This is a genomic window from Helicobacter pylori, assembly GCF_900120335.1.
Classification (GTDB): domain Bacteria; phylum Campylobacterota; class Campylobacteria; order Campylobacterales; family Helicobacteraceae; genus Helicobacter; species Helicobacter pylori_BU.
In genome coordinates this window covers 519,044-634,386 of record NZ_LT635477.1, presented here as the reverse complement: position 1 = coordinate 634,386, position 115,343 = coordinate 519,044, and the positions used below count along the sequence as shown (strand labels likewise).

107 protein-coding genes, 1 other RNA gene and 5 pseudogenes (2 of these 113 running past the window's edge) are annotated in these 115,343 nt (G+C 37.6%); 61 read left to right on the top strand and 52 right to left on the bottom strand.

All coding sequences use genetic code 11. From position 1 onward, the window contains the following. The 4 genes from CS889_RS03160 to pbp1a form a co-directional block, all read left to right on the top strand. A protein-coding gene (locus tag CS889_RS03160) for an ATP-binding cassette domain-containing protein (RefSeq protein ID WP_172825101.1) crosses the window boundary here: on the top strand, positions 1-705 show its 3' portion. Its footprint begins 1,065 nt before the window's first position; 705 of the gene's 1,770 nt are visible here — the last part of the coding sequence; the start codon falls outside the window, past its left edge; its stop codon occupies positions 703-705. A 71-nt stretch (positions 706-776) separates the two neighbouring features. Further along, a complete protein-coding gene (tlpD, locus tag CS889_RS03155; RefSeq protein ID WP_089086814.1) occupies positions 777-2,078 on the top strand; it encodes a chemotaxis chemoreceptor TlpD in 1,302 nt (433 codons plus the stop codon). 22 nt (positions 2,079-2,100) lie between these two features. Next, positions 2,101-3,222, top strand: coding sequence for an aminotransferase class I/II-fold pyridoxal phosphate-dependent enzyme (locus CS889_RS03150; protein WP_089086813.1), 1,122 nt, complete (start codon positions 2,101-2,103; stop codon positions 3,220-3,222). Further along, positions 3,222-5,204 (top strand): penicillin-binding protein 1A, encoded by a 1,983-nt coding sequence (pbp1a, locus tag CS889_RS03145; protein WP_089086812.1) that lies wholly within the window; start codon positions 3,222-3,224, stop codon positions 5,202-5,204. The genes CS889_RS03150 and pbp1a overlap by 1 nt, the downstream gene beginning before the upstream one ends. A 2-nt stretch (positions 5,205-5,206) precedes the next feature. Here pbp1a and CS889_RS03140 read toward each other — a convergent pair whose 3' ends face one another. The 10 genes from CS889_RS03140 to mltG form a co-directional block, all read right to left on the bottom strand. Then, positions 5,207-5,725, bottom strand: coding sequence for a tumor necrosis factor alpha-inducing protein (locus tag CS889_RS03140; RefSeq protein ID WP_232255604.1), 519 nt, complete (start codon positions 5,723-5,725; stop codon positions 5,207-5,209). 183 nt (positions 5,726-5,908) lie between these two features. After that, positions 5,909-6,224: RNase P RNA component class A (rnpB, locus tag CS889_RS03135), an RNA gene on the bottom strand. A 35-nt stretch (positions 6,225-6,259) separates the two neighbouring features. Beyond that, positions 6,260-7,732, bottom strand: a complete 1,473-nt coding sequence (locus CS889_RS03130; RefSeq protein WP_089086811.1) for a disulfide bond formation protein B — start codon at positions 7,730-7,732, stop codon at positions 6,260-6,262. A gap of 9 nt (positions 7,733-7,741) precedes the next feature. Then, entirely contained in the window at positions 7,742-7,906 is a 165-nt protein-coding gene (locus tag CS889_RS03125; protein WP_000394803.1) for a hypothetical protein, read from the bottom strand. A 159-nt stretch (positions 7,907-8,065) separates the two neighbouring features. Continuing rightward, positions 8,066-9,841, bottom strand: a complete 1,776-nt coding sequence (locus tag CS889_RS03120; RefSeq protein ID WP_089086810.1) for an HAD-IA family hydrolase — start codon at positions 9,839-9,841, stop codon at positions 8,066-8,068. A 108-nt stretch (positions 9,842-9,949) separates the two neighbouring features. Beyond that, positions 9,950-10,504, bottom strand: coding sequence for a 2-oxoacid:acceptor oxidoreductase family protein (locus CS889_RS03115; RefSeq protein WP_000388059.1), 555 nt, complete (start codon positions 10,502-10,504; stop codon positions 9,950-9,952). After that, positions 10,504-11,325 carry a 2-oxoglutarate ferredoxin oxidoreductase subunit beta gene (locus tag CS889_RS03110; protein ID WP_000885307.1) on the bottom strand — a complete coding sequence of 274 codons (822 nt, stop codon included), beginning with the start codon at positions 11,323-11,325 and terminating at the stop codon, positions 10,504-10,506. Before CS889_RS03110 ends, CS889_RS03115 begins: the two co-directional genes overlap by 1 nt. A 1-nt stretch (position 11,326) precedes the next feature. After that, a complete protein-coding gene (locus tag CS889_RS03105) occupies positions 11,327-12,454 on the bottom strand; it encodes a 2-oxoglutarate synthase subunit alpha (RefSeq protein ID WP_089086809.1) in 1,128 nt (375 codons plus the stop codon). Continuing rightward, complete coding sequence (locus CS889_RS03100; protein ID WP_001096848.1) at positions 12,454-12,795, bottom strand: 4Fe-4S dicluster domain-containing protein; 342 nt, start codon at positions 12,793-12,795, stop codon at positions 12,454-12,456. Before CS889_RS03100 ends, CS889_RS03105 begins: the two co-directional genes overlap by 1 nt. 182 nt (positions 12,796-12,977) lie before the next feature. After that, entirely contained in the window at positions 12,978-13,967 is a 990-nt protein-coding gene (gene mltG, locus CS889_RS03095; protein ID WP_089086808.1) for an endolytic transglycosylase MltG, read from the bottom strand. Here mltG and CS889_RS03090 point away from each other — a divergent pair. The 20 genes from CS889_RS03090 to CS889_RS02995 all read left to right on the top strand — a co-directional run bounded on the left by CS889_RS03090 (position 13,885) and on the right by CS889_RS02995 (position 32,800). Beyond that, positions 13,885-16,824 (top strand): DUF3971 domain-containing protein, encoded by a 2,940-nt coding sequence (locus tag CS889_RS03090; RefSeq protein ID WP_089086807.1) that lies wholly within the window; start codon positions 13,885-13,887, stop codon positions 16,822-16,824. The two genes, mltG and CS889_RS03090, sit on opposite strands and share 83 nt — an antisense overlap. Then, on the top strand, positions 16,821-17,057 hold the full coding sequence (locus tag CS889_RS03085) for a FeoA family protein (protein WP_000174112.1): 237 nt from the start codon (positions 16,821-16,823) through the stop codon (positions 17,055-17,057). Before CS889_RS03090 ends, CS889_RS03085 begins: the two co-directional genes overlap by 4 nt. Beyond that, positions 17,054-17,698 (top strand): endonuclease III, encoded by a 645-nt coding sequence (gene nth, locus CS889_RS03080; RefSeq protein WP_089086806.1) that lies wholly within the window; start codon positions 17,054-17,056, stop codon positions 17,696-17,698. The genes CS889_RS03085 and nth overlap by 4 nt, the downstream gene beginning before the upstream one ends. 81 nt (positions 17,699-17,779) lie before the next feature. After that, positions 17,780-18,151: a flagellar motor switch protein FliN gene (gene fliN / locus CS889_RS03075; RefSeq protein WP_001115284.1), complete on the top strand. Its 372-nt coding sequence runs from the start codon at positions 17,780-17,782 to the stop codon at positions 18,149-18,151. After that, entirely contained in the window at positions 18,148-19,029 is an 882-nt protein-coding gene (locus tag CS889_RS03070; protein ID WP_089086805.1) for a hypothetical protein, read from the top strand. Before fliN ends, CS889_RS03070 begins: the two co-directional genes overlap by 4 nt. Next, a complete protein-coding gene (locus CS889_RS03065; protein ID WP_099169086.1) occupies positions 19,013-19,972 on the top strand; it encodes an energy transducer TonB in 960 nt (319 codons plus the stop codon). The genes CS889_RS03070 and CS889_RS03065 overlap by 17 nt, the downstream gene beginning before the upstream one ends. A 3-nt stretch (positions 19,973-19,975) precedes the next feature. After that, complete coding sequence (gene pyrC, locus CS889_RS03060) at positions 19,976-20,995, top strand: dihydroorotase (RefSeq protein WP_089086804.1); 1,020 nt, start codon at positions 19,976-19,978, stop codon at positions 20,993-20,995. Further along, positions 20,971-22,089 carry a 3-deoxy-d-manno-octulosonic acid hydrolase subunit 2 gene (locus tag CS889_RS03055; RefSeq protein WP_089086803.1) on the top strand — a complete coding sequence of 373 codons (1,119 nt, stop codon included), beginning with the start codon at positions 20,971-20,973 and terminating at the stop codon, positions 22,087-22,089. The genes pyrC and CS889_RS03055 overlap by 25 nt, the downstream gene beginning before the upstream one ends. A gap of 6 nt (positions 22,090-22,095) precedes the next feature. Next, a complete protein-coding gene (locus CS889_RS03050) occupies positions 22,096-22,650 on the top strand; it encodes a 3-deoxy-d-manno-octulosonic acid hydrolase subunit 1 (protein WP_089086802.1) in 555 nt (184 codons plus the stop codon). Positions 22,651-22,655: 5 nt separating this feature from the next. Continuing rightward, complete coding sequence (locus CS889_RS03045) at positions 22,656-24,686, top strand: LTA synthase family protein (protein ID WP_089086801.1); 2,031 nt, start codon at positions 22,656-22,658, stop codon at positions 24,684-24,686. An 86-nt stretch (positions 24,687-24,772) separates the two neighbouring features. After that, positions 24,773-25,645, top strand: a complete 873-nt coding sequence (folD, locus tag CS889_RS03040; RefSeq protein ID WP_172825100.1) for a bifunctional methylenetetrahydrofolate dehydrogenase/methenyltetrahydrofolate cyclohydrolase FolD — start codon at positions 24,773-24,775, stop codon at positions 25,643-25,645. Continuing rightward, on the top strand, positions 25,645-26,517 hold the full coding sequence (gene lepB / locus CS889_RS03035) for a signal peptidase I (RefSeq protein WP_000670665.1): 873 nt from the start codon (positions 25,645-25,647) through the stop codon (positions 26,515-26,517). Before folD ends, lepB begins: the two co-directional genes overlap by 1 nt. Positions 26,518-26,525: 8 nt before the next feature. After that, on the top strand, positions 26,526-27,224 hold the full coding sequence (locus tag CS889_RS03030) for a site-2 protease family protein (protein ID WP_001159351.1): 699 nt from the start codon (positions 26,526-26,528) through the stop codon (positions 27,222-27,224). 20 nt (positions 27,225-27,244) lie between these two features. Continuing rightward, a complete protein-coding gene (gene rpiB / locus CS889_RS03025) occupies positions 27,245-27,700 on the top strand; it encodes a ribose 5-phosphate isomerase B (RefSeq protein ID WP_089086799.1) in 456 nt (151 codons plus the stop codon). A gap of 50 nt (positions 27,701-27,750) precedes the next feature. Further along, positions 27,751-28,083, top strand: coding sequence for a hypothetical protein (locus tag CS889_RS03020; protein ID WP_000495091.1), 333 nt, complete (start codon positions 27,751-27,753; stop codon positions 28,081-28,083). Between the two features lie 57 nt (positions 28,084-28,140). Further along, entirely contained in the window at positions 28,141-28,680 is a 540-nt protein-coding gene (gene apt, locus CS889_RS03015; RefSeq protein ID WP_001006112.1) for an adenine phosphoribosyltransferase, read from the top strand. Positions 28,681-28,694: 14 nt separating this feature from the next. Continuing rightward, positions 28,695-29,273, top strand: coding sequence for a DedA family protein (locus CS889_RS03010; protein WP_000393402.1), 579 nt, complete (start codon positions 28,695-28,697; stop codon positions 29,271-29,273). A 47-nt stretch (positions 29,274-29,320) separates the two neighbouring features. After that, positions 29,321-30,811, top strand: coding sequence for a leucyl aminopeptidase (locus CS889_RS03005; RefSeq protein WP_089086798.1), 1,491 nt, complete (start codon positions 29,321-29,323; stop codon positions 30,809-30,811). Position 30,812: 1 nt separating this feature from the next. Further along, on the top strand, positions 30,813-31,913 hold the full coding sequence (ychF, locus tag CS889_RS03000) for a redox-regulated ATPase YchF (RefSeq protein ID WP_089086797.1): 1,101 nt from the start codon (positions 30,813-30,815) through the stop codon (positions 31,911-31,913). A 14-nt stretch (positions 31,914-31,927) separates the two neighbouring features. Next, positions 31,928-32,800, top strand: coding sequence for a radical SAM/SPASM domain-containing protein (locus tag CS889_RS02995; protein ID WP_172825149.1), 873 nt, complete (start codon positions 31,928-31,930; stop codon positions 32,798-32,800). 586 nt (positions 32,801-33,386) lie between these two features. Here CS889_RS02995 and CS889_RS08615 read toward each other — a convergent pair. Beyond that, positions 33,387-33,518, bottom strand: a complete 132-nt coding sequence (locus CS889_RS08615) for a hypothetical protein (protein ID WP_001889723.1) — start codon at positions 33,516-33,518, stop codon at positions 33,387-33,389. Next, positions 33,506-34,555 (bottom strand): AI-2E family transporter, encoded by a 1,050-nt coding sequence (locus CS889_RS02990; protein WP_000647393.1) that lies wholly within the window; start codon positions 34,553-34,555, stop codon positions 33,506-33,508. The genes CS889_RS08615 and CS889_RS02990 overlap by 13 nt, the downstream gene beginning before the upstream one ends. A 114-nt stretch (positions 34,556-34,669) precedes the next feature. Here CS889_RS02990 and dapF point away from each other — a divergent pair, with 114 nt between their 5' ends. Beyond that, positions 34,670-35,491 (top strand): diaminopimelate epimerase, encoded by an 822-nt coding sequence (dapF, locus tag CS889_RS02985; RefSeq protein WP_089086796.1) that lies wholly within the window; start codon positions 34,670-34,672, stop codon positions 35,489-35,491. Between the two features lie 96 nt (positions 35,492-35,587). Then, positions 35,588-36,235 (top strand): YkgB family protein, encoded by a 648-nt coding sequence (locus tag CS889_RS02980; RefSeq protein ID WP_001148287.1) that lies wholly within the window; start codon positions 35,588-35,590, stop codon positions 36,233-36,235. Positions 36,236-36,258: 23 nt separating this feature from the next. On the opposite strand, the gene CS889_RS02975 is transcribed toward CS889_RS02980, so the two are convergent. Next, the gene (locus CS889_RS02975; RefSeq protein WP_000418875.1) at positions 36,259-36,504 is read right to left on the bottom strand and encodes a ribbon-helix-helix domain-containing protein; all 246 of its coding nucleotides are present in this window, start codon (positions 36,502-36,504) and stop codon (positions 36,259-36,261) included. 171 nt (positions 36,505-36,675) lie between these two features. On the opposite strand from CS889_RS02975, the gene CS889_RS02970 reads away from it, so the two are divergent. From CS889_RS02970 to CS889_RS02940, 7 genes are all read left to right on the top strand, one after another. Continuing rightward, entirely contained in the window at positions 36,676-37,926 is a 1,251-nt protein-coding gene (locus CS889_RS02970; protein ID WP_000996981.1) for a hypothetical protein, read from the top strand. A 100-nt stretch (positions 37,927-38,026) separates the two neighbouring features. Next, the gene (rpsU, locus tag CS889_RS02965; protein WP_001117778.1) at positions 38,027-38,239 is read left to right on the top strand and encodes a 30S ribosomal protein S21; all 213 of its coding nucleotides are present in this window, start codon (positions 38,027-38,029) and stop codon (positions 38,237-38,239) included. A 38-nt stretch (positions 38,240-38,277) separates the two neighbouring features. Further along, complete coding sequence (gene fabG, locus CS889_RS02960; protein ID WP_001160858.1) at positions 38,278-39,021, top strand: 3-oxoacyl-ACP reductase FabG; 744 nt, start codon at positions 38,278-38,280, stop codon at positions 39,019-39,021. 225 nt (positions 39,022-39,246) lie between these two features. Continuing rightward, complete coding sequence (gene acpP, locus CS889_RS02955; protein ID WP_001163095.1) at positions 39,247-39,483, top strand: acyl carrier protein; 237 nt, start codon at positions 39,247-39,249, stop codon at positions 39,481-39,483. Between the two features lie 103 nt (positions 39,484-39,586). Continuing rightward, on the top strand, positions 39,587-40,825 hold the full coding sequence (locus CS889_RS02950) for a beta-ketoacyl-ACP synthase II (protein WP_089086795.1): 1,239 nt from the start codon (positions 39,587-39,589) through the stop codon (positions 40,823-40,825). A 21-nt stretch (positions 40,826-40,846) separates the two neighbouring features. Then, a complete protein-coding gene (accA, locus tag CS889_RS02945; protein WP_001029404.1) occupies positions 40,847-41,785 on the top strand; it encodes an acetyl-CoA carboxylase carboxyl transferase subunit alpha in 939 nt (312 codons plus the stop codon). A 476-nt stretch (positions 41,786-42,261) separates the two neighbouring features. Next, positions 42,262-42,699 carry a hypothetical protein gene (locus CS889_RS02940; RefSeq protein WP_089086794.1) on the top strand — a complete coding sequence of 146 codons (438 nt, stop codon included), beginning with the start codon at positions 42,262-42,264 and terminating at the stop codon, positions 42,697-42,699. Between the two features lie 70 nt (positions 42,700-42,769). Here CS889_RS02940 and CS889_RS02935 read toward each other — a convergent pair whose 3' ends face one another. The 5 genes from CS889_RS02935 to rpmE are packed head-to-tail and all read right to left on the bottom strand — an operon-like array spanning position 42,770 to position 46,359. Beyond that, on the bottom strand, positions 42,770-43,591 hold the full coding sequence (locus CS889_RS02935; protein WP_089086793.1) for a hypothetical protein: 822 nt from the start codon (positions 43,589-43,591) through the stop codon (positions 42,770-42,772). Further along, positions 43,588-44,553 (bottom strand): sialidase, encoded by a 966-nt coding sequence (locus CS889_RS02930; RefSeq protein ID WP_089086792.1) that lies wholly within the window; start codon positions 44,551-44,553, stop codon positions 43,588-43,590. The genes CS889_RS02935 and CS889_RS02930 overlap by 4 nt, the downstream gene beginning before the upstream one ends. Before the next feature lie 12 nt (positions 44,554-44,565). Next, a complete protein-coding gene (gene rlmB / locus CS889_RS02925; protein WP_089086791.1) occupies positions 44,566-45,249 on the bottom strand; it encodes a 23S rRNA (guanosine(2251)-2'-O)-methyltransferase RlmB in 684 nt (227 codons plus the stop codon). A gap of 13 nt (positions 45,250-45,262) precedes the next feature. After that, complete coding sequence (rsmI, locus tag CS889_RS02920) at positions 45,263-46,132, bottom strand: 16S rRNA (cytidine(1402)-2'-O)-methyltransferase (RefSeq protein WP_089086790.1); 870 nt, start codon at positions 46,130-46,132, stop codon at positions 45,263-45,265. A 23-nt stretch (positions 46,133-46,155) separates the two neighbouring features. After that, positions 46,156-46,359 carry a 50S ribosomal protein L31 gene (gene rpmE / locus CS889_RS02915; RefSeq protein WP_000715278.1) on the bottom strand — a complete coding sequence of 68 codons (204 nt, stop codon included), beginning with the start codon at positions 46,357-46,359 and terminating at the stop codon, positions 46,156-46,158. A 264-nt stretch (positions 46,360-46,623) separates the two neighbouring features. On the opposite strand from rpmE, the gene rho reads away from it, so the two are divergent. Continuing rightward, entirely contained in the window at positions 46,624-47,940 is a 1,317-nt protein-coding gene (gene rho / locus CS889_RS02910; protein WP_001004721.1) for a transcription termination factor Rho, read from the top strand. A gap of 39 nt (positions 47,941-47,979) precedes the next feature. Continuing rightward, entirely contained in the window at positions 47,980-48,747 is a 768-nt protein-coding gene (gene murI / locus CS889_RS02905) for a glutamate racemase (RefSeq protein ID WP_089086789.1), read from the top strand. A 128-nt stretch (positions 48,748-48,875) separates the two neighbouring features. Here murI and CS889_RS02900 read toward each other — a convergent pair whose 3' ends face one another. Then, positions 48,876-49,229 carry a C-terminal helicase domain-containing protein gene (locus tag CS889_RS02900; protein ID WP_231899383.1) on the bottom strand — a complete coding sequence of 118 codons (354 nt, stop codon included), beginning with the start codon at positions 49,227-49,229 and terminating at the stop codon, positions 48,876-48,878. A 126-nt stretch (positions 49,230-49,355) separates the two neighbouring features. On the opposite strand from CS889_RS02900, the pseudogene CS889_RS08730 reads away from it, so the two are divergent. Then, positions 49,356-49,460: pseudogene (locus CS889_RS08730) on the top strand (RNA-guided endonuclease InsQ/TnpB family protein); the annotation flags it as partial. A gap of 61 nt (positions 49,461-49,521) precedes the next feature. On the opposite strand, the gene cagA reads toward CS889_RS08730, so the two are convergent. Then, complete coding sequence (cagA, locus tag CS889_RS02890) at positions 49,522-53,061, bottom strand: type IV secretion system oncogenic effector CagA (protein ID WP_099169084.1); 3,540 nt, start codon at positions 53,059-53,061, stop codon at positions 49,522-49,524. A gap of 433 nt (positions 53,062-53,494) precedes the next feature. On the opposite strand from cagA, the gene cagB reads away from it, so the two are divergent. The 6 genes from cagB to cagG all read left to right on the top strand — a co-directional run bounded on the left by cagB (position 53,495) and on the right by cagG (position 59,089). Next, entirely contained in the window at positions 53,495-53,722 is a 228-nt protein-coding gene (cagB, locus tag CS889_RS02885) for a cag pathogenicity island protein B (protein ID WP_000428893.1), read from the top strand. A 143-nt stretch (positions 53,723-53,865) separates the two neighbouring features. Further along, the gene (locus CS889_RS02880; protein WP_089086786.1) at positions 53,866-54,213 is read left to right on the top strand and encodes a CagC family type IV secretion system protein; all 348 of its coding nucleotides are present in this window, start codon (positions 53,866-53,868) and stop codon (positions 54,211-54,213) included. Position 54,214: 1 nt separating this feature from the next. After that, on the top strand, positions 54,215-54,838 hold the full coding sequence (gene cagD / locus CS889_RS02875; RefSeq protein ID WP_089087379.1) for a cag pathogenicity island type IV secretion system protein CagD: 624 nt from the start codon (positions 54,215-54,217) through the stop codon (positions 54,836-54,838). 8 nt (positions 54,839-54,846) lie between these two features. Then, positions 54,847-57,798 carry a cag pathogenicity island type IV secretion system ATPase CagE gene (cagE, locus tag CS889_RS02870; RefSeq protein ID WP_089086785.1) on the top strand — a complete coding sequence of 984 codons (2,952 nt, stop codon included), beginning with the start codon at positions 54,847-54,849 and terminating at the stop codon, positions 57,796-57,798. A gap of 1 nt (position 57,799) precedes the next feature. Next, positions 57,800-58,606: a type IV secretion system chaperone CagF gene (gene cagF, locus CS889_RS02865; RefSeq protein WP_000814269.1), complete on the top strand. Its 807-nt coding sequence runs from the start codon at positions 57,800-57,802 to the stop codon at positions 58,604-58,606. A 54-nt stretch (positions 58,607-58,660) separates the two neighbouring features. Next, positions 58,661-59,089, top strand: coding sequence for a cag pathogenicity island type IV secretion system translocation protein CagG (cagG, locus tag CS889_RS02860; protein WP_000855886.1), 429 nt, complete (start codon positions 58,661-58,663; stop codon positions 59,087-59,089). Here cagG and CS889_RS08440 read toward each other — a convergent pair. After that, positions 59,086-59,286 (bottom strand): hypothetical protein, encoded by a 201-nt coding sequence (locus tag CS889_RS08440; RefSeq protein ID WP_000562364.1) that lies wholly within the window; start codon positions 59,284-59,286, stop codon positions 59,086-59,088. The genes cagG and CS889_RS08440 overlap by 4 nt on opposite strands. Here CS889_RS08440 and CS889_RS02855 point away from each other — a divergent pair. From CS889_RS02855 to cagL, 3 genes are read left to right on the top strand one after another with little or no spacing between them, the layout of a single operon-like run. Beyond that, positions 59,273-60,217, top strand: coding sequence for a hypothetical protein (locus tag CS889_RS02855; protein WP_033704647.1), 945 nt, complete (start codon positions 59,273-59,275; stop codon positions 60,215-60,217). The two genes, CS889_RS08440 and CS889_RS02855, sit on opposite strands and share 14 nt — an antisense overlap. 10 nt (positions 60,218-60,227) lie before the next feature. Further along, positions 60,228-61,373 (top strand): cag pathogenicity island type IV secretion system translocation protein CagI, encoded by a 1,146-nt coding sequence (gene cagI / locus CS889_RS02850; protein ID WP_089086784.1) that lies wholly within the window; start codon positions 60,228-60,230, stop codon positions 61,371-61,373. Further along, the gene (gene cagL / locus CS889_RS02845; RefSeq protein ID WP_000855256.1) at positions 61,370-62,083 is read left to right on the top strand and encodes a cag pathogenicity island VirB5 family T4SS-associated adhesin CagL; all 714 of its coding nucleotides are present in this window, start codon (positions 61,370-61,372) and stop codon (positions 62,081-62,083) included. The genes cagI and cagL overlap by 4 nt, the downstream gene beginning before the upstream one ends. Before the next feature lie 80 nt (positions 62,084-62,163). Here cagL and cagN read toward each other — a convergent pair whose 3' ends face one another. Beyond that, complete coding sequence (gene cagN / locus CS889_RS02840) at positions 62,164-63,084, bottom strand: cag pathogenicity island type IV secretion system protein CagN (protein ID WP_089086783.1); 921 nt, start codon at positions 63,082-63,084, stop codon at positions 62,164-62,166. Positions 63,085-63,098: 14 nt separating this feature from the next. After that, positions 63,099-64,229 (bottom strand): type IV secretion system apparatus protein CagM, encoded by a 1,131-nt coding sequence (cagM, locus tag CS889_RS02835; RefSeq protein ID WP_000879880.1) that lies wholly within the window; start codon positions 64,227-64,229, stop codon positions 63,099-63,101. Positions 64,230-64,842: 613 nt separating this feature from the next. On the opposite strand from cagM, the gene cagP reads away from it, so the two are divergent. The 4 genes from cagP (at position 64,843) to cagS (ending at position 67,018) form a co-directional block, all read left to right on the top strand. After that, entirely contained in the window at positions 64,843-65,187 is a 345-nt protein-coding gene (gene cagP / locus CS889_RS02825) for a cag pathogenicity island protein CagP (RefSeq protein ID WP_000828387.1), read from the top strand. A 310-nt stretch (positions 65,188-65,497) separates the two neighbouring features. Next, a complete protein-coding gene (locus tag CS889_RS08435; protein ID WP_079331123.1) occupies positions 65,498-65,677 on the top strand; it encodes a hypothetical protein in 180 nt (59 codons plus the stop codon). Continuing rightward, positions 65,674-65,994 (top strand): cag pathogenicity island protein, encoded by a 321-nt coding sequence (locus tag CS889_RS02815; RefSeq protein WP_228921108.1) that lies wholly within the window; start codon positions 65,674-65,676, stop codon positions 65,992-65,994. Before CS889_RS08435 ends, CS889_RS02815 begins: the two co-directional genes overlap by 4 nt. Before the next feature lie 424 nt (positions 65,995-66,418). Beyond that, positions 66,419-67,018 carry a cag pathogenicity island protein CagS gene (gene cagS / locus CS889_RS02810; protein ID WP_000069552.1) on the top strand — a complete coding sequence of 200 codons (600 nt, stop codon included), beginning with the start codon at positions 66,419-66,421 and terminating at the stop codon, positions 67,016-67,018. Between the two features lie 201 nt (positions 67,019-67,219). Here cagS and cagT read toward each other — a convergent pair whose 3' ends face one another. Both cagT and cagU read right to left on the bottom strand, forming a co-directional pair. Further along, a complete protein-coding gene (gene cagT, locus CS889_RS02805; protein WP_000776452.1) occupies positions 67,220-68,062 on the bottom strand; it encodes a type IV secretion system apparatus protein CagT in 843 nt (280 codons plus the stop codon). Between the two features lie 35 nt (positions 68,063-68,097). Beyond that, positions 68,098-68,754, bottom strand: coding sequence for a cag pathogenicity island translocation protein CagU (cagU, locus tag CS889_RS02800; RefSeq protein ID WP_001000431.1), 657 nt, complete (start codon positions 68,752-68,754; stop codon positions 68,098-68,100). 380 nt (positions 68,755-69,134) lie between these two features. Between cagU and cagV the strand changes: the two genes are divergently transcribed. From cagV to cag5, 7 genes are all read left to right on the top strand, one after another. Then, a complete protein-coding gene (gene cagV, locus CS889_RS02795) occupies positions 69,135-69,893 on the top strand; it encodes a cag pathogenicity island type IV secretion system protein CagV (RefSeq protein ID WP_000900781.1) in 759 nt (252 codons plus the stop codon). 4 nt (positions 69,894-69,897) lie between these two features. After that, positions 69,898-71,505: a cag pathogenicity island VirB6 family T4SS protein CagW gene (gene cagW / locus CS889_RS02790; RefSeq protein WP_000482639.1), complete on the top strand. Its 1,608-nt coding sequence runs from the start codon at positions 69,898-69,900 to the stop codon at positions 71,503-71,505. Positions 71,506-71,557: 52 nt separating this feature from the next. After that, positions 71,558-73,123, top strand: a complete 1,566-nt coding sequence (gene cagX / locus CS889_RS02785) for a type IV secretion system apparatus protein CagX (RefSeq protein WP_089086782.1) — start codon at positions 71,558-71,560, stop codon at positions 73,121-73,123. A gap of 14 nt (positions 73,124-73,137) precedes the next feature. Beyond that, positions 73,138-78,630 carry a CagY family CD-EC repeat-containing protein gene (locus CS889_RS02780; protein WP_089086781.1) on the top strand — a complete coding sequence of 1,831 codons (5,493 nt, stop codon included), beginning with the start codon at positions 73,138-73,140 and terminating at the stop codon, positions 78,628-78,630. Positions 78,631-78,764: 134 nt separating this feature from the next. Next, complete coding sequence (gene cagZ / locus CS889_RS02775; RefSeq protein WP_000418819.1) at positions 78,765-79,364, top strand: cag pathogenicity island translocation protein CagZ; 600 nt, start codon at positions 78,765-78,767, stop codon at positions 79,362-79,364. A gap of 4 nt (positions 79,365-79,368) precedes the next feature. Next, positions 79,369-80,361 carry a cag pathogenicity island type IV secretion system ATPase VirB11 gene (gene virB11 / locus CS889_RS02770; protein ID WP_000133864.1) on the top strand — a complete coding sequence of 331 codons (993 nt, stop codon included), beginning with the start codon at positions 79,369-79,371 and terminating at the stop codon, positions 80,359-80,361. Between the two features lie 8 nt (positions 80,362-80,369). Further along, positions 80,370-82,616 (top strand): VirD4 family type IV secretion system ATPase Cag5, encoded by a 2,247-nt coding sequence (gene cag5 / locus CS889_RS02765; protein WP_001927347.1) that lies wholly within the window; start codon positions 80,370-80,372, stop codon positions 82,614-82,616. 447 nt (positions 82,617-83,063) lie between these two features. On the opposite strand, the gene cag4 is transcribed toward cag5, so the two are convergent. From cag4 to CS889_RS08430, 6 genes and pseudogenes are all read right to left on the bottom strand, one after another. Next, positions 83,064-83,573, bottom strand: coding sequence for a VirB1 family T4SS lytic transglycosylase Cag4 (gene cag4 / locus CS889_RS02760; RefSeq protein WP_000462215.1), 510 nt, complete (start codon positions 83,571-83,573; stop codon positions 83,064-83,066). A gap of 9 nt (positions 83,574-83,582) precedes the next feature. Further along, a complete protein-coding gene (gene cag3, locus CS889_RS02755; protein ID WP_089086780.1) occupies positions 83,583-85,028 on the bottom strand; it encodes a type IV secretion system outer membrane cap subunit Cag3 in 1,446 nt (481 codons plus the stop codon). Beyond that, a complete protein-coding gene (locus tag CS889_RS02750; protein WP_089086779.1) occupies positions 85,021-85,680 on the bottom strand; it encodes a topoisomerase DNA-binding C4 zinc finger domain-containing protein in 660 nt (219 codons plus the stop codon). The genes cag3 and CS889_RS02750 overlap by 8 nt, the downstream gene beginning before the upstream one ends. Further along, the gene (locus CS889_RS08640; protein WP_089086778.1) at positions 85,649-85,807 is read right to left on the bottom strand and encodes a cag pathogenicity island protein; all 159 of its coding nucleotides are present in this window, start codon (positions 85,805-85,807) and stop codon (positions 85,649-85,651) included. Before CS889_RS08640 ends, CS889_RS02750 begins: the two co-directional genes overlap by 32 nt. 15 nt (positions 85,808-85,822) lie before the next feature. Then, entirely contained in the window at positions 85,823-86,170 is a 348-nt protein-coding gene (gene cag1, locus CS889_RS02740) for a cag pathogenicity island protein Cag1 (protein ID WP_000785772.1), read from the bottom strand. Positions 86,171-86,271: 101 nt separating this feature from the next. Further along, positions 86,272-86,452: pseudogene (locus CS889_RS08430) on the bottom strand (transposase); the annotation flags it as partial. A gap of 51 nt (positions 86,453-86,503) precedes the next feature. Between CS889_RS08430 and CS889_RS02735 the strand changes: the two are divergent. Then, a complete protein-coding gene (locus CS889_RS02735) occupies positions 86,504-87,355 on the top strand; it encodes an SEL1-like repeat protein (RefSeq protein ID WP_089086777.1) in 852 nt (283 codons plus the stop codon). Positions 87,356-87,427: 72 nt separating this feature from the next. On the opposite strand, the gene csd6 is transcribed toward CS889_RS02735, so the two are convergent. The 6 genes from csd6 to CS889_RS02705 form a co-directional block, all read right to left on the bottom strand. Beyond that, positions 87,428-88,420, bottom strand: coding sequence for a cell shape-determining L,D-carboxypeptidase Csd6 (csd6, locus tag CS889_RS02730; protein WP_089086776.1), 993 nt, complete (start codon positions 88,418-88,420; stop codon positions 87,428-87,430). Further along, positions 88,417-89,322, bottom strand: coding sequence for a GTPase Era (gene era, locus CS889_RS02725; protein WP_001946592.1), 906 nt, complete (start codon positions 89,320-89,322; stop codon positions 88,417-88,419). The genes csd6 and era overlap by 4 nt, the downstream gene beginning before the upstream one ends. Next, positions 89,322-90,653, bottom strand: a complete 1,332-nt coding sequence (gene hslU, locus CS889_RS02720) for an HslU--HslV peptidase ATPase subunit (protein ID WP_000040742.1) — start codon at positions 90,651-90,653, stop codon at positions 89,322-89,324. The genes era and hslU overlap by 1 nt, the downstream gene beginning before the upstream one ends. Beyond that, positions 90,653-91,195: an ATP-dependent protease subunit HslV gene (gene hslV / locus CS889_RS02715; RefSeq protein ID WP_089086775.1), complete on the bottom strand. Its 543-nt coding sequence runs from the start codon at positions 91,193-91,195 to the stop codon at positions 90,653-90,655. The genes hslU and hslV overlap by 1 nt, the downstream gene beginning before the upstream one ends. Positions 91,196-91,198: 3 nt before the next feature. Beyond that, positions 91,199-91,648 carry a 50S ribosomal protein L9 gene (gene rplI / locus CS889_RS02710; protein WP_172825099.1) on the bottom strand — a complete coding sequence of 150 codons (450 nt, stop codon included), beginning with the start codon at positions 91,646-91,648 and terminating at the stop codon, positions 91,199-91,201. 62 nt (positions 91,649-91,710) lie between these two features. Then, on the bottom strand, positions 91,711-93,789 hold the full coding sequence (locus CS889_RS02705; RefSeq protein ID WP_089086773.1) for a DUF262 and DUF1524 domain-containing protein: 2,079 nt from the start codon (positions 93,787-93,789) through the stop codon (positions 91,711-91,713). Between the two features lie 138 nt (positions 93,790-93,927). Between CS889_RS02705 and glnA the strand changes: the two genes are divergently transcribed. After that, positions 93,928-95,373, top strand: a complete 1,446-nt coding sequence (gene glnA / locus CS889_RS02700; protein ID WP_089086772.1) for a type I glutamate--ammonia ligase — start codon at positions 93,928-93,930, stop codon at positions 95,371-95,373. A 737-nt stretch (positions 95,374-96,110) separates the two neighbouring features. Here glnA and CS889_RS02695 read toward each other — a convergent pair. From CS889_RS02695 to CS889_RS02635, 13 genes and pseudogenes are all read right to left on the bottom strand, one after another. Beyond that, positions 96,111-96,299 (bottom strand): hypothetical protein, encoded by a 189-nt coding sequence (locus tag CS889_RS02695; RefSeq protein ID WP_000849490.1) that lies wholly within the window; start codon positions 96,297-96,299, stop codon positions 96,111-96,113. A gap of 434 nt (positions 96,300-96,733) precedes the next feature. Continuing rightward, positions 96,734-97,498 carry a 4-hydroxy-tetrahydrodipicolinate reductase gene (gene dapB / locus CS889_RS02690; protein ID WP_089086771.1) on the bottom strand — a complete coding sequence of 255 codons (765 nt, stop codon included), beginning with the start codon at positions 97,496-97,498 and terminating at the stop codon, positions 96,734-96,736. A gap of 22 nt (positions 97,499-97,520) precedes the next feature. Beyond that, positions 97,521-98,900 (bottom strand): glycolate oxidase subunit GlcD, encoded by a 1,380-nt coding sequence (gene glcD, locus CS889_RS02685; protein ID WP_089086770.1) that lies wholly within the window; start codon positions 98,898-98,900, stop codon positions 97,521-97,523. A gap of 4 nt (positions 98,901-98,904) precedes the next feature. Next, the gene (gene pgbA / locus CS889_RS02680; RefSeq protein ID WP_089086769.1) at positions 98,905-100,257 is read right to left on the bottom strand and encodes a plasminogen-binding protein PgbA; all 1,353 of its coding nucleotides are present in this window, start codon (positions 100,255-100,257) and stop codon (positions 98,905-98,907) included. Between the two features lie 10 nt (positions 100,258-100,267). After that, positions 100,268-100,906 carry an NUDIX hydrolase gene (locus tag CS889_RS02675; protein WP_089086768.1) on the bottom strand — a complete coding sequence of 213 codons (639 nt, stop codon included), beginning with the start codon at positions 100,904-100,906 and terminating at the stop codon, positions 100,268-100,270. Next, positions 100,906-102,126: a peptidoglycan DD-metalloendopeptidase Csd3 gene (gene csd3 / locus CS889_RS02670; RefSeq protein ID WP_089086767.1), complete on the bottom strand. Its 1,221-nt coding sequence runs from the start codon at positions 102,124-102,126 to the stop codon at positions 100,906-100,908. The genes CS889_RS02675 and csd3 overlap by 1 nt, the downstream gene beginning before the upstream one ends. A gap of 213 nt (positions 102,127-102,339) precedes the next feature. Then, positions 102,340-102,655, bottom strand: a pseudogene (locus CS889_RS08425) (R.Pab1 family restriction endonuclease). A 421-nt stretch (positions 102,656-103,076) separates the two neighbouring features. Further along, positions 103,077-104,069, bottom strand: a pseudogene (locus CS889_RS02660) (adenine methyltransferase). Between the two features lie 45 nt (positions 104,070-104,114). After that, positions 104,115-106,436: a DNA topoisomerase (ATP-hydrolyzing) subunit B gene (gyrB, locus tag CS889_RS02655; RefSeq protein WP_089086765.1), complete on the bottom strand. Its 2,322-nt coding sequence runs from the start codon at positions 106,434-106,436 to the stop codon at positions 104,115-104,117. Between the two features lie 12 nt (positions 106,437-106,448). Further along, entirely contained in the window at positions 106,449-107,573 is a 1,125-nt protein-coding gene (gene dnaN / locus CS889_RS02650) for a DNA polymerase III subunit beta (protein ID WP_089086764.1), read from the bottom strand. Positions 107,574-107,628: 55 nt separating this feature from the next. Then, positions 107,629-108,695 (bottom strand): annotated as a pseudogene (locus tag CS889_RS02645) (phospholipase A). Between the two features lie 14 nt (positions 108,696-108,709). Next, positions 108,710-110,038 (bottom strand): sodium-dependent transporter, encoded by a 1,329-nt coding sequence (locus CS889_RS02640; protein WP_089086763.1) that lies wholly within the window; start codon positions 110,036-110,038, stop codon positions 108,710-108,712. Between the two features lie 10 nt (positions 110,039-110,048). Then, positions 110,049-111,377 carry a sodium-dependent transporter gene (locus tag CS889_RS02635; protein ID WP_000526620.1) on the bottom strand — a complete coding sequence of 443 codons (1,329 nt, stop codon included), beginning with the start codon at positions 111,375-111,377 and terminating at the stop codon, positions 110,049-110,051. A gap of 232 nt (positions 111,378-111,609) precedes the next feature. On the opposite strand from CS889_RS02635, the gene CS889_RS02630 reads away from it, so the two are divergent. Together CS889_RS02630 and CS889_RS02625 are read left to right on the top strand one after the other, a co-directional pair. Then, positions 111,610-111,918, top strand: coding sequence for an acyl-CoA thioesterase YbgC (locus CS889_RS02630; protein ID WP_089086762.1), 309 nt, complete (start codon positions 111,610-111,612; stop codon positions 111,916-111,918). Further along, positions 111,908-112,168 (top strand): HP0495 family protein, encoded by a 261-nt coding sequence (locus CS889_RS02625; protein WP_089086761.1) that lies wholly within the window; start codon positions 111,908-111,910, stop codon positions 112,166-112,168. The genes CS889_RS02630 and CS889_RS02625 overlap by 11 nt, the downstream gene beginning before the upstream one ends. On the opposite strand, the gene murD is transcribed toward CS889_RS02625, so the two are convergent. Both murD and mraY read right to left on the bottom strand, forming a co-directional pair. Next, positions 112,165-113,433 (bottom strand): UDP-N-acetylmuramoyl-L-alanine--D-glutamate ligase, encoded by a 1,269-nt coding sequence (gene murD / locus CS889_RS02620; RefSeq protein WP_089086760.1) that lies wholly within the window; start codon positions 113,431-113,433, stop codon positions 112,165-112,167. The two genes, CS889_RS02625 and murD, sit on opposite strands and share 4 nt — an antisense overlap. A 1-nt stretch (position 113,434) precedes the next feature. Next, positions 113,435-114,496: a phospho-N-acetylmuramoyl-pentapeptide-transferase gene (gene mraY / locus CS889_RS02615; RefSeq protein ID WP_089087378.1), complete on the bottom strand. Its 1,062-nt coding sequence runs from the start codon at positions 114,494-114,496 to the stop codon at positions 113,435-113,437. Between the two features lie 130 nt (positions 114,497-114,626). Between mraY and CS889_RS02610 the strand changes: the two genes are divergently transcribed. Continuing rightward, positions 114,627-115,343, top strand: the 5' portion of a protein-coding gene (locus CS889_RS02610; protein ID WP_089086759.1) for an HpaA family protein. The gene runs 123 nt beyond the window's last position; the window shows 717 of its 840 coding nt (coding positions 1-717); it begins with the start codon at positions 114,627-114,629; the stop codon falls past the right edge of the window.

Here is a 115,343-nt window from a genome sequence, read left to right as displayed (position 1 = left end):
TATTCTAATTCAAAACCTATTTTTGAAAATTTTAATCTTTCTTTAAGCACTAACAAAATTTATGCATTAGTCGGTAGGAATGCTAGCGGAAAAAGCACGCTGATTAATTTATTGTTAGGTTTTTATACCCCAAATTCAGGTCAAATTATCATTAATAACAAATACCCATTGCAAGACTTGGAACTAAATAGCTATCATCAACAAATGAGCGCCATATTTCAAGATTTTTCTCTTTATGCTGGGTATAGCATTGATGATAATCTTTTTATGCAAAACAATATCACTAAAGAGCAATTAAAGCAAAAAAGAGAAATACTAAAATCTTTTGATGAGAATTTTCAAAATTGTCTTAATGATTGCAACAACACACTATTTGGAGCGCAATATAATGGGGTAGATTTTTCTTTAGGTCAAAAGCAACGCATAGCTACCATGAGAGCCTTTTTAAAACCAAGTAATTGCATTGTTTTAGATGAGCCAAGCAGCGCCATCGATCCCATTATGAAAAAAGAGTTTTTAGATTTTATTTTTAAAAAATCGCAATCTAAGATGGCTTTAATTATTACACACCGCATGAATAGTGTCAAGCAAGCTGATGAAATTATCGTGTTAGATCAAGGCAAACTAATAGAACAGGGCAACTTTGAAACCCTTATGAAAAAACAGGGATTATTTTACGAATTGTTTTTGAAACAACAATACTAGCGAGCGCTTAAAATGTTTGGTAATTTTGGGTATAATCTCAAAAGATTCAAATTTAAATAAGGAATGCCACCATGTTTGGGAATAAGCAGTTGCAACTTCAAATCAGTCAAAAAGATTCTGAGATTGCGGAGTTAAAAAAAGAAGTCAATCTCTATCAAAGCCTTTTAAATTTGTGCTTGCATGAGGGTTTTGTAGGTATTAAAAACAATAAAGTCGTTTTTAAAAGCGGGAATCTTGCAGGCTTAAGCAATCTAGAAGAACAAAGCGTTCATTTTAAAGAAAATGCAGAGAGCGTTAATTTACAAGGCGTTTCTTATTCTTTGAAAAGCCAAAATATTGATGGCGTGCAGTATTTTTCATTGGCTAAAAAAACAGGTTGTGTGGGGGAATACCATAAAAATGATTTGTTTAAGACTTTTTGCGCGAGCTTAAAAGAGGGCTTAGAGAACGCGCAAGAAAGCATGCAGTATTTCCATCAAGAAACAGGCTTGCTCTTGAATGCGGCTAAAAATGGCGAAGAACATTCTAATGAAGGATTAATAACCGTTAATAAAACGGGTCAAGACATTGAATCGCTTTATGAAAAGATGCAAAACGCCACTTCGTTAGCGGACTCCCTCAACCAACGGAGCAATGAAATCACTCAAGTCATTTCTTTGATTGATGATATTGCAGAACAAACCAATCTCTTAGCCCTAAACGCCGCCATTGAAGCCGCACGAGCGGGTGAACATGGGAGAGGGTTTGCGGTGGTGGCTGATGAGGTGAGAAAGCTCGCTGAAAAAACCCAAAAAGCCACTAAAGAAATCGCTGTCGTGGTTAAAAGCATGCAACAAGAAGCGAACGATATTCAAACCAACACCCACGATATTAATTCTATTGTAGGCTCTATTAAGGGTGATGTAGAAGAGCTTAAATCCACCGTAAAAAATAACATGATTGTCGCGCAAGCGGCAAAATACACCATCTACAATATCAATAACCGGGTGTTTTGCGGTCTAGCCAAACTCGATCATGTGGTCTTTAAAAACAACCTTTATGGCATGGTCTTTGGCCTCAATTCCTTTGATATTACCAGCCATAAGAATTGCCGTTTAGGCAAATGGTATTATGAGGGCGCGGGTAAAGAAAACTTTGCTAACACTTCAGGCTATAGAGCTTTAGAAAGCCACCATGCGAGCGTGCATGCTGAAGCTAATGATTTGGTTAAAGCCGTTCAAGAAGATCACATTACCGATTCAAAATACCTAGAACATAAAGTGCATTTAATGGAAGATAGTGCTAAACATGTCAAAGAAAATATTGATAAGATGTTTTACGAAAAACAAGATGAACTCAATAAAATCATTGAAAAAATTCAAAAAGGCGAATGATCTTATTCAATGAAGCGTTTTGATGTTTTCTAAATCCTTAGAAGCCTTACACCATGTTAAACGATACCGCAAAAGAGAGTTGTTTGACCCTTTATTAAAGGATTACGCTTCTAACGATTATTTGGGTTTGAGCGTTAAAAAAGATTTGCTTCAAAACGCCTTTGATAAGCTCCAATCCTTTGATTGCCACTCCCCCAAGGCTTCCATGCTAGTGAATGGCTACCACCCTTTGCATGCAGAATTAGAAGAACGATTAGCGGATTTGTTAGAATTTGAAAGCGTTCTTTTAGTGGGGAGTGGTTTTTTGGGTAATCTGGCTTTAATAGACACCCTTTTAGTCAAAAACGCCCTCTTATTCATGGACGCACACTACCATGCGAGCGGGATTTTTAGCGCCAAAGCTAAACCTAATCAAGTGGTTTTTTTCTCGCACAATGACGCTAAGGATTTAAAACAAAAACTCTTTAACGCTCCTAAAAACAAGCTCAAATTTATAGCCATTGAGGGGGTTTATTCTATGGATGCGAGCGTCGCTCCTTATGATTTTTATGAAATCATTCAAGAGATTCCTAACGCTTTTTTAATCGTAGATGAAGCCCATAGTTTTGGGACTATCGGCGAGAATTTATTGGGTTTTTTAGAATATTATCGCATCAAAGAAAAAGACAAAATCATTAAGCTCAGCACTTTTTCTAAAGCCCTTGCGAGCTATGGGGCGTGTGTTTTAGCCCCCTTACAAGTCATAGAGTTTTTAACTAATCGCGCTAAAAGCGTGATTTATACCACCGCTTTAAGCCTGTTAGACACCGCTTTAACTTTGGCCCATTTAGAATACTTTATCGCGCAAAAACAGGAATTAAAAAAAGAGCTTCACAAACACCAACAGATTATTTTTGAAACTTTAGGCGTTAGAACGCTCGCAGGATTTTTTACTTTAGAGTTTGAAAACAATCCCGCCCTTTTAAACGCCCAATATTTTTTGAAAGAAAAGGGGTTTTTAGTGGGAGCTATCCGCCCCCCTACGGTTTCTAAACCCCTTTTACGAGTCTCTTTGTCCCTCAAAAACAGCTTAGAAGACACTAAAGAGCTTGCAAACGCCCTTTTAGATTATTCTAAAATACAATCTTCTTTTAAGAGTGGTTAATGCTAAAAAAGATTTTTTATGGTTTTATCGTTTTATTTTTGATTATCATAGGGTTGTTAGCCATTCTTATCGCTCAAGTTTGGGTAACTACGGATAAGGATATTGCTAAAATTAAAGATTATCGCCCCAGTGTCGCTTCACAGATTTTAGACAGAAAAGGGCGTTTGATCGCTAATATCTATGATAAGGAATTTCGTTTTTATGCGCGTTTTGAAGAAATCCCCCCACGATTTATTGAAAGCCTTTTAGCGGTAGAAGACACCCTCTTTTTTGAGCATGGGGGGATCAATTTAGACGCTGTCATGCGCGCTATGATTAAAAACGCTAAAAGCGGTCGTTACACTGAAGGGGGTAGCACCCTAACCCAACAACTCGTTAAAAACATGGTGCTTACACGAGAAAAAACATTAACCAGAAAGCTCAAAGAAGCTATCATCTCCATACGCATTGAAAAAGTCTTAAGCAAAGAAGAAATTTTAGAGCGTTATTTGAACCAAACTTTTTTTGGGCATGGGTATTATGGCGTGAAAACCGCAAGCTTAGGGTATTTTAAAAAACCCCTTGACAAACTCACGCTTAAAGAAATCACCATGTTAGTCGCCTTACCCAGAGCTCCGAGTTTTTATGACCCTACCAAAAATTTAGAATTTTCGCTCTCTAGAGCTAATGATATTTTAAGGCGGTTGTATTCTTTAGGCTGGATTTCTTCTAACGAGCTCAAATCCGCTCTCAATGAAGTGCCAATCGTTTATAACCAAACTTCCACGCAAAACATCGCCCCTTATGTCGTGGATGAAGTGTTGAAGCAATTGGATCAATTAGACGGGTTAAAAACTCAAGGCTATACCATCAAGCTCACGATAGATTTGGATTACCAACGCTTAGCGTTAGAGTCTTTGCGTTTTGGGCATCAAAAAATCTTAGAAAAAATCGCTAAAGAGAAGCCAAAAACTAACGCCTCTAATGATGAAGATGAAGACAACTTAAACGCCAGCATGATAGTTACAGAAACGAGCACCGGTAAGATTTTAGCCTTAGTGGGGGGGATTGATTATAAAAAAAGCGCTTTCAATCGCGCCACGCAAGCCAAACGGCAATTTGGGAGCGCGATCAAGCCTTTTGTGTATCAAATCGCCTTTGATAATGGCTATTCCACGACTTCCAAAATCCCTGATACCGCGCGAAATTTTGAAAATGGCAATTATAGTAAAAACAGCGCGCAAAACCACGCATGGCACCCTAGCAATTATACTCGCAAATTTTTAGGGCTTGTAACCTTGCAAGAAGCCTTGAGCCATTCGTTAAATCTGGCTACGATTAATTTAAGCGATCAGCTTGGCTTTGAAAAAATTTATCAATCTTTAAGCGATATGGGGTTTAAAAACCTCCCTAAAGATTTGTCTATTGTGTTAGGGAGCTTTGCTATCTCACCGATTGATGCGGCTGAAAAGTATTCTCTATTTTCTAATTACGGCACCATGCTCAAACCCATGCTCATTGAAAGCATCACCGATCAGCAAAACAATATCAAAGTTTTCACGCCTATGGAAACCAAAAAGATCACTTCCAAAGAACAAGCTTTTTTAACCCTTTCAGCGCTGATGGATGCGGTAGAAAACGGCACAGGGAGTTTGGCTCGCATTAAAGGTTTAGAAATTGCCGGTAAAACGGGGACTCCTAACAATAATGTGGATGCTTGGTTCATTGGCTTTACCCCCACCTTACAAAGCGTGATCTGGTTTGGGAGAGACGATAACACGCCTATTGGCAAAGGAGCGACAGGGGGCGTTGTGAGTGCGCCTGTGTATTCGTATTTCATGCGTAACATTTTAGCGATTGAACCTTCTTTAAAAAGAAAGTTTGATGTCCCCAAAGGCTTGCGTAAAGAAATCGTGGATAAAATCCCCTACTACTCAACCCCTAATTCCATCACCCCCACCCCAAAAAGAACAGATGATAGCGAAGAACGCTTGTTGTTCTAATCCTACATGGCTATAGGGACTTTAACATCTCCGTAATTGATAGAATCTTTAAAGATTTCTTCCACTTTAGAAACAAGGATACTCACCGCTTGATCGTCTAAAGACATTTTATGCAACCCTTCGCTTAAAGCGTCCTTATCAAAACCACGCGCACGCACTAACGCAAACACTTCTTCATTGTTAGGATTGATATAAATCCCTAAACGATCCACATTCATCAAGCTGTCAAAAATGGGCTTTGTCATTTGGATAAACATTTCATTAGTGATCTTTTGCTTGATGCGGTTGGATTTAGAAAGGTAAGCCTCTTTGAGTTTATGCACGATATTTTGAGCCACTCTTATTGTCGCTCTTTTGGTAGCGATTTTTTCTATCTCTTCAGTTGCCTTACCATCTACAATGTGCGAGCTATCCACCCCTTGCGTGAGATACTGGCTGCGATTTTGCAACATCCAATAAGGCACATCTTGCAAAAAAGAATTCCTTTGTGAAGTGTTTGGGCAAGTACAAGCCTGCAACATTAAAACACCCAATCCGCATAAAACCAATTGCTTGCTTTTTAAAAAAGATTTTTCTAACACGCTATCCCCTTTGATTTTGATTTTACAGAGTGTAACATAAATCTTTAAGATTTAAACAATAATTAGGTAAAAAAATAAAAAAAATAAAACGATTAAATAATTGTTAAAAAAATTAACACGCAGTTAAGCATTAGAATAAGCCGGGTTCTGTCAATGGATGGCCATTTATCTGGGAAATATTTTGCAATATTCCTCAAGCGAAGCGCGTATCAATTTAGACTTACCATGCGCTTCTTGCTACAAATTGGGTTTGCCCAAACAAGCTAAATCGCTTTAGCTTTGGTGGGCTCTTACCCCACCCTTTCACCCTTACCTTAAAAAGGCGGTTTGCTTTCTGTGGCACTTTCCCTTAGCTTGCGCTAGCCATCCGTTAGATGGAATTTTGTCTAATGTAGCCCGGACTTTCCTCTATTCTAAAATAGCGACCATCTTCTAATGCGTTAATATATTAGAAAAAAGTAGCTTTAAAAGAGTTTAAAAATTAAGGGTATAGAGAATATTTTTATTATTCTCATAGCTCACAAGGACAAGCTCATCGTTTCTAAACCCCCCAGCGCTGATATTTTTAATCTCTTTTGGTAAGCCATAAACTTCAAGGATCTCTTCTTTTGTAGGGTCTATGACTAAAAGCGTGTTAAATTCCTTACTGAACGCATAAAGTTTATTATCCTTTAAAGCCAAAGCGCTAATGACTAACTCGCCCAGTTTCCTTTTTTCTTTAAGTTTGGCATTGCCTAATTCCAGTAAAAACTCCCCATGCACCTGTTTGTCGTTATTGAGCATGGAGATAATCATCAAATCCTTATAACGCTTGTTAGGAGCGGTGGTTAAATAAGTGAATTTAGCCCCTCTTCTTGCAGCACTAATATAGTAGTTTTTCGCCCTAGAAGTTTTTAAGCGGCTGCGTTCCACTTCATCAAAAGAGTCAGCCCCTTCTAAAAAATAAGGGAAGTTTTTAAGCGCGTTAGCGTTTTTGTTAGGAGTGATTTCTACGCTCGTTTTATTATTGCCCATGATCACAATGTTTTCATCTTCGTTAAAATCCGCCCCCACGAACGCCCCCACCGTCGCGCTATAATAGCTATCCAACACCATATGGCTATGAATGGCTTTCAAATCGTTACTTACAAGATAAAGCCCTTGCTTTTCTGTGGTAAGGATCGCCTTGTCTTCATTGAAACTCAAATCCGTGATCGCCCCATTCAATTTTAAAAAAAGCTCTTCTTTTTTTTCAATCTTTAGAGTTTTTGCGATTTCTAGAGGCGAATGTTCATAATCATTATCTTTAGGTAAAGCGCTCAATTTCAAAGGCTCGCCCACATCTCTTCTGCCTAAAACGCTTCTTGGGAATTTCAAATGATCCCAATTCTCCATAGACCAGACCGATTCTTTCAAATTCCAAGAAAAACGCACCGGATCGCTTTGCCCTATGTAAGGGAAAGGCCCGGTAGAAACAAACGCCTGTATCGCATTAGAACCCACCACCATAAAGAAAACATAAAAAGCGCTTTTTTGGAGCGTGTTTAACAAACGATCTTTAAAAGGTTGGGCATTAGGGGCAAAAAAGAGTAAAACCCCTAAAAGCGTTATCACGCTAAAAAAGACAAAAAGCGCCCAAAACTGCGTGTGCAAGCCCAAAATAGCGAGCGCGAAGCCCTGCCCCACATCTTCTAAAGCATGGCCACCCGTATGATAAAAGCTCTCATACAGCCCGCTACTAGCCATGAGTAGCAGCAAGGCAATGTATTTAGGCTTAAACCCAAAACGCACCACCAAAAGCGCCACCGCCCCAATTAAAATCATGTTGATGCGTTGCGCCCAGCAAAAAATACAAGGCGAATCCTTCAAAACATAGCCAAAATAAAAATTCGCCAAACCCACAGGAAAGATCAAAATCCCTAAAACCGCCAAAGAAAAAAGATTGTAAAATTGGGTTTCTTTATTCATGCATCCCCCTTATAGATTCATGTTAGGCAAAACGCTAGAGCTATGGGCTATAAAAATAATAAGCTCCACCAACCACACCACAATCAAAATCCCAAACGCCCAATTTTCTTTTTCAGGCTTTTTAAACGCTATCAAAATAGCGGCCAGACTTAAAATCAGTCCTAAAAACTCCATGCCGTTCCTTAAAATTTTCGTAGGATTATACTCAAAAACAAACTATTTAATAAATAAAAAAATTATCTAGTGGATAACTTTTGAGAGAGAGTTATTTAAGGGAGTTTAAGAAAGAAAGCTCTAGTTACCCATATTTGATTAAAAACAGAGCCAATTTTATCATTTCTTTTTTAACTTCCCATAGATTTTTTTAATTAGAGACAATATTTTAAACAACCTCTCTTGCTTGTTTGTCCTAAGACTTCTTTTTAATACGCCATAACTTTGTGAAGGTTTTAAAATGCAAGACAGCAAAGAAACATCATTACAAAACAAGGGCAGAGCGTTTTTATGCGTCGCGTCTGGAAGAAAATAAATTTGTTTGAATTGCTCTTGATCTTGAATACTAGGATTGTCAATGAAGAAATTCACCCATTCTATCACATCATGAATGTCTAAAGAAATTTGACTTTCTTTAAAATATGAAGCATATCCAACAGCCCCTTCTACTATTTTTTCATAAGCTTTAGAGCGGTGTTTTTCACAAGATGAAACGTCTTTTTGATAGATTGGAACGCCATTTTCTACATTTAAAATAGGGTATTCAGGGCTTGTTAGCAAAAACTCCATAAAATCCCAATTATGAAAATAAACGGGTTTAGGGTGTGAAAAAGGTAAGAAACTCACGCAATCATAATTTAAAATTCTTAGGAGATCCACATAGCACCCAAAAACTTCTTTGTTTAAAGCTTTTTGGATTAACCCTTGCGAAGAATACCCTAAAGTAATCGTATCTACAATAGCGATATTTCCTTCTAAATTTGATGAAAACAAGTATTCTCTGTAATTATTTAAACATTTTAACGCTAAATGGCGGCAATGTTCAAAATTGCTATAGAGATATACATACGCCTGTTGGTTGGTGGTGATTTGCTTCTTTTTAACTTCTTCTTCGCCTTCTAAAATACGCAAAATCTCCAAACTCTCGCCCTCTACGACTTCTAAAAATACCGCTTTTTTTAAAATTCTGGGAGCATAGACATAAGTAGTTTTATATGAATTTGGATATAAAATATTAAAAATTTTTTGCAATAAATAACCATCTCGCGCAACAAACACTAAAGTATCAATATTTCTTTTATGAATTTCCTTATAGATAAACTGGCAATAAGCAACGGCTGCAATTCCTGCCTGCATCGCTCCCAAAAGAAACCAATAATCAAATTTTTCATGTTTTTGAATATAATTTTTATAAAAAACGCATAAAGAACCTAAAATAAAACTTTGCGCAACACTGGTTGGAGTGAACGTTTTGTATTTAGGAAAAACTTCTTCTAATTGTTTCAACACGCTTTTTCTAAATAGCGTTGCTATACCTAAACTTTTAGGCATAGCGTCATCTGCCCAAGAATTATCACCGATATGCAACATCTGCGTGTGAGTAATATTTTCTTGTTTTAAAACATGCTTAAACAAATCCTTTGAATGTTTAGTGAGCATTATATGGTTACTAAGATAGAAATTTGTATAACCATCAAAACCCTTAGAAATTAAAATATCTTCAAGAACCTCTAAAGGTAAATACATATCTGATACAATAATCACTCTCTTATTGTTCTCTTTAGCGAAACGATAGAGTTCTAACATCTCCAAGTTTGGAATAAGCACCTCTTTTTCAGTAGCAATTTCTACTTCCTTATATGAATGAAACTCTTTTGGGATTTGATAATAAATTTCATCTAGAGTGATGTCTTGTTCTTTACTTAATTTTCTGGATTGCATTTCTGCCAGGATTCTTGCTTGATGAAAACCTTTAATATTATATTTAGTCTCAATATACCAAAATAAATCTGTGGGTTTAATGAAAGGTCTTAGAAGAAGGGTATCAAAAATATCAAAAGAAATCACATCGTATTTTAAAATCTCACTTTTTGCCCCATCCAAAAATTTGCGCATACAAGAATCCTTTGTAAAATTTGAGCATTATATCATTTTTTTTTTTTTCAAAAATACAAAAAAAAGGGAAAAAGCTATAACTAAAAAATGAAATAAGGAGTTACCCCCTTATTTTTTCAAAGCTTCTAAAGCATGTTTTTTGCCAATTTCAAAGGCTTTTTTGTTCGTTTCAGCGACTTTTGCAGGGACTTTTTTAAGCATGGTATCTAGAACGATATTTTCTTCCACGCATTTAGTCAGCTCCACGGTAATGGCTAGCGCCACCACAGATTGCGTGATAATGTTACCCACTTCATCTTTAGCGATACTAATGATAGGGATTTTATAAAGCTGGTATTTTTCCTCATCTTCTTTAGTGGGGGTTACTAGATTGGGATCAATGACAACGATACCGCCTTGTTTAATGTCGCTTTTAAACTGGTTGTAGCTGATTTGAGCGACTGAAAGCATGAAATCAATCTCGCCCTCTTTAGCATAAGGGAAAATGATTTCATCTCTATCCAGCAAAATATCCACTTTAGTAGGCCCTCCACGCACTTGCGAAGTGTAGGTGGAAGTCTTAGTGCCATAGCCTCCGCTCACAATCTTAGCTTCAGCTAAAATCTCTCCCGCTAACAACACGCCTTGCCCTCCAACGCCTGTAAATCGTAACTGTGCTTCCATTATTGTTTTCCTTGTGCTTTTTCAATGATTTCTTGATACGCTTCGCAATATTCTTTCCTGTCCGTGTCATGCTTTAAAACGCCTGTAGGGAATTTATCCACCCTTTCTTCAGGGCTCATGGCTTCAAACTGGCGTTTGCTCACTAATCGGCTTTCCATCCATTTCAGCATTTGAGACGCTTCGCCCATTTTATTCTTACGCCCTAAATTGATATGGCAATTGCTATGGACATCAAAGAAGCTAAAGCCCTTATGCGTGAAACCTTCTTTAAGCACTTTTTCTAACTTTTGAGGGTCTAAAACGCTCTCTCTAGCTACAAAACTCGCCCCTGCAGCGGTGGTTAAAGCGCATGGGTCAAATTGGTTGTCAATATTCCCCCATTGAGCCGTAACCGTCCACATGCCATTAGGCGTGGTGGGCGAAGTTTGGGAGTTGGTCAAACCATAAATAAAATTATTCACTAAAATAAAATTCAAATCAATGTTTCTTCTGCATGCGTGCATGGTGTGATTGCCTCCAATCGCAAAGCCATCGCCATCGCCAGAAACCACGATCACATGCTTACTAGGGTTAGCCAGTTTAATCCCTGTCGCATACGCTACAGCCCTACCATGCGTGGTGTGAACGGTGTTGCAATTCACATACGAACTCATGCGTCCGCTGCAACCAATCCCGCTCACCAAGCACACATCATCCATTTTCCAACCTAAGGCATCAATCGTGCGGATAATGGATTTTAAAATCACGCCATCGCCACAGCCCCAGCACCACAAAGTGGGTATTTTATCCACACGCAAATATTCATCATAATTAAACGCCATTTTAAAGCTCCTTCAATTTTGCGATGATTTGTTTGGGCGAAATCGTGCGCCCATTGGCTTGACCAAAGAAATGCACCTTTCTTTGCATAACCCTTTCAATTTCTTCTAAATACTGCCCCTTATTCAATTCAATCACAAGGATTTTTTCGTATTTGTCCCCTATTTCTTTCAAGCGTTTAGCCGGGCTTGGCCATAAGGTTTTAGGCCTGAAAAAGCCGACTTTTTGCTTGCTTTCTTTATGGTAATCTTTCAAGGCTTCTTTAACCGCTAGAGAAACCGAACCATAAGCGATGATAACGATTTCAGCACCCTCTAAATCCATTTCCTCATTTTCATTGATAATGTCTTGTTTGGATTCAATCTTATGGAATAATCTGTCAATCAAATCCCCCCCGATTTTAGCGTCTTCAGTAGGAAAGCCAATGGGCCCATGGTGCAAGCCTGAAACATGGTAGCGATAGCCTTTAAAGAAAGGGTTTAAAACGGCCGGCTCGTCTTGCGCAACCCCATAAGGCTTGTAGTCCTTTTTATCGCCCACAAATTCCTTACGATTAATAGTCATCTTTTGCACTTCTTCTAAATCCGGGATTTGCACCTTGCCATACATATGCCCCACGGTTTCATCCATGAGTAAGAACACAGGAGTCATGAGCATTTCAGCCAAGTTAAACGCGCGAACGGTTTCGGTGTAAGCTTCTTCTAAATTTGCAGGAGCGAGCGCGACGGCTTTAAAATCCCCATGTATGGGGTGTCTTAAAAAATTCACATCGCCTTGAGCCACACGAGTGGGCATCCCAGTTGATGGACCTGAACGCATCACATCAGCGATCACTAAAGGGATTTCTGCCATGAAAGAATAACCGATTTGCTCCACTTTCAATGAAATACCAGGACCAGAACTCGCTGTCATAGACTTCGTCCCGCTCATGCTCGCTCCTAAAGACACGCTAATCCCGCTGATTTCATCTTCCATTTGGATAAAATGGCCGCCGCATTTGGGTAAAGCCACGCTCATTGCATGCATAATATCCGAGCTTGGCGTGATAGGATAGCCCCCAAAAAACCGACACCCCACTTCAATCGCCGCTTTAGCGACTAATTCATTCCCATCAGAAATAATCTCACGCATTATTTGCCTCTCCCTTCTAAAATAGTCTCTTCTAAGAGCATGTATTTATTGGCTTTAACCCTTTCGCTTCTTTCTTGAGCGTCTTTAGAAACTTTAGCGAATTTGAAATCCTTCCTGTCAGCCACATAAATCGCAAAATCCGGGCAGTGCAACTCGCATTGCACGCAACCGATACAGCTCTCTGGGTAGGCTACTTTGGCCACTTTTCCAAGCACCCTTTCTTTTTCAATCCCCATGCCAAGAACCCCAGCAGGGCATACCGATACGCAAATATCACAACCCTTACACCTGTCTTCATTCACCCAAACGGCAACCCCATCTGGAGCGTTCATTTTAGCCATTCATTCTCCTTTGTGCTAAAAGCTGTTTTAAGCCCTAGCAATCAAAATTTGCCTAAAATTGTAGCAAGCCTTTTTTAATAAAATCTAAAATGCTTTAATAGTAAGAACTTAAAATTAAAATGAGAAAATACTAAACACTTTTTAACCAATTTAAAAGAAAAAACGCCCCATTAACCCTAATTTTAAAAATGATTATTAGAAAGATTGATGTTTTTTAAATGCTCCTTATAAGTCGCGCTGAAAGCATGTTTTTTATCCGGCATTTTCACAAAATACAAGAAGTCAGTTTTTTTAGGGAATACCACCGCCCTAATCGCTTCTAGGCTCACGCTCCCCACAGGATTTTTAGGCAAGCCCTTAAATTTATAAGTATTGTAGGGGGTGTTATCGGTTTTAATGCGCTCTTTTGTCACTTTAGCGTGTGAAAATTCCTGGTAATTCAAAGCCCCATCCATTTGTAAAGGCATGCCTTTTTTCAAGCGGTTAAAAATCACGCTCGCAATCAGGGGCATTTCTTCAATATTAGCGGCTTCTTTTTGCACAATAGAAGCGAGAATGATTTTTTCAAACCATTCTTCTTTATGGTAGTATCCAAGCCATTGTTTGCTTAAAGCTTCGTGTTTTTTAAGGGATTGACCGATCAAAGCTTGCATGATTTTAAAAGCGTCCTCCCCTAAGGGTAAATGATAAGTGTCTGGCCATATCACCCCATCTTCTATCACAGCGCCGTTTAATCGTGGAGCGATGCTTTCATAAGCTTCATTGAGATCGCCAACTCCTAACTGGTAAGTTTCGCTCAAAATTTGCGTGAAAAAATAGCGGGTTTCTCCAGGGATTAAAGTCGCGCTTTTTTGCGCCGCTTTCGCTTTGATCAAACGGACTAAAAAATCCCCCTTCCTTAAAGCCCCATCGCCCATGTCAATATAGCCTTTTTTAGGCATGCCCATTAGGCGCAACAAAAGCAAATCCAAAGCGTTAATATCCACGCCTTGCTCTTTCAAAGAAAAAAACACTTTTTTGAGCGAACCTTGCGGGACAACCACCACTTTGTTAGGATAAATTGGTATACTTAAATAAAAAAGAATACTGATGAATAAAAGAAAACATGTATCTAAGAAAGTGTTCAATGTCATTATTTTGTTTGTGGCAGTATTCACTCTTTTAGTCGTCATTCACAAAACCCTTTCAAACGGCATTCACATACAAAATTTAAAAATTGGAAAGCTTGGCATTTCTGAATTATACTTAAAACTCAATAACAAGCTTTCTTTAGAAGTTGAGCGGGTTGATCTCTCTTCTTTCTTCCATCAAAAACCCACTAAAAAGCGTTTAGAAGTTTCTGATTTGATTAAAAATATCCGTTATGGCATTTGGGCGGTGTCTTATTTTGAAAAACTTAAAGTCAAAGAAATCATTTTAGACGATAAAAATAAAGCCAATATCTTTTTTGATGGGGATAAATACGAGTTAGAATTTCCAGGAATCAAAGGGGAATTTTCCCTAGAAGACGATAAAAATATCAAGCTTAAGATCATCAATTTGCTCTTTAAAGACATTAAAGTCCAAGTGGATGGCAACGCCCACTATTCACCTAAAGCTAGGAAAATGGCGTTCAATTTGATTGTCAAGCCTTTAATTGAACCCAGTGCTGCAATTTATTTGCAAGGGCTAACCGATTTAAAAACCATAGAATTAAAAATTAACACTTCCCCAATGAAAAGCCTAGCGTTTTTAAAGCCCCTTTTCCAACGCCAATCGCAAAAAAATTTAAAAACATGGATTTTTGACAAGATCCAATTTGCTAGCTTTAAAATTGATAACGCTTTAATCAAGGCTAATTTCACTCCTAGCGAGTTTATCCCATCGCTTTTAGAAAATTCTGTAGTTAAAGCCACTTTGATTAAGCCTTCAGTCGTTTTTAATGATGGCTTATCGCCCATTAAAATGGATAAAACCGAATTAGTTTTCAAAAACAAACAATTACTCATACAGCCCCAAAAAATCACTTATGAAACCATGGAATTAACCGGCTCTTACGCCACTTTTTCCAATTTGTTAGAAGCCCCTAAGTTGGAGGTTTTTTTAAAAACGACCCCTAATTATTATGGCGATAGCATTAAGGATTTATTGAGCGCTTATAAAGTCGTTTTACCTTTGGATAAAATCAGCATGCCATCTAGTGCGGATTTGAAACTCACCTTACAATTCTTAAAAAACACCGCCCCCTTATTTAGCGTTCAAGGCAGCGTTAATTTGCAAGAAGGCACCCTCTCGCTCTATAATATCCCTCTTTATACGCAAAACGCTAATATAAGCCTAGATATTACCCAAGAATACCAATACATCTACATAGAAACTACCCACACCCGCTATGAAAACATGCTGGATTTAGACGCTAAAATCGCTTTAGATTTAAACAAAAAAATCCTTTCTTTAGATTCTTTAGTCCATAAAATACGATTCAACACTAACAATAATATCAACATGCGTTCTTATGGCTTGAATAACGACCAAGATAACCCACAGCCTGCTAAATTTTCTTTAGATTTAAAAAGCTTGCATTCTATCATTCAAGAGGGTGAAAACTCAGAGGTGTTTAGAAGAAAAATCATAGACACCATTAAAGCCCAAAGTGAAGATAAATTCGCCAAAGATGTTTTCTATGCTACAGGAGACACTCTTAAAAACCTTTCTTTGAATTTTGATTTTTCTAACCCCAACCACATGCAATGGAGCGTGCCACAACTCTTATTAGAGGGCGAATTTAAAGATAACGCCTATGTTTTTAGAATCAAAGATTTGAAAAAAATCAAGCCCTATTCCCCTATTATGAAGTATTTCGCCTTAGAAGATGGTTCTTTAGAAGTTTCTACGAGCGATTTTATTAATATTGATTTTTTTGCTAAAGATTTGAAAATCACTTTACCCATCTATCATAGCAACGGCAGGCAATTTGATTCCCTCTCTTTATTTGGTTCTATCAATAAAGATGAAATTTCTGTCTATACTCCAAGCAAAAGCATATCCATAAAAGTTAAGGGGGATCAAAAGGATATTACCCTTAATAACATTGATTTGAGTGTTGATGATTTCTTAGATAGTAAAATGCCAGCTATTGCGGAATTATTCTCAAAAGAACGAAAAGAAAAGCCTAGCTCTAAAGAAATCCAAGATGAAGATGTTTTCATTAGCGCCAAACAACGCTATGAAAAAGCCCACAAAATTATCCCTATCTCTACACGCATCCATGCTAAAGATGTCGTGCTGATCTATAAAAAAATGCCTTTTCCTTTAGAAAATCTTGATATTGTCGCTCAAGACGATAGGGTGAAAATTGATGGCAATTATAAAAACGCCATGATCATGGCGGATTTAGTGCATGGGGCTTTGTATCTTAAGGCTCATAATTTTAGCGGGGATTATATCAACACTATCCTCCAAAAAGATTTCGTAGAAGGGGGCTTATTCACGCTTATTGGGGCTCTTGAAGATCAGGTTTTCAATGGCGAATTGAAATTCCAAAACACAAGCTTAAAGAATTTCGCCCTCATGCAAAACATGATCAATCTCATCAACACCATTCCCTCCCTCATTGTCTTTAGAAACCCTCATTTAGGGGCTAATGGCTATCAGATCAAAACCGGCTCCGTTGTTTTTGGGATCACTAAAGAATATTTAGGGTTAGAAAAAATTGATCTTGTCGGCAAAACGCTTGATATTGCTGGCAATGGGATCATTGAATTAGACAAAAACAAATTAGATTTGAATTTAGAAGTTTCCACTATCAAGGCTTTGAGTAATGTTTTAAATAAAATCCCTATCGTGGGCTATCTCGTTTTAGGAAAAGAAGGTAAAATCACCACTAATGTGAATGTCAAAGGCACGCTGGATAAGCCTAAAACTCAAGTAACTTTAGCGTCAGATATTATCCAAGTGCCTTTTAAGATCTTGCGCCGTATTTTCACGCCCATTGACATCATCGTGGATGAAGTCAAAAAAAACATTGATTCAAAAAGGAAATTAAAATGACGCTCAATGAAGCCATTAAAGACAAAACTTATGAAATTGTAGAAATCGCTAACTGCGATGAAGCCCTTAAAAAACGCTTTCTCTCTTTTGGTATTCATGAAGGGGTTCAATGCACCCTTTTGCATTCTTCCATGAAAAAAGCCACGCTTTCAATTAAAATCAACCGCATTCAAGTGGCTTTAAGATCCCATGAAGCACAATACCTTGTCATCAAAGAAAGCGTGCAAGAATGAGCTTGAAACGTGCTAAAACGAAAGCCCAACAAATCAAAGAGCTGCTTTTAAAACATTACCCCAACCAAACCACCGAATTGCACCATAAAAACCCCTATGAATTATTAGTGGCGACCATTTTAAGCGCTCAATGTATGGACGCTAGAGTGAATCAAATAACGCCCAAGCTGTTTGAAAAATACCCCAGCGTGAACGATTTAGCCCTCGCTTCTTTAGAAGAGGTTAAAGAGATCATCCAATCCGTTTCGTATTCCAACAATAAAAGCAAGCATTTAATTAATATGGCGCAAAAAGTGGTTAGGGATTTTAAGGGCGTTATCCCCTCTACGCAAAAAGAATTGATGAGCCTGGATGGCGTAGGGCAAAAAACCGCTAATGTGGTGCTTTCAGTGTGCTTTGATGCAAATTATATAGCCGTAGATACCCATGTGTTCCGCACGACACACCGCTTAGGTTTAAGCAACGCTAAAACGCCTATTAAAACCGAAGAAGAACTCAGCGATCTTTTTAAAGACAACCTATCCAAACTCCACCATGCCTTAATCTTGTTTGGCCGTTATACTTGCAAAGCTAAAAACCCCTTATGCGGTGCGTGTTTTTTAAAAGAATTTTGCGTTTCTAAAGCTAGCTTTAAGGCGTAGTGGCTTTATTTGTTATAAAATTTATAGTAAAATTAAGATTTTATAATCAAAGTCAAATCATTCTTGAAAGAGTAGAGTTTTATGCCAGAAACAGAAGCTAATAAGTTAAAAATAGCCGAAAAAGAAAAAGAGAAAGCGAATAAAGAAAGAGAACTAGAGCTTTCCACTTATTTAGAAGAACTCATCTGCGATTATAAAAACCTTTTGGACATGGAGATTGTTTTTAGCGCGGAACTTGGCTCCACGCAAATCCCTTTATTGCAAATCTTGCGTTTTGAAAAAGGCTCTGTGATTGATTTGCAAAAACCCGCCGGAGAAAGCGTGGATACTTTTGTGAACGGGCGGGTTATTGGTAAGGGTGAGGTGATGGTTTTTGAAAGGAATTTAGCCATTCGTTTGAATGAAATCCTTGATTCTAACGCCATTGTGTATTATCTCGCTAAAAATTCATGAGATTGTTATTCTTGTTACTGAGCGCTACTTTGATGTTACTGGCTGAAGAAAAAATACCTTTAAATGATGATGCCCCCATTAAACTGGTTCATTGGCAAAATGCGCTAAAAGAAGTCCAACCCGATTCAAACGCTCCGGCAACACCACCTATAAGGGCCGTGCAAACCACGCTCACTTTTGAAACACCTTTTAACAAAACGCCTAAAATCATGGAGGTTGAAGGGCAAAAAGTGATCGTGTTAAAAAACGCTCAATTGGATTCTAAAAAAACGATGGATTTTAAAGAAGCCTCTTTGAATGCCTTAGAAATGTTTTCCTACCAAAATGACATCTACCTCTTGTCTAAAAAAGCTAAAGCGGGATTAGAAATCCAAGCTTCAAACAGCAAGGATAAAAAGCAACTCCGCTTTCTTTTTTTACCCAAAGGTTTTCATTTAGCTCCACTGCCTAGCCTGAAAGAAAAATCTCAGCATGCCAATCTCGCAAGCCAAGATGAAAAAGAGCGAGCCAAAAACCCCTTAAACGCTCTAGAGTTAAAACCCCCACTGGATTTAAGCCATGCTTACAAGGGGTTAGCGGTTATTGCTGTCTTACTCTTAATATTGTATGTAATCAAAAAAAAAATCGTTCCCATACAAGGGTCTTTTTCTGCAAAAGATTTTAAGTTAGAAATTAATGTTTTGGGTCGTGTTGATGCGAACCATAAAATCATCTCAATAGAAACCAATAAGGAGCGTTACTTGGTCTTACTAAGCGACAAATACGGCCTGCTTTTAGACAAAATAAGCCCAAAAACATCTAAAGAAGAACTGATTAAAGAAGCTGAAAATAAGATAAAGAATTCAAAATTAGGAAATTTATATGCCGGAAAATTCTAAACTACAACCTGCTAAGTTAGGGAAAAATTTTGATCCTGTGGATCATTCTAACAGGAATTTTTTCTTTTCTCTCATTCTATCTATATTGTTACACTGGTTGATTTATTTTTTATTTGAACACAGAGAAGATTTTTTTCCTTCAAAACCCAAGCTCGTTAAATTAAATCCTGAAAATTTATTGGTTTTAAAAAGAGGCCATTCGCAAGATCCCAATAAAAACAACCCAGGCGCTCCTAAACCCACGCTAGCTGGCCCCCAAAAACCCCAACACCCCCACCCCACCCACGCCCCAACTCCGCCAACCCCACCAAAACCTATAGAAAAGCCAAAGCCTGAGCCTAAACCAAAGCCCAAACCAGAACCCAAAAAGCCCAACCACAAACATAAGGCTCTCAAAAAAGTGGAAAAAGTGGAAGAGAAAAAAGTAGTAGAGGAGAAAAAAGAAGAGAAAAAAGTAGTGGAACAAAAAGTAGAGCAGAAAAAAGTGGAAGAGAAAAAACCTGTTAAAAAAGAATTTGACCCTAACCAGCTTTCTTTCTTGCCTAAAGAAGTTGCGCCACCCAGACAAGAAAACAATAAAGGCTTGGATAACCAGACTAGAAGGGATATTGATGAATTGTATGGCGAAGAATTTGGGGATTTAGGCACAGCCGAAAAAGATTTCATCAGGAATAATTTAAGGGATATTGGGCGCATCACGCAAAAATATTTAGAATACCCTCAAGTAGCGGCTTATTTAGGGCAGGACGGGACGAATGCAGTAGAGTTTTACTTGCACCCTAACGGCGATATTACCGATCTTAAAATCATTATTGGATCTGAATACAAAATGCTTGATGACAACACTTTAAAAACCATTCAGATCGCTTATAAGGATTACCCGCGCCCCAAAACCAAAACCCTCATTCGCATTAGAGTGCGCTATTACTTGGGAGGCAATTAAAAAATGGAAATCACGCTTTTTGACCCCATAGACGCCCACTTGCATGTGCGAGAAAACGCGCTTTTAAAAGCGGTATTGGAATATTCTAGCGAGCCTTTTAGCGCCGCAGTGATCATGCCCAATCTCAGTAAGCCCTTGATTGACACTCCAACCACCCTTGAATATGAAGAAGAAATTTTAAAAAATTCTTCAAACTTCAAGCCTTTAATGAGTTTGTATTTTAATGATGGTTTGACTTTAGAAGAATTGCAACGAGCTAAAAACAAAGGCATTAAATTTTTAAAACTCTACCCCAAAGGCATGACCACAAACGCGCAAAACGGCACTTCAGATTTGTTGGGTGAAAAGACTTTGGAGATTTTAGAAAACGCCCAAAAATTAGGCTTTATTTTATGCGTCCATGCAGAACAAGCCGGGTTTTGTTTGGATAAAGAATTTTTATGCCATAGCGTTTTAGAAACTTTCGCCCTTTCATTCCCTAAACTCAAAATCATTATAGAGCATTTGAGCGATTGGCGCAGTATCGCTTTGATTGAAAAGCATGACAACCTCTATGCGACTTTGACCTTACACCATATCAGCATGACTTTAGATGACTTATTAGGGGGGAGTTTGGACCCGCATTGTTTTTGCAAACCCTTAATCAAAACCAAAAAAGACCAAGAAAGGCTTTTATCCCTTGCTTTAAAAGCCCACCCTAAAATCTCTTTTGGATCGGATAGCGCCCCGCATTTCATTTCTAAAAAGCATAGTGCTAACATCCCGGCAGGCATCTTTTCTGCTCCTATTTTGTTGCCTGCGTTGTGCGAACTTTTTGAAAAACACAACGCTTTAGAAAATTTGCAAGCCTTTATCAGCGATAACGCTAAAAAAATCTATGCGCTAGACAATTTACCCAGTAAAAAAGCGCATTTGTCTAAAAAACCCTTTATAGTCCCTACGCACACGCTTTGCTTGAATGAAAAAATCGCTATCTTAAGAGGGGGCGAAACGCTATCTTGGAACCTTCAAGAAATCGCCTAAAAAACACCGCCTTTTTCGTGGGGCTTTTTATCGTTTTGTTTTTAATTGCAATAAAGCGCCAAACTCCCCCCTATGCTTTCGCACGCAATCAAACCCTTGTTACTCAAAACCCCCCCTATTTCACGCAGCTCACTATCCCTAAACCAAATGACGCTTTAAGCGCGCATGCGAGCTCTTTAATCGGCTTGCCTAACGATAATCTTTTGAGCGCTTATTTTAGCGGCACTAAAGAAGGGGCAAGGGATGTGAAAATCAGCGCGAATCTTTTTGACAGCAAAACTAATCGCTGGAGCGAAGCCTTCATTCTTTTAACCAAAGAAGAGCTTTCTCATTATTCGCATGAATACATCAAAAAACTGGGTAACCCCTTGCTTTTTTTGCATGATAATAAAATCTTGTTGTTTGTCGTAGGGGTGAGCATGGGCGGGTGGGCCACTTCTAAAATCTATCAATTTGAAAGCGCTTTAGAGCCGATTCATTTTAAGTTTGTGCGAAAACTCTCTTTAAGCCCTTTTTTAAACTTGAGCCATTTAGTAAGGAATAAGCCTTTAAACACCACTGATGGCGGGTTTATGCTACCACTCTATCACGAATTAGCCACCCAATACCCCCTATTATTGAAATTTGACCAACAAAATAACCCAAGAGAGCTTTTAAGGCCTAATACCCTAAACCACCAGCTCCAGCCAAGCCTAACCCCCTTTAAAGACTGCGCTGTCATGGCGTTTAGAAACCATTCTTTTAAAGATAATCTCATGCTAGAAACCTGCAAGACCCCCACCGCTTGGCAAAAACCCATTTCTACAAATCTTAAAAACTTAGATGATTCTTTGAATTTACTCAATTTAAATGGAATATTGTATTTGATCCACAACCCTAGCGATTTATCACTGCGTCGTAAAGAACTCTGGCTTTCTAAATTAGAAACCTCCAACTCGTTTAAAACCTTAAAAATTTTAGATAAAGCGAATGAAGTGAGTTACCCAAGCTATAGCCTTAATCCCCATTTTATAGATATTGTCTATACCTACAACCGCTCTCATATCAAACACATCCGTTTCAATATGGCTTATTTAAAATCCCTTCTCAAGTAATCAGTCATGTTTATACCTTCTTCTTACACGCTGAGTTTTGCATGGCTTTTTTTAATTTTCTTTTTTTTCAAAAATAAGCCATTGGGTTTGAGGTTTTCGCTCTCTTTGATAAGTGCGATTTTAAGCAATATCGCTTTCAAAGACTCTCTATCGCTCAATGCATTTTTAAGCAGTTTTACAGCCCCCTTAAGCCCTTTTAGCTGTCTTTTGATCCTTGCTTATGTGAGCTTTTCTTGTCATATACTCAAAAAGCCCCCTTTAGAAACCTTGCAATCTTATAGCGTCATGCTGTTTTTCAATCTGTTGCTTTTGACAGATATTTTAGGGTTTTTGCCTTTTTCAATCTATCATCATTTCATGGCTTCTCTGATTTTTAGCGTGCTTTTTTGCGGCAGTTTGTTTTTGAGCAGCCCCTTATTAGGCGTGATCGCTTTAGTGGCGTTATCCAGTTCGCTTTTGATGCACTCTAATTTTCAAATCTTAGATTCTTTATTGGATTTCCCCTTGCTTCTTTTTGTCTTTTTTAAAACTTTATATCTTGTTAAAAAAAGGTTGTATTAACGCTTATGAAACCCTTATCTAATGCCCTATTTTCGCTCTTTTTAAAAGGTTTTTATTTCACCTTTTTCATGAGCTTGTTGTTTGTGTTCAATCGTATCGGCTTTATCCTTTATACAGGCTATTATAAGCATGCTTTAAAAAACCCTGTTTTTGATGAAATCATCAAAACCCTACTCAACGGGGCAAGATACGACAATCGTGTGGTCTCAAGCTTATCGATTCTTTTTATCATCATCGGGTTATTAGGGTTATTGGCCCCTAAACACCAAGTAAAAATGCTTAATATTGTGGCGTATTTTTCTATCGCCATTATTCTGTTTTTAAATATTGCGAACATTGTTTATTATGGCATTTATGGGAATGTGTTTGATGAAAATTTATTGGAATTTTTGCATGAAGACACGCTCACGATTTTAAAAATGAGTGGGGAATACCCTATTTTTTCTAGTTTTTCACTCTTTGTAATCCTTAGCGTTTTAATTTCTTTTATCTATTTCAAACTCCAAAACGCCCTTTTTAAGCCCACAAATGTTTATCAAACCACCAAACCCCTTAAAACTTTCATTTTATTTGCGCTTTTTTCGCTCACGCAAATGTTTTACATTAACGCGCAATTGAGCTTTGTGGGCGCATCTTTAGATCTCAGCATAGAGCCAGCCAAAGATCCTTTTTTAATGAAAATCACCCCCGGTGCGTTTCGCAACCTTTATCTTTTAGCGCGCAATTACAGACAAAGCCATAACCTTAAATTCAGCGATTTTGCTAAAGAAACGCCTTTAGAAGTGGCGAAAAATTATTTCCATCTTAAAGAAAACCCTTCAAACAACCTCTATGAGTTGCTTTCTCAAACAAGCCACAACAATTCCAATCAAACCATTCAACATGTTTTTTATATCGTTTCAGAGTCCTTAAGCTCATGGCATTTTGATAAAAAATTTGATTCCATAGGGCTAACGAGCGCTTTACAAGATTTGGTTAAAAAAGAGCATGCTTACATGCTTTCTGCTTTTATTGAAAGCGCCCCACGGACCGTTAAGAGCCTGGATGTCCAAATCACAGGCTTACCCTATATCAATGACAATAACTTAGTCAATTCAGGGGTGATCCTCCCTAGCTTTCCTATGGCGATTGGCAATATCATGAAGACTTTAGGTTATAAAAACAACTTTTATTATGGAGGCAGCGGGATTTGGAATAAACTCACTAGTTTCACCAAAAAACAAGGTTTTCACGCCCTTTATTTTAACAATCATCTCTTAGAATTTGTTAAAAACAAGCCCTACCCTAAACCCATAGAGAGCAACTGGGGAGTGCATGATAATATTCTATTTGACTATATTTTAGAAAACACCAACCCCCATGAAAAAACTTTCAGCATGGTCATGACTTTAAGCAACCATGCGATCAAAAACGTGAATCTCAAAGCCTTTGGCGTGCCTTTAGAAAAAATCCAACAATTTGTGGAAAAAACCCCTAAATCAGAAAATTTACCGGACGCTAATTCTTTAGGACATATTTACTGGTATGACAAAGTGGTGGTTGATTTCATCAAAAAAGCCAGCCAAAAATTCCCCAACTCGCTTTTTATCATCACAGGGGATCACTTTGACAGGAGCTATGAATACGCTAAAAACGATTTGTATATCATTAAATCCGTGCCGCTTATTTTATATGCCCCCACTTTAAAGCCTAAAAAAATCAGTCAAGTCGGATCGCATTTAGACATCGCCCCTACGATTGTTGAATTAGTCGCTCCTAAAGGTTTTCAATTTGTGAGTTTTGGGAAGCCTTTATTTTCTAACAACACAACAAACCCTCCAAGCCACCCCAATTACGCGCTAGGCTATGAAGCGATCGCTACTAAAGATTATTTTTATAACCCGAGTTTGGGGTTAAGGTATTTGAATGAAAACCCTAAAGAGCTAGAGGATAAACAAAACGACAAAATAGAAGCTTCCAAGTTTTACCAGCAATTAGAATCTTTGAAAGCCCTTAGTTATTACTTGCTCTATCATGGGGCTAGTCTTAAAGATTGACAAGCTAAAGGGAGTTTTTTAATTCCATTAAACGCATGATTTTTGCTACAATAGTAGGATTTTAATTATATAAAGGATAAATGGGCATGCCAAATAGGGGCGTTGTTTTATTAGATGGGCAAGCGTTAGCTTATGATATAGAAAAAGATTTGAAACATAAAATCCAAATAATCCATACACAAACGCATAAACGCCCCAAATTGGCCGTGATTTTAGTAGGAAAAGACCCCGCTAGTATCACTTATGTCAATATGAAGATCAAAGCATGCGAAAGGGTGGGCATGGATTTTGATTTGAAAACCCTCAAAAAGAACATTACCGAAGCTGAATTGCTGTCCTTGATTAAAGATTACAATACCGATCAAAACATTTCAGGCGTTTTAGTCCAGCTCCCCTTGCCCAGACACATTGATTCTAAAATGATTTTAGAAGCTATTGACCCTAGTAAAGATGTGGATGGTTTCCACCCCCTTAATATCGGCAAGCTCTGCACTCAAAAAGAATCGTTTCTGCCAGCCACCCCTATGGGCGTGATGCGGCTTTTAGAGCATTATCATATTGAGATCAAGGGTAAGGATGTGGCGATTATTGGGGCGAGTAATATCATTGGCAAACCTTTAAGCATGCTCATGCTAAACGCTGGGGCTAGCGTGAGCGTGTGCCATATTTTGACTAAAGACATTAGTTTTTACACCAAAAATGCTGATATTGTCTGCGTGGGCGTGGGTAAGCCTGATTTGATTAAAGCGAGCATGTTAAAAAAAGGGGCTGTAGTGGTGGATATTGGGATCAATCATTTGAACGATGGGCGTATCGTGGGCGATGTGGATTTTATCAACGCTCAAAAAGTTGCCGGTTTTATCACCCCTGTGCCTAAAGGCGTGGGGCCTATGACGATCGTTTCGCTTTTAGAAAACACTCTAATCGCTTTTGAAAAACAACAAAGGAAGGGATTTTAATGAAATTTTTACGCTCTGTTTATGCATTTTGCTCCAGTTGGGTGGGGACGATTATTATCGTGCTGTTGGTTATCTTTTTTATCGCGCAAGCCTTTATCATTCCCTCTCGCTCTATGGTTGGCACGCTCTATGAGGGCGATATGCTCTTTGTCAAGAAGTTTTCTTACGGCATCCCCATTCCTAAAATCCCATGGATTGAGCTTCCTGTTATGCCTGATTTTAAAAATAACGGGCATTTGATAGAGGGGGATCGCCCCAAGCGTGGCGAAGTGGTGGTGTTTATCCCTCCCCATGAAAAAAAGTCTTACTATGTCAAAAGGAATTTTGCCATTGGGGGCGATGAGGTGCTATTCACTAGTGAGGGGTTTTATTTGCATCCTTTTGAGAGCGGCAACGATAAAGATTACATTGCTAAACATTACCCTGATGCCATGACTAAAGAATTTATGGGTAAAATTTTTGTCTTAAACCCTTATAAAAATAAGCATCCAGGCATCCATTACCAAAAAGATAATGAAACCTTCCACTTAATGGAGCAGTTAGCCACTCAAGGCGCAGAGGCTAATATCAGCATGCAACTCATTCAAATGGAGGGCGAAAAGGTGTTTTATAAGAAAATCAATCACGATGAATTTTTCATGATCGGCGATAATAGGGATAATTCTAGCGACTCGCGCTTTTGGGGGAGTGTGGCTTATAAAAACATCGTGGGTTCGCCATGGTTTGTTTATTTCAGTTTGAGTTTAAAAAACAGCCTGGAAGTGGATGCAGAAAATAACCCCAAAAAACGCTATCTGGTGCGTTGGGAACGCATGTTTAAAAGCGTTGAAGGCTTAGAAAAAATCATTAAAAAAGAAAAAACAACGCATTAAGGTTTTTTGTGCAATTTTTTGATTTCTCTTTAGAAAGTTTTATTACCACCTTAATGAAAATCCTAGCCCTTTTGATCGCTATCATAGGGCATGAGATCATGCATGGCTTGAGCGCGTTTTTATTTGGGGACAGGAGCGCTAAAGACGCCAAGCGTTTGAGTTTAAACCCTATCAGGCATTTAGACATGATGGGTTCGGTGCTTTTACCGGCTCTGTTACTCATTTTTCAAGCCCCTTTTTTGTTTGGGTGGGCCAAACCCGTGCCTGTGGATATGCGCTACATTGTCTCTCAAAAAGGCTCTCTGGCATGCGTAGTGGTGAGTTTAGCCGGGGTGATTTATAATTTCACTCTGGCCGTTCTGCTCGCTTTCATCACGCATTGGAGCTTCCAAAGACTAGGGATCAACGCTTTAAGCATCAATGAATTGAATCTTTATCAGCTTGCGTTAGTAACCTTTCTCATTCAAGGCATTCTCTATAATCTTGTCTTGGGCGTTTTCAATAGCCTCCCTATCCCGCCCTTAGACGGCTCCAAAGCGTTAGGCTTTTTAGCGTTGCATTTTAAAAGCGCGTTTTTATTGGAATGGTTTTCTAAAATGGAACGCTACGGCTTGTTGATTGTGTTAATATTCTTATTTATCCCCCCTTTATCGGAGTTTTTTATCCATGCGCCCACAAGATTTTTATTTTCCTTACTCCTTTCTTAATCTTTTATCAAGGAGAGCTTATGAATAAGCCCTTAAATACCGCTCAAGTTTTTATAGGAAGCGATCATGCAGGGTTACATCTTGCAGAATTTGTTAAACATTTTTTAGAAGACAAGCGTTTTAAAGTCCAAGCTTTTTTACCCACTATGAGGGTGGATTACCCTGATTACGCCAAATTAGTGTGCCAAAAGGTCTTAGAAAATCCGCAAAGCTATGGCATTTTAGTGTGCGCTACAGGGATAGGCATGAGCATGGGCGCTAATCGCTTTAAGGGTATTAGAGCCGCCTTGTGCCTTGATGCCTACATGGCCAAAATGACTCGCTTGCACAATAACGCCAATGTCTTGTGCTTGGGCGAAAAGATTAGCGGTATCGGCGTAGCAGAAAGCATTTTGGAAGCGTTTTTCTCTACAGAATTTGAACAAGGCCGTCATGTGTTGCGTATCCAAAAGCTAGATGAATCGCTGAAATCATAGGGCTAATATAGTATAATTGCATCGTTTCGCTAAAAGGATATTTTAATAGAATGTTTACCCAATGGTTTATCATCACTATCGCTGTTGTTTTTATCCTTTATATGGGCGTGCGCACCTTCTTTTTTAAAACCGTGGCTAAACGGCAAGAACGCACCAATGCGTCCATGAAGCTCACCCTACAAGAAGCTGAAATTTTGATCCAAAAACACCAGTTGCAACTCCAAAGAGCTTTGGGTAATATTGATATTCTTACCCAAGAAATGAGCTCGTTAAAAACAGAATTAAAAGCCCTTAAACAACGCAACTCTGAATACAAAGGCGAATCGGATAAATATAAAAATCGTATTAAAGAATTGGAGCAAAAAATAGAAGCTCTCCTTTAAAAACGCTATAATAAACCAAAATTCTACAACCAATCCGTTATATTAAAGGAAATCAAAATGAATGAAACGCTCAAAGAAGAACTTTTACAAAGCATCAGAGAAGTGAAAGATTACCCTAAAAAAGGGATTTTATTCAAAGACATTACCACGCTACTCAACTACCCTAAACTCTTTAACAAACTCATTGACGCGCTCAAAAAACGCTATCTCGCTCTCAATATAGACTTTATCGTGGGCATTGAAGCGAGGGGGTTTATTTTAGGCTCTGCTTTAGCTTATGCGCTTGGGGTGGGTTTTGTGCCTGTGAGGAAAAAGGGCAAGCTCCCTGCGCACACCTTGTCTCAAAGCTACAGCCTAGAATACGGGAGCGATAGCATAGAAATCCACTCTGACGCTTTTAGGGGAATTAAGGGGGTAAGGGTGGTGTTAATTGATGATTTGTTAGCCACTGGAGGCACAGCTTTAGCGAGCCTTGAGCTTATCAAAGCCCTACAAGCTGAATGCGTAGAAGCATGCTTTTTGATAGGGTTAAAAGAATTACCGGGTATCCAACTTTTAGAAGAGCGAGTGAAGACTTTTTGTTTGTTAGAGTGCTAGGATAAGGGTGAGTTTTGGAAGAATACATCATTGACTTATGGAATCAGCATGCAGCGACTTGGGGGTATCTCATTTTATTCGGGTGGAGCATTTTAGAAGGCGAAATCGGGTTGATTTTAGCAGGGATTGCCAGCTATACCGGTCATATGCATTTAGGGTTAGCCATTTTAGTCGCAGGGATTGGGGGTTTTGTGGGGGATCAGATCTATTTTTACATCGGCCGCACCAATAAAGCTTACATCCAAAAAAAGCTAGAAAAACAACGCCGAAAACTCGCCTTAGCCCATTTATTGTTGCAAAAACACGGCTGGTTTATCATTTTTATCCAACGCTACATGTATGGCATGCGCACCATCATTCCCATTAGCATAGGCCTCACGCGTTATAGCGCTTTAAAATTCGCTATCATCAATCTCATTAGTGCGATGGTGTGGGCGAGCATTACCATTATTCTAGCGTGGTATTTAGGAGAAGAGTTATTGCATGCGTTAGAGTGGCTTAAAAAACACCCTTATGCGCTAATATTACTATTAGTATCTTTCTTGGCGTTGGTTCTATGGTATTTCCAATACTATAGCAAGAAAAACCGCTAGAGCGCAATACAATTCTTGAAAGATATGAAATTAAAAAAGGAGACTTTATGTTAAAAATCAAATTAGAAAAAACCACTTTTGAAAATGTAAAAGCTGAATGCGGTTTAGTTTTTATTGTCAATAAGGATTTTGATCATGCTTGGGTCAAAAATAAAAAATTGCTAGAAACCTTTAAATACGAAGGCGAAGGCATATTTTTAGACCAAGAAAATAAAATCCTGTATGTGGGCGTTAAAGAAGATGATGTGCATTTATTGAGAGAGAGTGCATGTTTAGCCGTTCGCACCCTTAAAAAACTCGCTTTTAAAAGCGTTAAAGTGGGCGTTTATACTTGCGGCGCGCATTCTAAAGATAACGCGCTTTTAGAAAATTTGAAAGCGTTGTTTTTGGGCTTGAAATTAGGCTTGTATGAATACGACACTTTTAAATCCAACAAAAAAGAAAGCGTTTTAAAAGAAGCCATTGTCGCTTTAGAATTGCACAAACCTTGCGAAAAAACTTGCGCGAATTCTTTAGAAAAGAGCGCTAAAGAAGCTTTAAAATACGCTGAAATCATGACAGAAAGCTTGAATATCGTTAGGGATCTAGTCAATACCCCCCCTATGATTGGCACCCCGGTTTATATGGCTGAAGTGGCGCAAAAAGTGGCTAAAGAAAACCATTTAGAAATCCATGTTCATGACGAAAAATTTTTAGAAGAAAAGAAAATGAACGCCTTTTTAGCGGTCAATAAAGCCTCTCTCGCTGTCAATCCCCCCCGCTTGATCCATTTAGTTTATAAACCTAAAAAAGCGAAGAAAAAAATCGCTTTAGTGGGCAAGGGCTTGACTTATGATTGCGGAGGTTTGAGCTTGAAACCGGCCGATTATATGGTTACCATGAAAGCGGATAAAGGCGGTGGCTCTGCGGTGATTGGGCTTTTAAACGCATTAGCTAAATTGGGCGTGGAAGCTGAAGTGCATGGCATTATTGGGGCCACAGAAAACATGATAGGCCCGGCTGCTTATAAACCAGATGATATTTTAATCTCTAAAGAAGGCAAAAGCATAGAAGTGCGTAATACCGACGCTGAAGGGCGTTTGGTCTTGGCGGATTGTTTGAGCTACGCTCAAGATTTAAGCCCTGATGTGATCGTGGATTTTGCGACCCTTACTGGGGCATGCGTTGTAGGCTTAGGCGAATTCACTTCAGCGATCATGGGGCATAATGAAGAATTGAAAAATCTCTTTGAAACTTCAGGGTTAGAATCCGGCGAATTGTTAGCTAAACTCCCCTTTAACCGCCATTTAAAGAAATTGATTGAATCTAAAATCGCTGATGTGTGTAATATTTCTTCTTCACGCTATGGCGGTGCGATCACAGCGGGCTTGTTTTTGAATGAATTTATTAGAGATGAGTTTAAAGATAAGTGGCTACACATTGACATTGCAGGCCCCGCTTATGTGGAAAAAGAATGGGATGTGAATAGCTTTGGAGCGAGTGGGGCTGGCGTGAGAGCTTGCACAGCTTTTGTGGAAGAGCTTTTGAAAAAGGCTTGAAATGGGCTTGTCTGTAGGCATTGTGGGTTTGCCTAATGTGGGCAAATCCAGCACCTTTAACGCGCTCACCAAAACCCAAAACGCCCAAAGCGCGAACTACCCTTTTTGCACCATTGAACCCAATAAAGCCATTGTGAATGTGCCTGACAGGCGGCTTGATGCGTTGGCTCAAATCGTAAAGCCTGAACGCATTTTGCATTCTGTGGTGGAATTTGTGGATATTGCCGGATTGATTAAGGGAGCGAGCAAGGGGGAGGGTTTAGGCAATCAGTTTTTAGCCAATATCAAGGAATGCGAAGTGATCTTGCAAGTGGTGCGCTGTTTTGAAGATGACAATATCGCACATGTGAACGATAAAATTGACCCCCTAAATGATATAGAAACTATTGAATTGGAGTTGATTTTAGCGGACATTGCCATTTTAGACAAAAGGATCGATCGCTTGCAAAAAGCCCTAAAAAGCTCAAAAGACGCTAAAAATCTTTTAGAATGCGCTTTGAGTTTAAAAACGCATTTAGAAGAATTAAAACCGGCGAAAACTTTCCCCTTAAACACGAGCGAGGCTTTTTTGGAGTTGGACAAGGAATTGCGTTTTTTATCCCATAAAAAAATGATCTATGTCGCTAATGTGGGCGAAGAAGATTTAAATATTCTCAACGAGCATGCCAAAAAAGTCAAAGACCATGCGAAAGAGCAAAATAGCGAGTTTGTCGCCTTGTGCGCTAAATTGGAAGAAGAAATGGTTTCTATGAGTGGAGATGAAGTCAAAGAATTTTTGCAAAGTTTGGGCGTAGAAGAAAGCGGGCTAGAAAAGACCATTCGTTTGAGTTTTAAGGAATTAGGCTTGATCAATTATTTTACCGCTGGAGTCAAGGAAGTGCGTTCATGGACGATTAAAAAAGGCTCTAGCGCGCCTGTGGCTGCTGGGGTGATCCATAAGGATTTTGAAAAAGGCTTCATTAGAGCTGAAACCATCAGTTATGATGACTTTATCGCTTATAAGGGCGAAGCCGGCGCGAAAGAAAAGGGGGCGTTACGCATTGAAGGTAAGGATTATATCGTTCAAGATGGCGATGTGTTGCATTTTCGCTTCAATGTCTAGTGTCTTTTCAAGAATTGACACCCAACAAGAAACTTTTTAAAAAAATCTATATAGAATTAAGCGATATTTGCGGGTTGCAGTGCGGTTTTTGCCCCAACCCTAAAAATATCAGAGGCGTGATGCCTTTAGAATTGTTTGAAAAAATTTGCAAAGAAGCGGCCCCCCTAACCCCAATCATCACCTTTCATGTCTTAGGCGATCCTTGCAAACTCAAAAATTTAAACCGCTATCTCAACGCCGCTAAACGCTTTTTTTTGAAAGTGGATCTGGTTACTAGCGGGGTGTATTTGCACGATTTTGAGACGCTATTACAAGATGCAATCTATCAAATTTCTATTTCTTTAGACGCAGGGCTAGACAATCATAACAAACTCAACCAGCACCGCTATATCCAAAAAATTTTAGAATTTTGCCGCTACAAATGTGAAAAAAATAGCGAAGTGTTTTTGAATTTACGCATTCAAGATAGCACTCTTGAAAAACACCAGAATTTGATCAAGCCTTTTTTAGAAAGCTTTGAATGCGTTTCTTTAGAGACTCTAAAATCGCAAGGCCGCGTTCGTTTGTTTAAAAAAAGTTTTTTGAATATCCAAAAGACCTTTAAATGGCCGAATTTGAACGCCCCAAACCCTTTAAACCAGGAATCAAAAATCCCCTATTGCTATGGGCTTATTAAACAAATCGCTATTTTATCTAATGGCGTTGTCGTGCCGTGCTGCATGGACACGCAAGCTCATATCAACCTTGGCGATTTAAACCATACGCCCCTAAAAGATGTCTTAAACAGCCAAAAAGCTATGGCTATCAAAACCCATTTTTTAAAGGGCGAAGCGTTAGAACTTTTATGCAAAAACTGCTCTTATCCTTTGATCCGCTATAAAAAATGAAACCACTCCCTTAAGGCTAAGTTTTACTTATCCCTTGAAAAGGCTGTTATTTTTAGCGCGTTTTGTAATCCTATTAATAGTTCGTTAGTCATTGGTTTCATAGTCGTGGTGGTGTTTAATGCGCTTTGGGCAATAAATAGCGAAGCTTTTTGCTCTTTAGCATTCTTATCTTTTACATTTGGATTGGCGCGTTAGAATGATCAAGATTTTAAGGGTTGAAAGACAAATGGCTCTTTCGCTTTTGTCGTGGTTAGTGGGTCGCAAGCGACTAACTCCCCTAAAAAACCCACTGAATAGCTTGTCAAAAAACAAATGTTTCAAAAGCTCCACCTTAACCATGTATAAGCCTTTTTTTATGCGTTAGGGTGTTTTAGCGCACTGAATGGATTTTATGGTAGGATTAGCAAAAGAGTTTAAAGAGTTAAGGTCTTTTTCTTTTGTAATAGCTTTGCGGGGTCGGAAAATGCGTGGGCTTCTCTTTGTGTGATTCAAAACACTAATTGATCTTTTTCTGCGCTTTTTAGTTATTCAACATTCTTTGCATTAGATTTATATTATAATTTCAAAGCAAGCCCACTCCATTGGCTTAATTTTTAAGCGTTCTTGCCGGCGGAATGAAAGAGTGGATAATGTCCGCACTTTTTACATGATTTTCATTGTCATTATTTTGCGTGATTGGCATGTAAACGCATGCGTTATTTTTATTCAACATTCGCATGCTTTTTGCTCCTTTTGAATAAAGTAATTTTCATACAATCGCAGTAGCGCGATAAAAAACGCCGTGATAGTAGGCCCTACAATAATCCCCCAAAAACCAAATTGAGAAATCCCAGCAATCATAGAAAAGAAAATCAATATTTCATTGATTTTAAGGGTGGTTTTAAAGATTCTTTTTTTGATAAAAACGATTAAAATTGGCTTGATCACGCTATCAATCAACACACCAATTAGCAAAATGGAATACAAAACGATAAAAATAGCCTCATTCACATGCCCATGATAAAGCTCATAAATCGCTATAGGGATCCAAATCAAAGCCCCCCCAACAGCCGGCACTAAAGACGCCAAGCCGTATAAAATCCCTAAAGACCAGCCGTCATGCCCAAACCATATTATCATCGTCCCAAACGCCACGCCCTCTAAAATAACCGTGATGAGAGAAGTTAAAAGCACGATGCGTAAAATCCCAGCCACTTCTTCAAAAATCTTTTTACTTTGATTCATTTCAAGAGGCAAGACCCCTAAAAAATAACGATAAAATTTCTCCCCATAGTAAAAAAAGAAAAACAATAACCCCAAGATAAATAAAGCGTCTGTAACGAGTTTCAAGCTGTATTTCCCAATATAACTGCTCACTTTCAACAAATAGCCTGTGATTGAAGCGGCGCTAAAATTTTCTAAAAACTTGCTAACCCCATCATGAATAGCAGGAAAATGCGATAGATTTTCGGTGATTGTCCCTTTAAGCCATTTGATTAAGGCTGAAAGTTTTTCAAAATTGATTTCAAAAATGACATTAGAACCCTTATAAACAATAAAATACAACGGCACGATCACAACGCTCGCTAAAACCAAAACGCATAAAAACGAACTGATAACATTAGAAAAGCGTTTATTCAAAAAAACTTTCACTTGAAAAAGCCCCACACACAAAAGCCCAGCGATCAGCGCGTCCATTAAAAAATCTTGATACAAATAAAGCATCCAATAAAAACCAATCAAAAAAAGAATCCAAAAGAAATACTGAGCTTTCATGCAATTATCCCCATTAAACTGAACCAAAAATTATCAAATGTTAGCTAAAAAACGCTCTTTTAAGGATAAAAAACCTCTTTTAACTTATAATTAAAATCAAAAAGGCTTGTATAGATGGTGTTTTACAAATATTCAGGGAGCGGGAATGATTTTTTAATCGCTCAAAGTTTCAAAAAAAAAGATTTTTCCAATTTAGCCAAACAGGTGTGCCATAGGCATGAGGGTTTTGGGGCTGATGGGCTTGTAGTCGTCTTACCGAGTAAGGATTATGACTACGAATGGGATTTTTACAATTCAGACGGCTCTAAAGCGGGCATGTGCGGGAATGCGAGCCGTTGCGTGGGGTTATTTGCCTACCAGCATAATATAGCCCCTAAAGAGCATGTTTTTTTAGCCGGAAAAAGAGAGATTTCTATTCGCATAGAAGAGCCCAACATCGTAGAGAGCAATCTCGGTAACTATCAAATCCTAGACACCATACCCAATTTAAGATGCAAAAAATTTTTTACTAATAACAGCGTTTTAGAAAATATCCCTATGTTCTATCTCATCAATACAGGAGTACCGCATTTAGTGGGGTTTGTGAAAAATAAAGAGTGGTTAAATTCCCTTAACACGCTGGAATTAAGGGCTTTAAGGCATGAATTTAACGCTAATATTAACATCGCTTTTATAGAAAATGAAGAGACGATTTTTTTACAAACTTATGAAAGAGGGGTTGAAGATTTCACGCTGGCTTGCGGGACAGGCATGGCAGCGGTTTTTATCGCCGCGCGCCTTTTTTATAACACCCCTAAAAAAGCCACTCTCATCCCTAAAAGCAACGAATTTTTAGAGCTTTCTTTAAAAAATGATGAAATTTTTTATAAAGGAGTCGCGCGTTATATCGGCATGAGCGTTTTAGGCATGGGTGTTTTTGATCATCATTTCTTATAATGGTAATCAAAATGATTTTGTCGTAATTAAACATAATGCGCTATCATTCCTAGGCTGTTTTTAGCAATATAAAAAATATCCTAAAGGAATAAAACCATGCAAGCGTTAAAATCATTGCTTGAAGTGATCACAAAACTCCAGAATCTAGGCGGCTATTTGATGCATATAGCTATTTTCATCATTTTTATTTGGATTGGAGGGCTTAAGTTTGTGCCTTACGAGGCTGAAGGGATCGCCCCTTTTGTGGCCAACTCCCCTTTCTTTTCTTTCATGTATAAATTTGAAAAACCCGCATACAAACAACACAAAATGTCTGAATCCCAATCCATGCAAGAAGAAATGCAAGATGACCCTAAAATCGTTGAAAACAAAGAATGGCATAAAGAAAACCACACTTATTTAGTGGCTGAAGGTTTAGGGATTACGATCATGATCCTAGGCATTTTGGTGCTTTTGGGGCTTTGGATGCCTTTAATGGGCGTGATTGGTGGCTTGCTTGTCGCTGGAATGACGATTACCACCCTATCTTTTTTATTCACAACGCCAGAAGTGTTTGTCAATCAGCATTTCCCATGGCTTTCTGGGGCTGGAAGGCTAGTGGTTAAAGACTTGGCGTTATTTGCTGGAGGCTTGTTTGTGGCCGGATTTGATGCGAAACGCTATTTGGAAGGGAAAGGGTTTTGCTTGATGGATCGCTCATCGGTAGGGATTAAAACTAAATGCTCTAGTGGGTGTTGCTCTTAAAGAGCCAATACCTTAAAGTAGGCTTAAAGCCTACTAGAAGAATCACAATTGATAGAAGAATCTTGGTTAGTGCCTTTTTTGTAAATGATCGTTTTTAAAATGTGGCGTTTGACAAAAGAATTGACGCTTTCTACCTCTTCGTCAGCCAAGCGTCTCAAAACATCATGTTCTTCTTTAGAGAGATAAAAAGTCACTGAAAAATTGCGTTTCAACTCATCTACAGCGACACGCTTACGACCGGGTTTTATATTTTTATTTCCTAATTCCATTAAAATTTCCTTTTTTAGTTAGTATGTTGTAACATCATAGTGGCTATTCTAACATGAAATAAACGCCATTTTATATTAAATCTAAAGAAAAATATTTTTAGATGTGCTAGAATACCCATTGGTTACAAGATAAGCTTTTTTATCAAAAAAATGATGACATAGGGGTAACAAGTGGCAATAAACACCTTTTTAAAACGTTCTTCTCTAGTCTGTTTGCTAGCCGTTAATTCGCATGCTTTTGATTGGAATATTTTTAAATACAATCTGGGTTTCAATATGTTCATCATGGACCATGAAGGCTCAACGCCTTATTGGGTCAATACTAACACCAATCTTAAAACCCGTTTGACTCCAAATTTTGGGATCCAATTTTATACAAGAGGTGTGGAGCAAAGCCTGACTGTGGGGGCGTATTTCTTTCAAAACTTCCATAATTACAGCACTAATTTTCCCTATCGTTGGGGGCCTACGATGTATTATAAGGCTAGGGGAAAGCGTTTTACTTTTTATGGTGGCATCTTTCCTAGAAAAAACCTCTTAGGGAGGTATGGTTTGAATATTTTTGCCCCTTATTATTGGTTTATAGATCCCAACGCTAGGGGATTTTTATTACAATTTCAAAACCATTATTCGCCTTCAAAACCCTATTATGGGCATGCGGAATTCATGCTAGATTGGTTTGGAGGCAATTGTTATAACACTTGTAAATTCGGGAGAAACCCTTATGGGAATGCGATGGATAGGTTTCAAATGAACGGCTCTGTCGCTTATAATTTCTTTAAGGATTTATTGGGTATTGGAGGGTATTTTGTCTTATTCCATAACGAAGACAAATACCTTTTGAATGGGGCTGATGGCATGCAATTTAATGAAAAAAAAGCGATTGACAATAATAATATTTATCTTATGGATCGCCTTTATTTTAACGCTTACATAGGGACAAGCCTTTTAGACATCGCCCCCTTTATGGAAAAGCTCAATGCCAGTTTTGGCATGGTTTCTGAATCAAGCCGATTGAGGCAAATCCACAAAAATGTGCCTTTTATCAATAGCGTGGGGGGACAATTTGATGTGGAGATTCAATACAAAGGCTTTGGAATACACAATTTATTTTATTTCGCTAAAACCCCAGAAATGCCTTTTTACAACCAATACCAATATGTTGAAATGTATTGCACGCCTTCTTACTGCCCCACGCCCATTTATCGTGGCGTGCCATTCTTTCAAGCCAATTTATACAATCGTTTTGATTTTTATTACAATTGGAAAAACGACTTTGCGTCCGTTCGAATCAATTTCGTGCTTAATGCGATGCGTGGAGGCTTTGATAGGAGCTTGCCTTGGTCAGAATCCTACCAAGTGTATATGACGGTCGCCTTTGATCCTTATAACCTTATTAACAAAATCGCTAGAAAAAAGTGAAAATTCTTGACAATCGGTTAATCTGTCTTATATAATATTATTTCGTTTGTAGCCATTGTTAAGCAATGATTTTAAGCTATGGAAAAGAGGTGATAGCAGTATGCCAGGGATTAAGGTTAGAGAAGGCGATGCGTTTGATGAAGCTTACAGGAGATTCAAAAAGCAAACCGATCGCAATTTGGTGGTAACAGAATGCCGTGCTAGAAGGTTCTTTGAGTCTAAAACTGAAAAACGCAAAAAACAAAAAATCAGCGCTAAAAAGAAGGTCTTAAAGCGTCTTTACATGTTAAGGCGTTACGAATCAAGACTATAAGAACTTGAACAAATTTAAAATTTAAGGATTATTGAATAATGCAATTCACAGGGAAAAATGTTCTCATTACTGGAGCTTCTAAAGGCATTGGGGCCGAAATCGCCAAGACTCTCGCTTCTATGGGGCTGAAAGTTTGGATCAATTACCGCAGTAATGCTGAAGTGGCTGACGCTTTGAAAAATGAGCTTGAAGAAAAAGGCTATAAAGCGGCTGTCATTAAATTTGATGCGACTTCTGAAAGCGATTTTGTTGAAGCGATACAAACCATTGTTCAAAGCGATGGAGGTTTGTCTTATTTGGTGAATAACGCTGGTGTGGTGCGCGATAAATTAGCGATCAAAATGAAGACAGAAGATTTTCACCATGTTATAGACAATAATCTCACTTCAGCTTTTATAGGTTGCAGAGAGGCTTTAAAGGTGATGAGTAAGAGTCGTTTTGGGAGCGTGGTCAATGTCGCTTCTATCATTGGTGAAAGAGGCAATATGGGGCAGACAAACTACTCAGCGAGTAAGGGGGGGATGATTGCGATGAGCAAGTCCTTTGCTTATGAGGGAGCTTTAAGGAATATTCGTTTCAACTCTGTAACGCCAGGCTTTATAGAAACCGACATGAACGCTAATTTGAAAGACGAACTCAAAGCGGATTATGTTAAAAACATTCCTTTAAACAGGCTAGGGTCTGCTAAGGAAGTGGCGCAAGCGGTAGCGTTTCTTTTGAGTGATCACTCTAGTTATATCACTGGAGAGACTCTCAAGGTCAATGGCGGACTTTATATGTAGTCCTAAACATTCTTTTAGCGATAAAAGTTTGTAAGTAGCAAAAATCATGCTACCATTATAGGGTTATTCTAAAACAAAGAGGTTATTGTCAAATGGGGATTATTTACTTAATATTGTTTCTCATTGTAATTTATTTGTTGTATAGGATTTTAGATGTTTTGGAGCAAAAATAAACGCTCCAATGGTGATTGGATTTAATTTTTACAAAACAAGGGAGTTTTAATCATGGCTTTATTTGAAGATATTCAGGCAGTTATTGCTGAGCAGTTGAATGTGGATGCGGCGCAAGTTACCCCAGAGGCGGAATTTGTGAAGGATTTGGGTGCGGACTCTTTAGATGTCGTGGAATTGATCATGGCGTTAGAAGAAAAGTTTAACATTGAAATTCCTGATGAGCAAGCGGAAAAAATCGTCAATGTGGGCGATGTGGTGAAGTATATTGAGGACAATAAACTAGCTTAATCTTTTTAACTTGGAGCGGTTTGTCTCCAGGTTTTAGTCAAAAATTTAGCTTTAGCTAAAATCTAGTTTTATTGAATGAAAGTTTTAAAATGAGGAGCTATTGGTGCGTCGGATTGTAGTAACTGGAATGGGAATGATCAATTCGCTAGGTTTAAATAAAGAAGATTCTTTTTTAGCGATCGCTAAAGGGGAATGCGGTATCAAAAACATAGAAAGTTTTGATGCGAATGCGTTTCCTGTGCGTATCGCTGGAGAAATCACTGACTTTGACCCTACAGAGGTGATGAATCCCAAAGATGTTAAAAAGGCGGGTCGTTTCATTCAATTAGCCTTGAAAGCCACAAGAGAGGCGATGAAAGATAGTGGGATTTTAGACGCTCACAATAGATGCCCCGAAGAATTGGCAAATCGCATGGGTGTAAGCTCTGGCTCTGGGATTGGCGGGTTAGGCAATATTGAAGCGAATTCCATTTTTTGTTTTGAAAAAGGCCCTAGAAAAGTCAATCCCTTTTTCATCACTTCTGCGTTAGTGAACATGATTGGAGGTTTCACTTCCATTGAGTTTGGCATTAAAGGGCCTAATCTCTCTAGCGTAACGGCTTGTGCAGCAGGCACTCATGCGATTATTGAAGCCGTTAAAACCATTTTGCTCAATGGGGCTGACAGAATGCTAGTCGTGGGAGCAGAATCCACCATTTGTCCTGTAGGGATTGGAGGGTTTGCGAGCATTAAAGCCCTTTCTACAAGGAATGATGAGCCTAAAAAAGCTTCAAGACCTTTTGATAAGGATCGCAATGGCTTTGTGATGGGCGAAGGCGCTGGGGCTTTAGTGCTTGAAGAATACGAGAGCGCGAAAAAAAGAGGGGCTAAAATTTATGCAGAATTTGCCGGGTATGGCGAGAGCGGCGATGCTAACCATATCACAGCCCCAGCCCCTGAGGGTAAAGGGGCTTTTAGAGCCATGAAAATGGCTTTAGAAATGGCGAAAGTGGAAGTAGGCTATGTGAACGCTCATGGGACAAGCACGCATTATAACGATTGGTATGAAAGCATTGCGTTAAAAAATGTGTTTGGCTCTAAAGAAAAAGTCCCTCCCGTTAGCTCCACTAAAGGGCAGATTGGGCATTGCTTGGGTGCTGCGGGTGCGTTAGAAGCCGTTATTTCTATCATGGCCATGAATCAAGGGATCTTACCTCCTACCATCAATCAAGAAACGCCTGACCCAGAATGCGATTTGGATTATATTCCTAATGCAGCCAGAGAAAAGCAAGTGGATGCGGTGATGAGTAACTCATTTGGTTTTGGTGGCACTAATGGTGTTGTGATTTTCAAAAAAGCCTAGTTTTAATTTAGGATTTTGTGAATGGCGATCTATTTAGATTTTGAAAATCATATTAAAGAGATTCAAAATGAAATTGAATTAGCTCTCATTAGAGGCGATGAGGACGCTAAAGAAATCTTAGAAAAAAGATTGGATAAAGAAGTTAAAACCATTTACTCCAATCTCACTGATTTTCAAAAACTCCAGTTAGCAAGACACCCTGACAGACCCTACGCTATGGATTACATTGATCTCATCTTAAAAGATAAGTATGAAGTCTTTGGGGATAGGCATTATAACGATGATAAAGCGATCGTGTGCTTTATAGGGAAAATTGATAATGTCCCGGTTGTGGTGATCGGAGAAGAAAAAGGCAGAGGGACTAAAAACAAGCTTTTAAGAAATTTCGGCATGCCTAACCCTTGTGGCTATCGTAAGGCTTTGAAAATGGCAAAGTTTGCTGAAAAATTTAATTTGCCTATTTTAATGCTTGTGGATACAGCCGGGGCGTATCCGGGGATTGGCGCAGAAGAAAGAGGACAAAGTGAAGCGATCGCTAAAAACCTCCAAGAGTTCGCTTCCTTAAAAGTCCCTACTATTTCTGTCATTATCGGTGAAGGGGGCAGTGGTGGTGCGTTGGCGATTGCGGTGGCTGACAAGTTGGCTATGATGGAATATTCCATTTTTAGCGTTATATCCCCAGAAGGTTGCGCGGCGATTCTTTGGGATGACCCTAGCAAGACTGAAGTGGCTATTAAAGCGATGAAAATCACGCCTAGAGATTTAAAGGAGGCGGGGCTTATTGATGATATTATCTTAGAGCCTAGCAAAGGGGCTCATAGAGACAAATTTTCAGCCGCCAATACGATCAAAGAGTATTTTTTAGACGCTCTAAGGACTATCCAACAAGACCCTCATTTCCTTGACAACCGCTATCAAAAATTGATGTCGCTTGGCTCGTTTGTGGAGGGCATGAATTAGATCTATAAAAACTTTGCCTTAATAAAATATTGATAACTGGTTCTTTAAAACTTTTAAAATTTTGTTTTTAAACTTTATTTTAAACTCATTCTCTTAAGGAAATAAGGGGCGTTTTGAAATAATTGCCCCCTACAACTAAAATCCCCTAAAGACCGCTTTAAAAAATACCGCTTGATAAAATCAAGCTCTCTATTATCCAATCTTAAAAAATGCAATACTTTTTAGATTTGATAACCAACGCTCAATGAGGACAAAGCCAAATTTTTCACTACTTGCTATCATTTTAGAAAAAAGCGGGTATTTTACATAGTTTGTAAAAAATATAAAAAACATCATTGTGTTACCAATCTGCTATCTCTCTCCTTTTGTTTGAATATAAAAAGACAATCATCATGCTCAACATATTGAATGAAAGCATTCTTATTTTACAATACAAAAGTTAGGTCTAATGGTATTTTAAAAAAGAAAGAAATCCCATGTTTATACATGAAAAAATCAAAAGCCGCTTTTCTAGGAATTGGTCTTTAAGGAATAGGGGCAGGCATTTTGCATCTTCAAGCGTGTATTTTTTCTCGCTTCTTGTCATTACAGCAGTTAATAGAAGTAGCGCAGTTGCTTGGTTATTGATGCCTGAACATTTGATTGGGTGGTTTTTGATTTCTTTTAGTGGGGAATTTGTAGCAGACATGGCGTTTGGCAAAAAAAGTAAGATCTTTAAAACCCGCTTTGGAATTTCTATTGTGAGCGGCGTTTCACTATTGCTTGGCGCTTTACCAGCGCATTTATTTTTTGTATGGTTTGGCTTTATTAATTGGTGGGCTGTCTTTTTTATAGAAGCAGGAGCTGATCTATTGGTGGGCTGTGTGATACAAAAGATTTTTTTTGGTAAATATTGGGTGGATCGCTATTATTAAGGCTCTCTTTTTTCAAATCTAAAAGCGTATTTTCTCATATTCCAATCAATTAAATAAGGGTTACCCCTACTTAAGGCATCGCATCAAAAACCACGCTAATCCCATTTTTTAAAATGATAGGGTTTTTTGCGTCAGTGATATGGATAAAACGCACGCCATTGAGCAAGTTAAGAGCGATTTCTTGTTGTCTGTTTTCTTTAGCAATGATTTGAATGATCTTTAAGTTTTCATCATAAAAAATGATTTTGGGTTGCCATAAAGGGTTATTGGAGCTTATTTTTAAATACGCGTTTTGATTCACGCTCAGCCAATATTTCCCGCTCGCTTCCTTAAACTCCACAGGATCGCTACTCAAAACTAAGGCTCTCGCGTTAGGGAGCTTGATCTTTTGTAAGGCAAAGTCGTATTCCCACTCTTTTAAAGACACCCGTCTAATATCCATAAAATCAAAACCATGCCTTTTCATCGTCTCTATCAAAATGTTAGGGTCTAAAACGTATTCCGTTTTAAGCTCGTATGAAAAAACATTCTCGCCTGAAGAACTTTGCATTTTAATAGGCAAAACATACGAATACCCCATCATGTTCAAAGAATTGTTGATGCTTTTGGCAAACTCTAGGGGATTGCTTGAAGCCTTGAAAGTGATTTTTAACACGCTTGGTTTGTCAAAATTAAACGATAAAAGCCCGTTTTCTTTGAGAGTGTTAAGCAATTTTAAGGAATCCAAACGCCCCATTTCATAGAAATCCTTACGATTTTTAAACAAACGCTCTAAAAAAAGCTTGTTCATGTGGTAGGATCGCTCCCCCATTAAATTCTCAATCTTATCGTTTAAAGCATCAGCGTTTAAAAGCATTCCCCCAACAATAAAAGCTAAAAAAAGCTTGTTCATTGCTGGAGCACTTTGTATTGGGCCTCATTGATGAGCGTTAAGCCTTTATTTGGATCGTATAAAAACCGCCTAGTTTTGCTGTCGTTATAATCTTGTTCTTGATGGTTGTTTTTAAGAATAAGATGCCCATGCCCAAAGCGTAACAACAAGCGGTGGTTTTTAGCCTCTAAAGGATAACTTTTTTTAAAAACCTTTTGAAAAGAGTTTTTCTTCTCATCTAAGTCAATCACTTCTACCCAAATATCTCGTTTAGGGATAATGTAAATGGTATTAGGATTTTCTTTGATCGCTTCTTTGCCTTGCTTGTCTTGTTCTTTTGGTTTTTCTTCTAATTTAGGCGTTGGCTCTAACTTTTTTTCTTCTGTAGGACTAACTTCATTGAAAGAACTATTTTTAGTGCCGGATTTAATAGCGCTTTCTTGCTCTCTTTCTTCTTTTAAAGAAGAGCTGTTTTGAATGATAACGACCACTAAAATAATGACAACCACCCCTAAAACGATAACAAAGGGTTTCCATTTGGAAGACTTTTTGGATAATGAAGTATTGGCTTGATTGATGCTGTAATCCAATTCAACCTTAAGGAGTTTTTTTGCTGTTTCTTCAGGGCTTGTTTCTTGTTTTTGCTCTTCTCCCACGCCCTCTTTAAAAACACACACTTTGTCAAATTCTTTCACCCATGCGCTCAAATCAATTTTATACTCGCGTTCTAAAATCTGTATAAAGCCCCTAGCATGCACCCTTGATAAAGATTCATAGCGTTTTTCCAAGATAGAATGGATATTTTTAGAAGCGATTTTAGTCGCCTTGCAAATTTCTGTCGCTCCAACTTCTTTTAAAATCTGCAAATTTTTATCTAAATTTTTAAGCGATAATTCTTCTAATGCCGCGCCAGAAATATCTTTAGAAATGTTTTGAACATCAGAAAGATCTAAATTTTCTAAACTTTTTTTATTCTGTTCCATTCAATTGACCACCTAGTTGATTTTATCCATTAAGATCCCTGCTGCCACGCTCACATTGAGCGAATCAAAATCCCTTCGCATCTTTACACTCAATATAGCATCCATTTTAGCAAGGATTTTTTTAGACAACCCCTCATGTTCGCTCCCCAAAAAAAGAGCGCATTTTTTTAAGGACAGATTTTCTGCTTGGCTAGAGCCTTGCATGCTCGCGCCCAAACATAAAAACCCGCTCGTTTTCAATTCATTGATCAAATCCAGCGTGTTAGGCATAACGCTAAAAGGCAGATCATACATAAGCCCCAAGCTGGATCGCACAATCCCCTCATAAGCAAACTCTCTAGCAAAATCTAAAATAACGCCATCCATTCCCAAACAATACGCGCTCCTAAAAATACCCCCAATATTCCCCACATCCGTAATGCCACAAAGCACCAAAAGTTTTTGAGCTTTTTTAATTTCTTTTAAAGAAGCCGCTAAAGGCAGTTCCACTTTAGCTAAAACCCCTTGATGATTCCCCCCTTTAGCCAAGCTTTGCGCTTTTTTATTATCCACTTTGATGATATTTGGGCATGCTTTTTTGAGCGCGAAAAAAAGCTTTTTGTCTATTTCTTTGGAAAGATAGATTTCTTGCAACTTTTCATGATGGGAGTTTAGAAGGTGCGTAATCACCTGCTTGCCATAAACCACTGCTTGCATGCTAAACCCCTTTCTAATCGCATTGTTTTTTTTCTTCTAACAAACGCTGGCAATAAAGCTCTTTAGCGTTTTTTTGCGTCATAGCGGCTTCCATTTTAGCCTTGATTTTAGGAGGCAAATCCAACTCCAATAACGCCGATAGCCCCATGCTAGGCTCTATTTTTTTCTCATTCAAAAGCACTAAAACCCACTCCCCTTGGATATTACTCTTTTGTAATTGCGTCATGATTTGAGAAATTTCTCCCAAATAATACTGCTGGTGGAGTTTGGTAAGCTCCTTAGCCGCAAACAAATGCATGCCTTGAGCCAGATCGTTTAAATCCCTTAAAGTCTCTAACAATCGGTGCGGGCTTTCATAAAAAACCACCGGGGTTTTTTCCTCCAAATACGCTAAAGCGTTTAAAATTTTAATAATCCTCAAACGCCTTTCCTTACTTTTATGGGGTAAAAAGCCAGCATAAAAAAACCGCCCTTCTAAAAACCCGCTCGCGCAAAACGCCGTAGTGAGCGCATTAGCCCCGGGCAAAACATCGTATTGGATATTGTGTTTTAAAGCGTAAGCGGCTAAACTCATGCCCGGATCACTCAAGCTTGGCATGCCCGCATCGCTCATCACAGCGATTTCTTTGTCAAAAAAAGAAGGCTCTATTTGGTTTAAAAATTCCTGGTCATTGTGCGAATGGAAAGCGATAAACTCCCTTTTTTTAGCCGCAATATTAGGGAAAGAATGGCTAATAATAGGGTTTTTCGCAAGCAAGTGCAACAGCCTCTTGCTCACCCTTGTATCCTCGCACAAAAAAACCTCGCAACGCTCTAAAACTTCTAAAGTGCGTAGCGTGATGTCAGCGAGATTACCTATTGGGGTGGGCAAAAAATACAACACAAAAAGCCACGCTTTTTAAAAAGTTACTTCAAATTGTAGCGTTGCTTGAATTTCTCTACTCTCCCTGCAGTGTCAGCGATTTTATCGCTACCGGTATAGAAAGGGTGGCAAAAGCTAGAAATATCAATACGCATTTCAGGTTTGGTGCTTAAAACTTCAATTTCCTTTCCGCTCGTTACGCAAGTAACTTTGCATGGGATATATTCGGGGTGAATGCCTTTTTTCATCAAGTATCCTTTATTTTTAAATTTAAACTTAAAATTATAGCATAAGTAACAATAAATTAAAACCACTCTAAAGTTAAAATAAAATTTGACTTTGTTAAAAAAATTATGATAACATAACAAAGCATTACGAAATTCAACGCTTGTGGCATGCGCCACTTATTAGCATCTTTTGATTACACTAATTCTTTAAGAATGCTTTAGCTTTTTGTACTTTTATCTTAATTGAAACAACTAGAAACCTCTTTTTAATTAAAAGGAAATTTAATGAACGAAAACGCGCCTACGCACAAAAGTTCGCACAAGGTCAAAACCCACACGCCAGTGAGCGGTTATCACATTGAAGATTTACGCACCTACCCTACTGAAAAGCTTTTAGAAATCGCTAACAAGCTCAAAGTGGAAAACCCCCAAGAATTCAAACGACAAGACTTGATGTTTGAAATTTTAAAAACCCAAGTCACGCAAGGCGGATACATTCTTTTTACCGGGATTTTAGAAATCATGCCTGATGGCTATGGCTTTTTAAGAGGGTTTGACGGGAGTTTTTCAGACGGGCATAACGACACTTATGTCAGCCCTTCTCAAATTAGGCGTTTTGCTTTAAGGAATGGCGATATTGTTACCGGTCAAGTGCGATCCCCCAAAGACCAGGAAAAATACTACGCCCTTTTAAAAGTGGAGGCTATCAATTACTCGCCTTCAGATGAGATTAGAAACCGCCCTTTGTTTGACAATCTAACCCCCCTATTCCCTGATGAACAGATCAAATTAGAATACGAATCCACTAAAGTTACCGGTAGGATGCTGGATTTATTCAGCCCTGTGGGGAAAGGCCAAAGGGCTTTGATCGTTGCGCCGCCAAGGACTGGGAAAACGGAGCTGATGAAAGAGCTCGCCCAAGGCATCACTTCTAACCACCCTGAAGTGGAGCTGATCATCCTTTTAGTGGATGAGCGCCCTGAAGAAGTTACGGATATGCAGCGAAGCGTTAAGGGTCAAGTTTTTAGCTCCACTTTTGATTTGCCCGCAAATAACCACATAAGAATCGCTGAATTAGTCTTAGAAAGGGCTAAAAGGCGAGTGGAAATGGGTAAAGATGTGGTGGTTTTATTGGATTCTATCACCCGTTTAGCAAGGGCGTATAACGCCGTAACGCCCTCAAGCGGTAAGGTTTTAAGCGGGGGCGTGGATGCAAACGCCTTGCACAGGCCCAAGCGCTTTTTTGGGGCCGCAAGGAATATTGAAGAAGGCGGGAGCTTGACGATTATCGCTACGGCGTTGATTGAAACGGGATCTAGAATGGATGAGGTGATTTTTGAAGAATTTAAAGGCACCGGGAATAGCGAAATCGTTTTAGCGAGAAATATTGCGGACAGGCGCATTTACCCGGCCTTTGATATTTTAAAATCCGGCACACGAAAAGACAATATCTTGCTTGGCAAAGACCGCTTGACTAAAGTGTGGGTTTTAAGGAATGTGATGCAACAAATGGACGACATAGAAGCCTTAAGCTTTGTGTATTCTAAAATGCAACAAACTAAGGACAATGAAGAATTTTTAAAATTAATGAATGAAAAATAAAATCCCTCATTAAAATCCCATTAAATTAAAAATAGTGGCATGAAAATAGGCGTTTTTGATAGCGGTGTGGGAGGGTTTAGCGTTTTAAAAAGCCTTTTAAAAGCGCGATTGTTTGATGAGATCATCTACTATGGCGATAGCGCTAGAGTGCCTTATGGCACTAAAGACCCCACCACGATCAAGCAATTTGGCTTAGAGGCTTTGGATTTTTTCAAACCGCACCAGATTGAATTATTGATTGTGGCATGCAACACGGCGAGCGCTCTGGCTTTAGAAGAGATGCAAAAGCATTCCAAAATCCCTATTGTGGGCGTGATTGAGCCAAGCATTTTAGCGATCAAGCGGCAAGTGGAGAATAAAAACGCCCCTATTTTGGTGCTAGGGACAAAAGCGACGATTCAATCCAACGCTTATGATAACGCCCTGAAACAACAAGGCTATTTGAACGTTTCGCATTTAGCTACTTCTCTTTTTGTGCCTTTGATTGAAGAAAGTATTTTAGAGGGCGAATTGTTAGAAACTTGCATGCGTTATTATTTCGCTCCCTTAAAGATTTTACCTGAAGTGATCATTTTAGGTTGCACGCATTTTCCCTTAATCGCTCAAAAAATTGAGAGCTATTTTATGGGGCATTTTGCCCTTCCAACGCCCCCCCTACTCATCCATTCGGGCGATGCTATTGTGGAATATTTGCAGCAAAAATACGCCCTTAAAAACAATGCGTGCGCATTCCCTAAAGTGGAATTTCATGCGAGCGGCGATGTGATCTGGCTAGAAAAACAAGCTAAAGAATGGCTCAAATTGTAACGCTAATAAAATAACTCAATTCCAAAAAGGGGCTATAGCTCACATTATAGAGGGTATTGTGTTGATTATAAAAAGCGCTTTAGAGAGATCTATGAAAGCGTTTTGAAAAAGCGTTTGGAAAAGATTACCTATCTGCAGACTTGCAAAATAGCGCTAAAGATATTGTTCTTATCGCTTCGCAAATTCTCAAAGAAAGACTTTTTACCCACAAAAATGAGATTTTCTTTTGCCCTAGAAATAGCTACATTCAAGCGTTTAGAATCTAGCAAGAAAGAAAGATTACCACAAGTTTTCACGGTGGAATAAATGATAATATCTGCCTCCTCGCCTTGAAAGGCATCCACAGTGTCTATTTTGATCTCATCAAAATTCTTGAAGCCGCATTTTTCCACTTCTGATCGCAAGCGTCTTTTTTGGGCATCATAAGGTGTGATAATTCCTATGGTTTTTCTGATTTTTCTTTGGTTAAGAGCGCGATCGATTTGCTCTAAAAGCTCTATGATTTTTTGAACTTGATCTTTGTTATAGCTACTTGTTTTTTCTAGTTGATGCTCTCTTTATAACCCTTAATTAATTCCGCACTATAAAGCACGAACCCACTAGCACAATCAAATTTAATTTTAAGCAAAGGGTTAAGTCTTTTTGGGGTAGGAAATATCCATGCAGACTTTAAAGAACAAAGCCTTTCGTTAGTGTCTGTTGGGATATTTTAAGTTAAAAACCCCTTGTTTTTAGCAAGGGGTGGTTTTTGCGTTTTTGGTATTCCTTAATCCTTTAAGATTTTTGGAAACCACCTTTTGTATTAGCATTTTTGATTCCATGCTCCGCATTTTCTCTCGCCAAGGAGTAATATCCTGTAGAAAATGCATTGGCTAAAAATTGCGTAAAGCCAGACTTAACGTCTTTTACAGCATTGTTCAACTTGGTGGAAAACTTGAACGAATCAGAATAATCTTTCATATTCTTTTGGCTGAAGCCAATTTTATCATACTCTGACAAAGGAACGCTTCCCACATTATGCGCAACTATCTTATCATTCACGAGCTTGAGCCACTCAGGGTTTTTTTGCGTTAGCATGCCGGTCGCTTTTTCATTGATCGCTCCATTTTGGATATTGCTATTAATGCGTATGTGGCTGTTAGTAGCGTAATTGTCTAGTTTCGCCGACAAACTAGCAGGCACTTTTTTTGCACCTTCAGCCCATAGATTCATAGGATTGTTTTTTGTAGAATCTTTGAGATTGTCTATCGTTCGCTCTAGATTGCCAAAAAAACCTGCTTTAGCTTCTGATACCGCTTGACTGAGACTGTCAATTTTCTGAGTCAATTCTTGATTCCTTGAAAGCCCTGCCTTACTGAGATCATCAACTTTAGCGCTTCTTCTCAAAGGGAAAGAACCGCCGAGATCATCAATTGTAGCATAAATGGGTTCAGGGCTAACTGATCGCCCTACCTTACTGAGATCATCAACTTTATCATGCCTTTTCAAAGGGAATCCCGCTTGCCCTACACCACCGAAACCACTTGCTGCTTGATTGAGTTGGTCAATTTTTTTAGTTACCTTTTTAGCAACTTGAGCATAAATGGGTTCTTCAGGGCTAGCTACTTGTCCTGTTTTCTTTTTATTAACTTGAGCATAAATGGGTTCTCCGCTGTTTTTGAGACCATTGTTATTGTTATTGAAATTTTTAAATTTCTCATTCAATTCTTTCTTGATATCCGAAAAATTTTTGGCGAGAGCTGTGGCCTCTATTCCAGATAACCCATTACCGACTAGGGTTCCGTTTACACCATTCTTAACGGATTGGTATATTTCAGATTTTCCAACATTGAAACTTTCATTTTTTTGAGCTTGTTGAGCCAATTGCTCCTTTGAGAAATTTTTGAGATCGGCTAACGCTTGCTCTACCCCACTGAAATTGCCCGCTATTTTAGCCACTGATACCGCTTGATTGAGATTATCAACTTTATCCGTTATCTTTTGATTGATGATCACATCTTTAACGGAATTTTCAAGGTCGCTTTTTGCTTGCGTTACCTTGCTGAAATCCTTATTTTTGCTATTTTTGAATTCATTCAAAGCTGCATTAAGGTTTTCAACTTTTGAAATCCATTCTGGATTGACACCTAAATCTTTTACCGAGCCTTTAAGGGCTTTTAGCGTTTCTTCTGCCTTGCTGAAATCCTTATTTTTGCCATTTTTGAATTCATCAAAAGATTTACTAAAGTCTTTCAAATCCTTGTTGATTTTTTCAAGTTTATCAGACAATTCCCTTTTGATGCCTTTAAGATTTTGAGCGTAAGCGATTGCTCTTGCGTCTCTATTAGCCTCTTTATTGATCAACGCAAAAATCTCATCTTTTTGGCTGTTAGCTTGAGATTTTGCTTCCATTTTATTTTTGTTGCCGCTTTTGCTCTCCAAATTTTTCGCTACATCTTTCTCCAAATGCTCTCGTTTCTTTAGAGATTTTTCAAGATCTTTCTGAGCTCGTTTCACCTCGTCATAGTTGCCTGTGTTTTTAGCTTCAGCTACAGCTTTATTGAAGTTTAAAGCTTTTCCAACCAATTCTTTGTTGCTGCTCAAAAAATCTTTGACAAGCTTATTAGCTTCTTGTGGGGACAATCCTTTAGCGATTAGTTTATCCTCTAAATCCCGCCTTACGACACTGGTGATAGCGAGATTATTTAAATTAGGCAAATTAAAGACAGCTACCTTGCTAAAGCCTGCTTCTAAATGGGAAACGCCATTCGTAACACCTACACCCTTATTGGGATTCTTGGAGGCGTTGGTGTATTTGAAATTAGAATAATTAACAAACATCACGCCATCATGTTTTAGGTTACCTTGAAGAGTGACATTTTTCTCCCTATCTAAAGCTTTATCTGCTTTTTTCCCATAATCTTTGAGAGTGTAGCTCAAATCCCCCTTATTAAACTCAGTAATTAAAGCTGAATGTTTTGAGTCTTTTTTAGAAACAAAAGCAATACGATCATTCCCTAGGGCGTCTAAATAAGGCTTAGAGTCTTTTTGGAAATCCTTAATCTCATTTTGGAATTTTTCTTTCTCTTTCTCGCTCAAGTTGTCTAATTTAGCATTGTTTTGCGCAAGAAATTCCATGAAATCTATTTTGTTTAGGATCTCTTCTTGACTTAATGCTCGTTGTGAGCCTGTGAGTTGGTCTTCTTTGTAGAGATAAAAACTAGGGTTGTTAATCTCTTTCTCACCACCTGCTATGACTAAGCCACTGCCGTTTTTCATATGCACATTAATTATTGTAGCCACATTGTTACCTTGTTGGTCTTTATAACCAACGGTGGCGTTCCAATCGTGTCTGTCTCCAAAACCACCATTGCCCGCATACAATAATGAAACTTTTTCAGGTTCTATGCCATCATGACTCCCCATTAACACAGAAGACAGAGCGTTATTGTGAATCAATAATTGATTGAACTTGTAATTGGGATCCATGTCGGCGACGCCCTCAACATCTAACATTTCCATATCGCCAAGAGTGAATTTAGAAAAATTACCCCTTTCATCAAGCAAATCCCTAGCTTCAGGCGGTAAGCCTTGTATGTCGGTGGTGGTAGTGGCTATATCTGGTTGGACATGGGGAACTGGCTCTTGATTGAGCGTTTCTTTGACATCAGAAGATTGTTTTTTGCCAAATATAAATGATAAAAAAATATCCAACCAATCCCCACCAGTAGACCCTCCATTTTTTTCTGCTTCTTGCCTTTCTTTCAAGGATTCATCAAATATGCCCATGAACTTTTGATCCGTTCGGATTTGATTCCCTATAATGATTCCTGCAAAAGATTGTTTGGCAGATTTCAAAAACTCTGCTTTTTCTTTGTCATCAGGGATAGGGGGTTGTATGATATTTTCCATAAAATTTCGGATCGATCGGGTGTTGATTTTAGACGGATCGTTTTGATGGGACACCCAACTTGTGAAAATTCGGTAACGCTGATCCCCAAATTTCTGAAAGCTCTTTGTGGAAGATTCTACATCAATGAGATTGTCTTTGTTGATTAGATCATTGCTCTTATTGATAAAGTCTAAAAAATACTGATTCTTTTTGGTAGGATTTTTGATCGCTTTATTGGAGTATTCTTCCCTTAATTGCGAGATTCCCTCAAAAGCTTGCCTGTTATCCCTATCGTTCTTATCAACGATTGGTTTTTGATCAGGATCAAATGAAGCGACAGCGTTATCAACTTTAAGAAAAGCTACTTGAAGATTATTGATAAATTGCTGCGGATTAAAAGCCGCTTCGGTTTGTGGTTGTTGGTTAATGGTTTCGTTAGTCATTGTTTCTCCTTCTATGCCTAGTTTCATACCTATCGGTATGGTATCAAAGACTGCTAAAAAGCGCTACACACTTTGAGTAGTCAATTCATGTCTTTGAACATTATCACTATACCATAATATTTAGAATATTTGGTGCATTTTTTCATTAATATTGAAAAAAGTCCGATCGTTGCAAGCGTCTAAAGGCTAGGAACGATTCACATTTTTACCCACAATTAACAAAAATTTGCTAGAATGGAAGAATTTTAAGAAGAAAAGAAACTAAGAAATGAGCCTTTTTGAAGAAATCAAATGCAACGCTAAAGATGGCTAGAGAAATGGTTAGACAAGGTGGGCACATGAAGCGTTCTAAAAATAGTTTGGTTTGTGTGTGCCATACTTAATTATAGTATGTATTTGTAATTAAGCGTTTGTGATCCGCATGGGAAACAAAATGGAAAACAAATCAATAGGACAGATTTTCAAAGAGAGTCTCAAAAAAAGTTTCTTTAGTGGTTTATGGAGTTGCTTAAAATGGAGCTTTATTCTCACTCTGATCAGCTTGGGTTTGTTTCTGCTTGTTTTTAGGTTTCAACCTGAGACGATTAAAAAATACATCAAAGATCCTAAAGATCTACAATTCTACGACGACTTGAGAAAGAAAAATGGTTGGGACAAGTAGGTTTATTGTTCCTAAAATTATGTCAGTTGTCAAACAAAAGCGTCGGTTTTGATTTAAATTATAAAGTAGCGCTTGTATGAATAGTATAAAAATACTTTTTTTTGATATACTCAAACGATTGATTTCAATTTGAAAGGAAACGCATGAAATTTTTTACAAGAATCACTGACAGCTACAAGAAAGTTGTAGTAACTTTAGGGCTAGCGATAACAGCCAATCCTTTAATGGCTGTCAACAGTCCTGCAACAGGCATTACTGAGACTAAAACTTTGGTGGTTCAGATCATTTCTGTTCTAGCGATCGTAGGTGGTTGCGCTCTAGGAGTTAAAGGTATAGCGGATATTTGGAAAATCTCTGATGACATCAAAAGAGGTCAAGCGACTGTTTTTGCTTACGCGCAGCCCATAGCTATGTTAGCGGTGGCAGGTGGCATTATCTATTTGAGCACTAAGTTTGGCTTCAATATTGGCGAAAGTGGAGGAGCTAGCTAAATTGATTAATAATAATAGTAATAAAAAACTGAGAGGCTTTTTTTTGAAAGTTCTCTTAAGTCTCGTTGTTTTCAGTTCGTATGGGTCAGCCAATGATGACAAAGAAGCCAAAAAAGAAGTGCTAGAAAAAGAAAAAAACACTCCCAATGGGCCTGTTTATACGAATTTAGATTTTGATAGTTTCAAAGCGACTATCAAAAATTTGAAAGACAAGAAAGTAACTTTCAAAGAAGTCAATCCCGATATTATCAAAGATGAAGTTTTTGATTTCGTGATTGTCAATAGAGTCCTTAAAAAAATAAAGGATTTGAAGCATTACGATCCCATTATTGAAAAAATCTTTGATGAAAAGGGTAAAGAAATGGGACTGAATGTAGAATTACAGATCAATCCTGAAGTGAAAGACTTTTTTACTTTCAAAAGCATCAGCACGACCAACAAACAACGCTGCTTTCTGTCATTGCGCGGGGAAACAAGAGAAATTTTATGCGATGATAAGCTATACAATGTCTTATTGGCCGTATTCAATTCTTATGACCCTAATGATCTTTTGAAACATATTAGCACCATAGAGTCTCTCAAAAAAATCTTTTATACGATTACATGTGAAGCAGTGTATTTATAAAGAGAGGGGTGTTTGTGGCAAGCAAGCAGGCTGATGAACAAAAAAAGCTAGTTATAGAGCAAGAGGTTCAAAAGCGGCAGTTTCAAAAAATAGAAGAACTTAAAGCAGACATGCAAAAAGGTATTAATCCCTTTTTTAAAGTCTTGTTTGATGGGGGGAATAGGTTGTTTGGTTTCCCTGAAACTTTTATTTATTCCTCCATATTTATATTGTTTGTAACCATTGTATTATCTGTTATTCTTTTTCAAGCCTATGAACCTGTTTTGATTGTAGCGATTGTTATTGTGCTTGTAGCTCTTGGATTCAAGAAAGATTACAGGCTTTATCAAAGAATGGAGCGAGCGATGAAATTTAAAAAACCTTTTTTGTTTAAGGGCGTGAAAAACAAAGCGTTCATGAGCATTTTTTCCATGAAGCCTAGTAAAGAAATGGCGAATGACATCCACTTAAATCCAAACAGAGAAGACAGACTTGTGAGCGCTGCAAATTCCTATCTAGCGAATAACTATGAATGTTTTTTAGATGATGGGGTGATCCTTACTAACAACTATTCTCTTTTAGGCACAATCAAATTGGGGGGCATTGATTTTTTAACCACTTCCAAAAAAGATCTCATAGAGTTACACGCTTCTATTTATAGCGTTTTTAGGAATTTTGTTACCCCTGAATTCAAATTTTATTTTCACACTATTAAAAAGAAAATCGTTATTGATGAAACCAATAGGGATTATGGTCTTATTTTTTCTAATGATTTCATGCGAGCCTATAATGAGAAGCAAAAGAGAGAAAGTTTTTATGATATTAGTTTTTATCTCACCATAGAGCAAGATTTATTAGACACTCTCAATGAACCCGTTATGAATAAAAAGCATTTTGCAGATAATAATTTTGAAGAGTTTCAAAGGATTATTAGAGCCAAGCTTGAAAACTTCAAGGATAGGATAGAGCTTATAGAAGAGCTACTGAGTAAATACCACCCCACTAGATTGAAAGAATACACCAAAGATGGCATTATTTACTCCAAACAATGCGAGTTTTATAATTTTTTGGTGGGAATGAATGAAGCCCCTTTTATTTGCAACCGAAAAGACTTGTATCTCAAAGAAAAAATGCATGGAGGGGTGAAAGAAGTTTATTTTGCTAATAAGCATGGAAAAATCTTGAATGATGATTTGAGTGAAAAATATTTTAGCGCTATTGAAATTAGTGAATACGCCCCTAAATCACAGAGCGATTTGTTTGATAAAATCAACGCTCTAGACAGCGAATTTATCTTTATGCATGCTTACTCGCCTAAAAACTCACAAGTTTTAAAGGACAAACTAGCTTTCACCTCTAGAAGGATTATTATTAGTGGAGGCTCCAAAGAGCAAGGCATGACTTTGGGTTGCTTGAGCGAATTAGTGGGTAATGGTGATATTACGCTAGGCAGTTATGGTAATTCTTTAGTGCTGTTTGCTGATAGCTTTGAAAAAATGAAACAAAGCGTTAAGGAATGCGTCTCTAGTCTTAACGCTAAAGGTTTTTTAGCCAACGCAGCGACTTTCTCTATGGAAAATTACTTTTTTGCCAAACATTGCTCTTTTATCACGCTTCCTTTTATTTTTGATGTAACTTCTAATAATTTTGCTGATTTCATAGCGATGAGAGCGATGAGTTTTGATGGCAATCAAGAGAATAACGCTTGGGGTAATAGCGTGATGACGCTAAAAAGCGAGATCAATTCGCCTTTTTATTTGAACTTCCACATGCCTACTGATTTTGGTTCAGCTTCAGCAGGACACACTTTGATACTTGGCTCAACCGGTTCAGGTAAAACAGTGTTTATGTCCATGACTCTAAATGCTATGGGGCAATTTGCCTATAATTTTCCTGCTAATGTCAGCAAAGATAAACAAAAGCTCACTATGGTCTATATGGATAAAGATTATGGCGCTTATGGGAATATTGTCGCAATGGGTGGGGAGTATGTCAAGATTGAGCTAGGGACAGATACAGGATTAAATCCTTTTGCTTGGGCGGCTTGCGTGCAAAAAACAGATGCAACAATGGAGCAAAAACAAACGGCTATTTCTGTTGTCAAAGAGCTTGTGAAAAACCTAGCGACCAAAAGCGATGAAAAAGATGAAAATGGCAACAGCGTCTCTTTTAGCCTAGCCGATTCTAACACGCTTGCAGCGGCAGTAACCAACCTTATCACAGGAGATATGAACCTAGATTATCCCATCACTCAACTTATTAACGCTTTTGGAAAAGACCATAATGATCCTAATGGGCTTGTCGCGCGATTAGCGCCTTTTTGCAAATCAACCAATGGTGAATTTCAATGGCTTTTTGATAATAAAGCAACAGATCGCTTAGATTTTTCAAAAACGATTATTGGCGTTGATGGGTCAAGTTTCTTAGACAATAATGATGTTTCGCCCTTTATTTGTTTTTATCTTTTCGCTCGTATCCAAGAAGCAATGGATGGGCGTAGATTTGTCTTAGATATTGATGAAGCTTGGAAATATTTAGGCGATCCAAAGGTCGCTTATTTTGTAAGAGACATGCTAAAAACCGCAAGGAAAAGAAACGCTATTGTTAGACTTGCGACTCAAAGCATCACTGATCTTTTGGCTTGCCCTATTGCTGATACGATTAGAGAACAATGCCCTACAAAGATTTTTTTGAGAAACGATGGGGGTAATCTTTCTGATTACCAAAGATTAGCTAATGTTACAGAAAAAGAATTTGAAATCATCACTAAGGGGCTGGATAGGAAAATCCTCTACAAACAGGATGGAAGCCCTAGCGTTATCGCTAGTTTTAATTTGAGAGGCATTCCTAAAGAATATTTGAAAATTTTATCCACAGATACTGTATTTGTCAAAGAAATTGACAAGATTATCCAAAACCATAGTATCATAGATAAATATCAGGCCTTGAGGCAAATGTATCAACAAATAAAGGAGTATTAAAATGAAACAAAGTTTGCGCGAACAAAAATTATTGAAAATTTTGGAAAATGATGTCTTGACGATTTTGGATAGTTTTTCTAATTACCTTTTTGAACTGAGAGAAGAATTGGACTTCATAGAAGAAGAAATGGAAGGTGAAATCACTGAACAAAACCTTACCGCTCTTTATGATTTTTCTAATTTCTTAGAAGACCATGTCAATGTGTTTTATGAGAATGTTTTGAATATAGACGATGTCAAAACAGAACACCTTTATTCAGGTCTCATAGATAGTCTTAACGCTAATCTTCACTTTGTCAAGTCATTTCTCAGTAATCAGGATTTAGACTTCCGCTTTTTTAAAGAAATAAACGAAGGGCAAGATCCCCAAAAAACATTATCAAGATTAATTCCTCTTCAAAGTGGGAAAAATGATGCAAGCTCGTTTAAAGCCAATAATTCTTTTGTTTCATTAGTTTATGTTTATGCTTACTTCATGCTAGAAACTATCAGGCAGTCGTATAGGATTCTCAGATTACTAGAAAAACCTATCAATAACAACATAAGCGAGGACATGCAGAGCGATATAGAGAATTTTTTTGTTCAAGCGAATTTTTTAGAATACTATGTTCAGAACAAAATATACCCAACCAATCATGCCTATGACTTCACACATTTGATCATGGACTCCATTATTCCTAATTGGATTCAAACTGATATGAGCGTTGAAGCTAAAAAGAAAGAGCTTTTTGAAAAATATTTTCAAAACATTGATGAAGTAACAAACAAAATGCTCGATCAAGAAAATCAAAACAAAAACAGCGATTGAGCGGTGTTAATGCGCTAGAATAATGCTAAAAATAAGAATAAAGGAGTCAAAAGTATGAAAACGAACTTTTATAAAATTAAATTACTATTTGCTTGGTGTCTTATCATTGGCATGTTTAACGCTCCGCTTAACGCTGACCAAAACACGGATATCAAAGATATTAGTCCTGAAGATATGGCGCTAAATAGCGTGGGGCTTGTTTCTAGAGATCAGCTAAAAATAGAGATCCCTAAAGAAACCCTAGAGCAAAAAGTGGCCATACTCAATGACTATAATGATAAGAATGTTAATATCAAGTTTGACGACATAAGTTTAGGGAGTTTCCAACCTAATGATAATCTAGGCATCAATGCGATGTGGGGCATTCAAAATCTTCTCATGAGCCAAATGATGAGCGATTACGGTCCAAACAATTCTTTCATGTATGGCTATGCGCCAACATACTCAGATTCATCGTTTTTACCACCGATCTTAGGGTATTAACTAGGGGGTATTAACATGGCAGGCACACAAGCTATATATGAATCGTCTTCTGCAGGATTCTTATCGCAAGTTTCCTCAATCATCTCAAGCACAAGTGGTGTCGCAGGGCCATTTGCAGGAATAGTAGCGGGTGCTATGACAGCAGCGATTATTCCTATTGTTGTGGGATTTACTAATCCGCAAATGACCGCTATCATGACCCAATACAATCAAAGCATCGCTGAAGCTGTAAGCGTGCCTATGAAAGCCGCTAACCAACAATACAACCAATTGTATCAAGGTTTTAACGATCAAAGCATGGCTGTGGGGAACAATATCTTAAATATCAGCAAATTAACAGGGGAATTTAACGCGCAAGGCAACACGCAAGGCGCGCAAATTAGTGCTGTCAATAGTCAGATTGCAAGCATTTTAGCGAGTAACACTACCCCTAAAAATCCTAGCGCTATTGAAGCTTATGCGACGAATCAAATTGCTGTTCCTAGCGTGCCAACAACGGTTGAAATGATGAGCGGTATATTAGGTAATATTACAAGCGCAGCACCAAAATACGCCCTAGCTCTACAAGAGCAACTGCGTTCTCAAGCAAGCAACAGCTCAATGAATGATACAGCCGATTCCCTTGATAGCTGTACCGCTTTAGGCGCGCTTGTTGGCTCATCAAAAGTGTTTTTCAGTTGCATGCAAATTTCTATGACTCCTATGAGTGTTTCTATGCCCACTGTTTATGCCAAATACCAAGCGTTAGCCACTAATGCCCTAACTTCAGGCGTTAATCCTATGACCACCCCTGCATGCCCTATTGGGGACAAGGTTCTTGCCGTTTATTGCTATGCTGAAAAAGTAGCAGAAATTTTGAGAGAATACTATATAGAATTTGTGAAAAACAATACCAATTTGTTGCAGAACGCTTCTCAAATGATACTCGGTCAATCAGGATTGGCTACTAGCACCTATGACACTCAAGCGATTTCTAACATAAGCTCGCTATATAATTACAATATAGTAGCGAATAAATCTTTTTTGAAATCGCATTTGACTTACCTTGATTACATCAAAGACAAGCTTAAGGGGCAAAAAGATAGCTACTTAACAGAAAGGGTGCAAACTAAAATAATCGTGAAGTGAGGAAAGAGATGTGAAATGTTTTTTAAGCATATTTTCTTTCTTGACTTTTTGTGGCTTGTCTTTGGATGGTGCAGGGGCAGTAATAACGCTTGAACCTGCCTTAAAAGCCATTCAGGCGGACGCACAAGCCAAACAAAAAACCGCTCAAGCCGAATTAAAAGCCATAGAGGCTCAGTCTAGTGCCAAAGAAAAAGCCATTCAAGCGCAGATAGAGGGAGAATTGAGGACTCAGCTTGCAACCATGAGCGCTATGTTAAAAGGGGCTAATGGCGTTATCAATGGTGTCAATGGCATGACAGGGGGTTTTTTTGCAGGTTCAGACATCTTGCTTGGCGTCATGGAAGGGTATTCAAGCGCGCTTAGCGCATTGGGGGGGAATGTCAAAATAATCGTGGAAAAACAAAAAATTAATACCCAAACAGAAATCCAAAACATGCAAATCGCGCTCCAAAAAAATAACGAAATAATCAAGCTCAAAATGAATCAGCAAAACGCTCTCTTAGAAGCGTTAAAAAACAGCTTTGAACCGAGCGTTACTCTAAAAACACAAATGGAAATGCTTTCTCAAGCTCTAGGAAGTTCTTCTGATAACGCTAAATACATCGCTTACAATACGATCGGCATCAAGGCGTTTGAAGAAACCTTAGAAGGTTTTGAAACATGGTTGAAAGAGGCTATGAAAAAAGCGACCCTTATTGACTACAATTCCCTAACAGGTCAGGCTTTGTTTCAAAGCGCCATCTATGCGCCTGCTCTTAGTTTTTTTTCAAGCATGGGCACACCATTTGGAATCATTGAAACATTCACTCTAGCGCCCACAAAATGCCCCTATCTTGATGGGCTAAAAATTTCAGCATGCCTTATGGGGCAGGTTATTCAGAATTACAGAATGATTGTAGCCCTTATTCAAAATAAACTGAGTGATGCAGATTTTCAAAATATCGCTTATTTGAATGGGATCAATGAAGAAATCAAAACCTTAAAAGGATCAGTAGATTTGAACGCGCTCATAGAAGCTGCTATCTTAAACGCAGAAAATCATTTAAACTATATAGAGAATCTTGAAAAAAAAGCTGACCTTTGGGAAGAACAACTGAAATTAGAGAGAGAAACGACAGCAAGAAACATTGCTAACTCTAAAGTTATTGTCAAATGAAAACACTCGTGAAAAATACCATATTTTCTTTTTTGCTATTGTCTGTTTTGATGGCAGAAGATATAACAAGCGGCTTAAAGCAACTGGATAGCACCTACCAAGAGACCAACCAACAAGTGCTCAAAAACTTAGATGAGATTTTTTCAACCACTAGCCCTAGCGCTAATGATAAAATGGGTGAAGAAGATGCTCTAAACATCAAAAAAGCGGCCATGGCTTTGAGAGGAGATTTAGCGTTATTGAAAGCCAATTTTGAAGCGAATGAGTTATTTTTCATCTCAGAAGATGTGATTTTTAAGACTTATATGTCTAGCCCTGAACTTTTATTAACCTATATGAAAATCAATCCCTTAGACCAAAAGACTGCTGAGCAGCAATGCGGAATATCCGATAAAATTTTAGTTCTTTATTGTGAGGGGAAGCTGAAAATCGAGCAAGAAAAACAAAATATAAGAGAGCGTTTAGAAACTTCTCTAAAGGCGTATCAGAGCAACATTGGAGGTACAGCTTCTTTAATCATTGCTTCACAGACGCTTGTAGAAAGCCTAAAGAATAAAAATTTCATCAAAGGAATCAGAAAGCTTATGTTAGCTCACAACAAGGTCTTTTTAAATTATTTAGAGGAGTTGGATGCATTAGAAAGATCCCTAGAACAAAGCAAGCGACAATACCTACAAGAAAGGCAATCAAGTAAGATCATTGTCAAATGATTTTCTGAGATGACAAGCTATGATTCCTTATTTTTGGGATTTGTTTCTCTAGTTGTTTTTTGAGCTAATAATTTGGATCGCTATTTTTTTCCATGAGCGATGCTTTGTTCTATTTGATTAATGACGCTATTGGGCAGTTCGGATTTAGAGCGATTGTTTGAGAATGTTGCATCTTTTGCTTCATTTTCTTTTGTATCAGTAGTGCCAAACTCGCTTGCATTTGTAGTATCTTGGTAGTTATTTTCTTGCTCCATTTCTTTTTTTCTCTTCTCACAAATAGCGCACGAAGCTATAAGAAAGGTTCTATTGTTGTTGTTATTGAGAGCGAGTTTTAAACCATTCAGGTGTTGTCTAGAAAACTTGTTATTTTCTGTCTCTATTTCTTGAATTTTTTCTAATAAGGGGGCAAGAATTTTTTGATCCTTGATGTCTTTGATCAAACACTTTCTTAACCCATCATAATCGTTGCTTGAAATAATACACTTATTGATAACGATTTCAATTTCAGGCGTTCTCCACTCATCAGGCACAAGCGGAGTAGCAGGTTTCACAAAAGCTTCATTCACCTTATTGATCATCTCATCAAAGTTATCATCTTTATTAGATTTGGTTTCAGTGGAAGAATTGCCATTAGGGTTGTCATTCAAAGGGTTAGCGTTAGTTTCGTTTAATTCTTGCAATCCTCTGTGCTTAGCCGCTTTTTTTTGAACAGAAGAGTTGTTCTTTTTTTCAAACGCTTCAATATTCTTTTGAATTTGCTCTACTCTCGCCCTATCATTCCGTAATTTTTCTCTCAAAGCGTTAGTGGCGAATTCTTTTTCCTCTTTTGTAATTTCTTTGTCGTCATGTCTTTGATAGAGTGTTTTGATTTTTTTAAAGCCTAAAGCCACTAATTCTTTGTATTCACTCGGTAATAATGCCGTATTGATAGCGTTTAAGCCCCCATAAATAACCAAAGAATAAAGAGCGACAGAACCTAATTTTTTGAAGATACTTTTCAAGATCGTCTCCTTTCCTATTCAAAGGGGTTATTCTTGGCAACATTGTTTCGGTATGCAGAAACCACTGTTTTGAAGAAATTAAATATCTTGTAGTGTTCTTTTTGCATAGTTGTTTTGTCGCTCATCATAGGATCGCTATCTACGAAGATATTGTATTCATTAGTCTTTTTTAATATAGATTTTTTGGATTGGGTATCAAAATTGAAGCTGTCTAAAACCAACAAACACAATTTTTGTTTTTGAGCGAAACTCAATTTTTGGTTGGTGAAGTTTTTAGTCAAAGTATTCAATTCCACATCATCTTTGACATTTTTCAACAAGTTAGAAAAAGCTTCATAGCCCCTTAAATATTTCTCATTGATCTTATCAATCGCCATGCTAAACGCCAAGCGTTCCGAGTTAAAAATAAGCGTGTTGGTGGCTTTTTGGGCAATATCTTTTGCTTTGGAGTCAAATTTGTTTCTTTCAAGTTGCAAGTAATAATCTATATTATCCAATTCTTTTCTGCTCAACAGATTAGAAATGTTATTGGAATATTCTTCAATCGCTTGCTTGTAAGATAAAGCTAATCGGCTCGCTTTTTTGTTTTGCTCTTCATCTAAAGAAAACACACCCATTTGAAGCAAAGCCTGAGCCTTATCTTTAGTGGTAGCGGTAGTTTTTTTAAAAATACTGCTCGTTTTCACCTGGGGGTAGTAATAACTCAAACGCTCCTTATCTTCTTTGGTGAATGTTTCTTGGTTTAAAACATAGGCATAAGGGTTAGGAAGAAGTTTCTTATAAAGAGGGTTATCTTTTAAGGCTTGCTCTAGATCACCATAAGCCTTTGACTTAGCAGTAAGGATTTTACCTCTTGTCTCTTTCTCTAGAGCCTCTTTTTCTTTTTTGTATTTGTTTTCTAAATCTAAAAGGACTTTAGCTCTGTAATCCACAAGCTCTTTGATTTTTTGTTTTCTAAAAACCAAGTCTTCTAAGAAATCATGCGTATTGTTTAAGAGCTTCTTGCGAGCTTTAAGAGCGTCTTCTTTTGCAGCCACTTCTTCTTGTTCTTTTTTTATCTCGTTGAAAAATGAACCAAACTGCTCCACATTAGCCGACAAAATTCCAAACGCAACCAATGAGCTAAAAACGATTTTTGCAAGCATCTTATAGTTTTTGTAACCTTAAATTTTCAAAAAATACCAACATATTTTACCACAATTTCCACAAAACTATGGATCAAAACTTTTCCATATTCAAAAGGTAAGTAAAATCTAGGTCTTTGAGTATCAAGTTAATAAAATAATAGCTCATTTTTGAAAAATAATAGATCACATCTGAGCGTGTTTAGCTAGTATTCAAAAAAGTTTTTGATTGGATCAGATTAGGGATTATTGAAATCATAAAAATTCAAAAGGGCTTTTTCCATTTTTTGGTATAACAATAACATTACCTTTCTTAATATAGTGTTATGTTTTTCTTGCTTGTATGCGGCTTGTTGGTATTTTTTAAGTTTCTCTTAAAGTTATTTTTATACAATGGATTGGTGTTTTTTGGATAGAAACTCCTTTATTCCTTGATAGGTGTTTTCTATTCTTTGTTTGACATAAATAAACAAATCGTTGGTTTGTGTTATATCACATGTTAGTATCAGCATAGTAGGGTATTCTTTGGGATTTTGAGCTAGATTAAGGTGGTTTTGTAAAATACTTATTATTTCCTATGCTCCTTTGCTCCTTTATAGGTTCACCGCCTTGAACTAGTTCTTTCAAAACCAAAATGAAACGACCGATTAGCAAATTAAAACAAAACTTTTTACAATTCAAACATTCTTTCAACAAACATTTAGATAAGTACAGCCTTTATTATAGGCTGTTCAATATCAGCTCTATCGTTATAGGTTTTTTAATAGCGCTTTTTTCTTATGGGGCAGGGGTGATTTTAGTTTATCCAATATTATTCTTGTTTGCTCTTATAATAAAACCTAGCTTTTTTTATTACACTACTTACCTTTTGCTACTCGTTTCTCTCAGCATAATAAGCAAATACTATCTCCTAAGCCACGCAAATTTCACAATGAAGCTAATCATGCTTATGACTCAATGGCAAAATTGGTTCTTATGATTCGTTCAAAAATTTCTCAAGACTTGATTTAGAGAAATTTCTTTATTTCCACACATTAGCATAAAACCTTACTAACTAAAAACTAAAATCTTTTTAAGCGCATGCGCAAAGCTAGCTTATTTGAAAAAACCAATCGATTTTTGGTATTCAAATCCTAAAACCCCATGATTTTAAATTTAAATGAGCGTTTTTTAAAAATAATTATGCATCTAGTGTGTTAGTGATTTGTTTTTGATATGGTGGTGGTTTTCCAAATTAATATTGAGAAAAATTTGCTATAATTAGGAGATAAAAACAAAAAGAATATGGCTTGTTTGGTGGCAAAATATTTGATTTGTTTGCGATTGGTGGTTGCTTATCGCTTGATTTCATGAGTAATCTTAGATTCAAGAATTTTCTTAGTAGCTTTAGGTATGCTATTGTGAAATGCTTCCTACTAAAACACGCATTAGAGATCCGAACAAGCAATAACTTACACAACCGAAAATAAAAGGACTGAGTATGGGAAAAATTTTAGCTTCTTTGTTGGGTGGCGGAATAAATCTTTTTACAGGTTTATCCAATGATTTGTTTTCTATGATATTAAGTTTTTTGTTCTTTCTGATGTTAATGATGGGACTTAATGAAATATTAGGGAAAAAATTCAACTTGCCTATGGACAATATCAAGAATTTTATGGCAGAAGTGCTGAAGAATGGATTCGATAGTATCAAAAACATGGGATCTGCTTTGGTTGGTAATGGTTTTGGTAGCAACAAATCAGACAAAACCACTAATAAAATGAGTGTCTCTCAAGTAAGACTCTAGTGGTGTATTAACTATCTAAAGATGAAATTTTTTCATCTTTCATGCAGAGCTTTGTTTGATCAACAAGGCAATAGATTACTAGCTGAACGTTATGATTTTATTACTTGAGACTCCTTTTTGAAAATGAGTTATCTTGACTCTTTATTTTAGTTGTAACGCATTCTTACAACTTATCTTGCTTAACATTAAAACTTTTTTAAATCGGTTTAGGGCTATTTGTGAAAGCGTTTTTTGTAGGTTTTGAAAAATAGATATGAGAGTGATTGAAGCAATATTTTTATGGTTAAAAAAATAGTTTCTTGCTCTTTGAATTATGACCGCTCTGAAATTTTCACGCAACAGATATTGTATAATTTCAATATAAACCTTTACGATCTGAACAATCTAAAGAGAAACCAAATCCATTGAAGGGATCAAGAGCGATATGAGTAATAACATGCGAAAACTCTTCTTAATGATTGCCAACTCAAAAGATAAGAAAGAAAAACTTATTAAGAGCTTGCAAGAGAACGAACTTTTAAGCACTGATGAAAAAAAGAAAATCATGGATCAAATAAAAACCATGCATGATTTTTTCAAACAGATGCATACAAACAAGGGAGCGTTAGATAAGGTTCTAAGAAATTACATGAAAGATTATCGCGCTGTTATCAAAAGCATTGGTATTGATAAATTTAAAAAGGTTTATCGTTTGCTTGAGAATGAGACTATGGAACTGTTGCATGCGATTACGGAGAATCCTAATTTCTTATTCTCCAAATTTGATCGATCAATTCTTGGAATATTTCTGCCTTTCTTCAGCAAGCCCATCATGTTTAAGATGAGTATTAGAGAAATGGACTCGCAAATAGAATTGTATGATACTAAGCTCCCACTATTGAAATTGTTTGTGATGACAGATGAAGAAGTGAATTTCTATGCTAATCTAAAAACCATTGAACAATATAACGACTATGTTAGGGATTTGCTGATGAAATTTGATCTTGAAAAATACATGGAAGAAAAAGGAGTGCAAAATGCTTGATATGGAAAACGAACAAAAAATCTCGGTGTAACTAACAAAATTCAGTTTGAAAAATATTTGTCTTGGGAAGAGACAGAATTAAAAAATGATGAACACTTTAAAAAGATTACCTACCTGATCGCCTTACCTATCAAGTAAAGCTAACGCCCGTTGGCGTTTCTCTCTACCCTTAGAAAAATCTATTCTCTCCTTTTCTTTCAATCACTTACCACTGAGCAAACTTCTGATTTGATTGCGTAAGTATTCATTCTCTCTTTCTTCTTGCAGCTTCTCCCTAACTTCTTCCTCTCTGGTTTGCATGTTCAAGTTGCCATTCTTAAAAATCTCAGAACTAATCACATTCTGCCTCATTTGATAACCTGCACGATTACTCAAGGTTTCTAAAATTTCTCGTTGGTTATTTTTCCTAGTGGTATATTCTTGTTCCTTGTCTTGCAAGAGAGTTCTGTAATACTGATTGATTTTTTCTAGCTGAGCTTTTTCTCTTGCCACTTCATTGATCACTTGCTTGTTGTTTGCTCCACTCACATCATAGCCATGCAAGTTTTTTGTGTTAGCCCCTAGCATTGGCTGACTTCCTTGCAACACATCAAAGGTTTGTGGTTGTTCTTTGTTGTTAGGATTATCATTGTAGTTACTCGCTATCATCACCACACCTTTTTGATTCAAAGTAGGCTGCAAGTAAAAATCAATGTCAGATCTTGCTCCATTAGCTTGGAAGTAATTCTTGTATTGAAGGATCTTATTGGCATCGCCTATGAGCGTAATCTTTTTAGAATGATGAACAAGTTTGAAAGTTAGTACAACTTGTTTATTATCCAACAAATAGTCCTTGTAATTTGGCAACTTCACTTGCACCATGAATGGTGTGTCTTTGAGTTTGTCATTTAAGGGGATCTCACTATACTTCTCTATCAGTTCATTATACACAGGCGTATAAACATGGTTCTTTTGTTTCACCACTTTTTTCGCATAGTTACTGCACGCGCTTAAAATTAAGCACAGAATTGCCGCACCGATTAAAACACTTGCTCTCAGTTTCATTGTTGTTTCTCCTTATCGCTCTCGTTTCATTAGTTTCATTCTGCACCGCCTTGTTTCTTTGAAGCGAAAAGACCATTGATAAAATTTTTTATACCAATAACCTTAATAACTTTATAAATCAAATAGCCCATACCTATGAAGCAAATGTTTTTCAAAACAAAAAGCACCTTGTCGTTAGTGCTACCAATTCCTAAGATATATAGTTCATAAATCGATCTAATTGTTTCTAATCCAAAAAACAAAACCGCACCCACACCAAAGGCATAGTAAAAATACTGAAGTTTTAATTTTGCTTTTAGACTTTCCACTAGCTCTGTGTTTTTGCTAGTTCTTAAAAATACAAAATAGATTGCAAACAAAACAAATATCCCACCCATACACAATCCTAACAGATGCTCTAGTCCCCCTATATATCCTAAGAATGAATGAGCGTATGCTTCCATTATTCTCTGTTTGGCTTGTCCTATCTGCATCAGAAGTTCATACCTTTTTTCTTGCGGTAGCTTTTCTATTTCTATTAGGATATTTTTCAACTCTTCTTGATTCTTTAAAGCTTCGTGAAATCTTTGTTCCCCTAAACTCCCTTTAGGATATAACGAGTCTAGCAAATTTAAGAGATCATTGCTCTGTGAGTTGCTAGGTGGTGGGGCGTTTAGCGGATTGGATCCATGATGCTCTGTTGTATCGTTCATGAAATTCCTTTCAAGAATTAAATTGAGAACTTATTTTGATATTATACCATTCTCTCTATGAGTTGTGATTGTCTCATCTCTTTGAATTAAGCGCTTCTAAAATTTCATTATTGAGTTACGACTGCTTGCTCATCGCTCTTACTTTTTGAGTTGCATCGTGTTTCATCTTGCTTCTTGTTTGAAACAAGTCGCTGCTTAAATTGATTATCAAGGAATCTTTGCTCAACGCCTTATCCAAAAAGGTTTTTGTTAAAGGTTTTTCAAATACATAGTTTTTACAGAAATTTTGCTATAATTAGGGTTATTTTAAGGAGTTTTTAATGAAAAATCTCTCAAGTTTTACAACCAACAAACCAATAATTAAACAATAAAGCTGTCGCATGTTAGGGAAAAAAAACGAAGAAGTCTTGATTGATGAAAATTTGGTTGGGGGTGTGATAGCCCTTGATAGATTGGCAAAACTCAATAAGGCCAATAGGACTTTCAAAAGGGCTTTTTATCTCTCTATGGCACTCAATGTCGCCGCTGTAACGAGTATTGTGATGATGATGCCTTTGAAGAAAACGGATATATTTGTTTATGGCATTGATCGATACACAGGAGAATTTAAAATTGTCAAACGCTCCGATGCCAGGCAAATTGTCAATTCTGAAGCTGTTGTGGATAGCGCAACTTCAAAATTTGTCTCATTGCTGTTTGGTTATAGTAAAAATTCTTTGAGGGATCGCAAGGATCAACTGATGCAATATTGCGATGTGAGTTTCCAAACCCAAGCAATGAGAATGTTCAATGAAAATATCAGACAATTCGTAGATAAAGTCCGAGCAGAAGCTATCATTAGCTCTAACATACAAAGAGAAAAAGTCAAAAATAGTCCCTTAACGAGATTAACATTTTTCATTACCATCAAAATCACACCTGATACGATGGAAAATTATGAATATATTACTAAAAAACAAGTAACTATTTATTATGATTTTGCTAGAGGTAACTCTTCTCAAGAAAATCTTATCATCAATCCTTTTGGCTTCAAAGTGTTTGACATTCAAATCACGGATTTACAAAACGAGCAGACAGTAAGCGAAATTTTGAGAAAGATTAAAGAAGTGGAAGCGAAAAATAAGACATTAGAGAAATAAGAGCATGTTTAATCTTAAAAGGACTTTTTTAATAACGATCATGAGTTTTTTTCTCATTGTTCCTAATTGGTTGAAAGCTATTGATTTGCCCATTGTTTCAAATCTCAAAATTTACCAAACAGTTTATTGCATGCTGATACCGAGTTATGTTTTAACCAACAAAAGTTTTGCAGATATTTTAACAGGCTATACATCTATTGGTCAATCAGGGAGCGGAAAGAGTTCAGGGCAGGGTGTGATCGAAGCGCTTAGCACACCATTAGCCACAAGTTTAGCCGCTAGCAATCTGGTGAAATATTTGAACACTTTAGGTCCTTTATGGGGATCGGCGTGGGCAAGTGTTGCTACAGCTATACAAGGCTTTGCTCTAACGCCATCAAGTGGCTGTAATTTTGGTTGGAACGCATTGATAAATAAAAACATAGACATATCCATGGATAGCATGCTAGACAATTTGAGCAACAAGATTCAGAATTTCACCAAAGGCGGTGTTGAGGACAATGTGAAAGGCAATGTTCTTTTACAAATAATTAGCTCAATAACCGCTCAAGCTTCTACGAATATTACAGCTGATGGTTTAATTTGGCTGATTGGCAAAGAATTCACTGCAAATAAACTGCAAAACAACACTACAGCCATGCTTGCTTTTGCCGCACTAGAATCTGTTGTCAAAGGAGCGGACGCTGCTGTTCTTCCTGCATATGGTGTAGTCAATCTGCCTGATATTATCATAGGGCAAGGGTCATATCTTGATTTTGTTTCTTACCTAATTTATATTGTTTTTGGGATTTTTGTTTTCATTTCTTTTATGAAATTGAGGGATATTTCAAATGGTATTCAGATTAACATAGGTTTTGAATACATGCGATTTATTGGGGGGACATTATTCAAAATGGCGATGGTCTCTTTTATCGCCTATGCAGGTTTTGGTTATCTTTATAAAATCTCTTATTCCATTTATTTTGGTTTAGCAGGTGCTTTTGGGCTGAATCAAGTTCTTTTTTGGGCTTTAGATTTAGTGCTGAATTACACTGTTAATTCAATTTTACCTGCGGTAAGAGCTGTTTTTTCTAATGTTGGTAACAACGCTCCTAGTTTGTTACAAGGCTTGCAAGTGGCAGGTATTTCTTTATTCGCCATTTTTATGCAAGTAACTATCATTATGAGAATAAGCACTGTGGTTGTGAAACCTTTGATAGCTGGGGCTTTTAGCGGTATTGTGTTCCCTATTGCGGTATGTTTGATCGTGCTAGATTGGTTCAAAGATTCCATGAAAAACATATTGATATGGTTTATTAATAATTTATTTATCTTGGTTCTAGCTATTCCTATTTTGCTCTTTGGTGTTTTGGCATTATTGGCATTCAATTTGACCATAACGCCCTCTGTTGCTATACAAAACATCAATCAAGGGGGACTGGGTATCGATTCAACTATTGCGAGTTTGATCACTCTATTTATTTTAAAAGGTTTCATAGAGACGATTATTGAGAGTGTCAATGCGATCGTTAATACCATTTTCAGCTCTGTCTCTATGGATGGCAGCAGGATGGATAGAGAAAGAGATGCCTTAATGGTAGGAAGAGTTGGTGGATCTATGTTTAAAGGATAAGCCACTTTATTCTTGTGTTACAATTACAAATATTTTTTAAGAGGAATTGTTGATGGAGCAGGCATTTTTTAAAAAAATTGTTAACTGTTTCTGTCTTGGTTATTTATTTTTATCTAGCGTAATAGAAGCAGCACCTGACATTAAAAATTTTAATCGTGGCAGGGTGAAAGTGGTGAATAAGAAGATTACTTATTTGGGAGATGAAAAACCCATCACGATTTGGACTTCATTAGACAATGTTACTGTGATCCAACTTGAAAAAGATGAAACTATTTCTTACATCACAACAGGTTTCAATAAAGGTTGGAATATTGTGCCTAATTCTAATCATATATTCATTCAACCTAAATCGGTAAAAAGTAATCTCATGTTTGAAAAAGAAGCAGTGAATTTTGCCCTAATGACAAGAGATTACCAAGAATTTTTAAAAACAAAAAAACTTATCGTAGATGCGCCTGACCCTAAAGAATTAGAAGAACAAAAAAAAGCTCTAGAAAAAGAAAAAGAAGCTAAAGAACAGGCGCAAAAAGCGCAAAAAGATAAAAGAGAAAAAAGAAAGGAGGAGCGTGCAAAAAATAGAGCCAATTTAGAAAATCTCACTAACGCTATGAGTAACCCACAAAATTTGAGCAATAACAAAAATCTTAGCGAATTGATCAAGCAACAGAGAGAAAATGAATTAGACCAAATGGAACGACTAGAGGACATGCAAGAGCAGGCTCAAGCTAACGCGCTCAAACAAATTGAAGAACTCAACAAGAAACAAGCTGAAGAGGCAGTTAGGCAAAGAGCCAAGGATAAAATCAGTATTAAGACAGATAAATCTCAAAAAAGCCCCGAGGATAACTCCATAGAATTATCTCCTAGCGATAGCGCTTGGAGGACTAATCTTGTTGTGCGGACCAATAAAGCCTTGTATCAATTCATTTTGAGAATAGCTCAAAAAGACAATTTTGCTTCAGCGTATCTAACGGTCAAATTAGAATACCCACAAAGACACGAAGTCTCTAGCGTTATTGAAGAGGAATTAAAAAAGAGAGAAGAAGCAAAGAGGCAGAGAGAATTGATCAAGCAAGAAAATCTCAACACCACAGCCTACATCAATAGAGTAATGATGGCGAGCAATGAACAGATTATCAACAAAGAAAAAATAAGAGAAGAAAAACAAAAAATTATACTAGATCAAGCAAAGGCGCTAGAGACCCAATATGTGCATAATGCGTTAAAAAGAAATCCTGTGCCTAGAAACTACAATTACTACCAAGCGCCTGAAAAACGCTCTAAACATATTATGCCCTCTGAAATTTTTGATGATGGCACATTCACTTATTTTGGTTTCAAAAACATCACTCTCCAACCTGCTATTTTTGTGGTTCAACCTGATGGGAAATTGAGCATGACTGATGCCGCCATTGATCCTAACATGACTAATTCAGGATTGAGATGGTATAGAGTTAATGAAATTGCAGAGAAGTTTAAGCTCATTAAAGACAAAGCCCTTGTAACAGTGATCAATAAAGGCTATGGGAAAAATCCATTGACAAAAAATTACAATATCAAAAACTATGGTGAATTGGAGCGTGTGATTAAAAAGCTCCCTCTTGTCAGAGATAAATAAAAAGGCGTTAAGACATGAATGAAGAAAACGATAAACTTGAAACTTCTGAAAAAACCCAACAAGATTCACCCCAAGATCTATCTAATGAAGAAGCAACGGAAGCCAATCATTTTGAAGATCTTTTAAAAGAAGAAAGCTCAGACAATCATCTTGACAATTCCGCAGAAATTAAAACCCATTTTGATGAAGAAAAGCCAGAAGAAACCCAAACTCAAATGGATTCTGGAGGTAATGAAACTTCAGAATCTAGCAATGGCAGTCTAGCAGACAAGTTATTCAAGAAAGCCAGAAAATTAGTTGATGATAAAAGACCTTTCACTCAGCAAAAGAGTTTAGATGAAGAAACCCAAAAACTGAACGAAGAAGATAATCAAGAAAATAATTGGCATCAAGAAGAAACTCAAACGGACTTGATTGATGATGAAACTTCTGAAAAAACCCAACAAGATTCACCCCAAGATCTATCTAATGAAGAAGCAACGGAAGCCAATCATTTTGAAGATCTTTTAAAAGAATCCACAGAAAGCTCAGACAATCATCTTGACAACCCCACAGAAAGCTCAGACAATCATCTTGACAACCCCACAGAAAGCTCAGACAATCATCTTGACAACCCCACAGAAACTAAAACCCAAGAAACTAAAACCCATTTTGATGAAGACAAGCTAGAAGAAATAACTGACGACTCTAACGATCAAGAGATTATCAAAGGAAGCAAAAAGAAATACATTATTGGTGGCATTGTAGTCGCTGTTCTTATTGTGATTGTTTTATTTTCTAGAAGCATTTTTCACTACTTTGTACCTTTGGAAGATAAAAGCTCTCGTTTTAGCAAAGACAGGAATCTTTATGTCAATGATGAAATCCAAATAAGGCAAGAGTATAACCGATTGCTGAAAGAACGGAATGAAAAAGGCAATATGATCGATAAGAATCTTTTCTTCAATGACGATCCCAATAGAACCTTATACAACTATTTGAATATTGCAGAAATTGAGGACAAAAACCCATTGAGAGCCTTTTATGAGTGTATTAGTAATGGTGGCAACTATGAAGAATGTTTGAAGCTTATCAAAGACAAAAAACTTCAAGATCAAATGAAAAAGACTCTAGAGGCTTATAACGACTGCATCAAAAATGCCAAAACTGAAGAAGAAAGGATCAAGTGTTTAGATTTAATCAAAGATGAAAACCTGAAAAAAAGCTTACTGAACCAACAAAAAGTTCAAGTGGCTCTAGATTGTTTGAAAAACGCTAAAACCGATGAAGAACGGAAAGAGTGCCTAAAACTCATAAATGACCCTGAGATTAGAGAGAAATTCCGTAAGGAATTAGAGCTTCAAAAAGAGCTTCAAGAGTATAAGGATTGTATCAAAAACGCCAAAACAGAAGCTGAGAAAAACGAATGTTTGAAAGGCTTGTCTAAAGAAGCCATAGAAAGATTGAAACAACAAGCGCTAGATTGTTTGAAAAACGCTAAAACCGATGAAGAACGAAACGAGTGCTTGAAAAATATTCCCCAAGACTTACAAAAAGAACTACTAGCTGATATGAGCGTTAAGGCTTACAAGGACTGCGTTTCAAGAGCTAGGAATGAAAAAGAGAAAAAAGAGTGTGAGAAATTACTCACGCCTGAAGCGAAAAAAAAGTTAGAACAACAAGTACTAGATTGTTTGAAAAACGCTAAAACCGATGAAGAACGAAAAAAGTGTTTGAAAGATCTCCCTAAAGACTTACAAAGCGATATTTTAGCTAAAGAGAGCCTGAAAGCTTATAAAGACTGTGCATCTCAAGCCAAAACTGAAGATGAAAAAAAAGAATGCGAGAAATTGCTCACACCCGAAGCGAAAAAACTTTTAGAAGAAGAAGCCAAAGAGAGCGTTAAGGCTTATTTGGATTGCGTATCTCAGGCCAAAACTGAAGCTGAGAAACAAGAATGCGAGAAATTGCTCACGCCTGAAGCGAAAAAAAAGTTAGAAGAAGCCAAAAAGAGCGTTAGAGCTTATTTGGATTGCGTATCTCAAGCTAAAACTGAAGCTGAGAAAAAAGAGTGTGAGAAATTACTCACGCCTGAAGCGAAAAAACTATTAGAGAATCAAGCGCTAGATTGTTTGAAAAACGCTAAAACCGATGAAGAACGGAAAGAGTGCTTGAAAGATCTCCCTAAAGACTTACAGAAAAAGGTTTTAGCCAAAGAGAGTGTTAGGGTTTATTTGGATTGCGTATCAAAAGCCAAAAACGAAGCTGAAAGAAAAGAATGCGAGAAGTTACTCACCCCTGAAGCGAGAAAGCTACTAGAAGAAGCTAAGAAGAGCGTTAAGGCTTATTTAGACTGCGTTTCAAGAGCTAGGAATGAAAAAGAGAAACAAGAATGCGAGAAATTACTCACCCCTGAAGCGAGGAAACTTTTAGAGCAAGAAGTTAAAAAAAGCGTTAAGGCTTATTTAGACTGCGTATCAAGAGCTAGGAATGAAAAAGAGAAAAAAGAATGCGAGAAATTGCTCACCCCTGAAGCGAGAAAGCTACTAGAAGAAGCTAAGAAGAGCGTTAAGGCTTATTTGGATTGCGTATCAAAAGCCAAAAACGAAGCTGAAAGAAAAGAATGCGAGAAATTGCTCACGCCTGAAGCGAGGAAACTATTAGAGAATCAAGCGCTAGATTGTTTGAAAAACGCTAAAACCGAAGCTGAGAAAAAAAGGTGTGTCAAAGATCTCCCTAAAGACTTACAAAAAAAGGTTTTAGCCAAAGAGAGTGTTAGGGTTTATTTGGATTGCGTATCAAAAGCCAAAAACGAAGCTGAAAGAAAAGAGTGTGAGAAGTTACTCACCCCTGAAGCGAGAAAGCTACTAGAAGAAGCTAAGAAGAGCGTTAAGGCTTATTTAGACTGCGTTTCAAGAGCTAGGAATGAAAAAGAGAAACAAGAATGCGAGAAGTTACTCACCCCTGAAGCGAGAAAGCTACTAGAAGAAGCTAAGAAGAGCGTTAAGGCTTATTTAGACTGCGTTTCAAGAGCTAGGAATGAAAAAGAGAAACAAGAATGCGAGAAATTACTCACCCCTGAAGCGAGGAAACTTTTAGAGCAAGAAGTTAAAAAAAGCGTTAAGGCTTATTTAGACTGCGTATCAAGAGCTAGGAATGAAAAAGAGAAAAAAGAATGCGAGAAATTGCTCACGCCTGAAGCGAGGAAACTCTTAGAGCAAGAAGTTAAAAAAAGCGTTAAGGCTTATTTAGACTGCGTATCAAGAGCTAGGAATGAAAAAGAGAAAAAAGAATGCGAGAAATTGCTCACGCCTGAAGCGAGGAAACTATTAGAGAATCAAGCGCTAGATTGTTTGAAAAACGCTAAAACCGAAGCTGAGAAAAAAAGGTGTGTCAAAGATCTCCCTAAAGACTTACAAAAAAAGGTTTTAGCCAAAGAGAGTGTTAGGGTTTATTTGGATTGCGTATCAAAAGCCAAAAACGAAGCTGAAAGAAAAGAGTGTGAGAAATTACTCACGCCCGAAGCGAAAAAACTTTTAGAAGAATCTAAAAAAAGCGTTAAGGCTTATTTGGATTGCGTATCAAAAGCCAAAACTGAAGCTGAAAGAAAAGAATGCGAGAAGTTACTCACGCCTGAAGCGAGAAAACTTTTAGAAGAAGCTAAAGAGAGCCTTAAAGCTTATAAAGACTGCCTCTCTCAAGCTAGGAATGAAACTGAAAGGAGAGCCTGCGAGAAGTTACTCACCCCTGAAGCGAGGAAACTCTTAGAGCAAGAAGTTAAAAAAAGCGTTAAGGCTTATTTAGACTGCGTTTCAAGAGCTAGGAATGAAAAAGAGAAACAAGAATGCGAGAAATTACTCACGCCTGAAGCTAGGAAATTTTTAGAGAAACAGCGCCAACAAAAAGATAAAGCGATAAAAGATTGCTTGAAAAACGCCGATCCTAACGACAGAGCGGCTATCATGAAGTGTTTGGATGGTTTGAGCGATGAAGAGAAGCTCAAATACCTGCAAGAAGCTAGAGAAAAGGCTGTCTTGGATTGTTTGAAAACGGCTAGGACCGATGAAGAAAAAAGAAAATGCCAAAACCTTTATAGCGATTTGATCCAAGAAATCCAAAATAAAAGGGCACAGAACAAACAAAATCAATTGAGTAAAACAGAAAGGTTGCATCAAGCAAGCGAGTGCTTGGATAACTTAGATGACCCTACTGATCAAGAAGCCATAGAGCAATGTTTAGAGGGATTGAGCGATAGCGAAAGGGCGCTAATTCTAGGAATCAAACGACAAGCTGATGAAGTGGATCGGATTTATAGCGATCTAAGAAGCCGCAAAACCTTTGATAACATGGCGGCTAAAGGTTATCCATTGTTGCCAATGGATTTTAAAAATGGTGGCGATATTGCCACTATTAACGCCACTAATGTTGATGCGGACAAAATAGCTAGCGATAATCCTATTTATGCTTCCATAGAGCCTGATATTACTAAGCAATACGAAACAGAGAAAACCATTAAGGATAAGAGTTTAGAAGCTAAATTAGCTAAGGCTTTAGGTGGCGATAAGAAAGATGACGATAAAGAAAAAGGTAAAAAACCCACAGCAGAAACTAAAGCAGAAAGCAATAAGATAGACAAAGATGTCGCAGAAACTGCCAAAAATATCAGCGAAATCGCTCTTAAGAACAAAAAAGAAAAGAGTGGGGATTTTGTAGATGAAAATGGTAATCCCATTGACGATAAAAAGAAAGAAGAAAAACAAGATGAAACAAGCCCTGTCAAACAGGCCTTTATAGGCAAGAGTGATCCCACATTTGTTTTAGCGCAATACACCCCCATTGAAATCACTCTGACTTCTAAAGTAGATGCCACTCTCACGGGTATAGTGAGTGGGGTTGTAGCCAAAGATGTATGGAACATGAACGGCACTATGATCTTATTAGACAAAGGCACTAAGGTGTATGGGAATTATCAAAGCGTGAAAGGTGGCACGCCTATTATGACTCGTTTAATGATAGTCTTTACTAAAGCCATTACGCCTGATGGGGTGATTATACCTCTAGCAAACGCTCAAGCAGCAGGCATGCTGGGTGAAGCAGGGGTAGATGGCTATGTGAATAATCACTTCATGAAGCGCATAGGCTTTGCTGTGATAGCAAGCGTGGTTAATAGCTTCTTGCAAACCGCGCCTATCATAGCATTAGATAAACTCATAGGTCTTGGCAAAGGCAGAAGTGAAAGGACACCTGAATTTAATTACGCTTTGGGTCAAGCTATCAATGGCAGTATGCAAAGTTCAGCTCAGATGTCTAATCAAATTCTAGGGCAACTGATGAATATCCCCCCAAGTTTTTACAAAAATGAGGGCGATAGTATTAAGATTCTCACCATGGACGATATTGATTTTAGCGGCGTGTATGATGTTAAAATTACCAACAAATCTGTGGTAGATGAAATTATCAAACAAAGCACCAAAACTCTGTCTAGAGAGCATGAAGAAATCACCACAAGCCCCAAAGGTGGCAATTGATTCAAGAGAAAGGATAAAATATATTCATGTTATTAAACTCGGTTCTTTACAAAATAAAAGACAAAACCAACTAGGCTCTTCTAGAGGATATAGTGGCGGAAAAAACCAAGCAAAAACAATGAAAGGAAACAGCAATGGAACTAGGTTTCAATGAAGCAGAAAGACAAAAGATCTTAGACAGCAACAGCTCTCTTATGAGAAATGCGAATGAAGTAAGGGATAAGTTTATTCAAAATTACGCCACTTCTTTAAAAGATAGCAACGATCCGCAAGATTTTTTGAGAAGGGTTCAAGAGTTAAGAATCAATATGCAAAAGAATTTTATTAGTTTTGATACTTATTACAACTATTTAAACAACCTTGTGTTAGCCAGTTACAATCGTTGCAAACAAGAAAAGACTTTTGCAGAAAGCACGATCAAAAATGAACTAACGCTTGGAGAGTTTGTTGCAGAAATTTCTGACAACTTCAATAATTTCATGTGTGATGAAGTGGCAAGAATTTCAGACCTAGTGGCTTCTTATCTGCCAAGAGAGTATTTACCGCCATTCATAGATGGCAATATGATGGGCGTGGCGTTTCAGATTCTAGGGATAGATGATTTTGGGAGAAAGCTCAATGAGATTGTCCAAGATATAGGGACTAAATATATTATTTTGAGCAAAAATAAGACTTATCTCACTTCTTTAGAAAGGGCTAAATTGATAACCCAGTTAAAATTAAATTTGGAATAAGAACATGACTGAAGACAGATTGAGTGCAGAAGATAAAAAATTTCTAGAAGTAGAAAGAGCCTTAAAAGAAGCGGCATTAAATCCTCTAAGGCATGCTACTGAAGAACTTTTTGGTGATTTTTTAAAAATGGAAAATATCACTGAGATTTGTTACAATGGGGACAAGGTTGTATGGGTTTTAAAAAATAATGGCGAATGGCAACCGTTTGATGTGAGAAACAAGAAGGCCTTTAGCTTATCTCGTTTAATGCATTTCGCTCGGTGTTGTGCAAGCTTCAAGAAAAAAACAATAGACAACTATGAAAATCCTATTTTGAGTAGCAATTTAGCGAATGGTGAAAGGGTGCAGATTGTCCTTTCACCTGTTACAGTTAATGATGAAACCATTTCCATATCCATAAGGATACCTAGCAAAACAACCTACCCTCATAGCTTTTTTGAAGAACAAGGTTTTTATAATCTACTAGACAACAAAGAACAAGCGATCAGCGCGATTAAAGATGGTATTGCTATTGGTAAAAATGTGATTGTTTGTGGTGGCACAGGAAGCGGTAAAACGACTTATATCAAAAGCATCATGGAGTTTATCCCCAAAGAAGAAAGGATCATATCCATTGAAGACACCGAAGAGATCGTATTCAAACACCACAAGAACTACACACAGCTTTTTTTTGGTGGGAATATCACCTCTGCTGATTGCTTAAAGTCATGTTTGAGAATGCGGCCTGATAGAATCATTTTAGGGGAACTCAGAAGCAGTGAGGCATACGATTTTTATAATGTGCTTTGTAGCGGCCATAAAGGCACGCTAACCACTCTACATGCAGGGAGCAGTGAAGAAGCGTTTATTCGTTTAGCTAACATGAGTTCATCTAATAGCGCAGCAAGGAATATCAAGTTTGAAAGTCTCATTGAAGGCTTTAAAGATTTGATTGATATAATTGTTCATATCAACCACCACAAACAGTGTGATGAGTTTTATATCAAACATAGGTAGTAGGAACAATGGAAGACTTTTTGTATAACGCCTTATACTTCATAGAGGATTATAAGTTGGTTGTTATTTTTAGTTTCATAGGGTTAATAGCGTTATTTTTCCTCTACAAATTCATAAAAACTCAAAAAAAGGTTTTTAAAGATAAAGCTAACCAGCCTCAAAAGAAAAAAAGCTTTAAAGAAATCATTATAGATGGACTGAAAGAAAGGGTTAAAACCTTTGGCTTTTGGTTGCAAGCTATACTATTACTATCCTATTCTTTTATCACATCAGGGTTATTTTTCTTGATTCTCTTAGGTAATTTTTATGATGATAATCAATTGCCTGAGAGCGATGATGATCTTTTTGATATATGGGTCTATGCGATACAAGATTTTCCTGCATACTATTTTAAGGCGCTCACTTTTAGCTCGCTCAAGATTTATGGGTTCAATATATCCTTAGTCGTATATAGTTCTATTTTATGCTCTTATATATTCATTACCTTTTTTGTGTGGTTCTTAAAATACTTAACTCGGACTAGAGACATAGGAGCGAATAAAAAAGTTGATGATCTCTTTGGTAGCGCGAGTTGGGAAACTGAAGAGAAAATGATCAAAGCCAAGCTTATCACACCCAACAATAAAAAACGCGCCTTTGACAAACGAGAGGTGATTGTAGGCAGGCGAGGTTTGGGGGATTTTATCGCTTACGCAGGACAGGCGTTTATTGGACTCATTGCCCCTACTAGGAGCGGTAAGGGGGTGGGTTTCATCATGCCCAATATGATCAATTATCCTCAAAATATCGTTGTGTTTGACCCTAAGGCTGACACTATGGAAACTTGCGGGAAAATCAGAGAGAAACGCTTCAACCAAAAAGTGTTCATCTATGAACCTTTCTCCTTAAAAACACACCGATTTAATCCTTTTGCGTATGTGGATTTTGGTAATGATGTGGTTTTGACCGAAGACATACTCTCTCAAATTGACACACGCTTAAAAGGGCATGGCATGGTGGCTAGTGGAGGGGATTTTTCCACTCAAATCTTTGGATTGGCTAAGTTGGTGTTCCCTGAAAGACCTAATGAAAAAGATCCTTTCTTTAGCAACCAAGCGAGAAACCTCTTTGTCATCAATTGCAATATTTACAGGGATCTCATGTGGACTAAAAAGGGGCTTGAGTTTGTCAAAAGAAAAAAAATCATCATGCCTGAAACCCCTACGATGTTTTTCATAGGTTCTATGGCAAGCGGGATCAACCTGATTGATGAAGACACAAACATGGAAAAAGTCGTGTCTTTAATGGAATTTTTTGGAGGTGAAGAAGATAAGAGTGGCGATAATCTAAGAGCGCTTAGTCCTGCCACTAGAAACATGTGGAATAACTTTAAGACAATGGGTGGCGCTAGAGAAACTTATAGCTCGGTTCAAGGGGTATATACTTCAGCCTTTGCTCCTTATAATAACGCAATGATCAGGAATTTCACGAGCGCTAATGATTTTGATTTCAGGCGTTTAAGGATCGATGAGGTCAGCATTGGCGTGATCGCTAACCCCAAAGAAAGCACTATTGTTGGACCGATATTAGAGCTGTTTTTCAACGTGATGATTTATAGCAACCTTATTCTACCAATCCATGATCCTCAATGCAAAAGAAGCTGCTTAATGCTCATGGACGAATTCACTTTGTGTGGCTATTTAGAGACCTTTGTTAAAGCGGTAGGGATCATGGCAGAATACAACATGCGCCCCGCTTTTGTGTTTCAAAGTAAGGCGCAATTAGAAAATGATCCCCCACTTGGTTATGGTAGGAATGGAGCTAAGACTATTTTAGACAACCTTTCTTTGAATATGTATTATGGGATCAACAACGATAACTACTATGAACATTTTGAAAAGCTTTCTAAAGTGTTAGGGAAATACACAAGACAAGATGTGAGCCGAAGCATTGATGATAATACGGGTAAGACCAACACTTCTATCAGCAACAAGGAGCGGTTTTTGATGACCCCTGATGAATTGATGACTATGGGCGATGAGCTTATTATTCTAGAAAACACGCTCAAACCCATCAAATGCCACAAGGCGCTTTACTATGATGATCCCTTCTTCACCGATGAGCTCATTAAGGTAAGTCCAAGCTTGAGCAAGAAATACAAATTGGGGAAAGTGCCTAATCAAGCAACATTTTATGATGACTTGCAAGCCGCTAAAACCAGAGGCGAATTGAGCTATGACAAGTCTTTAGTGCCTGTGGGTTCAAGCGAACTGTGATTTTAGTTTCTAATCATTAGTTTCGTTTTGGAAGTCTTTCAAGATCAGATCAGGCACTTCTTTGCTAATTTTTGCTAAAAAATATGATCTTTGTCTTGCATGAAGCGTTTGAGTTTTCCTATATCTTTAATGGAATTTTCACTCATCAAAAGCTTGTGTGTTCTTTGTTTTGCCAGCCATCGCTCTTAGTGGATTGTTGCATGCGCTAGGTTAAAATTCATCAAGCCATTCTTACAGCACCCATGCTCAGAGAAAATGGTGCGAATTAGAAGAATTCTTACGCTATATGTCTTTATAAGGAAAGCAAAAGTCTATTCCAAAAAATAAAAAGATTAAAAGATAATGATGCAAATAATATTATTATAAATTTGTAAGATAGTAGGAGTATACCACCAAGATTGCTTGTAAAAATTATAAAGATTCAAAATAAGTTAGTTCTAGCATGCTTTATTCGTTGTATCGCACTTGCGAATAAATGCAACGAAACTTCTTCACGTAAGCGCCATTAGGGTTGTGTTTCATTCCCCCATTGTAAGCGCCTATGGCCATTTCTACTAATTGATACACGCTTTTGTTGGGGTGTTTTTGTTGGTAATAATCAAAATTTTCTTTTAAAATTTGTTTGGCTAATTGGATCGCAAAACCCACATCGTTTAATAATTTGGTTTTGAGGAGCGTTTTAGAATAGGTAGGGTAGAACTTTTTAGCGGTGTTTAAAGTGATATGAAACATGGAATAAGAGGTGTCTTTAAGGGATTTTTCTCGCTTGTTGTTCAACCCTAGAGAGCTTTCTAGTAAAGCGATAGAAATGAGCGTTCTGCACACCACTTCATTGTTGCAACCTTTTTGATGGATATGGATAAGATTTTCGTATTGCTTGAAACTAATGGTTACCTTTTGGCATGGATAGCCTAAGGAACTAAGGAGTAAGGTCAGACCAATCCATTTCTCAAACAAAACTTTAACTTACTTTGAATCTTTCAGTAACGCTTTTTGTAACTTCTGCTTGTCGTATTTGAGCTTGTCCCTTAGTGGTGAAAGCAGTTTTTGAACGCTCTCATAACCACACAGCATTCCCTCTTTGTAGGGATCATTTTTGATTTTTGCATAGAGGCTAATGCCATTAGCGTAACACAAGCCATTAGACTTGATATAGTAGCTCTTAATTTCTTCTTCTAAGTTTCTCAAGTCCTCAAGGTTGATGGGTGTTTTTTTGCTGTAAGAATTTTCACTGATCAAAGTCCCCTCATAGCTTCTTTTGATCGTGGTCTCTTTATCCACTAATAACCCATTATAGTTTTCTTTTTCTTTGATAACTCTCATTGTTTCATCAGAATCACTTGTTTTAGGAGAAATAGGCACTTCCACTACTCTAGGTTTCTTAGCGTTTTTCTTTTTCAACTCTGCTTCTAAAGCTTTTAGTTTCTTTTGATTTTCTAAATCTTTGAGCTTGTATTTAGCCAATTCAGTCTCTTGTTTTTCTTTTTCTGCTAAGAGTTTCTTTTCCCTCTCTTCTTCATTGGCTATGAGTTGGGAGTTGGCGATTAGCTCTTCTATGAGCTTCTCTTTGCTGTTTTCAGGAGCGGTTTGAGTGGCATAAGGTGATGGTTGGGCTTCATTGGCGTTATTTGCTTCTTTTAGTCTATATAAGCTATAAGGAGCAATGATATTGGGTTTTTGAGTAACGCTATCGTTGGTGGGCATAGCTACCATTTCATCTCTTAGGGGCGAACACACTTCATCGTTGGGTCTGCAGATCACATCGTTGGCGTAGTTGAAATACATTTTCTTTTGTTGTTCAAAAAGCTTGCTTTCATCAATTGACGCTCCCTTATCAAGCGTGTGGGCGTTGGGATCGCTTCTTTTTGGCACTCTCAAAAAAGTCGCTTGGGCATAAGGCAGTTTGTCATTGATTTTTAACACAAACTTGGCGTTGCGTTTGTTGAGTGCCTTTAGAATATTGTAATACCCATTGACTTGTTCTAACGAACCTGTGATGATAATCAGATCTGCATAAGTTCCCATCGCTCTTGTTTTGATAATAGGGTTTTCTATGGATAAGTAGTTGTTATAATCCAATAGATCCATAGCGTAGAGATAAGTTTTGTTTTTCAAAGCGCTATTACCAAACCAATCCCCAAAGCTTTTGTCATTCACATTCAAAGTGTCATATATATCAAAAAGCGCTTGAGTTTTTGTGTCATCAACAGAGACATATTGAGGTTTCTTATTATCAGGGATCTGTTGGCGCTGTTTAGCTTCTTTTTTGAGGCGTTTAGCCTCTTTCTTGGTCTCTTTAGTTTCTTTAGTGGCCTTAATGACCTTATCGGCTTCACTTATTTCTTTAGCATAAAGAGCGTTGGAGATTAGTAAGCCCATGAGCGATACAGAGGTTGCTAGTTTTCTAAACATTGGTTTCCTTTTTTTTCAGATTAATATAGAGACAAAATTCTATTGCATTTAAGGTAAGTGATGTAGCTGTAAAAAACTCATTGTTTTTGAAATTCTTTTTTCTTTTCATTAATCTGTTGCATTTGGGACATTTAGGATCTTGTGAATCCATACTAGCAGTCCATTTGCACTTAGGATAATTTTTACATCCTAAGAAAAAAGAATTTTCTTTAATATTAGCTTTTACACTAGCCAAAATGAAACGCTCAAGGCGTTTGATTTTTTGCTTTTCAATCTTATTAAGCAATTCTTTTTTTTCTTTTTCTAAATCTTTTTTTCGTTCGTTTTGTTTTGCAAGATCGATAAAGTAAAACTTCCTATTGCAATTCTTACAAGCGTAAGCTCCTCCCCTACCACTTTCTACTTTTTCCATTATGGGCGTGTTTTCACAATGCAAGCAGACCATTTTCATTGAGCCATTTATTTCTCGTAAAACGCCCTTACAGTCGCCTTTATTTACATAATCAGAGCAACCATAAAATGAGATACCATTCAATTCTCTTTGTATCATTTTAGGTGTGTTACAAACAAGACAAATCAAATATCCTCTGACTCTCTTAATATTAAACTTAGAAAAATTATTACTCACATTGTAACTCGTAGCTAGACTCATATTGCAAATAACCACTCCTAAATCTAAAAAAAGAATTTATAGGTTGCTTGTGTAAGTCATGCAGTGAGTAATAAACCACCAGAAAACCTAAATTTTTGAAATTTTCCCTTATTCTTTCTTCAGTCAAAATCGTTGTTCTGCCTCAATCTTTAGTCTCTTTAGCTTCAGTTGGTTCGTTGGTAACGCTTGCTGCTTGAGATTTTTGGGTTTCGTTATTGACAGTTGTGGCCGCTTTAGGTTGTTTTTTGGACAATTTTTCAACTAATTTCACTAAGTTGATATTAGAAAAAGACAAAAAGATTCCTATTGCGACAAAGATTATCCCAACAATCCCCATAGCACCGCTCAAGACACAACATAAAACCCCCGCTCCAATGAGACCTAATGAATCATAACGCTTATCAGTCAAATTGTTTTTGAAAAAATTTACAAAAGCGTTTGGTTTCTTTGTTTCATGGGTTGTTTCAGTTGTATTGATTGTGTCAGCCATAGTGTTACCTCCATAAGGTATATTCTCAATTTGTTACTTATGAAACAAATTCATGCTATTATAGCAAAAAATATGAAACCATCTCCCTATTGCTTGTCGCTATTATGTTGTTGTTTGCAATCTAAAAAAGAGATGATATGATAGTAAGTTAGATCGATTAAGCTTGCTCTTTTGTTTGACATTTTTAAGTTTAGCTTTGAGTTTAGCTCTTTTAGTCATGTTCTTTGTTTGCAAGTCTTCAACTGCTATCCATTCAAATTGCTTTGAAAGTTCGCTTGTGATCTAGCTAGAAAGACAAGCTAAAGAATGGCTCAAATTGTAAAAGGATCTGACATGTTTGAAGATTTTTATCGCACCACCCTCTCTTTTTTAAAGTCTTTATTGCTTTTATTGGGTTTATTGTTGCCATTTTCGCTTTGTATAGCTGATGAATATATTAGCATCAGTGATGATTGGGATGAAAGGGCGCGAAATCAGTGGGATGAAATTGCGCGAAATCATAAGACATATTATTTTGAAAATGGTTTAGACCATTTTAATCAAGGCCAATACAAGCAAGCCTTTAAAGATTTTAAATTGGCGCAAGAATACAGCATTGGGCTTGGCAGCGTTTATTTAGCCAAAATGTATTTGGAGGGAAAGGGCGTGAAAGTGGATTACAAAAAAGCGCAATTCTATGCACAAAACGCTATCAAAGGGTATGGGAGCGGGTTGTTAGGGGGTGCTTTAATTTTAGGACGCATGCAAGCAGAAGGCTTAGGGATGAAAAAGGATTTGAAACAAGCGCTTAAGACTTACAGACATGTGGTTCGCATGTTTTCTAATAAAAGCACAAATTTTGTTAACAAATTTGGATCAAACCTTGCGGAATTTACTAGTATGCTTATTGGATCGCGATTCATTGATCTTTCAGGTTTGAGCGCGAATCCTATAAAATTTGGAAAGAAATTTGGAATACTTGTTAAGAAATCCCTTCAAATCAAAGATAAGACACTTCTTTGGGAAGATATTGCTGAAATTTCAAGCAATATTATTTTACTCAAACAACAAATGGGGGAGATCCTTTATAGGATTGGGATCGCTTATAAAGAAGGGCTTGGCACTAGAAAGAAAAAGGACAAGGCTAAAAAATTCCTGCAAAAATCCGCAGAATTTGGCTATGAAAAAGCCATGGAAGCTCTGTAGTTTTTCATCAAACTTGCCATTAGGCTTAAGATTAAAAAAATCCGCTTAGATTATCCTCATTAAAACAAAGCCTTATTTTTCCATTATAATAGACGCTTGATCGTTTTCAATCTCTATATAGAGTTCTTTTTGAGAATTGGAGCTATAAGAGAGTTTGTTATGCTGATAGGCCTTATAATCTTGGTCAAATACCACATAAAACAAGCGTTTGTTTTGAGAGTTGGGGTAAGGGATCACATTAATAGAAGAAAAAGCGATATTCTTTTTTTCATTTTTTGCAAACACCCTTTTTTTATACTCTTTAAAAGCGTTGAATTTCATGCCGTCATAGCGAGTGAAATCGGGGTTATAAAAACGCATGTAGCGTTCAAAATCGCCCCTAGCCCAAGCTTCTTTCCATTGGAAAAGGGAGCTTAAAACCATGCTCAATTCCTCTTTAGTGCTGGGGGAAAACTTGTCTTCATAGGTGATAAGGAACGCTTTTTCGCCTTTTAACACTTTATCATAAGAGCTTAGAATAGGGTTTTCAATCGCAATGCAGCCCTTGGTGTTCAATTCATTCCTATCGCCATTTAAAGGCATTCCATGCACCCAAATGCCATGCCCGGTGCGTTTTTTCAAGGTGTCATACAAATTAGGGTAATTCGTTACAAAAGCCAAAACGCCATAATATTGATCCAAGCGCTCTAATTTCTGCGTGATACGATACACTCCAATAGGCGTGGCCAAATCGCCCTCTAAAGTTTTATCGCCCTTTTTAGAGCCTACAAGGGCTTTAGAGCTGTTGATTTTTTTAAGCATGTTATTTTCTATCTCATAAAACTCCAAACTGGGCTTGGACTTATCCGCCACAAATAAAAACTGCTTGTTTTGATAATAGCCAAAATCCGTGTCCTTGTTTTGAAGCTCTTCTGCCCAAAAAGCTTTATCCGCTAAATAAGAATCCAGCTTTTGACCCACCACTTCCAAGCCTTGTTTTTGATAAAGGTGCATGATTTCTAACAAACGCTCATCAGCATTCAATCCCACAAACCCCATTAACAGAGCCGGTAATATTTTTTTCAATCCCTATTCCTTTGATAGATATAGCCCAATTTTTGCAAGCTCTTTTCTTCCTTACTCCATGATTTTTGAGCGATCACTTGCAAGTTTAAAAAAACCTTTTTTTCGCCCACTTCTTGCATTTTTAATCGCGCGTTAGTCCCGATGCGTTTGATATTCACCCCGTTTTTGCCTATCACGATTTTTTTTTGGCTTTCTTTTTCTACGATAATGCGCGCATACACCTTGTCTATGCGTTCTTCTTCTATAAATTTATCAATCATCACATCGCTTTCATAAGGGATTTCATCGCTCAAAAAATCAAACAAACTCTCCCTAATGATTTCCTTATAAATATCGCGCATTTTTTCATCGCTCATTAAATCCTTTTCAAAAAGCCATGCGCTAGGGCTTAAATGCTTGCTGATGCATTCTAAAAGCGCGTTTAAATTTTGAGATTTTTTCGCGCTCAAAGGCACTAGAGCTAAAAATTGCGATGAATATTTTTGATACTCTTGTAATTTTTGTAAAACCTGCTTGCGCGTGGCTGTGTCAATCTTACTCAAAGCCAAGATATGGGGTTTTTGGCACAAACTCAAAAACTCTTCATACCCTTTCAAATCATCATGCACAGAAGCTAAAAAAACGCGCAATTCAGCATCGCCCATCGCTTTTAAAGCCTGTGAGAGCATGCACTGGTTGAGTAATTTTTCTTGATGATGGAGCCCTGGTGTGTCTAAAAAAATGATTTGGCTCTCATACCCTTCTTTGTCTTTAAAAGGCACAATGCATTTCATCAATTTTCTGGTCGCATTAGCCTTATGCGAGACAAGGGCTAAATGAGCGTTTAATAAAGTGTTTAAAAGAGTGCTTTTTCCAGCGTTTGGTTTGCCTATAAGAGCTACAAAGCCCGCCTTAGTTTTCATTATAAAATATACTTCACCAAATTTTCATCAGCCACTAAATCCCCTAGCTTGGATTGAACCAATTCTTTAGTGATAGTAACGCTTTGCCCCGAATAATCCTCCGCTTCAAAACTAATGTCTTCTAGCACTTTTTCAATGGTGGTGTGCAACCTTCTAGCGCCTATATCTTCGCTTTTTTGATTGGCGTTATAAGAAAGTTTGGCTAATTCTTTGATCGCATCGTCTTCAAACGCAATTTCTACGCCCTCCACTTTTAAAAGGGCTTGGTATTGCTTGATGATAGAGGTTTTAGTTTGGGTTAGAATCATATACATGATTTCTTCGGTTAAATTCTCCAACTCCACCCTTAAAGGGAAACGACCCTGCAATTCAGGGATCAAATCGCTCGGCTTAGAAAGATGAAACGCCCCTGCTGCAATGAATAGAATATGCTCTGTTTTAATAGAACCATACTTCGTATTCACCACACTCCCCTCTACAATCGGCAACAAATCCCTTTGAACCCCCTCTTTACTGGGATCTTGACGGCTTCCTTCTTTAGAGCTGACAGCGATCTTATCAATTTCATCAATAAAAATCACCCCTGAACTTTCCGCGCGCTTCAAACCCTCCATTTTAATGGCTTCGCCATCTAAAAGCGTGTCGCTGATTTCTGCTTTTAGGGCTTCTTTAGCCTCTTTAACGCTTAAAGTTTTTTTGACTTTATCCTGTTCTTTATGGAAAACCTTAATCAAATTTTCTTGAACCCTTAAAATTTCAGGCGGCACATTAGAATCAATCTCTATGCTTTTTTTACGCACTTCAATTTCAATTTCTCTACTATCCAACTCGCCTTGTGCGATTCTTTGTTGCATCTTTAAAAGGCTGTTAGCGTATTCTTGTTTTTTCTCTTCGCTCACGCCACTAGGCAAAGGGGGCAGGAGTTTTTTAGCGATTTTTTCTACAACCGCCTCTTCAATCTTGTCTTTTAATTTTTCTTTATGCTCATTTTCCACTAAAAGCACGCTGTTATTGACTAAATCCCTTACCATAGACTCCACATCGCGCCCCACAAAACCCACTTCTGTGTATTTGCTCGCTTCCACTTTCACAAAGGGGAGTTTCATGATTTTTGCCATTCTTCTTGCGATTTCAGTTTTACCCACACCAGTAGAGCCAATCATTAAAATGTTTTTAGGCGTGATTTCTTCTTGTAAGGATTTTTCCAGTTGCAAACGCCTGTAACGATTCCTTAAAGCGATAGCGATAAACTTTTTAGCCTCCTTTTGCTCAATGATGTATTCATCTAAATAAGCGACAATTTCTCTTGGGGTCATATTCAATTTAGACATTAAAGCTCCAAAATTTTAATATTTGTGTTGGTGTAAATGCAAAGATCCCCTGCGATTTTTAAGGACTCTTCTACGAGTTTTCTAGGCTCTAAATGAGCGAAATGATCCAAAGCCCTAGCCGCGCTTAAGGCGTAATTCCCCCCACTCCCAATAGAGGCGATCTTATTGTCTTCAGCCTCTAAAACATCGCCCGTGCCGCTCAAAATAAAAATGTGATCCAAATTTAAAACGATCATCATCGCTTCCAGTCGGCGTAAATACTTATCCTTGCGCCATTCTTTGCTGAAATCCACCACGCTTTTAAACAAATCCCCTTTTTTGCTCTCTAAAATGCGTTCAAACATATCAAACAAACTAAAAGCGTCCGCAGTGCTCCCGGCAAACCCGCTTAAAACCTGGTTGTGATACAAGCTCCTGATTTTTGTCGCATTGGCTTTGACTACGCAATTACCCAAAGTTACCTGCCCATCGCCTCCAATGAGCGCGAACTTCTTGCCCCCCATCTCCCCTCTATAGCCTAGAATCGTCGTCGCTTCAAACATTTTCTACTCAGCCACCACATCAATTTTAAACACGCCCACAATCCCCGATCCAAGCTTGACTTCAATCTCATAAATCCCTGTGCTTTTAATCGGGTGTTTGAGCTCAATGTCTTTTTTATCTAAATTTAAACTCGCATGCTGTTCTTTCAAACGCTCCGTGATCTCTTCTTTAGTGATCGCTCCAAATAAAGAGCCGTTCGCGCCGACTTTTTTATGGATAGTCAGCGTGATGGTTTGTAAGGTTTCTACCATTTGCAATTTTTGCACTTTTTCTAGGGCTTCTTTTTCCGCTTTCTTTTTAGCTTCGGCTTTGTATTTATTGATCACTTCGTTAGTGGCGAGTTTGGCTTTTTTATTAGCGATTAGAAAGTTATTCCCATAACCATCTTTAACTTCGCACACTTCACCCGCTTTGCCTAAATTTTTCACATCTTCTAATAACAGAACTTTCATCATATCCCCTTTAAGTTGTAAGTAATTTGTAATTATACTCTTTATTTTAATAAGTTGGGTTTTTATTGCCTGTTCCTACCACCCATCTGTTTTTCTAAAGCCTGTTTGATCAACCCCAAACAATAAGGGATATTTTCTTTTGTTTCTAGTTTGACTTCTATGTCCCCATTCCCCAAATGACCTTTATTAGTCATGTCCCTTGCCAAATTTTTTTCGTCTTGCAGTTCATTAAATGGCATATTCAAATACAATTTTAAGTCTTTTGTTTGCGCAACAATATCCACAAAATTTTTGTCAAACACATAAGAGATATAATCTTGATTAAATTTTTCGGTTATCCTTTCATCAAGAGCTTTAATCTCTTTTCTTAAAATATCAAATAACTCCCTTGAATGAGAACCAAACTTATAAAAGCTTAAATCATAAACCTTTTTTTCTTTCTTGGGTTTATACTTCTCTAATGTTTCTGCATCTAGCTTGGGGTAAGTCCAAATCTTTAAAGCCAAATCCGCTAAATCATTAGCTCTTTTTTCAATCTCTTTTTCGCCAAAAGATTCTAAATCTTTTAAACTTTGATTGAGTTTCAATGGGCTTTGTTTGAAGCCCTTCTCCATATCTCTTTTTTTTTGGAAAGAATTGTTACTATACTCCTTGTTATAACCGGTTTTAGTGAGATTGCCTATTGTGTGGAGGTATTTATCGTGTATTGCTTGAAAATTTCCACCCAAATCCCTTTTCCATTCTTCTGTGAGTGTTTGAGGCATGATGTGCTCAATAGTGCATTCTTGAGTATCGACCGGCTCTTTTGTGTCAAAATTTTCTAGCCTTTCAAAAAAGTATTCCCTTTTTTGAAAATTATAAAAATCTATCGTAATAAAAAGCTTTTTAAACTCGTCATTGTTTGGAAATCTTTGTTTTTCTGTCAGATAGACAAAATGCACCTTTAGGCTTTTAAAATACTCATCTTTTTGGATGCGCTTTGTAAAAGAGGGAAAGACTTTATTGAGACTATTTGTGCCAAGCCCGCACACCGCCCTTCTGCAAATATAGCTCTCTATTAAATAGATAATAGGGATAAAATCAGCCTTGGATAAAACCCCATCGCTATAATCGCTATAAAGCTCTAGTAGTAGCGGATAGATCACATCCATCTCTAAATCCACCAAAAAACCTAAAGCCTTGTTTAAATCTTTATCGGCTTCTTTTTTGAATACGATTTGGCAAAAATACCCGCAATATTTTTGCAAATCTTGGAGCAATGCCTCTGTCTCTATCCCCCTTTCTTGCTGGTAACGCTTGAAAGCTTCATAAACTTTATTGATATTGGGGGTTTCTCTTGTTTTGATCGTGAGGTAATGCCGGACAAATTGATTAAACAATGTTTCATTTTGTTTAAAATCTTCCTCCATAGCCCTCCAATACTTCTTATAAAAAATCTCTTGTTTTTCGGGCTCTAATCCCATTAAAATGTAGTTTCTGATCAAATCCGTTTGCGTGAGATCCTTGCCCGTTGAGTTCATGCTCTCAAAGATGAGCTGGGGGTTGTCCTTACCTCTCTCTAAAGAGATTTCAACCACCATGAGTTTGTCTAATCCTTTAAAAATCGTTTCTAGTTTGTCGGTGTTTTTACGGATCCATTCTTCAAACAATTTAAAATTTTCCATTATTTTTGATGAAGGCTCACTCGGTTTTCTTCTGTCTTTATCAATCAAAGATAGCAAGGTTTCTCTATCAGGCTCTGAGAGGATGAGTTTGAATTTTTTATCGCCTTTCTCATCGCTGTTGATGAGGTAGCGATTCTGGATTTTTTGGCACGAAAATTTTTCTAACAATTCATCTTCATCGTTTAAATGAACCCTCAAAGCGATGAATAAAAGCGTGATGGTGGTGAGCCTTTGTTGGCCATCAATTATGAGAAGCTCGTTGTAATTAGTGGTGTATATGCCATCATGCACAAACACAATAGAGCCAATAAAATGCCCTTCTATTTGATCGTTTCCACCCGTTTTGACAATATCATCCCACAACTGCTTGCATTGTTCCTTTTCCCAGCTATATACCCTCTGATAGATGGGAATGACAAATTGTTTTTCTTGACTCTTACCGATAAAGTCTAGCAGTTTTATAGCGTTTGCTTTCATAAATAACACTCCTTGATTTAGCGGATTTTACCGCATGCGTCTTAATAAAACTTGATACAGATTCTACTTTTTTTACCCCATAAATGCTATAATCACCCCTATCAATCAAACTCAATTCATAACAATTAAAGGTGGTTAATGATGGTAAGAACTCAAAATAGTGAAAGCAAGATCAAAGAGTTTTTTGAATTTTGCAAAGAAAATGAAGTGGAATTTGTGGATTTTAGATTCAGCGATATTAAAGGCACTTGGAATCACATCGCTTATTCTTTTGGGGCTTTAACGCATGGCATGTTTAAAGAGGGGATTCCTTTTGATGCGAGTTGTTTTAAGGGCTGGCAAGGCATTGAACACTCCGATATGATTTTAACCCCCGATTTGGTGCGTTATTTCATTGATCCTTTTAGCGCGGATGTGAGCGTGGTCGTGTTTTGCGATGTGTATGATGTGTATAAAAACCAGCCTTATGAAAAATGCCCTAGAAGTATCGCTAAAAAAGCCTTACAGCATTTAAAAGATTCAGGTTTGGGCGATGTGGCTTATTTTGGCGCGGAGAATGAATTTTTTATTTTTGATTCCATTAAAATTAAAGACGCTTCCAATTCCCAATACTACGAAGTGGATAGCGAAGAGGGCGAATGGAATCGGGATAAGAGCTTTGAAAATGGCGTGAATTTTGGGCATAGACCGGGCAAGCAAGGGGGCTATATGCCTGTGCCACCAACGGATACGATGATGGATATTCGCACAGAAATTGTGAAAGTCTTAAACCAAGTGGGGTTAGAAACTTTTGTCGTCCATCATGAAGTCGCGCAAGCGCAAGGCGAAGTGGGCGTGAAATTTGGGGATTTAGTGGAATCCGCTGACAATGTCCAAAAACTCAAATATGTGGTTAAAATGGTCGCTCATTTAAACGGGAAAACCGCCACTTTCATGCCAAAACCTTTATACGGGGATAACGGGAGCGGGATGCACACCCATGTGAGCGTTTGGAAAAATAACGAAAACCTTTTTAGTGGCGAAACTTACAAGGGCTTGAGTGAGTTGGCGTTGCATTTTTTAGGGGGCGTGTTGCGCCACGCTAGAGGGTTAGCCGCTTTCACTAACGCTTCCACTAATTCTTACAAACGCCTAATTCCTGGCTATGAAGCCCCATCTATTTTGACTTATTCGGCTAACAACAGGAGTGCGAGCGTGCGCATCCCTTATGGGATTTCTAAAAATAGTGCTAGGTTTGAATTCAGATTCCCGGACAGCTCATCAAACCCCTACTTGGCTTTTGCAGCGATTTTAATGGCAGGCATGGATGGCGTTAAAAATAAGATCGATCCCGGCGAAGCGATGGACATTAACCTTTTCAAATTGACTTTAGATGAAATCAGAGAAAAAGGCATCAAACAAATGCCTCACACTTTAAGGAGATCGTTAGAAGAAATGCTAGCCGATAAGCAGTATTTAAAAGAGGGTCAGGTCTTTAGCGAAGAATTTATTCAAGCTTATCAGTCTCTTAAATTCAACGCTGAAGTGTTCCCATGGGAGAGTAAACCCCATCCTTTTGAATTTATCACCACTTATTCATGCTAAAACAATGAGTGGGTCAATAAATCCCACTCTAAAAATTTAGAATAAGGCAAAAATACCTTATTTTTAAAGAGAGTGGTTGAAAGAATTGATTTTCTTTGCTTTTTGGTTTTATTCTAATAGGGTATTGATCATAAAATTTTAAAAATGGCTTAAAAGCATTTTTTAAAATAAATGTTAAAAGAGCTTGCGAAAAGCGAGCGATGATTTCTTGCGATGCGGTCTTTTGGGGTTAGGGGGTTTAGTTTTTGGGGGTTAAAAGGGTGGAGAATGATTTCAAAATACCCCCTATCTCCTTAAGAATTTTACAACAAAATAAAATCTTAAAACCATAAATAAAGTTTTAAAACAACTTAGCAGAAATCCCCAACATTTTTAGCGTTTGGAATGAATGCTACTCATTTATAATACCCCCATGCATTCGTATCTACGGCAAGAAGTGTTGGGAGTTACGCCTTTAAAGATGTGATGCGTGAGAAATCGAACGCGCTTGGGACGCTCAAACTCTGTAAAATCCCTAATTATAGGGATACAAAGTGAAAGCCAAACTCTCCCCCAATAAGCCTAAAAAAGCCTGTGTCTTTAGCGTTTGGGTGCTTCACTATTCTTGAAAAAGCAAAAAATTTGTTTTAATTCTGTGTTTTCTGTGTTTTGAAATTTTTGAAGTTTTGAAATTCTTGAAACGCTTGGCTCAATCAACATGAGCCAAAAGAGCCAAAATATTTTTTAAGAAGAAACCCTTAGAGCCTGGTATCGGTTTGATTAGTAAAATAAGGGTTTCCAAAGTCCTTAGGCGTGTAGCATAATTCTTTTTCTATAAAAGCATCTTTAATGCAAGCGACACGCAGAGCGTCAAAGCGAGTCTCAACGCTCGCACAACCGCCGAGCAAAGACACGCCAACTACCACGCCATTTCTAATGGTTTTCATTTTATATCCTTTTGTTTTAAAATTTTTTGATTGAATAACCTAAATACTTTAAATTATATGCTTGCAGTTGTAGGACTTATTGTTAAACAAAAAGTAAATGAAGCTAAAAATAATCCAAATAACGCTTTAATTTAAAATTAAAACGCTACCCTTTGTAAGCCTTGCTAATTTTTGCTATAATAAAACCCTAACTAAAATTTCTCCTTTTATTTTAGTTAGACTCCTTGAATTAAAATTATAGTAAGTCTTGCTACACCCGCCTTGTGTTACTAACCACACAAGGCAAGATCAATCCTTACAAAACAAACCCTTTTAATACAGCCTTATCCTTACTAATATCCCTTATAGTATAGTGAAAGCCCTTTAATAAGGCTAACAAAGGGCGGTATTCCATTATAAAAGCGTGAATCATCTATACAAAAAGGTTCAAGCGTTCAACCAAACATTTCGCTGATTTCATATTTTTTAGCGGCTTTATCCTTAAGCCACAGAGCCACTTCTAAAGCCCCTTTAGCAAAAATAGATCGGTTAGTCGCCGTATGGCTAAGCTCTATGTATTCGCCCTCTAAATAAAACCCTATCGTGTGCTTCCCGGCGACATCGCCCCCCCTTAAAGCGGCTATACCAATGCTTTCTTTAGAGCGCAAACCTTCTCTGTGAGTGATGAGGGCGTTTTTTTTATCATACCCCCTAGCCTTAGCGCAAGTTTCATACAAACTCAATGCCGTGCCGCTCGGAGCGTCTTTTTTAAGATTGTGGTGCGTTTCTACAATTTCAATATCCGCATCTTTTAATTTCAAAGAAGCTAAAAAGGCTAATTGGTTGAGCATCATAATCCCTATAGACATGTTGTGCGCATGCAAAAGCGGCGCTTTTAAGGCTAATTTTTGCATTTTTTCTAGCGTTTCTTTTTCTAAACCGGTCGTGCCAGAAACTAAAATTCTAGGGCATTCTAAAAGAGCGTCTAGCAAATGATCCACGCCTTTAGGTAAAGAAAAATCAACCACGCATTCGCAAGCTTTCACAAACGCTTTTAAATCATTGGTTACTAAAGGGGTGTGTGAAAAAGAGCTAAAATCGGTTTCGCATTTTTGCCTGACAAACACGCTAGACAACTCTAATCCCTTATACCCCCCTTTTAATTCTTCTAAAAGTAATTTCCCTATACGACCGCTCGCCCCATAAACACCGACTTTCATGCGCTTTCCTTGCTTTTAAATTTTATAGCCCCATTTTAAAAGGGTTTAAAATATTATTGGGATCAAGGGCTTTTTTAATGTTCCTAAAAAGCTCCATTTCACTATGATTAAACGCTAAAGGCATGAATTTGGCTTTAGACAAGCCTATGCCATGCTCCCCACTTAAAGTCCCCTCCAAACTAATAGCGGCCTGAAAAATCTCTTCCATAGCCTTATGGCCTTTTTCTAAATCCCTTTTAGGATCTTCTAGCATGATATTCACATGCACATTGCCATCGCCCGTATGCCCAAAGCAAGGGATTTTAAAGCCGTATTTCTGGCTGATTTTGGCGACTTCTTGCAACAAACTCGGCAAGCTCGCCCTAGGAACGGTCACGTCTTCATTCAATTTCTTTTTACCATAAACGCTAATACTTTGAGAAGCGTTACGCCTTGAAAACCATAAATCCTGCTCTTCTTGTTCGTTTTGAGCGATCTTAAAACCCACGCAACCATTGGCTTTAAAATGCTTTTCTATCTCATTGAGTTGCCATGCGATCTGCTCTTTCACCACGCCATCCACTTGAGTGATGAGTATCGCTCCAGCGTCTTTGGGTAAGCCTTTAGAAAATCGTTCTTCAACCGCTTTAATGCTCAAATTATCCAAAAATTCCATCGCCACAGGCGTAACGCCGCTACTCATCGTCTTATAAACGGCGTTCATGGCGTCTTCAATATGGTTAAAAACCCCCATCGCGCTTTGTTTTAGGGGTGGTTTGGCTAAAAGCTTTAAAGTGATTTCAGAAATCACGCCCAAACACCCCTCACTAGCAATCATCAGCCCTGCGATATTAAAGCCAGCGACATCTTTGATCGTCTTTTTGCCTGCCCTTATGATTTCGCCATTCGCTAAAACCACCCTTAAAGCCATGACATAATCTTTAGTGATGCCGTATTTAGCCGCGCGCATGCCGCCGGCATTTTCGGCGACATTCCCCCCTAAAGTGCTTTGACTCTCACTCGCTGGATCTGGGGGGTAGAATAAATCCAATTTTTCCACTTCGTTTTGGAAATGCTTGTTAATCACGCCCGGCTCTACTCTAGCGATCAAATTTTTAGTGTCAATCTCTAAAATCTTATCCAAATGCTTTTCTACGCTTAAAACTAGCCCTCCGCTCACGCTCAACGCCCCCCCTGTAAAACCGCTCCCAGCCCCCCTAGGCACAACGATGATGCGATGCTCGTTGCAGTATTTTAAAATCTGGCTGATTTCTCGCTCGTTTTTAGGGAAAATCACGCCGCTAGGCAAATGCCTTTCTTTAGTAGCGTCATAGCAATAAGCGTTCAAATGCGCTAAATCGGTGAAAAAATCCTCTCCCCCTACCAGGTTTTTAAAGTATTGGATGTGTTGCTTCTCTAACATGGGCTTACTTCTTATTCATTTCTAAAGCTTTTCTTCTTTCTTCAAGCTCTTTTTCATCTCTTTCTTGATGTTCCCTCGCTCTTTGTTCAAATTCCCTCGCTCTTTGTTCGGCTTTGGCTTTTTTCTTTTCTTCTTTCAAGCGGCGTTTTTCTTCTTTAGAGCTTGGTTTTGACGCTTCTTTTTTAGCGGCACTCTCTTTTAAGACAGAAGTGTTTTCTGTGTCTTTTGGAGTGGCGTTGTTTTCACTACTTGGCTCATTAGCGGATTCTTGATTGATTTCTTGCTCGTTTTCTTTGGCATTGACTTTTTCATTGTCTTTATCCATTTCTAAAGCTTTTCTTCTTTCTTCAGTCTCTTTTTCGTCTCTTTCATCATGCTCTTTTTCTCTTTCTTCAAATTCCATAGCCTTTTTGGTGGCTTTAGTTTTTTTCCTTTCATCTCTTGAACGACGCCTTTCTTCTTTAGTGTCAAGTTTTCGCTCTGCTTTTTGGTAGTTTTTCTCTTCTAAAGTGGGAGCGTTTTCTGCGCCTTGATTGGCTTTTTTAGGCTCTTTAATGGCTTCTTGCTTGATTTCTCGTTTATTTTCTCTAGCATCAATCCTTTCTTCTTTCTTTTCAATCCTCACTTCTTTGCGTTTTTCTTTTTTCACTAAAGCGTCATAGTAAGCGAAGTAATTTTTAGATTGACTGCCTGAAAAAAGTTTCCCTAGCGTGCCTGCATCAATGCCCTCAACCCTAGAAAAAAACGGCGTAGAAGTTTTAGTAACACCGCTTGTATCCAGCTCTCTTTTTTCTAAAATTTCAAAACTCTCACAGCTTAAAATATTGAGCGTGTTCGTGGTTACAATATAAATCACCCCCACGCTATAAACATTGCACGCTTTTCTTAAATTAGCGATTTTTGGGTCAAACCCGTTCAAAAAAGTCACCAACAAATCAGAACTAATAAAATTAATATCGGTATTAGTCGCTCTGATTTGCTCATAGATTTCATCATTAGGAGCGATTAAAAACGCTTGGTTGTTGAATTGCCTAAAATAGACTAAATCCCCCTTTCTAGCGACCATTCTTGGAGTGGGTAAATGGCTTTGTTTCATGGACTCAAACGCTCTGAATTTAGCCGTTGCGACACCATTTTCAATGGCAATAATGACCACTTCAGAATTAACGATTTCATAATCTGAAAGTTTAGTAACGACAAAACCAAACTCCCCCACTTGCAAATCATGAGCAGGAAAACGAATGATTTTTTTAGGCAAATCCACAAATTCTATACTCACTCTTAAGGGTTCTTGCCAAGAGGCTGATTGCAAGCTTATAAAACTCATTAAAAGAAGTCCTATCAAAAGCCTTAACATACAATTCCTTTTAAACATTTTTAAACTTTTTTAAATGCCACAAAATGGCTAAAGACAATCCGGTGGTTTTAGCGTATTGAAAATCCCTTATAAAATCAAGAGCTTTTGATCGCTCTAAAAACAGCACTTCAATCTTTTCGGTATCAATCCCCCCACCCTTTGAAACTTTCAAACCCTCATGCGCTTCAGCGTAATAGAGCGTTTGCAAACTCCCGCTCAACCCAGTCGCACTATAAAATTGGCCTATGGTTTCTAAGTTTTTAGGGCTAATTTGATAACCGCATTCTTCTAACGCTTCTTCGCAAGCGATTTCTTCTAAACTCTTATTAGCCTTATCCACAAGTCCCGCGCACAATTCATAAGTGTATCCGTCAATATTTTGATCCTGATCGCGCTTAAAATAAAAATTACGAGCATAAATGGCTGGGCGGAATTGTTTCACAATCACAAAGCAATCGGATTCTTTTTCATAGAGTAAAACCGCCACGCTGTCTAAAGACTTAATAATATCCCATGTTTTCTTAGTATTCTCTTCATTATAATGCATGCGTTTTAATTCTATGAAATTAGAGCTAGAACAAGGCTCTAAATACACACTAGAATCATCTATTAAAGATTTTTGATTGAAAATATTCTTAAAATAAGACATTAAAAACCCTCTAAAAGATAAAATGAATTTTTTTCAAAAGAATGGGTTTTAAAAAGTTCTTCTAATTTTTGCTTAGAACGCTGAGCTTTTTCTAAAAAAACCTCTCTTTGTTTGCCATGCAGCTTGCTTTTAGCGGTGCGGATATAGCCTAAAGGATTGATAGGGCGGGAGTTTTTATACACGCCAAAATGCAAATGCGGCCCGGTGCTTAAACCCGTGCTTCCCACTCTGCCTATGATTTGCCCTTTTTTAACGAACGATCCTTTTTTCAACCCCTTAGCAAAAGAACTCATGTGAGCATACACCAAGCGCAATTCATTCAAATGGATTTCAACCACCTTCCCATAACCCGCCTTAACCCCTATAAAACCCACACGGCCATCTGAAGCAGAATGGATCAAACTGCCATGTTTAGCCGCATAATCCACGCCGTAATGAGGCCGTCTGACTTTTAAGACAGGATGGAACCTCCCATACGAAAAAGGCGAAGAAATGCGGGTGTATTTCACCGGGGTTTCTAATAAAAACCCTGCCACTTCTTGCGCCTTTAAGTCGTAATAACGCCCGTTTGAATGGGAAAAGAGATAGTATTGGTGCAAACGAGAGCTAACCATCGCCATTTTAATGGTCGGCTGGCCAAACGCTTGCCCCACACGATAATCCCTTGTATAAACGATAGCGATTTTATCGTTTTTCACTAGGCGTTTAAAAGGCACGCTTTTTTTATATGCGTTCATCAATTGGTTGGCTAAAAGGGGGTCATTGGTGGCTTTGACAATATCTTGATAGGGCGAAGTTTGTAAGGAAAGAAGGAGAGTTCTTTCTTTACGAGTGAAAACAATGGGGATAAAGTCTAAAAAATAATCCTCCCCTTTTTTGTAAATATGGATTTGCAAATCCTGGCTTATAGGGATAAGGGCTTGAATGAGCGTGTTGTTTTCATCTCTTAAAGTGTAGTAGGTAACATTGCTTTGGATTTCAGCGCTCAATTCTTTATCTTGAGAGCTCAAATTGTAGTAGAGTTTTTGAGGGATACGATTTTTTTCTAAAAACCCTAACAGCGTGAGCTTATCCCACACAAGCCTTTCACCCACTAAAAGAGTTTGCTTTTTAGCCATTCCATCGGCTTTTAAAAACACCCCATAGGATAAATGGAATAAAAAAGCAACCATTAAAGAATAGGTAAAATTTAAAATAATTTTCTTATGAAAAAATACCATGCAGTCGTTTAATGCCTTCAATCAAATCTGTATTTTATTAGTATAACATAAGCCATTAAAGAAAAACGATACAAGTTTAAAGCCTAGCCTTGTTTTTATGGCTTTATGAAGCGCGTTTTTATTGATGCATGGTTATTTCCCATAAACGGATTTATCTCGCCTGGATCTTGTAGCGTTAGATATTCATTCCCTTTTTAACAATTCGTATCATTGTTAATTTTGAAGTATTTTTTCTAAAATTTTTAACACATCGTTATGGTGCGCTTGACTTAAAAGTCCAAAAATTTTAAGCATTTCTAAAAACACAAGAGCGTTGGTTTTATGGATAGTTAAAAGAGCATGTTCTTTGAGAGCAGCCGTTCTATTTAATAAAGGGGTAGCGGTTTTTAATTCCAGAATAGAAAAGCAAAAATACAGCATGGGTTTTAGAGCCGTATTGTTGCTCTCTAATAACGATTTCGCTCAACTGGTTATCATTAAAAGAATGAATGAGCAAAGGATAAGAAATGCGTGAGAGTTCAAAATCCATGCCTCCAAATTGATGCGATCTAAATCTTTCTCTTGTGATCATAAAATTATCTTCTATGAATTGTTTTTGTTTTTCTAAATATTTTAAAGTATTTTCTAAATTTTCTAAACTGATTAAACCCAATCGCTTAGCGTAATCAATCATTTCGCTCAATTCATAAAGGGTTTTTATTTTATTATTAGCCCCTAAAAAATGATATTTTTCATCTTTTAGGGTAGTGAGTTCAAATTTTTCTTTATCTTTAATGGGGACATCATAACCGATTTGCCACTCTACATAATGCTTTAAACTGAAAGGGATTTTTCTAGTCGCTGTTGAAATGCCATAATCGCTAAAGGCATGCCTAATTTTCACACGCGCTTTGCCTGAAATGGAAGTTAAAGGAATAGAAACCTCAATCGCTTTTTTATCATCATTAACTTTAATCAAACTCACAAGGGTGTCCTTGAAACAATTTTTTAAAATATTCTAAACGCGCTCTTTTGTCTTTTAAAAAAGCGTCTTTAATTTTTAAAAAAGCAAAATTGTCAATAATAATATCCAAATTGCCAAAATAATAAGGGATTTTAGGGGCGATTTCCTTAAAATAATGGATATATTGGTAATAAATCAATTTATCTTGACTGATACGCACCGCATTTTCGCTTGGCGCGTTTAAAAAAGTTTTGTTGCGTTTAAGAGCGTTAATGTCTCGCATAGGGAAAAAATAGCCCACGCATGCCCCAACCTTTTTAGCGTTAGGGTATTTATCCACATAATTGGCTATATAGTCAAAATCGTTTAAGCATAGCGTCGTATCGCAATCAGTTGGAAAAATAAAACGCCTAATATCTGCATAGTCCATTCGCCCTCGCTCATATAAAGCTATCACAATAGGAAATTAGTTACTTTTAGTGAAAGATTTAGAAGAAACAACCAAAGCGTCTAAAAGCCTGTAATGATCCTTAAATAGCTTTAATTGCTTAAAATTAGCTTCTTTGATGAGGTAAGATAAAGGGTGTAACACGCAAATAAACGCCGGCTTTAAAATTGCAAAAGATTTTAAAAAACTTATCCCTAAATCCCTGGATTTCAAATCGTTGTCTATTTCAAAAATGAAATCTTTATTTTTAATATCTTGTTTGATAAAGGAAGTTCTATCGTTATAGGGGGGATTGCCCACGATGATTAAAGGTTCATCTTGGCTAATACCATAATTTTCTCTTCTAGGATTGGCTAGAGCGTTTATTATTAAAGCACCACACTCAAGGTCAATATCCGCTCCTATTTTTTTAGGGTGGTGGAGTTTTAAAAACTCTTTATTACCACATGCGGTGTCTAAAAGCGTGTAGTTTTCAATACCAACATGCTTTTTTAAAAGCTTGTAAGCGCAATCCACTAAATAAGGGGGCGTGTAGTAAGCCCCTAAATTCACGCTCTCTTGTTTGGTTAAATGTTTAGGGGTTCTAATCAAAATCCCTTACACATCTAGTTGCTTCACATCTTTAGCATGCGCTTGGATAAAGGCTCTTCTAGGCTCTACTTCATCGCCCATGCAAAGCGAAAAGATCGCATCGGTTTTTTCCAAATCTTCAATTTTGAGTTTGATGAGACTGCGGTTTTCTTTATGCATGGTCGTTTCCCACAAATCATTAGGGTTCATCTCGCCTAACCCCTTATAGCGCTGGATATTCGCTCCCTTTTTAGCGTAATTTTCCACTTCTTCTAAAAACGCCAAAATATCCTTATTTTCTAGGAAATCCAAATTGTATTCCATAAGCTTTTGGTAAGTGTAATTCGCTTCTTCAAACAACACTTCTTTAAAGAGGTTGTCATCTAGGTTAAATTCCACCAAGCCTTTAGGGGTTTGCGCATGCAAATGCAAGCTTTCTTCAGTGGCAAAAGAGCGTAAGATCTGATAATTCAAGCCCTCTAATTTTTCTAAAATGCTCTTTTCTAAAACTTTCATATCAAGGCTTAAGGCGTCCTTAGTCTCAATCAAAAAGCGTAAAACTTCTAGCAAGTTGTAGCGTTTTTCTAATTCCAAAAGCGTATAGCGGTAATGGCGCGCCACTTTTAACAAATTCATCAAATCGTTCTTGCCAATCCCTTCAATATCCACCGAATTGATGCCATGCTCAATTAAAAAATGATCCAAAGCGACGCCGTCTTTAAGATAAATTTCTGTCTTGCCTTTCTTGTATTTATAAAGAGGGGCTTGAGCGATATAAACATGCCCTTGTTCAATCAGCGGGCGTAAATAACGATAGAAAAAAGTCATCAGCAAGGTTTGGATATGGCTCCCATCCACATCAGCATCGGTCATGATAATGATTTTATGATAGCGCAATCTTTCTATATCAAAGCTCTCTTGAATGCCGCACCCAAAAGCCGTGATCATGTTTTTAATTTCTTCTGATTTTAGAATCTTTGACAAATGGCTTTTTTCCACATTTAAAATCTTACCTTTTAGAGGTAAAATCGCTTGGAAAACCCTATCGCGCCCTTGTTTAGCGCTCCCGCCCGCGCTATCGCCCTCCACTAAAAAGATTTCACTCTCAAGCGGGTCTTTGCTCTGGCAATCGGCTAATTTTCCAGGCAAAGTGCCGACACTCAAATTATCCTTTTTCCTTGTAAGCTCTCTGGCTTTCTTACTGGCTTCTCTGGCTTTTGCGGCTAGTAGGGCTTTATTAGCGATGATTTTAGCTTCGTTAGGGTTTTCTTCTAAAAATTGATGGATTTTATCATAGACTAATTTTGAAACCAACGCGCGCACATACGAACTGCCGAGTTTGGATTTAGTCTGCCCTTCAAACAAAGGCTCGCTCATTTTCAAGCTCACAACAGCGATCAACCCCTCTTTAATATCTTCAGAAATGGGGCGCGACTCTTTGGTTTTAATGTTATTGTCAATATATTGCAAAATCGCTTTAGACAAGCCCATTTTAAAGCCCGCCTCATGCGTGCCGCCCTCAGAAGTCTTAATATTATTCACAAAGCTTAAAGTGTTTTCATTGTAATCATCAGCATACGCTAGAGCGACTTCTATAGAAGTGCGCGTTTCTTCATCCATGCTTTTAAACGAAATAATGGGGGTGAGCAATTCTTTTTTAGCGCTGTCTTTAACGAATTGTTTCAAGCCGTCTTTATAGAAATAAGTCTCTTGCAGTTGGGTTTTTTCTTCTTTGAAAGAAATTTTTAAGCCGTCATTAAGATACGCCATTTCTTTGAAGCGTTTTTGCAAAATACCCGCTTGAAATTCAACGACTTCCATCACGCTTTCATCAGGGAAAAATTCAATGGTCGTGCCGCTTTCTTTAGCGCTTTTGGTTTTGCCAATGATTTCAAGCTCGCTAGTAGGAATACCCTTTTCAAACTCTTGGCGATAGATTTGACCCTCTTTTTTAATGGTCATAATCAAGCGTTTGCTTAAAGCGTTCACAACCGAAACGCCCACGCCATGCAAACCGCCTGAAACTTTATAAGTATCGTTATCAAACTTGCCCCCCGCATGCAAAATCGTTAAAACCACGGTGCAAGCGGGGATTTTTTCCGTGGGGTGAATATCTACAGGAATGCCTCGCCCGTTATCTTCTACAATGCATGAACCCTCATCAGTCAAAGTGATATTAATCGTATCGCAAAAACCCGCCATGCTCTCATCTACAGCGTTATCCACGACTTCATACACCATGTGGTGCAACCCACCCACATTGGTATCGCCAATATACATTCCAGGGCGTTTCCTAACCCCCTCTAAGCCTTTTAAAACCTTAATACTATGGCTCTGGTAATTTTGCATTCAAATCAGCCTTTATAGTGTGATTGGCATCATCAAAGTGGAAATTTTAGCGTTCAGGTGGCTTTGCTTTTCATCAAGAGGCTCTTGGATCAAAAAAGGCGAAGAAGGCTCATTGCATTTTAAAACGAATTGCGTTGTCCCTAAAGCGTTTAAGGCTTCAAGGAAAAATTTCGCGTTCACGCCCAAATGAAAGGCTTTTTCAATATCCAAACCTTTTTCAATCTCAACAGAGGTTTTAGCCGTTTCGCTATGCTCAGAATCCAAAGATTCAAACAAAGCGTTGTTTTTTTCTAAAGTGAGTTTAATGGTGGAGCTTAAAGAACTGCACAATTTAATGCTCTCTTTAAATTCTTCCTTGCCTAAAGTGAAAGAAGAAGTGTATTCTTTAGGGAGGATTTTTTGATAATCAGGGTAATTCCCATCAATGAGCTTGGTGAAAAAAGCGTGCGTTTCGTTTTCAATTACTGCTAACATGCCATCGCTTTTAAAACTGAAATTTTCATAAAAAAGCTTAAGGATTTCTAATAAAGCTCTTTTAGGTAAAATACAAGAGATATCTTCTTCAGTGGAATGGATAGAGATTTTTTCTAACTGCGTGTAAGAGAGCCGTTTGGTATCCGTGCCTACTACTGAAAGGGTTTGATGTTTTTGATCAAATTGCATTAAAATACCGGCTAATTCCCTTTTATGGCTGGTTTGCTCAATCACAGGAGCGATCTTTTTAAACGCATCTGTTAAAAAGGGGGCATTGACTTCTAAACTCACTTTTGGCTCAATAACAGGGAATTCAGGGAACTCATCAGCGTCAAACATGGGGAGTTTGAAAGAGCTTTTATTTTGTTTGATCACCAAGCTGTCATCTTTAGTCTCTAAAATAATATTAGAGTCTTTCAAACATGAAATAATATCTAAAAACTTTTTCCCGTTGATCGTGCCAACGCCCTCTTTATCGCTAGATTGCGTAAAAATATAGCTTTTTAGCCCAATATCTGAATCGCTGGCTTTTAAAAAAAGCTTTTCTTTAATGACTTCTAAATGGATGTGTGAAGCGATAGAAGAAGCGTCCTTTTTATCCAAAAAAGCTTGCAAGTAGCGCAAAGTGTTTTCCAAATCGTTTTTACTAACACTGATTTTCATAATTGAATAATCCCCTTGAATTTTTAGTCTTATTATAGCATAAAAGAGCGTTTTTTTAAGGGTTTAAGCGTATTCCTACCCCTATACGATTGGAAAAAACATCGTATTCATACAAGCCATCGCCATAGCCGTTAAACCATTGCGCATAAATCCCTACAAAAGGGTTAATGCGGTAGGTATAGCCTAAGCGGAAAGCCCCATGCCAGCGATCATAACGCCAGTATTGCGTGAAGATATCATAAAGCTGCAATTCAAAATGATGGCGCCCTCTCCTGTAATCTATTTTAGCGTTACCATACCCCATGTAATCAATCAAATTAGGGTTGGATTGATCATAAGGGACATAGGGCCAATAAGCGACCATGATTTTCAAGCCCCCCTTTTCCCACACCAAACGAAACACAGGGCGTTGCCCCGCACTCACAGAGCGACACCCCCCCAGCGCACGTCTTTTTGCCCGTTATAATTTTTAACGATTACAGGCTCTCCTGGAAACTGGTTTTCAGGATTGCCTTCTTTATTAAAAGGTTGATAGCATTGTGCACCCCCCACGCCATTAGAAATGTGTTGCCAACCTATCCAAATCTCAGAAAAATTCCCTATTTTACCCCCAAAAGGTTTAAAATTAATAGGATAAACATAGATGAGTTCAGGCATGAAATTGATCATTCGCATGGGGGCGGATTGAGGGTTATTGTAAATTTGAAACCAGTTAGTTTGGGTATAAGCCAAATAAAGCGTGCCTTTAGTCCAAAGAATATGCCTAAATACAGGCACTCTAAAACTGATTTGGAATTTAAACTCATTGCGTTGATACGGGTTGATATTAGGGTGGTACCATTGAAAAATGGGGGTGAAACTATGATAAAAAGGCAAGAAATAAGTGCCTAGACAATCCATCATGTTTAAATATTTTTTAGCAAAATCCACCCAAGAATGTTCTTTGGGGGCTTTTTGTGGAGGGAGATACCAGGCATTGGACAAATCGTTTTGCGTTTTAATGATGTGTAAATCCTGTTTGCGCAAATAGTAGTTATAATCCACCTTAAAATTATCTTGTGAAAATTTTTTGCTTTCTAACTGACAAACTACAAAAATCATAAAGAGCAAAACGCTTTTCATCAAGCATCCTTATTTCACTTAAATTGCAAGATGAAAATCGCTAAAATCACTACAGGCGCGATAAAACGAACGCTAAAATGCCACGCTTTAAAGGCGCTTATATTAAAGAAGTGCTTCGTGGCTAAAAAAGAGCGCTTTTTATTTAAAACCCACCCCACAAATAAGACTGAAAACAAGCCTCCCAAGGGCATTAAAAACGAAGAAGTGATGAAATCCAGCCACCCGAACACGCTCTTATGAGCGAAGCTCAAAAACTTAGCGTATCGTTCATTCATAGAAAGAATGACTAAAACGCCTAAAACATACACAACAATCCCTATCCATAGCGACGCTTGAGTGCGCGAAAAATTAAAACGATTAATGAGATAAAGCACTAAAGGCTCTATCAAAGAAACCGTAGAAGTGATCCCGGCAAAAACAAGTGCTATAAAGAAAAAAAGCGATACAATCTGTCCGCTTATTCCCATTTTAGCGAAAGTCAAAGGTAAGGAAATAAAAACAAGCCCTGGCCCTTGAGACACATCTGCATGGTATTCAAACACAAAGGTGAAAATCATCACCCCAGCAATCAAAGAGATTAAAATACCGGGCAAGACAATAAATAAAGAGCTTTTGAATAGATTTTCTTTTTTAGGCGTGAAAGCTGAATAAGTAATGATCGTGCCTACCCCCAAACTCAAAGAAAAGAACATCTGCCCTAAAGCGTCCATCACAACCTTAAAATCAATCTTTTGAATCTCAAAATTAAATAAAAAGCGCAAAGCCTTAGGCATGCTTTCTAAAGTCATCGCATAAATTAAAAGCCCTATAAAAATCACAAACAATAAGGGCATAAGCACGACATTTAATTTTTCAATCCCTTCTTCAATCCCCCTAGAAACAAACCATATTGTCGGCAATAAACATGCACTAAAGCCAATAACAGGCCAAATTAAACTGCCATTTTGAAGCATGCTAAATTGCATTTTAGCCTGCTCTAAATCTTTAGGCAAATCAAAAGTTACTACAAAAAGATAGTAAAGCACCCAGCCTAACACCACCGCATAAAAGGATAGAATGAGAGGGCCGCCTAAAATAAAAAAAGAAGTGAAAGGGTAATATTTTTTCCTTTTAGGATCTAAGATTTGATAATTAGAAACAACATCTTTTTTACCCAAATTCCCAATCAGCATTTCCACTAAAAGCATAGCAATGCCTAAACTCAAGGTTAGCACCAGATATAAAAGCACAAACGCACTCCCCCCATTATGGCCAACCATATAAGGAAAGCGCCAAATATGCCCTAAACCGATAGAGCTACCCAAAGTGGCTAAAATAAAGCCTAATTTAGAAAATTTTCCCATGCCAAATATTTTAATAAATCTTGCTCAACCAAATGGAAAACACAATTAAAGGGGTGATGTATTTAAGCAAGAAATACCAAGTTGCAAACAATTTAGGACCTAAAAAGTGCGCGCTCAAGAGACGCAATTTTTCTTTTTTCAAAACCCAGCCCATAAAAATAAAGGTTGCCATCCCGCCTAAAGGCATGATAATGGTGCTTGAGGCAAAATCCAACCAATCAAAAAGACTTTTTTCAAAGAAAGTGAGGTAATCTTTATAATCCTTATGGAGCGAGAAAATCAACACCACGCCTACGATAAAAATCAACGCTACAAGACCCCAAGTAACCTTAAAACGAGAGTATTGATACTTTTCGGTAAGATACATCACGCTTGGCTCTAATAAAGCCACCGTAGAAGTGATGCCAGCAAAAGCGAGCGCGAGCAAGAAAAGAATTGAAACAAGAACGCCTATCGCTCCCATTTGGCCAAAAACCACCGGTAAAGAAGTGAAAATTAACCCTGTGCCTTGCGAGACATTCGCCCCGTATTCAAACACAAAAGTGAAAATCATAAGCCCTGCCACAAGAGAAATTAAAATCCCTGATAAAACCACCCAAATCGTGCTTTTAAGCAAATTCTGCGTTTTATCCGTAACCGCAGCATAAGTGATATTGATCCCTAAACCGATGCTTAAAGAAAAGAAAACCTGCCCCAAGGAATAAGTGAACACTTGAGAAGTCAAATCTTTTGGCTTGAAATCAAACATGAAATGGAAAGCTTTAGAAAAAGAATCCATGCTCATCGCATAAAAAAGCAAACCAAAAAAAGTGGCAAAGAGTAAGGGCATTAAAACCAAATTGAGTTTTTCAATGCCTTCTTTAATCCCCCTAGAAACAATCCATCCGGTTATGAATAAAACGCTAAAAAGTCCTATGGATTGTAACCCTATAGACTGCAAAGTTTGAGTAAAAATTTGTTCAGATTCTTGGATATTGTTAGGCAAATTAAAACTAACACTCACCAAATAATAAAGCACCCAGCCTAAAATAGTGCCATAAAAAGTCAGTATTAAAGGTCCAGAAATAAGCAAAAGCCCTGCGTATTTCCAGCGTTTTTTAGGGTTAATGTCAAGCTCTTTAAAAGCTTCTGTTACATTTTTTTGCGTGCTTTGTCCTAATAGCATTTCAGCGATAAACATCGCCGCACCAACGCTTAAGGATAAAAATAAAAATAATAAAACAAAAGCACCCCCACCACTCACCCCAGTCATATAGGGGAAGCGCCAGATATGCCCTAAACCTATCGCGCTCCCTAAAGCCGCTAAAACAAATCCTAATTTAGAAAAATGATTACCCATATCCTAACTACCAAACTCCTTGTCAATGATTAAAATTAAGGAGCTATGTCCTTAATCGCCCAACTATTGCTGTATTAGTTTTTTGAAATCTTTAAAAACCCTAAGATTTAAGAAAAAACCTACTTTCAAAAATACCTAAAAAATTATAAAGCAACGCCCCTAGATTATACTATAGTTAAGTTACATATTGTATAATTTTAAGAAAGTTTCATTATTTAAGTAAGGGGAATTAATGCGCTGTAGGGTATATTACGAAGATACCGACTCTGAAGGCGTGTTTGTCATCCGCTCTATCAAAGCGGATTTTTTTACCCCTGCGAGTTTGGGACAAGTCTTAGAAATAAGAACGCAAATTAAAGAATTAAGAAAGGTTTTTGTGGTGCTTTTTCAAGAAATTTATTGCATCCAAAACGCTTCTTTAGAGCCTATGAAGCCTTTTAAAGTCTTTGCTTCAGAAATCAAGTTTGGCTTTGTCAACCGCTCTACATACAGCCCTATTGCCATTCCTAAATTGTTTAAGGAGCTTCTTAGTGCCGTCTGATTCAGAAAAACCCACTATTATTTACCCTTGTCTTTGGGATTATAGGGTGATTATGACCACTAACGATACAAGCACATTAAAAAAGCTTTTAGAAACCTACCAACGCCCCTTTAAATTGGAATTCAAAAACACTTCTAAAAACGCTAAATTTTATAGCTTTAATGTTTCTATGGAAGTTTCAAACGAAGCAGAACGGAACGAAATTTTTCAAAAAATCTCACAATTAGAGGTTGTGGTGCATGCGCTTTAATCTTTTAAAACAAACGCCTTGAATTTTTCACCTCTTTCTTTATACGAAGAAAATTGATCCAAACTGGCCGCGCTGGGTGAAAGCAAAGCGATTTCATTTTGCAATAAAACGCTTTTAATTTCTTGAACCGCTTTTTCTAATTTCAAACAAACCTGACAAGAAACATTAAATTCTAACGCTAAGGCTTGGACGATAGAAGCGCTTGATCCTATGGCATAAAGGCTTATTTTATAGTTTTTAAACTCTTCAAAAAGGGGGGTTAAATTAACTCCTTTAATATCGCCCCCTACAATCAAATGGATTTTTTGATTCTTAAAGGTTTTTAGGGCTTGTAAGGTGGCATCAATGTTCGTGGCCTTGCTGTCATCTACCCACAAACGCCCTTCTTTATCCCTAAATTCTTCCATTTTATGCGAGCCGATTTTAAAAGCGTTCAGTCTTTTAAGGGCGTTTTCTCTATAATCTTGCCATTTTAAATTCTTTATTTTTAAAAATTGCTCATAAACTAAAAGGGCTAAGGCAGCGTCTAATAAAAACGCTCCCTTAAAAAAAAGAGCGTTAGAAGGGATTTCTAAACGTTCTAAAACCTCTTCGCTGTGATCAAAAAAGATTTTTTGCGCTTGCGAGTTTTGAATAATAGGGTGTTCTTTGAATTTTAAAGGGAGGATAGCGAGCGAAGTTTTAGGCATCAATGTTAGAACCTTGAGTTTAGCGTTCAAATAATTTTCAAAATTGCAATGCCAAGTCAAATGATCGGCTTCCACATTGATGAGCAAGTAGATTAAAGGGTAAGCCTTGTTAGTGTAATGCAAAGAAAAAGAGCTTGTTTCTAACACCCACAAGGGCGATTGCTTTTCAAACAATTCAATCAAGGGCGTGCCGATATTCCCCCCACTCACAGCCTTAAAATCTTCTAAAAGCGCAGTGAGCATTTCTGTCGTGGTGGTTTTACCATTAGTGCCGCTAATGCTTATCATCGTAGGCGTGAAAGAATGATCAAACAAGCTATCAATATAATCGTATTCGCTCATTAAATGCTTGGCTTTCATGACTAAAGGGTGCGTGAAACTAATGCCCGGACTGACTATCTCTAGTTGGGAATTATTAGGGTTAAAATCCTTACTGGGATAACAAAGAAAACCCTCGCTATCCTTATGGAATGAATGGAATTTATCATCAAAAAATTTGACTTCATTATGGTTTTTTTTAAAAAAACGCGCTAGGGCTAGAGTGGTTTTTCCATGCCCCAATAAAGAGATTTTCATTTTAACGCACCTTCAAGCTTAAAAGAGCGACTAAATTACTCAGCATAGAAATGATCCAAAAACGCACGATCACCTTATTTTCTGCCCAACCCTTTTGCTCAAAATGATGATGGATGGGCGCCATTAAAAAAAGGCGTTTTTTACGGGTTTTATAACTCCCTACTTGCAAGATCACAGACAAAGTTTCTATTACAAAAATAGACCCCATTAAAACGAGTAAGATTTCATTATGCGAAACAATAGCGTTATAAGCGATAAACCCTCCTAAAGCCAAACTCCCGCTATCGCCCATAAACACGCTTGCCGGGTTGCAGTTATACCACAAAAAGCCAAAGAGCGATCCCACTAACGCTAGCGAAATCACAAACAATTCCCCCACATCTATGACTTTAGGATAAAGTAAGTATTTAGAAAATTCCGCATTCCCTGCCACATACACAAAGATAGAAAGGCTTAAGAGGGTGAAAATGCTAGGCACACTCGCTAAGCCGTCTAAGCCGTCGGTTAAATTCACCGCATTGCTCGTGGATAAAAAAACCAACACCCAAAAACCAACCGCTAACATCGTGGGCATTTCAAACAAGGGGTTTTTCAAAAAAGGCGCGTATAAAAAAGTGTCCAACCCCTTAAGACTCAATAAAACAGACACTATAAGCGAAAGGATAAAAAGCATGCCAAATTTCATTTTCGCGCTCATCCCGGCGTTGCTTTGCTGGTTGATTTTAGTGTAATCGTCTCTAAAACCCACAAAACTAAAGCCCACTAACACGATTATCCCTAACAACACATAAAGATTGCTCAAAGACGCGCACAACACGCTCGCAACAATGGTTGCAAAAACAAACACAATCCCCCCCATCGTAGGGGTATCCTTTTTATTCTGGTGGCTTGGCACGAAGCTAGAAATGGGCTGGTTAGCCTTTTTAGCCTTGGCCCATAGAATGAATCTAGGCATTAAAAAAAGCGTGAGGAAAAAGGCTATGAAAAACCCTAACCCTGCTCTAAAAGTCAAATACTGGAAAAGATTGATATTGAAATAGCCATATAGTAAAGAATAGAGCATAAAATCCCTTGTGGTAAAATCGCCATGCTTGAAATTAGAAAAAAGAAAATTGTAGCGCAAATTGGCTCGCTTAAAATCAGCATGAGTTAAAGTATAATCACGCTATAACTTAATCTTTGGGAGTGTTTCAATGAATTGTTTCTTTTTCAAGCGTTTATTTTTTTCTCAAAAACTTTGTTTTAAAGTGCTAATCGCTTTGGGGCTTTCAGGTGCGTTGGTTGGTTGTGCGATTAAATCAGTTGCTGAAGTAAAACCCCAAAACCAACAAGAAAAACCCATTCAAGTTAATGAAAAAATTCAAACCACCCAAAAAGTAACGCCATTCCATTTTAACTACTCCTTGCATGTGGCTCAAGCCGCACAAAATTATCGTTTGATCGGTATTTTAGCGCCACGCATTCAAATGAGTGATAATCTAAAGCCTTATAGCGCTTTATTCCAAGATGCTTTAAGGCATCAAATCCAAGCTATTTTTGAAAAAAGAGGCTATCAAACGCTCTTTTTTAAAGATGAAAGCGCTTTAACTCCGCAGGATAAAAGAAAGCTTTTTGCCGTTTTAGATGTGAAAGGCTGGGTGGGCGTTTTAGAAGATTTGAAACTCCTTTTAAAAGATCCCAATAACGCAAACGCCCTCACCGCTCAAAGTTCAGGCTCTGTGTGGTTTAGTTTTTATGAGCCAGAAAGTTATCGTGTGATTTATGATTTTAAGGTGGGGTTAGGAGATTTTCAAGCAATTGTGCATGCTTATAACAATAACCATTCTTTAGGGTTTAATCTTAAAAACAATCTTTTCACCGGTTTAGAGAACAATAAACAGGATGCGATCCATCAGATTTTAAACAAAATA

What these genes read in the sequence shown, in the direction of transcription:
- tlpD (WP_089086814.1), top strand. Translation starts at nt 777, where the DNA reads ATGTTTGGGAATAAGCAGTTGCAACTTCAAATCAGTCAAAAAGATTCT.
- CS889_RS03150 (WP_089086813.1), top strand. Translation starts at nt 2,101, where the DNA reads ATGTTTTCTAAATCCTTAGAAGCCTTACACCATGTTAAACGATACCGC.
- pbp1a (WP_089086812.1), top strand. Translation starts at nt 3,222, where the DNA reads ATGCTAAAAAAGATTTTTTATGGTTTTATCGTTTTATTTTTGATTATC.
- CS889_RS03140 (WP_232255604.1), bottom strand. Translation starts at nt 5,725, where the DNA reads ATGTTGCAGGCTTGTACTTGCCCAAACACTTCACAAAGGAATTCTTTT.
- CS889_RS03130 (WP_089086811.1), bottom strand. Translation starts at nt 7,732, where the DNA reads ATGAATAAAGAAACCCAATTTTACAATCTTTTTTCTTTGGCGGTTTTA.
- CS889_RS03125 (WP_000394803.1), bottom strand. Translation starts at nt 7,906, where the DNA reads ATGGAGTTTTTAGGACTGATTTTAAGTCTGGCCGCTATTTTGATAGCG.
- CS889_RS03120 (WP_089086810.1), bottom strand. Translation starts at nt 9,841, where the DNA reads ATGCGCAAATTTTTGGATGGGGCAAAAAGTGAGATTTTAAAATACGAT.
- CS889_RS03115 (WP_000388059.1), bottom strand. Translation starts at nt 10,504, where the DNA reads ATGGAAGCACAGTTACGATTTACAGGCGTTGGAGGGCAAGGCGTGTTG.
- CS889_RS03110 (WP_000885307.1), bottom strand. Translation starts at nt 11,325, where the DNA reads ATGGCGTTTAATTATGATGAATATTTGCGTGTGGATAAAATACCCACT.
- CS889_RS03105 (WP_089086809.1), bottom strand. Translation starts at nt 12,454, where the DNA reads ATGCGTGAGATTATTTCTGATGGGAATGAATTAGTCGCTAAAGCGGCG.
- CS889_RS03100 (WP_001096848.1), bottom strand. Translation starts at nt 12,795, where the DNA reads ATGGCTAAAATGAACGCTCCAGATGGGGTTGCCGTTTGGGTGAATGAA.
- CS889_RS03090 (WP_089086807.1), top strand. Translation starts at nt 13,885, where the DNA reads ATGAATAAAAGAAAACATGTATCTAAGAAAGTGTTCAATGTCATTATT.
- mltG (WP_089086808.1), bottom strand. Translation starts at nt 13,967, where the DNA reads ATGACGACTAAAAGAGTGAATACTGCCACAAACAAAATAATGACATTG.
- CS889_RS03085 (WP_000174112.1), top strand. Translation starts at nt 16,821, where the DNA reads ATGACGCTCAATGAAGCCATTAAAGACAAAACTTATGAAATTGTAGAA.
- nth (WP_089086806.1), top strand. Translation starts at nt 17,054, where the DNA reads ATGAGCTTGAAACGTGCTAAAACGAAAGCCCAACAAATCAAAGAGCTG.
- fliN (WP_001115284.1), top strand. Translation starts at nt 17,780, where the DNA reads ATGCCAGAAACAGAAGCTAATAAGTTAAAAATAGCCGAAAAAGAAAAA.
- CS889_RS03070 (WP_089086805.1), top strand. Translation starts at nt 18,148, where the DNA reads ATGAGATTGTTATTCTTGTTACTGAGCGCTACTTTGATGTTACTGGCT.
- CS889_RS03065 (WP_099169086.1), top strand. Translation starts at nt 19,013, where the DNA reads ATGCCGGAAAATTCTAAACTACAACCTGCTAAGTTAGGGAAAAATTTT.
- pyrC (WP_089086804.1), top strand. Translation starts at nt 19,976, where the DNA reads ATGGAAATCACGCTTTTTGACCCCATAGACGCCCACTTGCATGTGCGA.
- CS889_RS03050 (WP_089086802.1), top strand. Translation starts at nt 22,096, where the DNA reads ATGTTTATACCTTCTTCTTACACGCTGAGTTTTGCATGGCTTTTTTTA.
- CS889_RS03045 (WP_089086801.1), top strand. Translation starts at nt 22,656, where the DNA reads ATGAAACCCTTATCTAATGCCCTATTTTCGCTCTTTTTAAAAGGTTTT.
- folD (WP_172825100.1), top strand. Translation starts at nt 24,773, where the DNA reads ATGCCAAATAGGGGCGTTGTTTTATTAGATGGGCAAGCGTTAGCTTAT.
- lepB (WP_000670665.1), top strand. Translation starts at nt 25,645, where the DNA reads ATGAAATTTTTACGCTCTGTTTATGCATTTTGCTCCAGTTGGGTGGGG.
- rpiB (WP_089086799.1), top strand. Translation starts at nt 27,245, where the DNA reads ATGAATAAGCCCTTAAATACCGCTCAAGTTTTTATAGGAAGCGATCAT.
- CS889_RS03020 (WP_000495091.1), top strand. Translation starts at nt 27,751, where the DNA reads ATGTTTACCCAATGGTTTATCATCACTATCGCTGTTGTTTTTATCCTT.
- apt (WP_001006112.1), top strand. Translation starts at nt 28,141, where the DNA reads ATGAATGAAACGCTCAAAGAAGAACTTTTACAAAGCATCAGAGAAGTG.
- CS889_RS03005 (WP_089086798.1), top strand. Translation starts at nt 29,321, where the DNA reads ATGTTAAAAATCAAATTAGAAAAAACCACTTTTGAAAATGTAAAAGCT.
- ychF (WP_089086797.1), top strand. Translation starts at nt 30,813, where the DNA reads ATGGGCTTGTCTGTAGGCATTGTGGGTTTGCCTAATGTGGGCAAATCC.
- CS889_RS08615 (WP_001889723.1), bottom strand. Translation starts at nt 33,518, where the DNA reads ATGCGAATGTTGAATAAAAATAACGCATGCGTTTACATGCCAATCACG.
- CS889_RS02990 (WP_000647393.1), bottom strand. Translation starts at nt 34,555, where the DNA reads ATGAAAGCTCAGTATTTCTTTTGGATTCTTTTTTTGATTGGTTTTTAT.
- dapF (WP_089086796.1), top strand. Translation starts at nt 34,670, where the DNA reads ATGGTGTTTTACAAATATTCAGGGAGCGGGAATGATTTTTTAATCGCT.
- CS889_RS02980 (WP_001148287.1), top strand. Translation starts at nt 35,588, where the DNA reads ATGCAAGCGTTAAAATCATTGCTTGAAGTGATCACAAAACTCCAGAAT.
- CS889_RS02975 (WP_000418875.1), bottom strand. Translation starts at nt 36,504, where the DNA reads ATGGAATTAGGAAATAAAAATATAAAACCCGGTCGTAAGCGTGTCGCT.
- rpsU (WP_001117778.1), top strand. Translation starts at nt 38,027, where the DNA reads ATGCCAGGGATTAAGGTTAGAGAAGGCGATGCGTTTGATGAAGCTTAC.
- fabG (WP_001160858.1), top strand. Translation starts at nt 38,278, where the DNA reads ATGCAATTCACAGGGAAAAATGTTCTCATTACTGGAGCTTCTAAAGGC.
- acpP (WP_001163095.1), top strand. Translation starts at nt 39,247, where the DNA reads ATGGCTTTATTTGAAGATATTCAGGCAGTTATTGCTGAGCAGTTGAAT.
- accA (WP_001029404.1), top strand. Translation starts at nt 40,847, where the DNA reads ATGGCGATCTATTTAGATTTTGAAAATCATATTAAAGAGATTCAAAAT.
- CS889_RS02940 (WP_089086794.1), top strand. Translation starts at nt 42,262, where the DNA reads ATGTTTATACATGAAAAAATCAAAAGCCGCTTTTCTAGGAATTGGTCT.
- CS889_RS02935 (WP_089086793.1), bottom strand. Translation starts at nt 43,591, where the DNA reads ATGAACAAGCTTTTTTTAGCTTTTATTGTTGGGGGAATGCTTTTAAAC.
- CS889_RS02930 (WP_089086792.1), bottom strand. Translation starts at nt 44,553, where the DNA reads ATGGAACAGAATAAAAAAAGTTTAGAAAATTTAGATCTTTCTGATGTT.
- rlmB (WP_089086791.1), bottom strand. Translation starts at nt 45,249, where the DNA reads ATGCAAGCAGTGGTTTATGGCAAGCAGGTGATTACGCACCTTCTAAAC.
- rpmE (WP_000715278.1), bottom strand. Translation starts at nt 46,359, where the DNA reads ATGAAAAAAGGCATTCACCCCGAATATATCCCATGCAAAGTTACTTGC.
- rho (WP_001004721.1), top strand. Translation starts at nt 46,624, where the DNA reads ATGAACGAAAACGCGCCTACGCACAAAAGTTCGCACAAGGTCAAAACC.
- murI (WP_089086789.1), top strand. Translation starts at nt 47,980, where the DNA reads ATGAAAATAGGCGTTTTTGATAGCGGTGTGGGAGGGTTTAGCGTTTTA.
- cagA (WP_099169084.1), bottom strand. Translation starts at nt 53,061, where the DNA reads ATGACTAACGAAACCATTAACCAACAACCACAAACCGAAGCGGCTTTT.
- cagB (WP_000428893.1), top strand. Translation starts at nt 53,495, where the DNA reads ATGGAAAACAAATCAATAGGACAGATTTTCAAAGAGAGTCTCAAAAAA.
- CS889_RS02880 (WP_089086786.1), top strand. Translation starts at nt 53,866, where the DNA reads ATGAAATTTTTTACAAGAATCACTGACAGCTACAAGAAAGTTGTAGTA.
- cagF (WP_000814269.1), top strand. Translation starts at nt 57,800, where the DNA reads ATGAAACAAAGTTTGCGCGAACAAAAATTATTGAAAATTTTGGAAAAT.
- cagG (WP_000855886.1), top strand. Translation starts at nt 58,661, where the DNA reads ATGAAAACGAACTTTTATAAAATTAAATTACTATTTGCTTGGTGTCTT.
- CS889_RS02855 (WP_033704647.1), top strand. Translation starts at nt 59,273, where the DNA reads ATGACCGCTATCATGACCCAATACAATCAAAGCATCGCTGAAGCTGTA.
- CS889_RS08440 (WP_000562364.1), bottom strand. Translation starts at nt 59,286, where the DNA reads ATGATAGCGGTCATTTGCGGATTAGTAAATCCCACAACAATAGGAATA.
- cagL (WP_000855256.1), top strand. Translation starts at nt 61,370, where the DNA reads ATGAAAACACTCGTGAAAAATACCATATTTTCTTTTTTGCTATTGTCT.
- cagM (WP_000879880.1), bottom strand. Translation starts at nt 64,229, where the DNA reads ATGCTTGCAAAAATCGTTTTTAGCTCATTGGTTGCGTTTGGAATTTTG.
- cagP (WP_000828387.1), top strand. Translation starts at nt 64,843, where the DNA reads ATGAAACGACCGATTAGCAAATTAAAACAAAACTTTTTACAATTCAAA.
- cagS (WP_000069552.1), top strand. Translation starts at nt 66,419, where the DNA reads ATGAGTAATAACATGCGAAAACTCTTCTTAATGATTGCCAACTCAAAA.
- cagT (WP_000776452.1), bottom strand. Translation starts at nt 68,062, where the DNA reads ATGAAACTGAGAGCAAGTGTTTTAATCGGTGCGGCAATTCTGTGCTTA.
- cagU (WP_001000431.1), bottom strand. Translation starts at nt 68,754, where the DNA reads ATGAACGATACAACAGAGCATCATGGATCCAATCCGCTAAACGCCCCA.
- cagV (WP_000900781.1), top strand. Translation starts at nt 69,135, where the DNA reads ATGTTAGGGAAAAAAAACGAAGAAGTCTTGATTGATGAAAATTTGGTT.
- cagW (WP_000482639.1), top strand. Translation starts at nt 69,898, where the DNA reads ATGTTTAATCTTAAAAGGACTTTTTTAATAACGATCATGAGTTTTTTT.
- cagX (WP_089086782.1), top strand. Translation starts at nt 71,558, where the DNA reads ATGGAGCAGGCATTTTTTAAAAAAATTGTTAACTGTTTCTGTCTTGGT.
- CS889_RS02780 (WP_089086781.1), top strand. Translation starts at nt 73,138, where the DNA reads ATGAATGAAGAAAACGATAAACTTGAAACTTCTGAAAAAACCCAACAA.
- cagZ (WP_000418819.1), top strand. Translation starts at nt 78,765, where the DNA reads ATGGAACTAGGTTTCAATGAAGCAGAAAGACAAAAGATCTTAGACAGC.
- virB11 (WP_000133864.1), top strand. Translation starts at nt 79,369, where the DNA reads ATGACTGAAGACAGATTGAGTGCAGAAGATAAAAAATTTCTAGAAGTA.
- cag5 (WP_001927347.1), top strand. Translation starts at nt 80,370, where the DNA reads ATGGAAGACTTTTTGTATAACGCCTTATACTTCATAGAGGATTATAAG.
- cag3 (WP_089086780.1), bottom strand. Translation starts at nt 85,028, where the DNA reads ATGTTTAGAAAACTAGCAACCTCTGTATCGCTCATGGGCTTACTAATC.
- CS889_RS02750 (WP_089086779.1), bottom strand. Translation starts at nt 85,680, where the DNA reads ATGAGTCTAGCTACGAGTTACAATGTGAGTAATAATTTTTCTAAGTTT.
- cag1 (WP_000785772.1), bottom strand. Translation starts at nt 86,170, where the DNA reads ATGGCTGACACAATCAATACAACTGAAACAACCCATGAAACAAAGAAA.
- CS889_RS02735 (WP_089086777.1), top strand. Translation starts at nt 86,504, where the DNA reads ATGTTTGAAGATTTTTATCGCACCACCCTCTCTTTTTTAAAGTCTTTA.
- era (WP_001946592.1), bottom strand. Translation starts at nt 89,322, where the DNA reads ATGAAAACTAAGGCGGGCTTTGTAGCTCTTATAGGCAAACCAAACGCT.
- hslU (WP_000040742.1), bottom strand. Translation starts at nt 90,653, where the DNA reads ATGTCTAAATTGAATATGACCCCAAGAGAAATTGTCGCTTATTTAGAT.
- hslV (WP_089086775.1), bottom strand. Translation starts at nt 91,195, where the DNA reads ATGTTTGAAGCGACGACGATTCTAGGCTATAGAGGGGAGATGGGGGGC.
- rplI (WP_172825099.1), bottom strand. Translation starts at nt 91,648, where the DNA reads ATGAAAGTTCTGTTATTAGAAGATGTGAAAAATTTAGGCAAAGCGGGT.
- CS889_RS02705 (WP_089086773.1), bottom strand. Translation starts at nt 93,789, where the DNA reads ATGAAAGCAAACGCTATAAAACTGCTAGACTTTATCGGTAAGAGTCAA.
- glnA (WP_089086772.1), top strand. Translation starts at nt 93,928, where the DNA reads ATGATGGTAAGAACTCAAAATAGTGAAAGCAAGATCAAAGAGTTTTTT.
- CS889_RS02695 (WP_000849490.1), bottom strand. Translation starts at nt 96,299, where the DNA reads ATGAAAACCATTAGAAATGGCGTGGTAGTTGGCGTGTCTTTGCTCGGC.
- dapB (WP_089086771.1), bottom strand. Translation starts at nt 97,498, where the DNA reads ATGAAAGTCGGTGTTTATGGGGCGAGCGGTCGTATAGGGAAATTACTT.
- glcD (WP_089086770.1), bottom strand. Translation starts at nt 98,900, where the DNA reads ATGTTAGAGAAGCAACACATCCAATACTTTAAAAACCTGGTAGGGGGA.
- pgbA (WP_089086769.1), bottom strand. Translation starts at nt 100,257, where the DNA reads ATGTTAAGGCTTTTGATAGGACTTCTTTTAATGAGTTTTATAAGCTTG.
- CS889_RS02675 (WP_089086768.1), bottom strand. Translation starts at nt 100,906, where the DNA reads ATGTCTTATTTTAAGAATATTTTCAATCAAAAATCTTTAATAGATGAT.
- csd3 (WP_089086767.1), bottom strand. Translation starts at nt 102,126, where the DNA reads ATGGTATTTTTTCATAAGAAAATTATTTTAAATTTTACCTATTCTTTA.
- gyrB (WP_089086765.1), bottom strand. Translation starts at nt 106,436, where the DNA reads ATGCAAAATTACCAGAGCCATAGTATTAAGGTTTTAAAAGGCTTAGAG.
- dnaN (WP_089086764.1), bottom strand. Translation starts at nt 107,573, where the DNA reads ATGAAAATCAGTGTTAGTAAAAACGATTTGGAAAACACTTTGCGCTAC.
- CS889_RS02640 (WP_089086763.1), bottom strand. Translation starts at nt 110,038, where the DNA reads ATGGGAAAATTTTCTAAATTAGGCTTTATTTTAGCCACTTTGGGTAGC.
- CS889_RS02635 (WP_000526620.1), bottom strand. Translation starts at nt 111,377, where the DNA reads ATGGGTAATCATTTTTCTAAATTAGGATTTGTTTTAGCGGCTTTAGGG.
- CS889_RS02630 (WP_089086762.1), top strand. Translation starts at nt 111,610, where the DNA reads ATGCGCTGTAGGGTATATTACGAAGATACCGACTCTGAAGGCGTGTTT.
- murD (WP_089086760.1), bottom strand. Translation starts at nt 113,433, where the DNA reads ATGAAAATCTCTTTATTGGGGCATGGAAAAACCACTCTAGCCCTAGCG.
- mraY (WP_089087378.1), bottom strand. Translation starts at nt 114,496, where the DNA reads ATGCTCTATTCTTTACTATATGGCTATTTCAATATCAATCTTTTCCAG.